Here is a 115,343-nt window from a genome sequence, read left to right on the forward strand (position 1 = left end):
CACGAGGCTTTAAGAGAGGTGTTAGGAACTCACGTAGAACAGAAAGGTTCTTATGTAGGTCCTGATTATCTTCGTTTCGACTTCTCTCATTTCAACAAAATGACGGAAGAAGAATTAGCATTAATTGAAGAAAAAGTAAATAAAAAGATCAAAGAAAGTATTGCTTTACAGGAATTCAGAAATATTCCGATTCAGGAAGCTCTGGATAAGGGAGCAATGGCTTTGTTTGGTGAAAAATATGGTGACAGTGTGAGAATGATCCAGTTTGGAAGTTCAAAAGAACTTTGCGGAGGAACTCACGTAAAAAACACCAGCGAAATCGGTCACTTTAAAATCACTTCCGAAGGTTCTGCTGCTGCAGGAATCAGAAGGATTGAGGCTATTTCGGGAGATAAATCCGAAGAGTATTTCAACAATCTTGAAAAACAGATTACTGAGCTTTCCCAGCTATTAAAGTCTAAAGATGTGGTAAGATCGATCGAAAAACTGATCGAAGAAAACACTTCATTGAAGGCTGAAGTAGATGCTCTTAAAAAGGAAAAAGCAAAAGGAGAAATCGGAGAATGGAAGAATGCTTATGAGCAGAAAGGCAACAAGCAGCTTCTTGTGAAGAAAACTTCTCTGGATGCAGGTTCTGTAAAAGACATCGTTTTCCAGTTGAAGAGAGAAATCCCGACTTCAGTAACGATTATTCTTTCTGATGCAGACGGAAAACCAATGATTACTGTTGGAGTTTCTGATGATCTGGCTGCAGATTACCAGGCTGGAGCTATCGTAAAAGACCTTGCTAAAGAAATCCAAGGTGGTGGTGGTGGAAACCCAGGTTTCGCTACTGCTGGTGGTAAAAACCTTGAAGGGTTAGAAAACGCTTACCAAAAAGCATTGAATATCTAAAATAGAAACCTCTATTATAAATTTTAACTCCGGCTGTCTCAAAATTGAGACAGCCGGAGTTGTTTTACCATTATATTCTTAACGCAAAGTTTTTCGTATAGCACTTCGTATTGAAGGGAGCAAAGAAGGGAATCAACTTCATTGATTCTGACTAAGCGTGAGTAATAATTATACTTCCATCAGATAAAGCAAATTTCCCATAAACATCTGTGTCATCCGTGAAATCCGTGGGAGATTAAAATAAAATAATTTAGGAAAAGGTTACACAAGCCGGATATAGGTTTTATTTAACGCCAAGGATCACAAAGAAACGCTCATGCTATCATCAATATTTACGTTCGCAAAGGCGTTACACTCAGCTATGAAATGATTGCGTTTTTTGCTAAATGGAATGCCTTTGCGATCGAAAAAAGCAGGAAATAGAACTTTTGCGTACTCTGCGCTATACCATACTATTCTTTATTCCTAAGATTTCATCACAGTCTTTTTTATTTATACCCGTTCTAATTATTGATCTTATCTTAACAAACCATTACTTAATCTTAAACTATTTGTTTTATCTTTTTAAAACTCAGTTAATACAAGACCTTTAGTTTTGCCATAATCGAAATTCAAAAAATGTAATTATGAAAATTAACAAAACTATTGGAGCTCTGGTCTTTGCTTCTCTTGTATTTCAAGGCTGCAATGATGACAACAACAGTAACTCGGACACTCCTGTCAATGATAAAATCAAACTTGAAAACTTTTCTAAAGAACCCGCTTTCGTTTATGGAATGCAGGGTTTTGAAAATTTAAACATAACCACCCTTATTTCCAGTTCCGATGTGCTTCCAGGTTCACCGGATTTCGTTTTCGGAGGACAGCCGGACGGAATGGGACTTATGAAAGATCCAAACTCTGACGGTTACCTGATGATTACCAACCATGAGATCAAGCAATCGGTATCAAGAGTCTATTTAGACAAAACTTTTAAGCCTGTAAAAGGAGAATATATCTTAAACGGAACCGGAGGAATGACAAGATTATGCTCCGCTACGCTGGCAACTCCGGAAACTCATGGTTTCAGTGCATTCCTTACCGCAGGAGAATCAGGTGAAGAAAGTATGGTACATGCTTTAAACCCTTTGGCACCCGTGTCTCAGGCAACTGATAAAACAAGGGTAAAACCGGCATTAGGAAAGGCTTCTATGGAAAATGCGGTTCCGCTTCCTAAAGATGTTTCCAACGGAAAAACCTATATCATTATTGGTGAAGACCAGTCTTATTCTTCTTCTCACCAGTCTGCAGGACAGCTGATCATGTATGTAGCCGATACACAGGGAGATCTTGATAACGGTAAATTGTATTCTTTAAAAAGAACCAACAGCAACTATACGGAAACAGATATGACGAAAGGAAGCAGCTATGATGTAGAATTCGTGGAAATTCCGAACGCTAAAAACCTTACCGGAGCTCAGATCAACCAGAAAAATATTGACAATAATGCGATCCGCTTTTCAAGAGTGGAAGATGTAGATTACAGAAAAGGAGCTGGAAAAGGAAGAGAAATCTACTTTACTGCTACCGGTGAATCTTCCGACGGGATCAATCCCAAAGCCGGATTAACCATGTGGGGAAGAGTTTACAAACTTGTTCTGAACGCCAATAATATGCTGACAGGAAAACTGGAAGTGGTGGCTGAAGGAGACTCTAATCCGGGAAATAATCTGATCAATCCTGACAACTTATGTGTAACTGAAAACTTTGTATACATCCAGGAAGACGGAGATTCTTATTACAAAAATGCAAAACACGATTCTTATATCTGGCAGCTGAATATTGCCACCAAACAATACAAACCATGGCTGAACATGAGGCACAACAGAGGTGACTCTGCATGGCAGACTGCTTACAACCAATCCGGAGACCTTCAGAAATTCGGGGCATGGGAATTCGGGGCAATGGTTGATATTTCAGACATTATCGGAATTCCGAATACCTTCTCGTTGAATATCCATTCTCATACCTGGCAGCTGGATAAATTCAAAAATCCTGACGGTTCCGGAATCAACGCCAACAAAGAAGGCGGACAGATTGTTATCATCAGAAACGTAGAAAAATAGTTTTAATTCCTTCATATCAAATTCAATTAAAGTATCAATAGAAAACCTCTGTTGATACTTTTTCATACTTATGAGTAAACTTTCAAAATACCCGATACTCCTTTTCTTATACTGTGCAGCAGCACTTTTTACGCTTTACCATTGCAAAAATGATAAGCAGCAGCCCGTATACGAAGATCTTGGTTCTGTAAAAAACAGGATCATCAAAACCAATGCTGATTTTGAAAAACAGATCAATGAACTGAAGGCTCTTGTTGCTAAAGATGCTGATGAAAAACTTCTTCAGGAGAAATTCCAGGATATCCGAAAAACCTACAAAAAAATGGAATGGGCTGTAGAATACTTCCTTCCCCACTCTGCAAGGTTTATCAATGGCCCGGCCCTTCCCGAAATAGAAATGGATGAACATACTGAAATAGAACCTGAAGGCTTACAGGTGCTGGAAGAGATGTTCTACCCTTACGAAAAAGCGAATAAAGAAGAAGTAACCCGGATGCTTAATAAGCTCATCAATAAAAGCAATACCATTGATACCAATTTTCAGGTCATCACCATCAGTAAAGACCAGGTTTTTGATGCATTAAGACAGGAGACTTTCAGAATTTCCAGCCTGGGAATTTCAGGTTTTGACACTCCGCTTTCGGGAACATTTTTACAGGAAATGCCATTTTCTCTGCAAGGAATAAAAGAAACTTTGGAACAGATCTCCACTGATCGTTCGAAAAATAAAGCCTTAAAAAGTATCGTGGCAGAGATCAGTTCAACCATTACCGTACTGAAGAAAAATACAGACAAAAACACATTTGATTACGTGAATTTCATTCCGGATCATCTGAATAGAATCACAACTTTGATGCTTGATTTTAAAAAGCAGGAGAACATTCCCGATGTTGACGTAACGACCGCTTTAAACAAAAATGCAGCTACTTTTTTTTCTAAAAATGCTTTTAATCCTAATGCTTTCACTCCTGGAAAAGAATATACCTATTCGGAAGAAAAAGCGGCTCTTGGGCACCAACTCTTTAATGATAAAATTTTGTCGAATAATAACAACCGGAGCTGTGCCACCTGTCATATTCCTGAGAAAGCTTTTACAGACGGACTGAGCAAAGCAATGTCCCTTGAAAATTCGGAACTGGCAAGAAATACTCCTTCGCTCAACTATGCAGGCTATCAGCATGGCCAGTTCTGGGATATGAGAAAGGATGACCTGGAAGGACAGAGCTCTGATGTAATCTCCAATAAAGAAGAAATGCACGGTGATCTGAATGTTATTCTTGCCAAAATCAATCAGGATAAAAACTATCAGGCCGCATTTAAAAAGATCTATCATTCACAAAAAACCGAGGTCTGGCAGCTTCAGAATGTATTGGCGAGCTATATCCGCTCTCTGGCAAAATTCAATTCTGATTTTGATGAATATATGAGAGGAAATAAATCAGCGATGACAGACAATCAAAAGCGCGGTTTCAATCTTTTTGTGGGAAAAGCCCAATGTGCCATCTGTCATTTCCTTCCCTTATTTAATGGAACGGTTCCTCCGAATTTCAAAAAAACTGAACAGGAAGTCCTGGGAACAGCAATGAACGGAGAAAATAAAACATTTGACACAGATCCGGGACGGGGAAAATTCCATGAGACAGTTTCTTCCCTGCAGCATTCCTTTAAAACACCCACACTTAGAAATATTAACAAAACAGCTCCTTATATGCACAACGGCGGGTATAAAACCCTGAAAGAAGTGATGAATTTCTATAACAAAGGCGGAGGAAAAGCTTTTGGATTTAAACTGGAAAATCAGACACTTTCCGACGCACCGTTACAGCTTACCGATCAGGAAATTGATGATATTATTGAATTTATGAAAGCGCTGGATGATCAATAAATACGATTCTAAAACACAAAACAACGAAAAACCATTAAAACTCCTGGGCTTTAACTGCAAAGGAGTTTTTTATTTAGAAATTCAGGTAAAACAGAAAGACTATGCGGCTCATTTCTTTGTTTGATTTTACCTTTGGAAAGTCCATGAAAACATTAGATTAAATCAATGTTATACTCTGTTAAAAACTTTTTTACAACAATAAATATCATTATTTTTGACGTAGTTTTTTTACATGAAAAGGGGTTTACTGTTATTATTTTTTCTGATCTGCTTTTTGGGGTATTCACAATCAAAAATTAAGGTTGTGGATGACGCCAGCCAAAAGCCTGTCTATAAAGCAAAGGTATCCTGTGACAATGCAGTTATCGGATATACGAATGAACAGGGTATTCTGGAGTTTAAAACCGGATGCAAAAACATTGATATAGATGCAGATTCTTATCAGAGAGAAAGTATCACAGTTGAGAGCAGCATGGAAGTTTCCCTTCTTAAAAAAACATCAAAGACAACCAACATTGAAGCGGTTGTTATTGAAGACAAAAGTGATCCCAGGGCTCTGGAAATTCTTAAAAAAGTCAATAAATTATTCAAAGAAAACTCACCCAAAAGTTTAGGGTCCTATTCTTACAAATCCTACGAAAAAATCTCTCTGGATATTGATGAGGACAGTCTTTCGCAGTTTAATCAGTATTTTAATGATTTAAACATTTTCAAGAAAAAAAGGGAAAAAGACTCGCTGAATAATATCAACGCAAGAAAAATATTTTCAAAAAGTAAACTCTTCCTTTGGGAAAGAGCTCAGGAGTTTTTGTACTCCAAAAAGTATGGTGAAAAGATCAATATTCTGGACAACAGAATCTCCGGTCTGAAGCAGCCTATTTACGAAATGATCGCGCTGCAGCAAAGTAACAGGGATGTTGTTCCCGAACAGATAAAACCCGAAAACAGAGGGCTGTACAGATTTTTTCTTTCAGATACTGTTACCCTTGACGGAAGGAAAAACTTTGTGATCCGCTTCCGTGAGGTAAATTACAAAAAGCCGGACAGAAAACGAAAGTATAACGGTGCTATTTATGTAGACACCGAAACGTACGGAATAAAAAAAATCGAAAATTTCAGTAAAAATAAAAACGAAGGAATTATTACCAGTACCTGGGTATTCTACAATAATAAATGGTTCCTTGCCCATGAAAAAGCCAAGCTTAAAATGGGTAAAATGGCCATGGATGACAAAGTGCATGCTGATGATAAGAAAGACAAAAAAAGCTTCGGAACCTATGCTTTCCTTACCTCAAAGTATTTTGATTTCGAATCTCCTATTGAAGAAGATCCAAAGGATTTCAAAGGCTATACTTTCTCGGTAAAAAATATTGACGGCCAATCTCTGGACCGCTACAGGACAGATCCTCTTACCGAAAGGGAACAAAATACCTATAAAACCATCGACAGTTTAGGTAAAAAATATAAAATCGACAGCAAAGCACAGATTTTATCAGGTTTACTGAACGGACAGATCAGAGTCGGTTCTGTAGACTTTGCTGTGGATGAAATTGTCAATTATAACTCCTATGAAGGTTTCAGATTAGGTTTAAAAGCCAAGCTGAATGAAAATTTCAACCCTTATTTTTCACCGGACTACTATTTTGCATATGGTGTGAAAGACCGAAAATGGAAGTACGGGATGGGGCTTGATATGAAAACCACACTGGAAAAGAATTCCTTTTTCAGATTTGAAGTGTATGATGATGTGACAGCATCCGGAGAATTCAACCGAAAAATGTGGAATTTCAAGATGAGAATGATGAATTTCGGGAATAATCTGAACAATGACCGGTATTTCCACTTTAAAGGAATGTCATTATCTTACCTGAACGATGTCACCAACGGACTTACCGTTGCTCTTGCTGTAAGAAGAAATACAGAAGAAGCTGAATTCGATTATCAGTTCAGAGACCGGGGAACATCTTACAGAAACTTCAATACCCTTTTCACCCTGAAATATTCTCCGAATTCTACCAATATTATGACACCTCAGGGAAAATCCCTGATTGATCAGAAATATCCTGAACTGTATTTTAATTATGAGCAGAGCTACAAAATACTGCAGGGGAATTTTAATTATTCCCGTTTTGATGCTTTGTTTGTTCACAATTTCAAAACACCGATCGGGACTACCGGCTTCAGATTGTACGGAGGTCTTGTGCTGGGCGGAGCGCCTATCTGGAAAAACTTTACGATGAACGGACTTGCCTCTCCTGGTAAAGACTTCAATTTTAACCTTACATCTTACCTTGGGTTTGCCACACTGGAAGGCGGAAAATACTATAATGACAGATTCATAGCGTATTACTTTACGCATAAACTTCCATGGTATCTGAAAAGTTTCGGACACAATGTTTCCAGCTTTGATTTTGTCTTACGAGGAACTATCGGAGATATGAAACATCCGGAATACCACCAGTTTAAATTCAGAAAACTGGATCACCTGTATCAGGAAGTCGGTGTGGAATGGAACAATTTCCTTTCCAGCTATTTTAATCTTGGGGTATTTTACAGAGTGGGTTATTATGCAACGCCCCATTTCAAAGAAAACTTCGCCATTCAGTTTAAGCTGAAGTTTCTTGAGTTTTAATACGCTTTACCATACAAAATCTTTATTTTTGAATCAGAATTCAGAAATATTCAACGATACTATATAAAAAAGAACATGCAGAAAATCGAAATCAAAGCAGAACAGTTTTTTGAATTATTAAAATTAAAAGACACTCCGATGTGGGAGATTTTCTCACAGATGATTGATGGAAATGAAAAGGAAATTATCTTTTTAGACCATGAAGACAAGATCCTTTTTAATTATATTCTACCTTCTACACAGGAAAAACTGGAAGAAGACAGAAAAGAATTTTCAAAACAGTTTTCAGAGAAATTGGCTAACTTCAATTAAAAGTTCTTATGAATAGAAATTATGTTTTTTCTCTGTTAAGCCTTTTCCTGTTTACCCTCGGAAATGCTCAGAACTATAAAAAACCTTTAGTTTCTGCTATCAAAGAATCTGATCTCCGCACCGATATGTATCAGCTTGCTGCAGACCAGTTCTGGGGCCGTGAAGCAGGAACTCTGGATGAATTGAAAGTCTCTATGTGGCTGGCTGACAAAGCTAAAGAAGCCGGCATGAAACCTGCCGGAGATAACGGAACTTTTTTCCAGTTCTTTGATATGTACAGACATCAGGTGATCCAGCAAAGCACCCTGAAAATTGGAGACAACAGTTTAAAATTATGGAAGGATTTTTTGGTTGCAGAACCTGTAAATGCTTCTGTAGATGCTGAAATTGTATATGCCGGAAATACAGAGCCGGAAGATCTTGCCCAACTGAATATCAAAGGGAAAGTTATTGCAGTAAACGCATCCGACAAAAATATTTCTAAGGATATGACTCTTTTTGTAAGGAGATATCCTGGATTTGTAAGAAATAAATATTACAATAAAGCCGCTGAACTGGGAGCAAAAGCCATTATTTTCATCACCGATGATATTTCCGAGCAAAGCTGGGTAGAAATACTGCCTCAAATGACAAGAGGAAGCTACGGAGTGGAAGGATTAAGAGAAAAAATCACCAATAATATTCCTGTTCTGTGGATCAAAAGAGAAAATGCCAACTGGGTAAAAAACAATCCGAAAGCATCTTTAAACCTGATCACTGAAACCTATAAATATCCATCCGTTAATATTATCGGAAAAATAGAAGGTACAGATCCTGTTCTTAAGAATGAATATGTTTTACTAAGCGGACACCAGGATCATGACGGGATCAGACATCCCGTAAAAAACGACACCATCTATAACGGCGCTGATGATAATGCAAGCACCTGTGTTGCCATGTTGGCAATGGCCAGAGCTTACAAAAAACAGCCGGGAAAAAGGAGCATTCTTTTTGTTTTCCATGGCGCTGAAGAAAGAGGATTACTGGGTTCAAGATGGCATGCAGCACACCCTGTTGTTCCAAAAGAAAAAATTGTAGCCGTACTGAATGGTGACATGATCGGGAGAAATGACAATAATGAAGCCGCTTTATTGGGAGGAAATGCTCCACACAAAAATTCTGAAGAACTTGTTAAAATGGCTGAAGATGCTAATAACGAAAGCACAAAGTTCAAATATCTGAAGGATTGGGATTCTCCAAGCCATGCTGAGTATTTCTATTTCAGAAGTGACCATCTTCCATATGCTAAAATTGGCATTCCTGCTGTATTCTTTACCAGTGTTCTGCATGATCAGTACCATACCCCGCAGGATGAATCAGAAAATATCAATTACAAAAAGCTGTATAAAATGACGGAATGGATGTACAGAACATCCTGGAAGGTTGCTAATGAAGCAGAGCGTCCGAAGGTAATTTCTAATTTTTCGCTTGAAAAATAATTTATAAAAAGAACAATATTTCTTTTGTCTTGAAACAAAAGAATCAAAAATTCAAGACTTAGAAACTTCCACTAAAAATGAAATCTGTTCTCTAAAAACTCTGAACTCGTGCGGAAACGATCTATGTTTAGAATCATATTTTGTCCCGCACTCAAACACCAGAGTTTTTTTAACGTTCACAGAATTCATTTTCTTAACGCTTCAGTTTCTTATGTCATTGGATTCTGTCAAAAAAACAAAAAAAGCTCCACTGATTGTGAAGCTTTTTCATCATTGTGTTTTTAGAATCTGATTTGTGTACGAAATAATTTAATATTGAATATGATTGCAAACCGTTAATTTTTTTTATTCATTATACTTCTTTTGTCTTGAAACAAAAGAATCAAAAATTCAAGACTTAGAAGCTTCAGCTAAAAATGAAATCTGTTCTCTAAAAACTCTGAACTCGTGCGGAAACGATCTATGTTTAGAATCATATTTTGTCCCGCACTCAAACACCAGAGTTTTTTTAACGTTCACAGAATTCATTTTCTTAACGCTTCAGTTTCTTATGTCATTGGATTTTGTCAAAAAAACAAAAAAAGCTTCACTGATTGTGAAGCTTTTTTCATCATTGTGTTTTTAGAATCTGATTTGTGTACGAAATAATTTAATATTGAATATGATTGCAAACCGTTAATTTTTTTTATTCATTATACTTCTTTTGTCTTAAAACAAAAGAATCAAAAATTCAAGACTTAAAAGCTTCAGCTAAAAATGAAATCTGTTCTCTAAAAACTCTAAACTCGTGCGGAAACAGTCTATGTTGAGAATCATATGTTCTCCCGCACTCAAACACCAGAGTTTTTTTAACGTTCACAGAATTCATTTTCTTAACGCTTCAGGTTCTTATGTCATTGGATTCTGTCAAAAAACAAAAAAGCTTCACAATCAGTGAAGCTTTTTTCATCATTGTGTTTTTAGAATCTGATTTGTGTACGAAATAATTTAATATTGAATATGATTCGATACCGTTAATTTTTTTTATTCATTATACTTCTTTTGTCTTGAAACAAAAGAAACAAAAATTCAAGACTCAGAAACTTCAGCTAAAAATGAAATCTGTTCTCTAAAAACTCTGAACTCGTGCGGAAACAGTCTTTTGTCTTGAAACAAAAGAATCAAAAATTCAAGACTTAGAAACTTCCACTAAAAATGAAATCTGTTCTCTAAAAACTCTGAACTCGTGCGGAAACGATCTATGTTTAGAATCATAGGTTGTCCCGCACTCAAACACCAGAGTTTTTAACGTTCAGAGAATTCATTTTCTTAACGCTCCAGTTTCTTATGTCGTTTGACAGTGCCAAAAACAAAAAAGCTTCACAGAGTGTGAAGCTTTTTCATCATTGTGTTTTTAGAATCTGATTTGTGTACGAAATAATTTAATATTGAATATGATTTTAAATAAGTAGATTCATCAGCGAAGGATCATTGTTCAGATAGTTAACAAAGAAATCATACTGCTTCATCTTATCGATCAATGGGGTGAAATCTTTGTTTTGCTTCAGAGCAATTCCTACGACTGCAATTCCTTTTTCTTTTGAATTTTTTTGAGTATATTCAAAATAAGTGATGTCGTCATCAGGCCCCAGTACATCCATTACAAAGGTTTTCAATGCTCCGGGACGCTGTGGGAATCTGACCAGGAAATAGTGTTTTAATCCTGCATGAAGCAATGCTTTTTCCTTGATTTCTTCCATCCGGGTGATATCATTATTGCTCCCGCTGATAATGCATACTACGTTTTTACCTTTTATTTCCTCCCTGTATTTTTCCAATACTGCTACTGAAAGCGCTCCCGCAGGTTCAACAACAATAGCATCTTTATTATACAAAGACAATATGGTTTCACAGACAAGTCCTTCATCCACTGTAGCCATATCGTACAGGATATCTTTACAGCGTTCAAATGTAATATCTCCCACTTGCTGTACGGCTGCTCCGTCTACAAAACGGCTGATCTTTTCAAGAAGAACAGGTTTTCCCTTTTCAAGGGCTTTTTTCATGCTTGCTGCTGCGGAGGGCTCTACCCCGATAATCTTTGTTTGCGGAGACAACTGCTGAAATACTGTGCAGATTCCTGCTGCCAGTCCGCCGCCGCCGATCGGTACAAAAAGATAATCAACCACACCTTCTGTCTGTTCCAGAATCTCCAGTGCTGTTGTTGCCTGTCCTTCAATAATCGCCGGATCATCAAAAGGATGGATAAATACGCTGTTATGGTCTTTACAAAACCTCATCGCAGCATCTTTGGATTCATCGAATGTGTCTCCAAATAAAACAACATCAATGTATTCTCCACCGAACATTTTCACCTGTTCAAGCTTTTGCCCGGGAGTTGGCAAAGGCATGAAAATCGTTCCTTTCACCTTCATGGTCTGGCATGCAAATGCAACTCCCTGCGCATGATTTCCGGCACTGGCGCACACAACACCTTTTGAAAGTTCTTCCTCAGACATGGTGGCCATCTTGTTATAGGCACCTCTTATTTTATAGGATCTAACCCTTTGAAGATCTTCTCTTTTAAAATAAATATTCGACTCATAAATAGCTGACAGATTGTTATTGACAGCCAAAGGTGTTTTTACCACTACATTTTTTAATCGTTCCTCCGCTTTATAGACATTCTCTAAAACGGAGGAACTTACTCCCTCTTTCATCATCCGTTTACTTATTAATTATTTTCTGGTCTCAGGCTTCTTACTGTTTTCCCGGCCTTCCACATTTCGCTTTCTCTTAGTTCACTCAGTTCAGCTTCCAGTTTTTCACGGTAATCCGGTTTGCTGTTGCTGTCAATGGAACGTTGAGCTTCATTTCCTTTGGCTACATTGTCATACAGCTCTTCAAACAAAGGCGAAGTAGCATCTCTGAAACGTTTCCACCAGTCCAAAGCTCCTCTCTGAGCGGTTGTACTGCAGTTGGCATACATCCAGTCCATTCCGTTTTCGGCTACCAATGGCATCAATGACTGAGTCAGTTCTTCTACGGTTTCATTAAAGGCTTCGGAAGGGCTGTGCCCATTTTTTCTCAATACGTCATACTGAGCAGCAAATATTCCCTGTACAGCACCCATCAAAGTTCCGCGTTCTCCGGCTAGATCACTGTATACTTCTTTTTTAAAATCGGTTTCAAAAAGATATCCGCTTCCGATCGCGATACCTAATGCTGTCACTCTTTCTCTGGCTTTTCCTGTAGCATCCTGATATACGGCAAAACTGCTGTTCAGACCTCTGTTCTGCAAAAACATTCTCCTCAAGGATGTCCCTGAACCTTTTGGTGCTACAAGAAATACATCTACATCAGCTGGAGGAACGATTCCTGTACGCTCGCTGAACGTAATTCCGAAACCATGAGAAAAATACAACGCTTTCCCTGGAGTAAGATGCTGTTTTACTTTCGGCCAGTATTCAATCTGTGCAGCATCACTCAGAAGATAGCAGATAATGGTTCCTTTTTCCAATGCTTCTTCAATTTCAAATAATGTTTCTCCCGGTACAAATCCGTCTGCTATTGCTTTATCCCAAGATTTGGAGTTTTTTCTCTGCCCTACAATCACATTAATTCCGTTGTCTTTCTGGTTTAAAGCCTGTCCAGGCCCCTGTACTCCATACCCAATTACTGCTACAACTTCATCTTTTAGTGCTTCCTGAGCTTTTTCCAACGGAAATTCTTCTCTTGTTACTACGTTCTCCTCTACTCCTCCAAAATTCAATTTTGCCATTTTTTTTGATTTTATTTATTGATGTTTAATTTTTTGCGCTTAACTAGCATATTCTACTGCGGTCAGATATGGATTTCTGTGGTAATGTACTTCCAGAACGTCTACCTGCTTTTCCATTTGTCTGCTGATCTTCTGAACAGAATCTTCTGTTTCTCTGATAACAATAACAAACTTTTTTACTTTTTCCATTTCTGAAGGACCAACATTAAAGGTCACCATAGAGATTCTTCTTCTCGAAAAAATAGCATTGATGCGGCTGATTAATCCTAAATAATCTTCTGTATACGCTGTAATGGTATATTCTTTATGATCTGTTTTCATCTTTTTTATTTTTAAATTTTATTTATTATTTAATACAATTTCCGAAACACTTTTTCCCTGAGGGATCATCGGAAATACATTGTGTTCTTTTCCTGTCATTACTTCAAGGAGGAAAGACCCTTTGTGATCTAACATTTCACGGAGGGCCCATTTTAAGTCTTCCCTCTCGGATACTTTTTTTCCGGGAATATTATATCCCTTTGCCACCTGGACAAAATCGGGGCTCTGGATATCTACGGAGGAATATCTTTCTTCGTGAAACAATTCCTGCCACTGCCTTACCATTCCCAGATAGCAGTTATTCAGAATTAAAATCTTCACTTCCGGATGATACTGCATAATGGTTCCCAGTTCCTGAATATTCATCTGAGCTCCTCCGTCTCCCATCACAGCAATAACAGGACGGTTTGTTTCTGCATAAGATGCTCCTATTGCAGCGGGAAGACAGAATCCCATGGTTCCCAGCCCACCGCTTGTGACATTGGTTCGGGAATGTTTGAACTGAGAGTATCGGCATGTCGCCATCTGATGCTGTCCTACATCTGTTACAATAATTGCTTCGCCTGCTGTTATCTCATTCAACTGGCGGATCACCTCTCCCATTGTAATTTCACCTTCTTCAGGGTAGAGCTCCGTATGAATCAGGTTGATGCTTTCAATTTCATGACATTTTTTAAATCTTTTATGCCAGTGATGATGTTCTTTTTTTACGATCTTTTCTGTAAGAAGAGGAAGCGTATGTTTGCAGTTTCCCAGAACGGGAACATCTGCTTTTACATTTTTATTGATCTCCGCATTGTCAATATCCAGATGAACAATCTTTGCCTGTTTCGCATACTGATCCAATCTTCCGGTCACACGGTCATCGAACCGCATTCCTACAGCAATCAGAACATCACATTCGTTGGTTAATATATTCGGGCCATAGTTTCCATGCATTCCTACCATTCCTACCGCTTGTGGATGATGAGTTGGAATAGCACTCATTCCCAGAACCGTCCATGCTACCGGAATTCCCGATTTTTCTGCAAACTGTAAGAACTCCTTTTCAGCTTTTCCGAGCATAATCCCCTGTCCAGCAATGACAAATGGCTTTTCTGCATTATTGATCAACGCTGCAGCTTTTCCGATATTTTCCATACATGGATCGGGATCCGGTTTATAGCTTCGTAATGTGTGGCATGGTGAATAGCCTTTATAAGCAACAGACTGCAGCTGGGCATTTTTAGTCACATCAATCACTACGGGCCCGGGACGGCCTGACTTTGCAATGTAAAATGCTTTTGCCAATACTTCGGGAAGCTCATGAGCATCCGTCACCTGATAATTCCACTTGGTAACCGGACTTGTAATGTTCATAACATCTATTTCCTGAAAGGCATCAGTTCCGAGAAGGTGTTCAAAAACCTGTCCCGTAATACATACCAGGGGAGTATTATCGAGTAAAGCATCAGCCAGTCCCGTAACGAGATTAGTTGCTCCCGGGCCGCTGGTAGCCATTACAACACCGACTTCTCCTGAGACTCTTGCAAGACCTTGTGCTGCATGCACTGCCGCCTGCTCGTGACGTACAAGGATATGTTTCAGGTTTTCTTTATAATCGTAAAGGGCATCATAAATAGGGATAATAGCACCTCCCGGATATCCGAAAACGGTTTTCACTCCTTCCTGAAGAAAGGCTTCAAGAATGATCCGGCTTCCGCTCAGTTGTATTTCTGTTGATAAATTCGGGTTTTCCATATTTTTATTGAGTGATTTCGTCTGTTACACAGCCTTCTGCGGCTGATGACACGGTTAATGCATATTTATAAAGCAGTCCTTTCTGTACTTTAAGAGCTGGTTTTTGCCATCCTTTTTTTCTTCTTTCTATTTCTTCTTCTGAAACTTTGAGCTGTATGGTGTTGTTGACAGCATCAATTTCAATCAGATCATTATCGTTGACAAAAGCGATCAAACCTCCTTCGTGCGCTTCGGGAGTGATGTGTCCTACTACAAAACCATGAGTTCCTCCGCTGAATCTTCCATCAGTAATCAAAGCGACACTACTTCCCAGTCCAGCACCGATAAGCGCGCTCGTAGGTTTCAGCATTTCCGGCATCCCGGGAGCGCCTTTCGGACCTTCATGACGGATGACAATGACATCACCATGCTGGACGGTTCCATCCTGAATTCCTCTGATCAGATTTTTTTCGCCATCAAATACACGGGCTTTGCCTACGAAACGTTCTCCTTCTTTTCCTGTAATTTTGGCTACACTTCCTTTTTCTGCAAGATTTCCGTATAATATTCTCAGGTGACCTGTCTCTTTTACAGGTTCTGATAATGGTTTGATTATTTTTTGAGTAGTAAAATCCAGATCGGGAACATTTTCTAAATTCTCTGCTACTGTTTTTCCGGTTACCGTTAAGCAGTCACCATGTAATAATCCCTGATTCAAAAGGTATTTCATGACGGATGGTATTCCTCCGTGTTCATACAGATCCTGCATCAGGTATTTTCCGCTTGGTTTTAAATCTGCCAGTACCGGAGTTTTATCACTCATCTTCTGAAAATCATCCTGAGTAAGCGGTACTCCCACACTTTTTGCCATAGCTATAAAATGCAGAATGGCATTGGTACTTCCTCCAAGAATAACAATCATACGCAGCGCATTTTCAAAAGCTTTGCGGGTCATAATATCCGAAGGTTTAATGTCCTTTTCCAGTAATACTTTCAGGTACTTTCCTACTTCAAGGCATTCTTCCTGTTTTTCTTTGCTTAAAGCCGGGTTGGAAGAAGAATACGGAAGGCTCATTCCTAAAGCCTCTATCGCGGAAGCCATTGTATTGGCTGTATACATTCCACCACATGCACCGGCTCCTGGGCAGGAATTTTTTACAACTCCATCAAAATCTTCTTCGGTAATTTCTCCTGCAATCTTTTTCCCCAACGCTTCAAAAGCTGAAACGATGTTAAGCTGTTCTCCTTTATAGCAGCCTGGAGCAATTGTTCCTCCGTATACCATGATGGATGGTCTGTTCAGCCTTCCCATTGCAATGATAGTTCCCGGCATATTTTTATCACAGCCTGGCAATGCGATCAATCCGTCGTAGTATTGCGCTCCGCAGATGGCTTCGATGCTGTCGGCAATCACATCACGGCTTACCAGAGAATAGCGCATTCCGTCTGTTCCATTGCTCATTCCGTCACTTACTCCGATGGTGTTAAAAATCAATCCGGCTAATCCGTGGTTCCATGTTCCTTTTTTTACGACCTGGGCAAGATCATTCAGATGCATATTGCAGGTGTTTCCGTCATAGCCCATACTGGCAATTCCGACCTGAGCTTTGTGCATGTCTTCTTCTGTAAATCCTATCCCGTACAACATGGCTTTGGCTGCGGGTTGTTCACTGTTTTGCGTGAATGTTTTTGAATATTTATTTAACATACTTTTCCTACATTTTCTATTCTTTTCTCTTCTTCAAATAGAGTTTTTTACTAAATTTTGATCCAAAACTACATTTTGTAATATTCTTTTCATTTTCGTTTTTTCCAAAAACTACAATATTCAATTGTTTAAAAAATGAATTTATTTATTTGATAATCAAATATTTACATTCTTAAAATTTACAATGACAGAACTCTTACCAATTTCAAATATGCCTGTTGTACTCTCCTGCTCGCCGTATTTTCCCAATTTTTGGAAAATGGAACATCATCAAGTGAATCCAGGGCAACAATTTCTGCTGCCGTACCACAGAAAAAGCCTGCATCTGCGCCTCTCATTTCTTCAGGTTTGAAAAAAGTTTCCTTTACCGGAATAGCTAGCTCGTTACAAATTTCCATAACGGTTTGCCTTGTAATGCCCGGAAGAATACTTCCTTTGGCCGGAGTATATAAAACTCCGTCTTTTTCGTAGAACACATTGGCACCTGAACTTTCGGCAACATTTCCGTTTTCATCAAGAACCAGCGCTTCATCATAACCTTTGTCTTTCGCATCCTGGCAGGCCAATATTGAGTTTACATAATGTCCTCCTACTTTGGCTTCCACCTTGAATGCCTTAGGATTAGGACGTTGAAAGGGGGAAGTCATAATTTTCATTTTATCCGCCAGATAGCCGTTGTTCCATTCCCATGCAAGAAGAGACAGATAAGATTTTTGTCCTTTTGAAAGTGACATATTGGGCGAACACGTAACCAACGGACGGATGTATGCATCTGTAAACCCATTACGATCCAGAAGTTCATAGGTAAGTTCTGTAAGCTGATTTACGGAATAATCAAAAGGAATATGCATGAGTTCTGCTGATCTTTTCAGTCTTTCGTAGTGTTCTTTTGCTTTGAAAATTTGAGTTCCATGATCTGTGCTGTAGGATTTAATGCCTTCAAAAACAGAGTAACCATAGTGAAGTGATTGGCTGTAAAGATCAGTCCCCGCATCTTTCGCTTTCATAAATTTTCCGTCAAAGTAGATGGTAGTGTCATCGTTGTAATACATGTTATAGAAGTTTAAAAAATTAACAAATGGAAATAAAAAAAGCCCTCTCACGCTGTGAGAGGGCTCAATATATGTACAGTCATACACCTTCCTTCTCACAGCCGTAAGGGAATAATAATGACGATAATAATTACTGATAATAACTGATACATACTTTTATACTATAAAAAATTAAAAACAAAAAAACCGTTTCATAGTTTGAAACGGTTTTTATATATAATTTAAATTAAAATCTATTTAAAATGCCGTTTCCTTACTGTTGTTAATCACAACAGCAATAATAGAAATGACAATAATATTTTTCTGATTCGTAAAATTCATATTGCAAATGTATAAACTTTTTAATTACTCACAAGTTTTTTTTGCACTTTTTATTTTTTTCGTAAAAAATGGTTCAGTGTTTCCTTTGCTTCAGCTACATCATGAACCCTCAAAATTTTAGCTCCCTGTTCCAATACTTTCATGTGCAGTTTCTGTGTTTCCTCATTGATGTCCAGCGGTGATTTTCCCAGAGGCCTGTAGATAAATGACTTTCTGGAAATCCCTATCAGCAGAGGAAATTTTCCGAACCCGAGGTATTCAACTTCATGGATCATTTTCATCTGGTCTTCCACTGTTTTTCCGAAACCAAAACCAGGATCAAGAATGATATCATTCACTCCTTTTTCTAAAAGTTCTTTTGTTTTTTTTGAAAAATATTGGTTCACTTCCAGTGTAATATCTTCAAACTTTATTTTATCATGCATGGTTTCGTAAGAAGGATTTACATGCATCAGAATATAAGGAAGTTTCGTTTCAGCAGCTGTATTGAACATTTCCGTATCATACTGACCGCCTGAGATATCGTTGATCAGATCAATTCCTTCATTAAATCCGAATTTTATAGTTTCTGCGTAAAAAGTATCCAGGGAAATCAGCGTTTCCGGAAACTCTTTTTTAATCTGAGAGATGGTATTTCCGATTCTGCTGATCTCTTCTTCAGCACTTAAAAATTCTGCATTGGGACGTGTAGACTGTGGTCCGATATCCAGTATTTCAGCTCCATACTTCAACAGTTTTTCAGCGTGTTTCAACGCTGATTTTTCATTATTGAATTTTCCGCCATCAGAGAAGGAATCCGGGGTCATATTGAGGATTCCCATGATTTTCGGGGTGTCCAGTTGTACTAAACGGCCGTTGCAGTTGATTGAATGAGTTGGAGCGTTTGAGTGTGGGAGAGTTTTAGGGTTGGAGAGCATGAGATTATTGATGAAGGTAGATTATAAATGATGAATGATAATTGATGAATGATTTTTGTAGTGCAAAATTAGTGATTTATGAGTTTTAAATGAGAAATTAGAAGCTAGAAGTTAGAAATTAACGGCTGAAAGTTAGAAGCTAAATGAGCCCTTCTAAACCTCAAAACTAGATTAATCGAATATTGAAACTCTTTCCTCAAATACTCTCTAACCCTAAAAACCCCTCAAACTCTCAAACCCAACAACTCGAATCCCGAATCCCGAAACTCTAAAACTCTCCCACCCTCTCCCTCACAAACTCAGCTTATCAAATTGAAAAATCTAAAACCGAATTCGTATATTTGGAAGATTAAGAAGATTTATGTTAAAAACATCAGTACAGTTTGAGAAAGTTATCAGTCAGTGCCGTGATCTTTTCGGCAAAAAATTGCAGGATTATGGTGCGGCATGGAGGGTTTTAAGACCAAGCTCCATTACGGATCAGATTTATATTAAAGTCAACAGGATCCGTACGCTGCAGATGACTGATAAAAAAATGGTGGATGAGAGTGAAGAAGATGAATTTATCGCCATTGTGAACTATTCTATCATTGGACTTATTCAGTTGGAAAAAGGTCTTTCCAATGATTTCAACGAAAATAAAGAAGAAATTTTAGGTCTGTATGACCAATATGCCAACGAAGCGAAAGCTTTGATGGAAAGAAAAAATCATGATTACGGTGAAGCATGGAGAGATATGAGGATTTCTTCGATTACGGATCTTATTTATCAAAAAGTATTGAGAACCAAACAGATTGAGGACAACCAGGGACAAACGATCGTTTCGGAAGGGCTTGATGCCAACTATTTCGACATGCTGAATTACGCCGTCTTCTGTCTGATCAAGTTCTCGGAAAAAGAAAATCAGTTCGAACCCAAAAATATTTAATATGCTCAAAGGTTTATTACGCTTTATTATTGCTGTCATTTTTATCCTTTCAGGCTTTGTGAAAGCCGTGGATCTGGTAGGTTTTTCTTTCAAAATGGAAGAATATTTCTCTCCTGCTGTTTTCAATATGCCGTTTTTTGAAAAGTTTGCCCTGCTGTTTTCCATTATCGTGGTGGTACTGGAACTTTTCTTAGGATTTATGCTGCTTCTTAAGTTAAAGCTTAAATTTACCTTATCCTTATTAATTGCACTTTGTATTTTCTTTGGATTCCTGACGTTTTATTCGGCTTATTTCAATGTGGTAACAGATTGTGGATGTTTTGGAGACGCCATCAAATTCACTCCCTGGCAGAGCTTCTTAAAAGATGTTGTACTGCTGGTAGGATTGATTATCTTATTTGTCCTTTACAGAAAAGATTTCCGTAAAAAAGATGAGTATGGAGTTACTTCAAAAGAGTCTTCCCATACGTTCCAATATATTCTTTTAACAGTCTTTTCTTTGGGAATGATTTATGTTATGGCACAGGGAATCATGCATGAACCGATCATTGATTTCCGTGATTACAAAATCGGGACAGATATTAAAGGTGAAAAAGCTAAAATTGACAAAAACCCTTCTGAATATAAGACATTTTACTCCCTGAAAAACGACAAAACAGGACAGGTAGTAAAGGTAAATCAGGATGATTATATCAAAAAAACAGAATATTGGGCAGAAGGTTCTCCATGGAAAATTGAAGATGGAAAAAATGAATCTGTATTGATCAAGGAAGGTTACAAATCTGAAATTGTAAAATTTAAGATTGAAGATCCTACAGGAATGGAAGTTACCCATGAGATCATCAACGCTCCAAAAGCTGTTCTGGTGTTTTCCTATCATCCAAAAGAAATCCCTGCTGACCTGCTTCAGAAAGTGGAGGCAAAAGTAAATGCCCAGAAAGGCGCCCTTATCTACGGAGTTTCTACAGAGCCTAATACTTTTAAAACCATTAAAAATGTACTAATGGACGGAACTGCCATTAAAACAATAGCAAGAAGCAACCCGTTTGTACTGATTCTTGAGAATGGAAAAATTGTAGATAAACAACCTGCAAAGGACTACGTTAATTAATTATAAATGATGAATGATGAATTATAAATGATAGGTTACGACAGATATTTTTGTGCAATTATCAATTATCAATTATCAATTATCAAATTTAAACACTAAACTTAAACATATAAAAGCTCATGCAAAAATCAAATAAATCAATCGCCGGTTATCATTTATTAATGATTCTTTCTTCTGTAGACGGAGAGTTTGCCCCTGAAGAAGGAATGCTGGTACAGCAATACCTGGCGGATGAATTTCCTTTCAGAATGAACCTTGATAATGAATTGGATACTTTGGCCCTTTTACAGCCTGAAGAATGGAAAGATCATTTTGAATTCCATGCAAGATGTTTCCATGATGATTCTACTGAGGATGAACGTGTGAAATTTGTTCAGTTTGCAAAATCTTTAATCAAAGCAGACAATAAAGTAACGGAAGAGGAACATACATTTTATGTTCTGCTGAAAAACCTTTGGGGATTATAAACAACAACGAAAAAATAAAATAAATCTATATTTAAATCTTATGAGAAGAAAAATAGTTGCAGGAAACTGGAAAATGAACAAAAATGTAATTGATGCACAGCAATTAATGATTCAGTTACTAAGCTATAAAAACAATAACGCTACCAACTGTGAAGTTTGGATTGCTCCACCGGCATTATACCTGATGATGGCAAAAGACGTTTTTGAAAAGGATGAAATCGGAGTATTTTCTCAGGATATGAGCGAGCATGAAAGCGGTGCTTACACAGGTGAAATTTCTGCAGATATGCTGGAATCCATTGATGCTACAGGTTCTTTGATCGGGCATTCTGAAAGAAGACAATATCACGGAGAAACAGATTCTCACTGTAACAGAAAGATCAAACTGGCTCTTGATAAAGGTCTTATTCCTGTTTACTGTAATGGAGAAACTCTTGAACAGAGAAAAGCAGGGCAACACCTTGAAGTCGTAAAAAACCAGACTGAAGTAGCTCTTTTCACGCTTTCTGCTGAAGAAATCAAGAAAGTAGTGATTGCTTACGAACCTGTTTGGGCTATCGGAACAGGAGAAACGGCAAGTCCGGAGCAGGCTCAGGAAATCCATGCTCACATCAGAAATATTATTGCTGCAAAATACGGACAGGAAGTTGCTGACGAAGTTTCTATTCTTTACGGAGGTTCTGTAAAACCAGACAATGCAAAAGAAATTTTCTCTCAGCCGGATATTGACGGAGGTCTTATCGGAGGAGCAGCTTTGAAATTAGAGGATTTCTCTAAGATTATTGAAGCTTTTAACTAGAAATCATTGATCTAACAATAAAAACGGCGGAATCTTCGATTCCGCCGTTTTCCGTTAAAAAAATCTAATTATTGAATATCGACTACATACATTGTTCCTTTGTCTACTTTACCCGTTTTAGGTAAAATTTTGGATTTTGGATTTCCGTTTCCATCATCTACCACTCCAAAGTCATCATCATTGAAAACAGCCAGTTTATTATTTCCCAGATAAACAATTCCCTCGAATTTATCATGTTCATACCCCAGTTTTGCCACCAGATCTACGGCTAATGTTTTAGTAACAGCTTTTATTCCGGCATTGGTAATTTCATCCCATGAACATTGTTCTAAAGCTTTTCCATTGATTTTCATTCCGTCAACAGCGGTGATATCGGCTCCGTTTACATCTGTTGCATTGCTCAGATTGATTCTGTATACTTTTTTGATTCCGCCCTGGGAACCGAAATTTCCATCTCTTTCAATGACTAAGAATTCACTGTTACTTATTGCTGTAATATCACAAACCGAATCAGAAGCTCCACCATCCTGTTTGTATAAAAACTGTTTAGTCTGCCCTGTAACCGTATCAAATGTGACAATTCTCGTTAAAGTTTTATTGGTAGCCAGTGCTTTGCTGGGAACATACATCATCGACTGTATGGTTCCTACCAGAGTTCTTCCATCCGGACTTATACAAAGACCTTCCATTCCTCTGTTGGCTCTTCTTTTCGCTAAAACAGCAGGCAGTTTTCGAGAACCTGTATTTACACCAATCGGGCTTATTCTTTCCATCTCCACTCCATCTGCACTGTAGTGGACAATATGCGGTCCGTACTCGTCGGAAACCCAGAATGTACCATCAGCAGCAGCAACAATACTTTCGCTGTCTAAACCATATTGATCAGTTCCTAAAACATTTCCGGAAGCATCATATGCGATCTCACCTGTACTTCCCATTCCTGCAGGGTTTGGAAGTCCGGTAATAGGTTGTCCGGAAGGATTTTTAAGTTTAATATATCTGATGACCTCTATATTCCCGTCTGCATTGATTTTAAAATGCATAATGGTGGGTGTAAAGCCAGGTGCAAGGAATTTTTTACCATTCTGGAAGTCCGTATTGGGACCTCTGTCTGTAATGACATAGAACTCACCTTTTCTTGTTGGATGAGCGGCAGCACCGGAACCAAATCCGCCGTTGATTACATCTACTCCGTTTATCGTAGCCAGTTTGGTAAATGGAAACTCCTGAGGCAGTTTGGAATAATTAATATCCTGATTAATTATGGTTGTATCATCATCACTTTTACATGAAGCCAATACTGCCAGCACGGCTGCAGACCATAGTAATTTTTTCATATTCACTTTTATGGCTGCGAAAGTATAAATCGATTGTAAACTGATCTTAAATATAATGATAATTGTTTTTTAACAATACTGAGTGGATGTGCCATTTAGAACCACCCCGTCAAAAATTCAAAGAATTTCGACACCCCTCCGGAGGATGGGAATTTTAACGTGTTCAGTTGGAATTTGGACAGGTTGTAATTTTTCTCTAATATCTGTTCTCGAATCATTGTTCTGGATTCATAGGGAATGATAGAATTGAAATGATTGTTTATCCATACAGTTTGTCATTTCGCAGAATCTAAACATTTAAAAACATAATCCAACAAAAAAACCGCACCAGATGGGTGCGGTTCTCATGATTGTATCATCAATTATTTTTTCTCAGTAGATCTTTGTAAAACCTCATCTACCATTCCGTAACCTTTTGCTTCTTCAGAAGTCATCCAGTAATCTCTGTCAGAAGATTTTTCTACCCACTCATACGTTTGTCCTGAGTGATGACCGATGATTTCATAAAGCTCCTGCTTCAGTTTCAACATCTCTCTTAAGTTGATCTCCATATCAGAAGCAACTCCCTGAGCACCTCCTGAAGGCTGGTGGATCATTACTCTTGAATGCTTAAGCGCAGAACGTTTTCCTTTTTCACCTGCAACCAGTAATACAGCTCCCATTGAAGCAGCCATACCTGTACAGATAGTTGCTACATCCGGCTTGATGATCTGCATGGTGTCATAAATACCTAGACCCGCATATACACTACCACCAGGAGAGTTGATGTAGATCTGAATATCTTTTGAAGGGTCAGCACTTTCCAGGAATAAAAGCTGAGCCGTCACGATGTTTGCTACCTGATCATCAATACCTGTTCCCAGGAAGATAATTCTGTCCATCATCAGACGGGAGAAAACGTCCATCTGAGCAACGTTTAATCTTCTTTCTTCCATGATGTACGGAGTAAGATTCGTTGGGCCATACATTCCCATATACTGATCGGTAACCAAACCGTTGTTTCCTAAATGTTTTACAGAGAAGTCTCTGAATTCCTTTTTAATGTCCATATTTCTATTATGTATTATTTTTAAAATATTCTCGAAGTTTAAATTACAATATTTATTCCTAAAATTTTATAGGACTTTTTGTCACAGAATATCCAAAAATCTGACTCTTGTTTATCTCTTCCTATCTACATAAATCCCTTTGATCGGTGAATATTCGATGATATTGCTCAACCGTATGGAAGCCTGCTTTAAAAGCGTGATTTTTTTGATCAGCTCATAATATTTTACCTCATCCGTATTGCTGTACTGATCAAGTTCTTTGGCTGTTTCCTTAATCAGATAGTCAATATACCGGTACTTATGTAACAGAACATCTCCCTGGATCTGATCTGCCACTTTATCACCATAATTGGGAGGATAGATATTTCTTGAAGCCCAGTTTTCAAGTTCATCCAGCGGGATTAAAGCATCTACAACCTTTGTGGTAATCTCTTCGTCCATAAAAGATACAAAAAAGTTTCCACTTCTGAGTTCATCCTTTTGAATTCCTTCTCTCACCTGGTTGATTATAATCTCATTTTCTTTGACTAAAAATGTATACTGCTCTTCTTCAAAGTGATGAAGAATTTCTTCAATAACGGTAATCTGATATTCCTCATTATTTTCATTCTTCCTTTTCAGAACAATATCTCCGAACATCAGCATATGATCTACCAGTTTATTCTCCATGAATAATACATCATACAGAAAAGGATCCTCTTTTTCTTTATCCAAAGGAACAATCTCCATTTTCGGAGCTGCTGCTTTTTCCTTTTGCTGCTGCTGAACATGATGCGTCTGATTCTGGGTGATCTGCTTCTGAACATCCAGTTCATTGAAAAGACTCTGTTCGGATAGTCCGAATTTATTGGAAACCTCTTTAAGATAAACCTCTCTTTTCAGGGCATTTTGTACGAAAGAAACAGATTTTACAATATCTCTGATCGCTTCAGCCTTTTTAATCGGATCATTTCCGATATCTCTCAGGAGAATTTCCGCCTTGAAATCGATGAAATCCATCGCTTCATTTTCGATGTACTTTTCAACGTATTCCTGCGGATGTTTTCTGGCAAAGGAATCCGGGTCATCTCCATCAGGGAAAAGCAAGACACGGATGTTCATTCCCTCAGTCAGCAGCATATCAATACTTCGGAAACTGGCTTTGATACCGGCATTATCACCATCAAAAAGAATCGTTACGTTTTCCGTAAGCCTCTTAATCAGTTTGATCTGCTCTGTCGTCAAAGACGTTCCGGAACTTGCCACTACGTTTTCAATTCCGGACATATGGAGGGAAATCACGTCCATATACCCTTCCACCAAAAGACAGGCATTCTTTCTTGAAATCGCCTGCTTGCTCTGGTTTAATCCATAAAGAACATTGGATTTATGGTAGATCTCCGTTTCCGGTGAATTGAGGTATTTTGCTGTTTTGACATTATTCTTCAGGATTCTTGCTCCGAAACCTAAAACCCTTCCTGAAAAACTGTGAATAGGGAAAATTACCCTTTCCCTGAAACGGTCAACCCCTGCAGGCGTGTTTTCCGGGAAGATGGAAAGTCCGGATTTCTCAAGAATTTCTTTATTATAACCTTTTTCAAGCGCATAAGCCGTGAAAGCATTCTTTTTCTCCGGAGAATATCCCAGCTGGAATTTTTTAATAATATCATCCCTTAGTTCTCTCTCTTTGAAATAAGAAAGTCCTATGCTTCTGCCCTCCTGATCATCCCAAAGGATCTCCTGAAAATACGTATTGGCAACCTCATGAATTTTATACAGCAGATCTTTTTCTGTCTGGGCATTTTTTGCTTCTTCAGAAATTTCCCGCTGGTCTTCTTCAATTTCAATTCCGTATTTTTTTGCAGCGTGGCGGAGTGCTTCAGGATACGTAAAATTCTCAATTTCCATCAGGAAAGAAATGGCTGTTCCTCCTTTTCCTGTAGAGAAATCCTTCCAGATCTGCTTACTGGCAGAAACTACAAAACTGGGTGTTTTTTCATCATGAAAAGGACTGAGCCCCTTGTAATTAGACCCTGCTCTTTTCAACTGCACATATTCGCCCACAATCTCTTCAACGCGGATCGTGGAGAATATTTTATCAATGGTCTGTTTGGAAATCATGCTGTAAAATTAAGTAATTTATAGGGAAGTTGGAAGAGGCTGAGAATTTCGTTGCGGGTTTCGGGTTTCGGGATTCGAGTTGTTGGGTTTGAGAGTTTGAGGGGTTTTTAGGATAGAGAGTATTTGAGGAAAGAGTTTCAATATCCGATTGATCTGGTTTTGAGGTTTAAAAGGGCTCATTTAGCTTCTAACTTTCAACCGTTAATTTCTAACTTCTAGCTTCTAATTTCTCATTTAAAACTCATAAATCATTATTTTTGCAAAACAAATTAGCATATGCAGTTCACTATCAATACAATCGAAGACTGGCAGGAAGTTGTTGACACCATCATTCCTCAATTACAACATAATATTCTTTTATTAAAAGGAAACCTGGGAGCCGGGAAGACAACCTTCACTCAATTTCTGCTTAAAAATATGGGCAGCAATGACGAAGTAAACTCTCCCACGTATTCTATTGTGAATGAATACAATACTGAAAAAGGAAAAGTATATCATTTTGATCTTTACCGTCTGAAAAACATTGAAGAAGTGTATGATATCGGAATTGAAGAGTATCTGGATAACTCTTTTCTATGCATCATCGAGTGGCCGGAAGTGTATGAAGAGGAGCTTTATGGTCTTAAGTACCACACAATGAGTATTGTGAATACGGGTGAAAACAGAGAAATTTCATTCGATTAAATATTATGTATCTTTGCTCATTAATTGAGTGTAAAAAAACAATCTGTAAGACATAATTTAATTTAAGGATGAGTACAAATATTTTTACTCCTTTCACAGAAGAAGAATTAATGCCGAAAGAGGAAAAATTGGAGGTTATAAAGAAAGGAAAACAGTTCAGTATTGGAATTCCTAAAGAAACCTGTCTCAACGAAAGGAGAACCTGCATTACTCCTGACGCCGTACAGGTGTTGGTAGAGCACGGCCATGAAATCATTATTGAATCAGGTGCCGGACAAGGTTCGTTTTTTACAGATTTACAGTATTCGGAATCTGGGGCGAAAATCACCAATGATCCCAAAGAAGCTTTCGGGCAGGATCTTATCCTGAAGGTGAACCCTCCTACAGAAGATGAAATTGAGTACATGAAACCTAATACGTATCTGGTTTCAGCACTTCAGATCAACCTCAGAGATAAGGATTATTTCTTAAAGCTTGCAGAGAAAAAAATAAACGCCATCGCTTTTGAATTTATCGTTGATGAATACAAGCAGCTGGCCTTGGTAAGACTGGTTGGTGAAATTGCAGGAACCGTTTCAATCTTATATGCTTCCGAATTATTAGCGTTATCAAACGGTTTAATGCTGGGAGGAATTACAGGAGTAAGACCAGCAGAAGTTGTTATCCTTGGAGCCGGAATTGTAGGTGAGTTTGCTACAAAGGCAGCGATTGGTTTAGGAGCAAGTGTAAAAGTTTTCGACAACTCTTTATCAAAACTGAGAAGACTTCACACGATTGTTGACAGCCGTGTACCGACTTCTATTATTGATCCTAAAGAACTCAGCAAAAGTCTAAGACGTGCCGACGTAGTAATCGGAGCACTTCCAAGATTGAACATGACCCCTATCGTTACTGAAGATATGGTGATGAAAATGAAAAAAGGCAGTGTCATTATCGATATTACCATAGATAACGGTAAAGTGATTGAAACTTCAGAACTTACCACCATGGAAGATCCTTATGTCATCAAACACGGTGTCATCCACTGCGGACTTCCGAACCTTACCTCAAGAATGCCGAGAACCACCACCAAGGCTATCTCGAATTTCTTCCTTTCCTATATTTTAAATTATGACGAAGAGGGCGGCTTTGAAAACATGCTGATCCGCAAAAACGAAATGAAGCAGAGCTTATATATGTACAAAGGAAGACATACCAAGAAGATCATCTGCGACCGTTTCGGACTTACGTACCACGATATCAATCTTTTAATTTTCTAATGAAGAAACTGAAATTTTATGCAATAGGCTTCGTTCCGGGGCTTTTGATCGTATTTTTTATTTTAAACAAAAAAGGAGCAAGCTGCAGCGGATATTTACCGAACAGCCGTGTGATTGCTGAAAGTCTTTCCAAAGAATTCAAATATTCTGAAGAGGCTAAAAATGCAATGACGACCTACAAGATTGATGAGAAATTTATAAAAAACAGCATCATTACCAACGGAAAAGTAGATTTTGACCGCAGTCATGCTCAGAAAAAACCATGTCCGGATTATCTTATCACTTATCCTGAAAAAAATCCTTCTTACGAGATCACTTTTGAAAAGTGTGAAGAAACCGTGACAGTGAACGGTCTTAAGAAACTTAAATAGTTTTCAAAAACAAGCTATGGACGGCAATTACTACATGATTCATGATTATCTGATATTCATCGGAGTTTTTGCCATTTTCCTCTTTTTGACAATAAGCATTTATCTCTACAGCCAGAATCAAAAGCTGAAACAGAGAAACACCAAACTAACAGAAACCAATAAACTTATTGAGCAGCGCCTGAATGAAGTTCGTCTGGAACATATCGGGACAAAGCTGAACCCTCATTTGTTTAAAAATATTCTGAACTCAGTGCAGTCTCACGCGTATCAGACGTATATGTCACTGGATAAGCTGGCGAATGTGCTGGATTATATTTTATACGAAAGCAACAATAAGTATGTAAGCCCGAAAGAAGAGCTTAATTTTGCTTTAAGCCTTATAGAGATTAATAAAATCAAGATCAATCCTCTTTTTGACTTCAGAATTAAATCCAGGATCAATAAATCTGATGCTTTGTATGAAGAAAAGGTCTTTGCTCCGCTGATCTCGGTGGATCTTATTGAAAATGCCTTCAAACATACGGATTTCCTGGCTCAGGACTCTTTTATTTCCATTTATATGGAGCTTGAGGACGGTATTTTCACTATGAAAGTCAGTAATAAAGCTTCTCTGAAAAATATTCTGGAAAAAGAAAAAAGCGGTTTTGGAAGCCAGTCTTTTGATCAGAGACTTAAAATGATCTACAGTACGTATTATCAACTGGAAAGAAGCTCAAAAAACGGAATATTTACCGCGGAATTAAAAATCAATTTAGGAGAATTCTATGATAAAATGCGTTATTCTGGATGATGAATTACTGGCCATCAGCTATTTAAAACTTCTATGCGAGCAGATTGAGAATGTAGAGGTGGTAAAAGCATTCAATGATCCTAAAATTTTTCTGAATGAAATAGACAGCCTCGACTGTAATCTGTGTATTCTGGATATTGAAATGCCCGGAATGACAGGGCTTCAGGTAGCTGAGATTATTTCAGGTTCCAAAAAGATCATTTTTACCACGGCTTATAAAGAATATGCAGCCGAAGCTTTTGATCTGAATGTGGTGGATTATGTAAGGAAACCCATCAAAAAAGAAAGATTAATCCAGGCTTTCGAAAAAGCTAAAGAACTGGTGGAAAATCCCCCTAAAAAGACTTTTATCGAGTGGAATACCAATATTGGAAAAACCGTTATATTCACAGAACAGATTTCCTATATCAAAACCTCTGAAATCGACAGCAGGGATAAAGATATTATGCTTATTGACGGAACAACCATCGTATTAAAAAACCTGAATTTTAAAAACCTTCTGGAAATGCTGCCATCAAAAGATTTTGCTCAGGTGAATAAAAAAGAAATCATTGCGCTGTCTTCCATCAAAGTATTTTCAACCAACGAAATCATTACCACCATTCCTGCGGAAGATCACGGTTTTCTGAAACTTCAGATCGGTGAGGCCTACAAAAGTTCACTGATGGAACTGTTCGGAAAATAGTCCTTTTCCAGATCTTTCCGGTTTCATTACAGAATATAAGTCCTTTATTACAACTCCCCTTTTTCAGTAAGTAATCCCTTTACTTTTGCATAAATTTATTTGATTTTACAATGAAATATTCTTTCATATAGATTTTATTACATTTTTCAGAGCATTCGTTACATTTTAAAAAAAAGGATATTTAACATAACTATATTCTTATCAAATTTGCATAAAATATTGGAATCATGAATTTGGGGAAATACAAAAATTTAATTTTCTATATTACGACCATAGCCGTTTTTTCTGCTTTGATGTATTATTTCATCATAGAAGGGCAGACGCTGGAAGTAAAGGAAAATATTATTGCTAACACCAGCACCGGCTCTACCTGGGATAATTTCCTGGAATCCTTTAAAACAAATCTTCACCATCCGCTTGCCTTATTATTGGCGCAAATTGTCACTATTATTATGACAGCAAGGCTTTTCGGATGGATTTGTATGAAAATAAAACAGCCTACGGTCATTGGAGAAATGATCGCCGGTATTGTATTAGGGCCATCACTGGTGGGAATGTATTTTCCCGAGTTTTCTGCATTTCTTTTTCCAAAAGAATCATTAGGCAACCTTCAGTTTCTGAGCCAGATAGGTCTTATCCTGTTCATGTATATTGTTGGGATGGAGCTGGATTTGAGTGTATTACGAAAAAAAGCTCATGATGCGGTTGTCATCAGCCATGCGAGTATTATTATTCCTTTTGCATTGGGAATAGGACTTTCTTATTTTGTGTATCAGGAATTTGCACCGGATGGTATTCAGTTTACCTCTTTTGCTTTATTCATAGCCATTTCGATGAGTATCACAGCATTTCCGGTATTGGCGAGAATCGTACAGGAAAGAAACCTCCAGAAAACCAAACTGGGAACGATTGTTATTACCTGTGCCGCTGCCGATGATATTACCGCATGGTGTATTCTTGCTGCCGTAATTGCTATTGTAAAAGCAGGTTCTTTTGCAAGCTCTATCTATGTGATTATCATGGCTGTTGCTTATGTTTTTTTAATGATTAAAATTGTAAGACCTTTCCTGAAAAGAGTCGGAGACCTTCAGGCCGGAAAAAATACGATCAGCAAACCCATGGTGGCTATTTTCTTTCTAACCCTTATTTTGTCTGCATATGCTACTGAAGTAATCGGAATTCACGCTTTATTCGGAGCTTTTATGGCGGGTGCCATTATGCCTGAGAATACAAAATTCCGTACGCTTTTTATTGATAAAGTAGAAGATGTGGCTTTGGTACTTTTACTTCCGTTATTCTTTGTATTTACAGGACTTCGTACGCAGATCGGACTTCTGAATGACAGCCATTTGTGGATGACCGCCGGATTTATTATTCTGACTGCTGTTCTTGGAAAATTTGCAGGAAGTGCATTGACGGCACGATTTGTAGGCATTAACTGGAAAGAAAGTTTAACGATAGGAGCTCTGATGAATACCAGAGGTCTTATGGAACTTATTGTTCTGAACATCGGATATGATCTTGGAGTTTTAAGTCCTGAAATTTTTGCAATGCTTGTGATTATGGCACTTTTCACCACTTTCATGACAGGCCCTGCGTTAGACTTTATTAATTTTATTTTTAAATCTAAAAAGAATCAGGACGAGTCTGTTCAGGATAATGATTCCAAATACCGCGTTCTTCTCTCATTTGATAAACCGGAATCCGGAAGTACTTTGTTGAAACTTGCACACAATTTCACTCATAAAATGAACGGCAATAAAAGCATCACTGCGATGAATATTGCTCCGGTAGATGAAATGCATGCCTATGACATCAACGAGTATGAGGAGTCGCAGTTTCAGAATGTCATTGAAACCTCTCACGATCTGAATCTGGAAGTCACTACCCTCTTCAAAGCGTCTACTGATATCGAAAGTGATCTTACCAGCATTACCAACAAAGGCCATTATGATCTTCTCCTGATCATGCTTGGGAAATCTATGTATGAAGGTAGTTTATTGGGAAGGCTATTAGGCTTTACCACCAAAATTATTAATCCTGAAAAACTTCTGAACACGGTAAAAGGCAAAGGAAACATATTCAACAATTCTCCTTTTGACGATTTTACCCTTCAGATTCTCGACAAAACCAATATTCCTGTAGGAATTTTGGTGGAAAAAGATTTTAAAGCAGCCGACAAAGTATTTGTTCCGATCTTCAATCTGAGTGATTTTTACCTTCTTGAATATGCGAAAAGGCTGATTAATAACAATAATTCCCAGGTTATCATTCTGGATGCGGCAGGACAGATCCGAAATAATATTGAGGTAAAAGAACTGATCAGAAGTATTGAACAGGTAGCCCCTAATCACATTACGCTGCACAATGAGAAGAAGATTGAGAAAGAATTCCTGAATTCTCATGACCTGATGCTCATCAGCAGTAAAAGCTGGAAAAACCTGATCGATACAAAAAGTCTATGGCTGTCTGATATCCCATCCACATTAATAATATCAAATCCATAACACAATAACACACACCGATATTTCTATTTCTGTTGAAGCTGTAAATATTATTCGTTGTCTGTAAAGAAAAAACGGGTATATTTATAGCTTCAATTTTTTGGGACATGCTGATTAACAGTGAAAATGGAGTTATTGAGCTGGAAGCCTTTGCTACCACACTTTATAAAGGAATGAGTCTTGACCAGCTGAAACAGTCTGATTTTTATAAAGAAAAGTATCATGATCTGTGGGATGTAAAAACCGGATATTTTTGGTATTATTGTAAGCCTGTAGAAATACAGGGATATCAGGTATCTTTCAGTCTGTGCTTTTTTAAAGATCAGCTGGATACCATCCATATGAATACCTCTGAAAAGACTGATGCCAAAGACTGGAATGAATGGACAGAGGAAAAAGAAATGAATGTTTTCCGCCGGAATAATACTTTCCTGACCAAAGTCCTTGGAATATCACCCACCCAAAAAAAGAAAACACCTTACCCAAGCTGTACCTTCAAATTTCTCTGGGGAAATGTATGGTCGGTCTACGATCCACGAAGTGCCAGCAGCTTTATGGGAATCAGTTTTAATGAAGAGGAAAAAACAAATACAAAATAACTTATAACCAAAGATTAAGAGAACACTATGTGCCGATATGCCATGATGGTTTACAAAGGTCATTATGCCTGTTTCAACTGCCAGAAAACATTCAAGCGCCGCCACCTGAAAGATGTGGACCGGGATGCTCAGACCTCTGTGGAAGCCAAATGCCCGGAATGTGGGAATCTGATGGCCAATATGGGACTTGACTTTAAATCCCCTCCCAAAAATGATGACAAGCAATGGGCGCACATCCGGGATTTGTATACGGTTGGAATCACTTTTCATTCATGTGGATGCTCTGGTCCCGGATATATTCCACAGGACCGCAAGGCTATTATTGATTATCTGGAAAAAGTCCGTTCAGAATACATGAAATCTCTGGTATTCTGGAGATACCGCACAGAGCCTGAAAATAAAAAAGAACGTGAACTGGACTATCAGAAAAACAGCTCACATCTATGGGCCGTCAACCGTAATGCTTTCAAAGAAACAGTGACCAATCAGGAAGGTATTAACTATTGGCTTAAAAGAATCAAGGAGGTTGAGGAAAGACTGAATATCATCAAGGCTGATCAATCATAACGCGACTCTAGTTTACAAGCTTCAGAAGCCTTTTAAAATCTTCTCTGATCTTCTCCTCCTGCTCAGCGGGGTAATCCTCACCGATACTAAATCTACGTCCTGTAGTATTGGTGATCATAATGATATTTCCGTTTTCAAAATAATTTCTGGTCATTGTAATCTTTGATTTTTTCAGGTCAAATGCTTCCGTGTCATTATTTTCTTTCATTGCTTTAGCATCATAGAAAAGCGGCCGGTTATACCTATACTCTTTTTCGAAAACAAAAGAAAGCTGTCCGTTAAGAAGATAATATTCTGTCAGCTTCTGCCCGATTTCTCCATAATTTTTCGCAATTACTTTTTGAAGACCTTTATCTGTGTAATAAAATGTGGCTTCCCCGCCTTCTGCAGATTCTCCTTCAATATCTTTCTTTTTGACAGCAGTCCATTTTGTCACGGAATTGATTCTTTTAAAATTTGTCTGAATAGGTTTTATCCTATTTTTTAAACTCTTGTTTCCTGTTGTATCTTTCTCATTGTATGCTTCTCCCATCTTTACAGTATCCTGTGCTTGGATAGTGAAAAAAACAGGCGACTGATCTCCGGACTTCTGAGCATATGCAAAACTCAAACTGATCAATATTATGAAAACTCCATGCAAGAATCTATTCTTCATATTTTCTTTTTTATAGCTTTAAAATTAATCATAACTTTTGGTTGTACTGCATATAATGAAACCACAAAAGTTACAAATAACTGTTTTAGCTTTGAAAATCCTTATACCAGCTAAGATTCCTACAGAATGATACAATTGGAATACTTGTCTTACCATCAGTTTGCCATTCCGTAGAAATCAGGCTTGCATTAAAAAACATCAGAAGTCACAAATCTGGCCACCATGCCAACCGAAGACGTGCAATTCCCATCCTCCGGAGAGGTGGTGAAAATTCAAAGAATTTTTGACGGGGTGGTTTCTTCACACCATCAGTTTCATGTCGTAATTCTACTACAATTTTTAAAATTTAACCCCAAAAATTCATTTCCAACAGAGTTTTTTAATAGCTTTATCTGATAATTCACATTGGATGGAAATTGATTTCTTACAATATAAGGTACGAAACGGAGACACGCTTACCTCCATCGCTTCCCGGCTGGGTATGACCAGTGAGGAGCTTAAGCTGTTTCATAATTCTCATTGCCCGAAAATGGATAAAGTCTGGTTTGAAAACCTTAATGACGTTAAAAATATTTTTGTCCCTACTCATTTTAAAACAGAATCGCAGAAGGAAAATGAAAGGAATAACAGTCTTCCCGGCCAGTTCTCCGATTCCTTTTGGGCCCAAACTTATAGCATTAATGAGACTTTTGAAACGTCTTTCGAATCTTCGGTTAACATCGGTTATACCATTGATATAAATCTCCGAAAAGACAAAAACACAGGTCTGTATATCCTTAGCTACAGTCAGAGAGACTTTAAATCCGGAGGAAATGAACCGGATGATAAGGTAAGCAGCCTTTCGATAGCTTGCATGAAAAGTATTATGCCACTTGAATTTATTCTTAATGAACAAGGCAGGATAAAAGGATTGGCAAATCATAAAAAAATCACGGACACTTTTACCAGACAACGTAAAGATCTTGAAGAGTTTTATGTAGGTGAAGTCGCTCGAAATTATATGGATTCTTTTGAAAGGAACATCAGCAATGAAGCATTTTTATTACAGCAATTTCAGAGTACACTGCTGTTTCAGACTCTGTTTCCCCAAACAGACTGGTTCAGGAGAAAAATAAAGTGGACAGAACCTTTTTATTTTGTACAGAATTCATTTCCGGTAGCCTGTGAAATTAAACCTGAACATAAAAATAAAGAAGAGGACTCTGTTTTGACTATTTTAAGCGGAAAAATCACTGAATTATGTACCTCACAGGAGATCATGCGCGGGATCAGGCTCAAAAAACCGGCTGCAAGACCTGCTTCAGGAAATATTGTATTAGAATACACCACTCACACTAAAAATAAGAATCTTCTTCAGGCTAAAGCCTCGGTTTTACTCAGTCATGAAGAGGTATTGATACACCAACATCACATCAATATAACACAAGGATAATATGAAAAATTATGTCACACAAAAAGGCGATACTTTCAGTTCTCTGGCCCGGCAGTTTAAGCTGAAAAATGAAGGTATTTTAAAAACTTACCATAATCTCCACTGTCCGCCGGAAGATGTCATGCAGGAACCTGTTCCGGGCAAAACAATTTTGATTCCGGAAGATCCACAGCTCATGGCTGAGGAAACAGAACCTCAAAATATAGCAGCATCTTCCCAGGAGGAATCTACAGAAAATGTAGGTTCTGATGAAGGAAATTCAACGGAAGAAACTTCACAAAATGAAGAGCAGTCATCCGGAAAAACGAAACAACAAAGTGATAAAGAAGAAAAGGAAGATCAAAAAGAAGACAGTGGTTCCAGTCCTCATGAAGGAAAATATTTCATTGTGCAGAAAGGAACCGTGCAATGTAATCAGGGATTTAAATTTCCAAAATTTAAAGTGACCAGCCATCAGAAACACTACTGGAATGATGAAGAAGGAAACGCTGATTATCTGGCCGTAACAGAGGATGATCTTCAGCTCGATCCTGCGGCACAGCCGTTTGGACAATGCAAGCTCAAGCCAACTTCAGGAGGATATCTTCCGTGTGCTTATGCTCCAGCCGGAAAATGGCAGAAGACGTATGAAAAAGTAAAAGTGATGGGAAAAAGCTGTCTTACGGAAATCTCAGAACTCATGTGCAGTACGGGAGGGAAAATAACCATTCTCAAACACGGACAGCAAAGCGAAGTCGGTAAAAGCCAGGTTGCCAAAGCAAGTACGCAGGAACAGCAGGTTTATAATCCCGTTGTGGATTTTGATGAATTCAAGGAAGATACAAAAGATACAGACCAACTTTATTATAGCTAAGCCATGACAGGAACTATTATCGGGAATCAGAATCCTCTGGTAGGAACAACTTATACCTACGAAATAAAACCTTCAGGCCTTTCATTTGGTCTTAAAGGTGATTATGAATGGTATCTCTTTAAGAAACAAAAGAACGGAAGCTGGAAAGACATCACCGGAAAGCCCAAGACCGGTGAAAAGGTGACGTACAACTTTGGGGAAATTGCGCTGGGAATAGAGTTTCAAATGAAAGTCTATGAAACTAAGAAAGGTATTTTACCTGGTCTTCCCTCCACCAGAGAACTGGCTGGAAGCTGTGTATTAATACCAACAAGCAACAAAGTTCCGAAGATTGATAAAGTAGTACTCTTCAACAGAGGAGCAAAAGACGTCAATAAAGCCAGCTACCGTGATACTCTTATTGCGCAGGCTCATTGTATTGCGATGTTTAATAAAGAGATTGAGTTTCACCTTTGGGAAGATGACGCTCCTGGAAAAGGGCACGATGCCAGTATTAACAAAAACAACCGTCACACCCGCAGCTATAAGGCTCGCGTCAATGAAAAAGGGATTGCAGAAGTGTCAATACCTCTGATGTCTGATGAAAAAATCCTTCGTCAGATGGCCAATCAGTTTCTGATGAAAGGTGACAGGAATGAAGGCGCGAATCATGAATATTATGTTACAGCCACTTATTCAGGGCAAATTCAGGGAGCCAGCCAGGTGAATGTAGATGTAGCCAACCCTGATTATAAAGGGCAGCCTCAAAACCAGCCAAAACCCAAGCCGCAACCTGAGAAACACACGCCAAAATTCCCGGCCGGACAAGGAGGTGGTCCCAAACAGCCGGATCCTAAAGGCAATATTATAGAAGCCCTTTTCATTGATGATACAGGAAAAGAACTTTCCAAAGTTGCTGTAGGAGATAAAGTAAGGGTCAGGATTCATTCCAAAAATATGGTGGGAAAACACATCCAATATGTTATCTGGGAATATGATACCACTTCCAATGATGAAGTTTACAGAAGCGGAAATATTAAAATTCCTGCCGATGTATGTGATACTTCAGGATTTATCATTACCAAAGACATATTCGGAAAAGGAATAGACTCTCATATCGGCGATCCGGATTCCGATGCACAAAATTATTTCATTGAAATTATCTCCAAAGACCTTTCTGCGGAATCTCAGAAATTTGGGGTAAATTCGGAAGGACTGATGCAGGTGGAGAAGGTGAAGAGTGCGGCGGGGGTGCAAAAAACGCAAGATCCCAAACCAGAAAACGGAAAATGTCCGAATTGTGATAAAGATATTACTTTAGATCAAATGAAAAAAATATTCCCTGACTGTAAGGATGAAACTAAACTTAAATCAGTCATGGAAGCATATAATAAATATATGTCAAAATTTCAAATGAATACATGTTGGAATAAAGCTCATTTTTTTGCGCAAACCAGAATAGAAGCAGGAACATCTTTACATATTAAAGATGAAGGGCTAAATTATTCTGTTAAGAGATTAATTGAAGGCGACAAATATAAAGGTAAAAATTGGGTTAAAGGAGATCCAATAAAAAAAATAGGTGGTTATTATCTTGATGGAGAATTTAAAAGTCGGCCTTTCTCATATTTTGACACTCATAAAGAAGATGCGAATAAATATGGTCGAAAAGATTTAAATAAAGCGAATGATAATGGCATACAAAAAGCTAATCAGGAGATGATAGCAAATTTAGTATATGATGATAAGAACCGCCCAGTTAAAGCAAAATTAGGAAATACAAAAGATGGAGATGGTTGGAGATATCGAGGAAGGGGATTCATTCAACTAACAGGTAGAAATAATTATACAGCAGCTAGTAAATACACTGAAAAATATGCTAATATTGAAATTATATCTGATGAAGGCGCTAATAAAGTAGGCACAAATGCAGAAGTTGCAATGCTAGCTTGTATGGGATACTGGGTTGCAGATGAAAGAACTATTCAAAAAAAAGCTAATGGAGAAAAAAATGTAAATTTAATTTCAAAATTAATTGGAACAGATGTAGATTGGAAGGGAAAGAAAAAATCATTCGATGAAATAACATCTATTTTATTTAGAGTAAACGAATGTATATATGGAAAGAAAGATAATAACACAGAAAAAGGAGATAAAAATCAATATGATATTAATGTAGATACTTTTGAAGTTAAAAAAATAACCACAAAACCCGATAGCATGGATTATGAATATAACATTTATCAATCAGGGCAAAAAATCAAAACTTATAATATCAAAAAAAACAGTCACAATCTTTTACCTTTTCCTGAAACAGGACCTAATTGGGGAAGGTTTGGAACAAGAGATAAAGGTGGAGATAACTGGGTAAATGAAAAAGTCTGTGCTGCATTATTAGGTTTCTTTTACTCTTTACCATTAAATAAGTATTCAAAAGCATTATATTTTAATGATATTTCGGCTAACGATGGAAGAAATATTGGGCATGCGGGACACAATATAGCAGGAAATGATGTTGATATAAGATATCCGGGAAGTACAAATGGTGCACAAACACTTTGGAAGGATGCTATGAAAACATATAAAAATGAAGAAGCATTCATTAAAGATTTAGAAAATATATTAGATGTAGCTGTCAAATGGAAATTTATAAAGAACTACGCATATAAAAAGGGAATAAAGAACACAACTGGCAAAGCTACTGGTGTTCATCAAGATCATTTTCATATAGGATATAGATAATTTAGTAATAATAAAACATGAAAAAATTTGTAATCATTTTCTTTTCAGCAACAAGTCTTATTTGCTGTCAAAATAAAGAGAAAAATACAACAATCAAAAATATAAATAATGATATAGATTTAATAAAAAAACATATGAAGCTTCAAGAAAAAATTGAGCTTTCTGAAAATGACACAAATACATTAAATCAGTATAAGCTAACAGATAAAGATTTAGAATTAGGTGGAGAGTTAACCTTACAAGGATTGAAAGAAAATGGTTATCACGTACCTGAAAACAGCTCTTTTTCAAAGCAAATTAAAGATATTTTTGAAACACAGGAAGATTGTTCATGTACCTCAGTAAAGGAGCATCACAATTTTACTACTTATTTTGTCAATCCATCACAGGAACAAAATATTAAACAAACAGAATTTGATTACACTTATGATCATATATATGTTTATCCCAATTTTAAAATTTTAACAGATCTGCCTCTTTTAAATGATATTGTGGACTTAAAAAATAATAATTTGAAAGTAAATTTAAATCAAAACATTATTGCTAGAAACAAATATTTATTTAACAACAGTAAAGGAGACTTAGCTTGGTTATTAGCCAATGACAAGGATTTTTTAAAAATATTACTTGTAAATTTTGGCTTTGATAAAGAAGAAAAAATAAATGAAGTAGTTCTAAATGATCTATTTCAAGAATATTCCAAAGAAATGTCAGAACCCTCTCAAAAAATAGGAAATATTTTATTTGTAAAAAATTGTGAGGGAAAACTAATTATTAGAAAAAATTTACTTAAGTATATAGAAAAAAACACAACTAAAAATAATGATAAATATATCTCTGCTTTATCAAATTATGTGATTGATATACTTTATAACGACAGTATAAAATCTCGATTCTCACCAGACGAGAAAGCTGAGATTGTGGCAAATATATCCAATATAGAAATCCCCGCATTCAATCAATATAAAGGTTTAAGCACAGATTCTTGGAACTCGCAAGCTACTACACTATTCTACCTTCAAAATAAAAATACAATGAATCACCCCGAAGTACTAGATATTTTAAAAAAACACAACTACTTTGGTTATCCATATTTAAAAAAATATATTGAAGGGGGAGATCTACAAAACGAGAGTACAACTTCGCCCCAGGATGATGATTATCAATAAATCGCCAATAAATATAAACTAGTTCACAAAAAATATACATCTTGATAAAATACATTTTCATTTTGCTATCACTCATATTTCTATCATACTCATGTGAACAGAAGAAAGAAAGAAAGAAAGAGAACTTCTGCGATCTACTGCTGGACTCTAAAATAAACACAAATAATGAAAAACATTTCTTTAGTTCTTATGTATTCATTTCTATTTTCTTGCACCGGACAAGAAAGTAAACTTCACTTGCAGAATATCAAAGAAATAAACTCATTAAAAGACAAACCTTATAACATTACAGATGAAGGAGACGGCACAAAATCAAACTATGATGACCTGTCTCCTAAATTTATCAATAAAGCAAAAAAAGTATTAGAGCAAAGAAAATTTCAATTTCCTGATGAAAATACCTTTAATCAAAAAATTTTGGATGTATTTTCTTTCAATTTGAAAGATTATAAAAATTCCATAATTGCTTTACGTCCGGCAATGTTTCCAGAGGTAGCTATTAAAGAAAATAAATTTATTTTCATTCAGGACGCTGGTGCTGCCGAACCAGAGTTTATAAATCCTGACTTGTTGTATCATTTTAATTCTTATATATTTTATAATACTCCCGTATCTTATGTTTGGCTGCAAACAAACAATTCAAATCTTTTATACGATTTAGTTGTTTACTATGGATACAATAAGGATAAAAAGCTTGTAGAATCAGTATTTAAAAAATTCGATTTTAATAGTCTTTCCGATATGGAGCAGTTAATTTTTATAGATTCTGGCGGGTATAAAAAATTGAAAAAACAAATATTTGATGACATAGAAACTACTATTTATAAAGGTAAAGTTGAAGACTTTTCTTATGCTAAAGAAGGTGATGGTTATTTAAGAATAGGTGATATTATAAGTAAAATATCATCATCTCCCAAAGAATATTTTGAACCTGAAAAAACAATATCTTATTTATTTGAGAGAGAATTAAGAGTTGGAATACAAGGTGATATCGAAAGCTATTTAAATAAAAATCCAACATATAAATCAAATCTGGAAAAAAATAAATTTTATGATTTACCTACTTTAAAAGACTATGTGAAATACATTTACCAAAAAGAAAGCAATACCAATTTTATCATTCAGGATAGTGATGGTTTTACCAACTTAAGAAAGGAGAAAAACTCTTCTTCCCAAATCCTACAAAAGATCAACACAGGTGAACAGGTTGAAGTGTTAGATCGAAGCGGAGATTGGTGGTTGGTAGTTTCTAAAGAAGGTAAAAAAGGATATGTTCATAAAAGCAGGATAAAATCTGAATAAGTAACTTAAACAAATGATGAAAAACTTTTTAATTTTATTTTCTTTTATACTTGTTACATGTAAAGAAAGTAGTCATAACCAAACAGTCAATGAAACTAAAACATCAACGCTTAAAAAAAATGACAGCCCAGCAACAAAACTTAATGTGTCGGATGATCCAATTCATGACAATAAAAATAAATTTTCTAATATTAATCAATCAGAAAACTCAAACACTATAAACTCCAAATTTATAGGTCATTTTTTAGTAACACAAGCAACAGAGGAAACAACAACGGGCACTGCATTTATTAAATATTCTTTTAGTATAAAAAAAGATAAGGCAATCTTAGTAACAGAAACGTATCAAGAACCAATTATTTGCAATGGTGATTATAAAACTCTTGAAAAAAATGATATTTTAGAATTATACTATTCAGGAAACGAGAAAAACTGTAAATCAGCAATACCTAATTTTAAAATAAAAAAAGAAAACAACACCTATTTTATTAAAGGAGTTGGAGGTGAAGCTACATTTAATGAATGGATAGAATTAGATAAAACGAAATAATATCTATAAAGTAAGCCTAAAAATACCCCTCTACACACCAATTCACCCCATCTATATATAATTTAGAAAAGAAATTTCGTCTCATTAAAAAAATATTTATACCTTTGCTACGTGAATTTTAACAACGGAACATATTATTATAGAATTTTTACCTCAGCTCTGGGATAGGGATTCTTATGAATATAATTTAAAACCTCGTCCTAGGGACGAGGTTTTTTTATTTTAAAAAATAGAAAAAGATGAAAATAAGTATTATTGGAGTGGGATTAATCGGAGGTTCGATGGCTTTGAAATTAAGAGAGAAAAACCTGGCCAGCTTCATCTACGGAATCGATAACAATACACAGCATATCAATGACGCACTGGAACTTAAAATCATTGATGCGGGAGTAGATCTTGAACATGGAATAAAAAATTCGGATCTGATTATTCTTGCTATTCCTGTAGACGCTGCACGAAAACTATTGCCTTCTGTTCTGGATCTTGTGTCTGACCAGCAGACGGTAATGGATGCAGGCTCCACCAAAGCAGGCATTGTACATGCGGTAAAAAACCATCCGAAACGGTCAAGATTTGTAGCGTTCCACCCGATGTGGGGAACGGAAAACAACGGTCCGAAATCCGCTATTGCTGAAAGTTTCTCGGGAAAAGCTGGTGTCATCTGCAACAAAGAAGAATCGGCCGACGATGCTCTGGCTACCGTTGAAAAAGTAGTCAATGCTCTCGATATGCACATGATTTACATGAATGCAGAAGATCATGATGTTCATACTGCTTATATTTCCCATATCTCCCATATTACATCTTACGCCCTTGCCAATACCGTATTGGAAAAAGAACGTGAAGAAGAAACGATTTTCCAGCTTGCCAGTTCCGGTTTTTCAAGTACCGTTCGTCTTGCCAAGTCGCATCCGGAAATGTGGGTTCCTATCTTTAAACAAAACAAAGAAAATGTACTGGACGTTTTGAACGAACATATTACTCAGCTCAGAAAATTCAAATCTGCGCTTGAAAAAGAAAACTATGAATACCTGGAAGAGTTGATTTCCAACGCCAACAGAATCAGAGGAATTTTAAGATAAAAATTCTTATACGATACTAAAAGCCCGACGGTTTTTACTTTTATTTTATTAAGAAACCCTTAGTCATAGTGGCTAAGGGTTTTATATTTTGAAATAAAATGATTTCTATTAACATTCCGGAACGTTGACTGCAATGGCCAGTCCGCCTTCCGAAGTTTCTTTAAAACGGTCACTCATCGACTGAGCGGTTTCCCACATGGTCAGAATCACTTCATCCAATGTTACTTTTGCTTTCGTGGGATCACTTTCCAGTGCAATATTGGCTGCTGTAATGGCTTTCATCGCGCCCATCGTATTCCTTTCAATACATGGAATCTGTACCAGCCCTTTAATTGGATCGCAGGTTAATCCAAGGTGATGTTCCATCGCAATTTCTGCCGCCATCAATACCTGTCCTACACTTCCTCCTAAGATTTCTGTAAGTCCGGCTGCTGCCATTGCAGAAGATACTCCGATTTCCGCCTGACATCCTCCCATCGCTGCAGAAATGGTTGCATTTTTCTTGAATAAGGTCCCGATTTCTCCCGCTACAAGCAAGAATCTTATAATATCCTCCTCACTCGTAAATGGGGTAAATGCCTGAGAATACATCAATACCGCCGGAATAACTCCACTTGCGCCATTGGTAGGTGCGGTAATAATTCTTCCGAAGCTTGCATTCTCTTCATTCACAGCCAGTGCAAAGCAGGCAATCCATTTATTGATATTTGTAAAGTTCTCTTCAGCGTCTACCACCTGCTGGAACCATTCGTCTTTGTTTTTATAGATTTTATCTCCGAGCAGCTTTCTGTTGATCCCTGCAGCTCTTCTGGAAACATTCAGTCCGCCAGGAAGAACTCCTTCCTTATTGACACCTTTGTAGATACATTCTTTGATCTGCTGCCAGATATAAAGTGCTTCCTGCCTCGTTTCATCCTGGGTTCTCCAGCTTTCTTCATTCATGAAAATCAAATCTGACATTTTATCAAATCCCAGCTTTTCACAATATTTTGCAATATCTGAAGCTTTATGACAAGGATACAGCGTACGTACACACTGCTTCTGAATAGAGTTTTTTTCCTGACTGGCAATGAACCCTCCTCCTACAGAATAAAAATCCTGCACAAGTTCAGTTCCGTCTTCGAAAACAGCTCTGAAGATCATTCCGTTCGGATGAAAATCAAGGCTCTTTTTCATATTTAAAATCAAATGATGTCCGTAGATGAATGGAATTACCTTTTCACCACCAAGGTTAATGGTTTGAGTACTCTTGATGTAATCTATCTTTTCATCAATTTTTGAAGTATTGATCGTTTTAAAATCCTCTCCATTCAACCCAAGCATTCCCGCAATATCAGTTCCGTGCCCGATTCCCGTTTTTGCGAGTGAGCCAAAGAATTCAAGAAAAACCTCTTTAACTTCTTCTATTGATCTTTCTCTTTTTATAATCCTGATAAATGCTGCCGCTGCGTTCCAGGGTCCCATCGTGTGTGAACTGGACGGACCTATTCCTACTTTAATAATTTCAAAAACCGATATTGATTCCATAAATGATTCGTCATTTTCCTCAGAAACAAAGATACATGATAAATCCTGAAATATACCTTCAAATTTTTAATGATATCAACATATCGTCACAATATAAAAGCTATTGCAGGCATTCTTCATGCTGCGAAAGATCGAGCCCTTTATTTTCAGACTCTTCAGAAACTCTTAATGTGATCATGGAATCTGTAAGTTTATATAAAATTAATGAACCTAAAAAAGTAAAAACAGAAACCAAAACAAGGGCTGCCATATGATGAAGAAAAACATCAACCCCGCCATGGAGCAGACTTGCTTTTTCACCATGAGCAAAAATGGCGGTAAGAATCATTCCCATAATCCCTCCTACTCCATGACAGGCAAAAACATCAAGCGTATCATCTACTTTTTTTAAAACCTTCCAGTTCACCATCAGATTGGAAACGATTGCTGTGATAAATCCGATAAAAAGGCTTTCCTGAATGCTTACAAAACCGCACCCTGGAGTTATTGCCACCAATCCTACTACAGCTCCTATACAGGCTCCTAAAGCCGATACGCTTCTCCCATTGATTCTGTCAAAAAAGATCCAGGTCATCATCGCCGAAGCAGATGCTATGGTAGTTGTTCCAAAAGCGGTAGCCGCAGATGCAGATGCACTCAAAGCAGATCCGGCATTAAATCCGAACCATCCGAACCACAACATTCCTGTTCCCAGAAGCACATACGGAATATTAGACGGCTCATGGTGAGGATTCTTCCGGTTTCCTACCACCAAAGCTCCGGCAAGCGCAGCAAAGCCGGCACTCATATGCACAACGGTTCCCCCTGCAAAGTCTTTTACCCCGAAATATTTGTTTAAAAGACCCTCAGGATGCCACACCATATGACAAAGCGGTGTATAAATAAATATACTGAAAAGAACAATGAACAATAAATAAGATATAAAACGAACCCTTTCTGCAAAAGATCCGGTAATAATAGCCGGAGTAATAACAGCAAATTTCATCTGAAACAAGGCAAAAAGAATAAAAGGAATCGTGGGAGCCATCAGTTTATGGGGCAGATTTCCTACTCCTTTAAAAAAGGGATAACTGAGTGGATTTCCAATGATTCCGTAATGCTGTCCCGCCACCGTAATTCCAATAGATTCGCCGAAAGATAAAGAAAACCCTACGACTACCCAAACCATGGAGATAACGCCTAAGGCAATAAAACTCTGCAGCATGGTAGAAATTACATTCTTCCTTCCGACCATTCCTCCGTAAAAAAAGGAAAGCCCTGGTGTCATGAGCAAAACAAGTCCTGCCGCAGCCAGAATCCAGGCAACATCAGCGCCAACAATTTTATCTTCACTTAAAAATTCCCTTGTATCAGGAATATCGGCAGCCGGATTCCAGAATAATCCCCCAATTGCAACGATTGCGATAACAGAGAATGAAACGATCCATTTTAATCCTACTTTCATAAAATTTATATTTAACCCTATCAAATTTAAATATAAATTCCATAAAAACTACACTTTTAAACCAAACACCCCTAAAAAAATATTTAATCCATTACTTTTTCAGTTTTTTCAGAAAAAATCTCTGCCAGTATTTTGGAAACTTCTTTGGATTTAGTGGCCGGAAAAAGATGTGTTCCTCCTTTCACCACATAATTCGGATTTGAATAGCGGATGGGAAAAACAATGTCTTTATCACCTAATATCTGAATGACATTGGGATTCTCTTTAAATTTCCATTCGGAAACTTTTTCTACGGACCATTTGAGGTAATAAGGGTCTCTTACTTTAAAATATTGAAGGAGTTTCGGGTTTTTAGGATCAAAAAGCTTTCGGACAACGGCATATACATTGGCTGCTTTGTCGTTGAACAAACCTACAGGAAGTATTCTTGGAATTTTGGTAATCTCCCCTGTCCTGATGAATCTGGATTTTTCCCTGTCCGATTTTATACTTCCTAGGATCACTACTTTTTCTGCAGGTTTCAATTGATTAATCTCCTGTACAATAATCCCTCCGAAAGAATACCCCAACAGACAGAAAGGCTCGGAATCATCTACTTTTTCCGCCATTCTTTTAACATAAGCATCGAAAGGCTCATTTTTTTCAGGAATCAGCCTGTCTATAAAAATCAATTCACAGTGTTTGGGAAACTCTATTCTTTCAAGAACCTTGAAGTCTGCTCCCAGACCGCTTACGATATAAATTTTCATACCACTAATTTATAAAAAATACAGAAACAAGAGAAGTGCGGGATCAGATCTTTAAATAAAGAAAATAAAAAAAGCAGTCCTTACGAACTGCTCCTCTGTATCAATAGAATATATTTACTTTTTCTTTTTCGGAACTCTATTCTCGTTATCCAGCATTTCTGTGGAAACTTTAAACTGAATGTCCATTTCGTTTTTAATGAAATAATCTTTCAATGAAGACTGATAGAATACTTTAAAGTCTCTTCTGTTCAGGGAGAACTTCGCGGATTCAATAGAAGTTGTGAACTGGGTAACGTATACATTCGCTGGGAAAGAAATTGTTTTTCTTACTCCTTTAAGGGTAAGGTCACCGTACACTGTAGAATTGTATTCACTGTTTGCCAAAGGAATAATTTTAGTCAAATGGAATTTTGCAATGGGGAATTTTTTTACTTCAAAAAAGTTTGAGCTTTTCAGATCGTTGGTAAGCTTGATCTGATCCTCATCAGAAACATCTCCCGCCATCATACTTCTCATATCGATAATAAACTCTCCATCCACCAGGACCGTATGGTCAAAGTTAAATTTTCCACTTTTCAGCTTTACTGTTCCTGAGTGGGAAGTTTCTTCAGTTTTTACCACTTTATACCCCCACCATCTGATCTCTGATGAAGTCACTTTTGACACTTTATCAAATTTCTTCTGGGCAGAAACAAATGACATGCTTGCGCACACCATAGCAAACAATAGTAATCTTTTCATTCTTTTTTATTTACAATTCAACAAAAATAAAAAAAAGTGTAGAACTTCTACACTTTTAATAATCTTTTTTTGATTAATTTATTGAGCAGTTACCTTTACAAGCATATCAATATCATCTTTCACAAAAACGTCCTGCATCGTAGACTTGTAAGCTACATCAAACTTCTGTCTGTCGAAAGAGAATTTGTTGGATACTAAACTTACTACTCCTTTGCTGTAAGAAATCTTCGCAGGGAAAGAGATCGGGCTGGTTTTTCCTTTTACAGTAAGGTTTCCTGTTACAAGAGAGTTGTAGATTTTATCATTGTTTTTCTTTACTCCTGTAATTTTGAACGTTGCTGTTGGGAATTTTTCAACCTCAAAGAAGTCACCATTCTTAAGGTGCCCGTTTAATTTCTGCTGGTATTCTCCTGTAAGATCAGTAGAACTGATAGTAGTCATATCCAATACGAAGCTTCCACCTACCAATTGGTTTCCTTTCATTACCATATCTCCGGACTTCACTTTTACAGTACCGTCGTGAGAGCTGGCCTCAGATTTTGCTACTTTGTATCCCCACCAGTGTACATCAGATGCTACTACTTTTTTTGACTGTCCGAAAGCTAAACCTCCGGCTAAAACTGCTAATAAAAATATTTTTTTCATTGAATAGAGTTGTTTACTTATTTAACAATACAAAGGTAGGTATCTTATTCAATAGATTTCATTGATGTATATCAATAAAATTTATAATTTTCATGAATAATATCATCTCATAAAAAAACTCCGAATTCCTTCGGAGCTTTGTTTTATACATGATAGTAAGCCGTATAAAGTGCTATACCATTTAATGCAGTGTGGTTTTGCTTGACCAGATAGATTGGAATGTTTTTAAGCATTTCCTCCATTTTATCACTGATCTTGAATTTCTCATAGAATTTCGCTTTATCAATATATTCTGCAATCATCTGTGGAATATCTCCGGCAATCAGTAATCCTCCCGTAGCTTTTAACTTTAATGTTAAGTTATTGGCCTCTCTAGCCAGGAACTCAAGGAAGGTATCCAAAGCGATTCTGCAGATCAGTACATTTTCCTCAACAGCCGCTTTATAAAGTTCTTCTACAAAATTTCCCTGCGCAAGACGTTCTCCTAACCATTCCGGTTCCGGATGTCTTTTCACATCTCTCAGGAATCTGTAAATATTGAATAACCCTGACTTGGATAGCACATTTTCCCAGCTTACAATACCATAGATATTATTTAAGAACTGGTAAAATTCAACTTCTACGTTGGTTCTTGGCGAAAACTCTGAGTGCCCTCCTTCTGTTGCAAAAGGTCTCAGGTATTTTCCGTCAAAGAAATATCCGGCTTCTCCTAATCCGTTTCCGGGAGCCAGAACTGCTACATTTCCTTTTTCAAGGTGTCCGCTTGTATAGATCGCTTCAAGATGATTATCTTCAAGAAGAGCCATTCCATAAGCAGAAGCCTCCAGGTCATTCAGCATATCTACTCTTTCAAACCCGAAATCGCGAGTATATTCGGCAACATCTAAATGCCAACCTAGTCTTGCAGGACTGCTTTTCCCGTCCAATACAGGACCTGGCACTGCCATTCCCAGACGTTTTACATTTTCAAGCTGATTATCCTGAATAAACTTCTTTAAAATATCTGAAAAGGAAGCATATTCTTTGGTTGCATATGTATTTTCTACTTTTATCTCAAGACCTCCGTTCCCGGAAACAAAATAGCCTAAGATTGTTATATCTTCACGGAGACTTGCTCCAATGATAGAAACACTATCATTATTACTGTTCTCTACTCCTGGTAAATAAAGTGGAAATTTTGGATTCAGAATCATAACCTCAAATTTTACCAAATATAATAATTGTTTTTGTAAATCCTGCACAGAACAAAAAAACCTTTTCACTTTCGTGAAAAGGTTTTGGTTAATAATTGTTTATATATTAAATCTAACTACTTTCCTAATGGAATATTGTAACCGAATCCTACCCCGATATTCCCCACATTATAGTCCTGACCTGGCAAATCTCCTTTAGTACCTACAAAAACCTTTTGGTATTGTACGAAGAAGTTCCAGTCTCTGTTGTGGTATCCGATCTCCGGTTTAAGGTAGAAACCTCCGCCTGCTCTTTCAACGTTGGTATTGGATGCTACAGCTTTATCTCCAACTAAAAATCCGTATCCTAAATCAGTTCCGAAATAGAAACCGGTTTGTTTTGGATAAATTCTGATTAAAGCAGCTACAGGAACTATTCCTACATCATTGTTTTTATATCCGTTGTTGTCTTTTCCAAAATAATGAGTATATCCTGATGCGATACCCAGCCCAAATCCCGGTGTAATCAGATTCTGGTAAGCTACATCCACTCCTACTGCTGCAGAAAGGTTATCTGCGGGAACTGCTAAACCAACATTTGCACCTACCTTGATCATATTGTTCATTTGAGCACTTTGGGCGCTTACGATACCTGCTGTTAAAATACCAGCCAGTACTATTGCTTGTTTAAACATTTTCATAACTCTAATTTTTTAATTTTACTAAACAAGAGGATGTAAAAATCATGCCAAGCCAAGACATTCAATTGATTTTAACATTAATAAAATTTATAAAATAATGAATGTCAACACTTTAATTTTAACAAAAATTAAATATTTGTTTAACAAATTTTATCAAAAACTGACCTCAAAAAGTGAATTATAGAAAAAAGAAAGGAGGAAAGAAAATGGAAGCCAGAAGTAATATGCTTTTATATGAAAATTCACGTTTGTTATAATGAAAGTAAAGAGAAATTTCTCCTTCCTTTACACCATAACTTCCAGCTTCATTTTCTTCCCTCTTCCAGCCTAAAAACAATATTAACAATCCTTAACCCGTTATGAATTTTAACCTTCTTCTTAGAATTACATCAAAAAATAAATTCTCCATGATGGCAGATTCATTAGTAAAAAACAAGCATCTTCTCTGGCGGGCAGGTTTTGGTGTTGGCGTTAATCAAATTAATGATTTGAAAAATAAAAACATTAAAACGTTGATGAATGAATTATTTAAAGAAGAAAGCTTCAGCGAGATCACTTATGATACTCTCGATCCGGTTTCGGCAGCAGATTATATGAACAGTACGGCTCCTGCGGAAAAGAAAAAAGAAATGCAGCGGATCAACAGGGAACAAAATAACGAACTGAACCTGAACTTCCTGAACGCCATCGTTAACAGCAAGGAACAGATGAGGGAAAAGATGGCGTTTTTCTGGCATGGACATTTTGCTTCAAGAGTGATCAATCCAAAGTTCAACAAACAGCTTTTAAATACAATCAGGAAAAATGCACTCGGCAATTTCAGAGATCTGCTTTTTGAAGTAAGCCAGTCACCTGCCATGCTGAATTTTCTGAATAATCAACAGAATAAAAAAGACCATCCTAATGAGAATTTTGCCCGTGAAGTGATGGAACTGTTTACCATGGGAAGAGGAAATTACACTGAAAAAGATGTAAGAGAAGGTGCCAGAGCTTTTACAGGATGGAGTTATGATAAAGAAGGAAATTTTAAAGAAAGAAAAAATCTCCATGATGAAGGCAGCAAAACTTTCCTGGGAAAAACAGGCAACTTTGACGGGAGCGATGTGCTCCATATGATTCTGGAACAAAAGACAACAGCTCAGTTTATTACCACAAAGATCTATAAGTTTTTTGTGAATGAAAAAGTGGATCAGGATATCGTCCATACACTCAGTACAAACTTCTACAATTCAGGATATGACATCAAAAAACTGATGACTGAGATCTTTTCAAGCACCTGGTTTTATGATCAGAAGAATATCGCAAACAGGATAAAATCACCTATAGAACTGATGGCCGGTATGATGCGAATCCTTCCTATGCATATTCAGAATCCTGAAAACCTCATCGTGTATCAGAAATTACTGGGGCAAATGCTGCTTTATCCGCCCAATGTAGCAGGGTGGCCGAACGGCAAGGCATGGATTGACAGTTCTACCCTGATGCTCAGGCTTCAGGTTCCGCAGATCTGGTCCGGACTCCGTCCTTTGGAATACAGTCCCCGCCAGGATGATGATATCGATATGGGAATGAAATCCCGGGAAACAGCTTTAAACAAAAGTTTTAAAAATCCCAATATCACCATCGACTGGCAGCGTATTGAAAAGATTTTCGCCAGTAAAAACTGTGAAGATTATCTTTTGCAGAATACTCAAACTCTGGATATGAATTCTGTAAGGAATTTTTCTGACAAGAGTATCAAAATGAATGTCATCAACCTGATGTCTACGCCGGAATATCAGTTATGTTAGGTGAAGGTTTTAGGTTGCAGGTAATAGCTGTCGCAAAATAACTTGGCTACCCCTGATTTATTTTCTGCTGCTCTAAAATATAATGCAGCCCAGTCCTGTAACGTACAACCTGCTACCTGTCATCTGCCACCTTAAAACCCTAAAAGCAAAATTATGTTAATCAAAAGAAGAGAATTCCTCAAAATAAGTTCCCTGGCTACGGCTTCTATGCTGATACCTAATTTCTTAAAAGCGATGACGCTGGATGAAGCTTTGAATCCCAGTCAGAATATTCTGGTCGTTCTTCAGTTTACGGGTGGAAATGACGGGCTGAATACTATTATTCCGGCAAAAAATGATATTTATTTCAGGGAAAGGAAGACTCTGGCTATACAGGATTCAATACCACTTACGGATGAAGCAGGGATTAATCCTTCTCTCTCCTATTTTAAAGAACTTTTTGATAACGGAGAGCTTTCTGTGATGAATAATGTAGGATATCCCAACCCGGATAAGTCGCATTTCCGAAGCATGGATATCTGGCAGTCGGCAAGCAGAAGTGATCAGTTTCTGGAAACAGGCTGGCTGGGACGTTTTCTGGACGAAGAATGTTATCACTGTGATCATCCTACACAGGCACTGGAAGTAGATGATATGCTTAGTCTGGCCCTAAAAGGTGAAAATAACAAAGCTTTTGCCTTTAAAGATCCCAAAAGACTCTATCAGACCAGCCAGGAAAAATATTTCAAATCTCTTTATGACCACCATCACGATGATGAAACGGTATCTTACCTTTATCAGACTTTAGGCTCTACCATTAATAATGCTGATTATATTTTTGAGAAGAGCAAAGCCAGAAAGACGGAACAAGCCTATCCCAGTTCTCAGCTGGGAAAAGACTTCAAAACGGTAGCTTCTTTAATAAAATCTGACATTAATACCCGGGTATACTATCTTTCGATCGGAAGTTTCGATACGCACGTCAACCAGAATGACCGGCAGAAAAAGTTATTCAATGATATTAATGAAGCGGTAAAATCGTTTGTTGCTGATATGAAAAGTAATGGGCTCTTCAAAAATATCCTGCTAATGACATTCTCAGAGTTTGGCCGTCGTGTGGCACAGAATGCCAGTAACGGAACCGATCACGGAACTGCCAATCAAATGTTCTTTATCAGCGGAAACCTTAAGAAAAAAGGATTATTGAACGCCCTTCCTGATCTGCAGAATCTGAATGATGGCGATCTTATTTATAAGGAAGATTTCAGAAAAGTATACGCAACAATCCTGAAAAACTGGCTTAAAGCAGACTCTTCCAAAGTATTGGGATGGAAAGAAGGGATCTATGATTTTGTGTAGGGAAACCGCAAAAGTCACAAAAGTTTTTTTTTAAAAGAAGTTTTTATGTAAGAATTAAATAATAAAGATGTTGAGATTCCTAAGGAATGACACAATTGGAATGATGATATATCCACACAGTTTGTCATTCCGTAGAAATCCAGCCTTTGCTATTAGGAATACAAGAACAATCCTGTCCAATACACCAACTGAAGACGTGAAAATTCCCATCCTCCGGAGGGCGGCGAAAATTCAAAGAATTTTTGACGGGGTGGTCTTCAGCACTCATTAAAAAGATCCATTACCAACAAAAAAAGAGACTGTGCATGGTTATGACAGTCTCTTTTCAATAATTTTAAATGTAAACTACTTTTACGTTTAAGCCGTAATCTGCTTTTTTTCGTTCTCTTTCTCTTCCTGTTTTTTATCTATTTTCTCAGATATTTTTTTAACGATATACTCTATCGCCAGTGGTGCTATGATTGCAATTAATGCTTTAAATATTCTTGATTTCATAATTAATTTGGTATTGTTAAGGTAATAATACAATTTCCAAGCCAAGATAAAATGTCAAAATAAATAATCTGCAATAACGCTTTATGAATTGCACATTAAATAAGTTAGTTTTCCTCAGGAACAACCAGACTCTGATAGTTTTTACATCCTGCATTGAATTTTTCCTCCATCTTCAGCCGTAGTTTTTTAGGCTTGTGTACAATCAGAGAGTCTCCAAATCCAAGTAAGAGCCTTTCCAGTTCATAATTAATCTGAACACATATTTTAAAAAGAGTTCCCTCATGATCTTCCTTTATGATCTCCTGACTTTTATGAAGCGGTTTTGTTTTCACATAAGGGGCATTTCCTGAATCTACCCAAAAGACTACATTCCTTGGATCCATTGATTCTGAAACAGTAACCCCAACAATATCTTTAAAGTATTCATCGCCATCCAGCTCCTTGTCAATATATACAATACTGTCATCTGTTTCAATACTTTCCATTCTGTCCAGTGCCAGATTGTACATTTTCTGTTTGTAAAGACAGATCAGAAACCAGCGGTTGTTGAATTCCTTCAGCAGCTGCGGATGTACTGTAAAAATATTGGATTCCCTTGCCGTAAAGCTTTTGTAAAGGATCTTCAGTACTTTTTTATTAGCAATACTTTCATACAGAATATCAATATGTTCCAGCCCTTTCAACTGTTCATTTTTATCCAGATGAATAATAGATTTCTGGCTGGTGGCATGAATAGAATCTTCCAGTTTCTGGATCACTCCATTCATTTCTTTGAACATAGAAAAGTCTTTAAATTGTTTTAAAATCTGAACTGCATTGTTCATTGCTTTCAGATCACTTTCATTCACAGAAATATTATGAATGCTGTACTCCGGATCACTGTAACGGTAGTATTTTCTTTCGTAAACTTCAATAGGAGCTTCATACCCGAATTTTTCACTCCGCATATTCTGAAGATCAAGCTGAACGGTTCTCTTACTTACAAAAGATTCTTTTCCCTCAAATTCAAACAATGCTTCCGAGCATTCATCAATGAGATCTTCAAGCGTGTATTTCCTGTATTTATTTTTAAGACATTTATCTAATGTTTTATACCTGATCAGAGCATTTTTATTGGATGACATACCTTAGTGTTTAATGATTGGGTGTTTTAAATAAAAAATTACTTTTGTCTGCTCTTTTCTTATAATTATTTTTCTTTTAAAGCATTGGCATCAAAAGTAATTCCTTCCCAGCCGGATTTCATAAAGTTCCGGATATTCTGATGATCAGTTCCTTCAGGATTTTTCAGGACATCCTCTCTGTAAAACTCACCAAACAGCCAAAGTGTCTCTTCTTTTGTCAGATCCTTAATGCTTGCAAAACTGAAAACCTTGCATGAACCGTTGTTCTGTCCGGCCTGGTTGGTGGTATCACCGTTTTGAAATGCAGTAGGAGTAAATTCATAATGCTCATCAATATGAGCGATCACATCATTAAACTGGATGGTTTCCGGGAAATGTTTTAATTGTTCTAATAATACCATGAGCCTTGTTTTTTATTTTATACTATGTTTACGAGTCTGCCAATGTGCTTTTTCGTCTTTTTAATAAATTTTTGTAAAAATAATTAAAATTTCTTTATCTACGCAAAACTATTGCGCAATAATGATATTACTTTGCATCATCAAAATGAAACAATATGGAATTTAATGGAAATCATTTAATCGAATTAGGATATAGACCGGCAAAATGGTTTAAGGATGCCATTACCTATATCAACGAGAATAAATTGGATGAACATCAGATCGCAGAATATCTGGTACAGTTCAAACAGCCAGATCTTATTCCGCTTCATGAAACAGCTAAAGATTTTATAATCAATATACGTGCAGAACACGAAAGTGAAAATGATAATGTGGACAAAGTAATCAAAACCATGAAAGTTTTGATGAAAACTCCCACTCTGGTTGGCGGAGCTTTAATGCCGGACGCCTGCCCTACAGGTCCTGAAGGCCAGATTCCGGTGGGAGGAGTGGTCGTGGCTCAAAATGCCATTCACCCGGGATTCCATAGCGCCGATATCTGCTGTTCAGTGATGCTGACGGATTTTGGAAAGACAAATCCTAAAGATGTCCTGGATGCAGCACATTCTATCACTCATTTCGGATACGGAGGAAGACCAAGAGGCGAACAGATGCCGATGTCTCAGGAACTGATGGATGCTTTCAGAGAAAATAAGTTCTTAAATGATGAAAAACTAATCAGTATCGCCCGTTCTCATATGGGAACCCAGGGAGACGGAAACCATTTCCTTTTCGTTGGAATTTCCAAAAATACCGGAAACACAATGATGGTAACCCATCACGGATCAAGAGCTCCGGGTGCTGCCTTATATGATAAAGGAATGAAGACCGCCAACCGTTTCAGACAGGAAATCTCCCCTGAAACATTAAGAGAAAACGCCTGGATTCCTTATGATACAGATGAAGGTAAATCGTATTGGGAAGCCCTTCAATTAATAAGACAATGGACCAAAGAAAATCATACTTCCCTTCATGATGCCGTGCTGAATAAGCTGGAAATGGAGAAGGAAAACAGGTATTGGAACGAACATAACTTCGTTTTCAGAGATGGAGACCTGTTCTATCATGCAAAAGGAGCTACTCCGCTGGATGATAAGTTCATGCCTGATATCACCGGACCAAGACTGATTCCGTTGAATATGGCAGAACCGGTATTGATTGTTCAGGGAAAGACCAATGAAAGAAACTTAGGTTTTGCTCCGCACGGCGCAGGAAGAAATTTCAGCAGAAGCCAGCATAAGAGATCGTTGGCTCATAAAACGACCGAGGAGATCTTCAATGAGGAAACAGCAGGATTAGATATCCGTTTCTATTCCAATGAGATTGATATTTCTGAACTTCCGAGCGCTTATAAAAGTGCGAAGAATGTAAGAGCACAAATAGAAGAATACGGACTTTGTGAAGTTCTGGATGAAGTGATGCCTTACGGATGTATTATGGCAGGAGATGTTCAGAAGAATGCTCCATGGAAGAAAAAGAAGAAATTCAGAAAAGCATAATTTTTATGTTTAAAATTGTTTAAACTTATTTAAAAACTTGCTTACTATTCAAACCTAACGGGTTTTAGAAACCCGTTAGGTTTGAACAAAAACAATAACCAAAATTTCACAGCACTAAAAAGTTATTTAAAAAAAATTCAAGGCAAAGAAAGTTCCTATATTTCCAGATTTACTTTCCGCCTTTTTACAAATTATAAGGCAAAGGGAGTTCCTATATTTTTTGGAAAAATACTCCCCGCTTTTTATAAACTATAGGTAAAAGGAGTTCCTATACCCTTCACTTTTAATGAATCTACTCCTCACTTATTTTTTAAACTTAAAACAATGAAAACACTACAATTATTCAATGCTGTACTGGCCAGAAAATCTGATGAAAAACCATTTATTTCCGATGATGGTTTCATGATTGAACCGGATGCTCTATGGGCAAAAAATGAGATCATCTCTTTTTATGCAAAGGAAAAATTAAATGGAAATGATTTGAATAAGACCTTTCATAAATCCTGGGAGAAAATAAAAAAAGCTTCCAGAATTGATTTATTGATTGAACAGATCACCCATTATATGTCAACGTATGGAAGTAATTTCCAAAGTGAAATCTATATTCCCGATGAAATATTGGATGTTCCTGATATGAAGCTGGTTTTTAAAGTTATCAAAGCCTGCTCTGTGGAAGAAATGCAGGAAAAATGTCTTGCTCTTTTAAGATCAGGAATTGCTTTAAAAGAAGAAACCATTGATGATTTGCTTTCTATTTTACATACGGAGCTGGAATATGATTTTACAGGAAAAGAAAACATCAGAAATAAAGAAGCGATTATAAAAATTGCTGACTTATATGATATTTACCCTGAAAATCCTGTTGAATTCTTGCGTTATGTCATTTATAAAACGACGAACACTACGCTTTTAATCAAAAATGATGATTTGATTAATTTAATCAAGCAGAGTAATTTCAATCCGACATATCTTTTTGAAAGCTTTGGAATGGAAAAAATGGCGGAAATTTTCAACAGATTCAAACCATTATTTCTGGCTTATAAAAACAGAGCACCCAAAGCGATCAATAAAATATCAAAGTTATCTAAGGTTCATCATAAACCATTGGTTTCAAACCCACTGAACGATGCTACCAATACATTACTGGAAAACAGCGATTGGCACTGGCTGGAAAATGCGACACCGTTTGCATTATTCAAAGCATTGTCAGCATGCTACTCAAGAATGTACGGTCAGGATACATTTGTTTACAGAATCCGAAACGGAAAATCATGGACTAAAAAAGGTAAGGAAACTTACGTGAATCAGTTCAATTATGATTTCATTCTGGACTTTTTGAAACTGAAGTATGAAAACCTATCCGGAAAGAAATTCTATTTCCCTGAGAATATAGAATTCGCATTGCCAACTTCTGAAAAGATGTTTGTTGGAAATATTCCTACCGGAACCCGTTTTTATGCGGATAGGCTGGCTGTAGGTATTTATTGGGAAAACCAATGGGGTGCCAATGACCTTGATCTTTCAGGATTGAACATCGCAGGAAAAATAGGTTGGAATGCCGCTTATAACCATGGTAACGGACAATTGATGTATTCAGGAGATATGACGTCTGCTCCCAACGGTGCGGTTGAATATCTTTATGCCAATAAAGGTCTTTGTGAGCCAACCCTTGTTATGAACAACGTTTTCAGCGGAGATGCGAACTGCGGATATAAAATTGTGATCGGAAAAGGGGATGATATTTCCTACGATTATATGATGAATCCTAATCATCTCTTTGCTGAAGCCAGATGTAATTCTGTTCAGAAGCAAATGATTCTGGGAATGCTGGTGACAAAGAATGAAAAACAATGTTTCGTACTGTTGAATTTCGGAGCCGGACATGCTCATGTTTCAGGAAATAGCCAGATTTCTGCAATGGCAACAAGTGCATTATACCAGCAATGGTATGAAGCGATGCCTTTCAATGAGCTTATCAAAGAGCTTGGTGGTGAGATTACGACAGAAAAAGCGGAAGCTGATTTTGATTTCTCACTGGAAAGCCTGGAAAAAGATAGTTTTATCAGAATTTTTAAATAAATTCTATGGCGTCATCTGATGGTATCGGGTGGCGTTTTTTATAATGGTATGGTTAGGGAAATGTTGAGAACCACCCCGTCAAAAATTCTTTGAATTTTCGCCATCCCTGCGGGGAGGGAAATTTTCACATATTCAGTTGGGAGAATGGTGGGGATTGTACTATTTCTGTGTATGTTTTTTACAGGATTGTGGCTGGATTCCGACGGAACGATACAATTAGAATGATGGTCTATCCACACAGTTTGTCATTCCGCAGGAATCCAGCCTGCAAAGTGTAATCTTTAACAGACGGACTAAAGTCCGTTCCTATTGAATAAAACTTTTACCGTAATTATACATTCACCTTCTTCACTGAAAAAACTCCTTCATTCACTTGAATAATCACTTTCCTTCCATAATCAATCTGAACAGCAAACATATTCTCCAATGGAAACTGAAGCACCGCCTGAAAGATCAGACGAATAACTCCGGCATGCGTAATTATAAGTGCTTTTTCCAGATCTTTTCTTTGAATGAATTCATTCCAGAAGCTGAGAACGCGTTTTTGCATTTCCAGAAGACTTTCACCGTCTGATGCTTTTACACTCACAAAATCTTTGTACCACGGATTGATTTCTTCTTCTGGAATATCCGTCCATTTTTTCATTTCCCAGTTCCCGAAATTCATTTCGCGAAGCCTTTCATCTGTTTGATAATCAAGCTTAAAAAAATCAGCTAAAAGACGGCAACGTTGAGAAGGACTTGAAATAATTACATCATAATTATCATCAAGGTTCAACATTGTAAAATCTTCAGTGAAATCTTTACGTAAAGGCATTTCCGCAAAACCATAACACCGGTTTTCCGGATTGTCTACAGCAGTATGACGGATCAGATGAATTTCCATACGATGATTGTTCCTAAATAAAATAAAACTTCACAAACCTGCTGTACAGAACCCAGACAATCTCCCGTGTAACCTCCGATATGTTTTTTAAAATACCAGCCCAAATAGATTTTCCCCACATACGCGAGAGCAAAAGCAAAAATCAAATGCCAGTCCTGAACCAGGGCAAATGCAATTAAAACACTGATAAATCCTACCAGCAACGCCATCTTATCCAACGGTTTATTGGCTAAAGGCTTTGATTTGCTTACATCAATATCGGTAACATACTGGTGAGTATAGATCATCGTTCCTGCAATAAAACGGCTTACCGTATGCCCTAAAATAACAATGAGTAAAACGCCCACCGGATTACTCATTCCCAGGGTCTGAATACTATAAAATTTTAAAGCAAAAAGCAATATGATCCCTATTGTACCATAGGCTCCTACCCGACTGTCCTTCATAATCGTCAGGATTTTTTCCTTTCCATATCCGCCTCCGAAACTGTCACACATGTCTGTGAAGCCGTCTTCATGAAAAGCTCCGGTCAGCAAAACATTAGAAATCATCATTAAAACAATCCCGATTTCAAGATTAAAAAGCAGTGTAGAAAGATAAAGAACCAAAGCGTTAATAAACCCTACGATCAAGCCTACCCAGGCAAAATATTTCTGGGATTTATTCATAATCTCACTGGAGTACGGGATGGTAAACGGAACCGGAATTCTTGTGAAAAACATTAACGCCGTAGCAAAGTAAATCAGTTCATTCTTGAGAATTTTCATCTGTTCTTTTTTAATACAAAAACTGGATTAATCAATTTTCGTAAAATTAGGAAAGCTTTTAACAATGATAAAGAGATCAATGAAAAAAATTAAAAACATGAATCTTATCACCTTAAATCTGTCCTTTTTATCTCTGAAGTATTTTTACTTTTGCTCCATTAATAACCATGAAAAAATAACAAATGAAAAAAGCGTATTTCGTTGGATTATGTCTTATATCCATCGTAAGCTGCTCGGCTCCCGGTGATGAACTGGACAATTTAAATGAAGCCCAAGCCTTAAATGCATCCGGCAATAACATAATAGCGAAAGGAGGCTTCAGAGACACTCCTGATACCCCAACTCCTCCTCCTGCAGGAATCTGGACTAAATTTTTCTCTTTAACTAATCCTATTTATGGGTTTTACAGTAACGATACTAAAAAACATTTGTACATTAACTCTCCTCGGGTAGAAATGCTTCCAAAATCATATTCAGGATTGAGTTATTATTATCTGGAAAGATTAATAGGCTCTGCAGATGGGCCTGGCCCGGCAATTTCAGCATGGTTCAATACCATTACTAATGATCAGGTATTAACAACCAATCCTAATGAGATCAATGGACAAAGCAACTGGAAAGAAAGCAACCTTGGTACCAGTTATAATGGTGACGAGCCGGGAAGTTTTCCGATTTACAGGTATTTCAATGGTGATAAAAAGACGCACTTCTACACCAGAGATAAAAATGAATTGGGAGATGGAAAAGACGGCTATGCTTATGAAGGGATTGCATTCTACCTTAAAGATTCACCACCTAAAGATTTTAGAATCCGTGACGGAGAATTTTTCCAGGATAACAGTACAGGAAGTCTTTACATCGTATTTGAAAGTACCCTGAGACGTATTGAATCCTTTGCAGTAATCAATAATCTGTTTGCTGTTCAGGGCAAAGCCTATCTGATTTCTAAAGTGAATATAGAAGAATACACCGGAGAAAGAGGAGCTGATATCACTTCTTCGACCCAACTTGTACAAAATACCAATGATGGCAAAATATATTTGGTTGACGATGGGTTATACAGATATATTCCATCTATGCAGATATTTAACACCTATAAATTCAATTCGGATGCTATTCAACATAAGCCCGTACGAATGATGTTTACAGGGAAAGATATTGCTAAAACTTACTAGTATTTTTCATTTTTATACAATAAAAGGGGCTTCATTGCCCCTTTTATTGTATAAAACTAAGATGATTTGTTGGAAATATGAGCATCTTCAAAGCTTGACATTTCATTCAGGAAATTAACCGCACTCTGAATAATCGGATAAGCCAATGCACAACCTGTACCTTCTCCGAGGCGTAGATTCAGATTAAGAATAGCCTGCTCTCTCATTAACCCCAGCAACTGAGGATGGGCATTTTCATTGCTTACATGACAGAAGATACAGTTGTTCAACACTTCAGGATTCTTTTTCCAGACTGTAGCTACAGCAACTGTTGCGATAAATCCGTCTACCATGATCAGCATATTGTGATGATAAGCTTCTTCTATGGCTCCAATCATTTGGGCAATTTCTAATCCGCCAAATGTTTGGGCAATTTCATCCTCAGTCATTTCAGCCGGATATTTTTCAATAGCTTCTTTTAAAATACTGACCTTATTGTCTAGCTGATGGTCATTCAGTCCCGTTCCACGTCCGATACAATGGATAATCGGAATATCAAAGAGCTTGCTCATCATCAAAGAAGAAGCGGAGGTATTCCCGATTCCCATTTCTCCAAAGCCAATGATATTGCAGCCTTTTTTAGCAATATCATTCACCACTGCTTTTCCGTTTTTAAGCGCCTGATGGTATTCTTCAGGAGTCATGGCAGGTTCTTCCAGAATATTACGGCTGGATTTTCTTACTTTTTTATCAATGAGATTCAGTCCTTCCGGGAAATCAAAGTTCACTCCTGCATCTACAATTTTAATGTTGATACCATTCTGTCTGCAAAAAACATTAATGGCAGCACCTCCGCCAAGGAAGTTCATCACCATCTGATAGGTGACCTCCTGTGGATAGGCACTGACGCCTGCAGCAGCAATCCCATGATCGGCCGCAAAAACTACCATATGAGGATTCAATAACTGTGGTGAAGTGGTTTTCTGAACCATTCCGATTTTGTGGGCAATATGTTCAAGATGTCCTAATGCGCCTAACGGTTTTGTTTTAAAATCAATTTTATGCTGTAATTCTGATGATAACATGGATGTTTATAGTTATGTTAAATGGAAAAGTGCAATATTAGTAAAATTCAATGAGTCTTTTCTTTTGTCTTGACACAAAAGAAACAAAAGGTCAAGACCTTGAAAATTGAGCTAAAAATAAAATGTGTTCTCTAAAAATTCTAAACTCGTGCGAATTCATTATTACTTTTTTGTATCAATATATTCGTCGCACTCAGACAGGAGAATTTTCTTAACGTTCACAAAATTTATTTTTTTAACGCCCAATTTTCAAAAGTCAAAAAATTTTAGCCCTCAATATTCACTTACTCACCAACCCGAACCCCCGCAACTCTCAAACTCTCCCACACTCAAACCCTAAAACCCACCCCCACGAAACCCGGATCCCGCAACAAAAAAACAACGTAAGAACATTGCGCACTTCATCTTTTACTTTGCATCATAAATACAAAAACAATGACACCAAAAATACTTGAAAAAATAAAAGAAATAGAAGCAGCACGGGGCGTGGAAGTCCTTCTTGCCGTAGAATCAGGGAGCAGAGCCTGGGGTTTTGCGTCTCCTGACAGTGATTATGATATACGTTTTATATACCGTCACAACAAAGACTGGTATCTTTCTCCCTGGGATAAGGATGAAACGATAGAATTTATGACAGAAGATGATCTGGATGGTTCCGGCTGGGATCTGAGAAAGACGTTTCATCTTTTGCTGAAGTCAAATGCGGCTTTACTGAGCTGGTTCTATTCTCCTATCGTATATAAAGCGGATGAAAGGTTTGTAGAACTCTTTAAACCTTTGGCTGATGCCTGTTTTTCTCCGGTAGCGGTTTCTTATCATTATCTGAGCATGAGCAAGAAATATCTGGAAGCCTGTAGAAGTGATGAAGTAAAATTAAAAAGTTATTTTTATTGTTTACGAACCACATTAACAGGAAAATGGATCATAGAAAAAGGAACGGTTCCTCCTGTACTGTTCAGTGAGTTGCTTGTTTTAACAGATAACAAAACCAGACGGAAAATAGAAGATCTCGTTGCCTTAAAAGTCACCAAAGGAGAATCTTACTACCATCCGAACGATTGGGAACTGTTTGATTTTCTGGAGAAAACGATAGCAGATAATGAAGAAAAATCGAAAGGTTTATCAGGAGGAAAGGCGGATAAAGGTGAGATGGAGAGGGTTTTTAGGGAGATATTAAAATAGAAAATAACATAAAAAGCTTATTTTACATAAAAAAAAATAAAAGATACAGATGAAAAATATAATCGCTCTTTCTCCCATGTATACGGAAGATAGCAATAATTTGAAAAAAGCATCGCTCACTTCTTCTTATGAACTGAGTCGTTTCAATGCAAAATGGAATGTTCCGGAGGAATTTCGCGCGGATGTAGTAGCAGTCTATGGTGAAGATATTTATGCAGAAATTGTAGCAGAGCAATGTAATCTAACATTAACAAAGCCCAATGATAACTGGCTCTCAAACATTTCAGAAGAATTTACAAAACGGAAAATTGTTTACGGAAAGTTGAAAGACTTCGTACATGAAGAAAATATTTTTATCAAATGTTCGGATTTTAAAAGCTTTAAAGCAGGAGTTTTCGATAAAGTTACAAATATCAAAGGCTTTGAAACACTTGATCTGGAAAGTATGGTTTTCACTTCAGAAGTAGTGGAATGGGAACTTGAGGTTAGATGTTTTGTTTTGAATAATGAAATTAAAACTTATTCTTCTTATTGGAGAAATGATACTTTCGACACCAACCCGCTTTCTGAACCGGAACAAAAAGATTTGTTTGAGTTTTTCGGCAGGTTTATTACACAATATGCTGAAACACTTCCAAAAGCAATCGTTCTGGATTTCGGGATTATTAAAGGAAAAGGCTGGGCTTTAATTGAAGCAAATCCTGCATGGTGTTCCGGGTTGTATGCCTGCGATGCAGAAAAAGCTTTGGAAGTAATTTTAAACAGTTGCATTAAAAATTAGATCTCAAAAATACATATATATTGATTTTATAAATGACCATCCAAGACCTAAAAAACAAAAACCTCCTCCTCTTCGAAGCCATTTCCGGAAGCAGAGCTTTTGGGCTGGCGACGGAGAATTCTGATACGGATATCCGCGGGGTGTATTATCTGCCGAAGGAAGATTTCTTTGGACTGAACTATATTCCGCAGATTTCCAATGAAACGAATGATCTTACGTATTATGAAATCGGGAGATTTGTAGAACTGCTTCAGAAAAACAATCCTAATATTCTGGAAATTCTGGCCAGTCCTGAGGATTGTATTCTGTACAAACATCCACTGATGGATTTATTGAAAACAGAAGATTTCCTATCCAAACTATGCAAAGATACATTTGCAGGTTACGCTGTTTCCCAGATTAAAAAGGCAAAAGGTCTCAATAAAAAGATTGTCAATCCGATTGATAAAGAAAGAAAATCAATCCTGGATTTCTGTTTTATTTTGGAAGGACAAGGTTCTGTACCCTTGAAAAAATGGTTGGATGAGGATGGCCTCTCACAGGAAAATTGCGGATTGATAAACATTGATCATACCAAGGGAATGTATGCTTTATTTTATGATGAATCGGGGACATTGGGATATAAAGGAATTATTCAGAATGAAGAAGCAAATCAGGTTTCCTTATCATCGATTCCTAAAGAGGAAAAACCGGTTGCTTACCTGTATTGCAATCTTGATGCGTATTCCGTGTATTGCAAAGATTACAGGGAATATTGGAAATGGGTGGCTGAGCGTAATGAAGACCGTTACAACGTTAATCAGACTCACGGACAGAATTACGACAGCAAGAATATGATGCACACCATCCGGTTGCTGCAGTCCTGTGAACAGATTTTTAAAACCGGGTCACTGACAATCTGTGTTGATAACCGTGACGAACTGTTAGATATCAAAGCTGGAAACCAGTCGTATGAAAACGTCCTGCAAAAGGCAGAAAACCTGATAGAATCCATAGAAAGTCATTATTCTACCACCACTCTACCCGACGCTCCGGACCTGGAGAAAACCACAAAAATATTAATTCGGATCAGAGAAAAACTGTATACTCGTGAATGATAAATGATGAATGATGAATGGTGGGATTGATGAACTTCATCACTCCCACTCTCAAACACTCTCACCCCGTACCCTGCAACCCGCAACTCTCATCCACACCATCAAACCCCGAAACTCGCACCCCGTACCTCTCCACCACACTCACTTACCCTCAAACGCTCCCACTCTCAAACACTCAAACCCGAAAACTCACTTCTTAGACGCCTTCGCCACGGGATTATAATCCAAACATATTTTAATCCAATACTCAAAATCATCTGCTTTTTGAAAACCGATGGGTTCTACATAGCAATAGCCATTTAACTGTTTCCCTTTCATGATCATTGGGAGAAAGCCTTTCTTTTCCGAAACCTCATCTTCCAGTTCGGGATTGTAGCGGCACATCAGGTTATCATGACTGATGTTGATGCACATCTTTCCGTTCACCAGAAAAGACAGTCCGCTGAACATTTTCTTTTCCTCGACCTCTATATTATTTTCCATTGAAAGCCGTTCACGTACCCGGTCGGCAAGTTCTGTACTGTAAGCCATGATTTCAATTTTTTGATTTATCCCTTTTAATAATAATGGCTTCGACAAGCTCAGCCTGACAACGCTTAAAAATTTCGGCTGGTATTCCGGTTTGCCACCCTGAGCCTGTCGAAGGGTATCAATAAGAAAACCTTTGTTAATCATTAAGCTCGAGTATTAATTAAAGGGATAAGTTGATCAACTTTTTTATATTAAAATTAATTAAAAACTGTGATTAACACGTTATTTTTTTAATATTATTGATGATCTCAGAATTTAAAAATTAAAATTTTATTTAAATAAATTATTGTTTTACGATAATTAATTATACATTTGCAATAGTAATTACAATTCATACCATGAACCAGACCAAAATTATTTCAAGGATTTTATTTTATATCTGTGCCTTACTTTCGGCCGGATATCTGATCACTTTTGGGTATTCCTTATTCTGTCTGATGAGCGGATTTGCGGTCACGCCTTATAAAGAAGGACAGTTCCTTCACATCAATTATCCGTTTACAGAACAACCGTTTCTGAATATCGAAAACAATTATCCTTATATGATCTTTTCCTTTATGTTGGTGCTTATCACTTATGGAATCTTTTTCTGGTTATCTGCCAGGGTTTTCAAAGTGTTTTTCCAACAGAAACTGTTTACTCAGGAAAATATCATTCAGCTTAAGAGATTTTACCTGTATAATATTTTCATTCCCCTTCCACTGGTTATTGTCGCGAGTTTCTTTGTGGAAGTAGAAAGTATCATATGGGGATTGGTGTTTATTCACTTTATGCTTGGAATTTTCTGCCTGTTTCTTGCGAATATCTTTAAGCAAGGACTACATTTGCAAAACGAACAAGACCTATTTATTTAAAATGCCAATTATAGTCAACTTAGATGTGATGCTTGCCAAACGAAAAATGCAGAGTAAAGAATTGGCAGAAAAACTGGGTATCACCCCCGTGAACCTCTCTATCCTGAAAACCGGCAAAGCCAAAGGTGTCCGCTTCGATACCCTTGAAGCCATCTGTAAAATCCTGGAATGCCAGCCTGGAGATATTCTTGAATTTAAAGAGTAAACGGGATGCGGGATGCGGGTTGCGAGGAGTTGCGAGATGCGAGTTGCGGGGTTGGAGAGTTTGAGGGTGAGAGCGTTTGAGAATGATCTGTAAAACTTCCACTTCCACTTCTAACTTCTAACTTCTAGCTTCCAGCATCTAGCTTCCTACCTTCAGCTTCAAGCCATTTCTAACTTCTAAAATTGCTGCCATATGGCCGCCTGTCCTTCTATTCCCCAAACACAACGTTATGAACACATTAACCATCAACAATCTTAGCCTTACCTATAAAAATGGATTTCAGGCGATTAAAGACATTTCACTCGACATCAAAAACGGTATGTTCGGGCTTCTTGGTCCCAACGGAGCCGGAAAATCTTCTTTGATGAAAACCATTGTCGGACTTCAGAAACCAACCTCCGGAACAATACTTTTCAACGGAGTGGACATCGCCAAAAACCCTGATTATATTAAACAGAATCTTGGATTTCTCCCACAGGATTTCGGAGTATACCCAAAAGTTTCCGCGTATGATCTATTGGAACATATTGCCGTATTGAAAGGGATTACCGACAAAAACGAACGTAAAAAACAAATTCTGGGCTTGCTGGAAAAAGTCAACCTTTCTGATTTTGCTAAAAAAGAAGTCCATACCTTTTCTGGGGGAATGAAACAGCGTTTCGGTGTTGCCCAGGCCTTATTGGGAGATCCGAAGATCATCATTGTAGATGAGCCTACTGCAGGGCTGGATCCTGAGGAACGCAACCGCTTCAATACACTTCTCAATGATATCAGTCAGGAGGTTATTGTTATTCTGTCTACTCATCTCGTTGAAGATGTCAGAAACCTTTGCTCAGAAATGGCAGTGATGAACCATGGGCAAATTCTCAGAAAAGGAAATCCGGGAACACTCATTGCAGAGCTGGACAACAGAATCTGGTCAAAACCCATTGACAAAAATGAACTGGAAAGCTACCATTCAAACTATGAAATCATCAGCAGACAGCTTTTGGAAAGAGAACTTCACATCACTGTATTTTCTGAAGAACCTCCGAAAGACTTCAGTCCGGTAACCCCTTCGCTGGAGCACGTTTACTTCCATACACTCACCCAAAAACCTTAATCATGAATACGATATTTTTATTTGAAGCCGGACGCTCTTCCCAGCACTGGCTCACCTATCTTGTGGCCTTACTTTTAATAGGAATGGGCATCTTTTGTGGAAACCAGTTCAATCTTTCAGTGGGAGAAGGGATTTATTTAAACTCTCCCTACACCATTGGTTTTATGACCGGAATGCTGAGCCTTGCCGTGATTTTTTTCGCTACGGTTTATGCTTTGCAGCTGCTTTTTAAAGATCAGGATTCAAAATTTGACAGTATTCTGTTTTCATTTCCTTTTTCAAAATTTACTTATCTGAAAGGAAAATTCTCCATCTATTTTTTACAGACGTTTTTAAGTTTTTGTTTCCTAATGACAGGATTTATCATAGGTCAGATGATGCGGACCGGAAGTGAAATGCAGGAAAGTTTTAACATTGTCCATTATCTATATCCTATATTCATATTCGGTTTTATCAACAGTTTGTTTGTCTGCAGTTTTCTTTTTCTCATTGCATTTATTGTCAGGAAAAAACTGCTGGTTGTAGTAGGTGGACTGCTTCTGTATGTTTTTTACATGATTATCCTGCTGTTTTCCAATTCACCCTTTATGGCGGGAAGTCTTCCCCAGTCACTGGAAACACAACAGTTTTCGGCTTTAATAGATCCTTTTGGATTATCCGCTTATTTTATGGAAGCCCGTGATTTGACTGCTCAACAGAAAAATACCCAAATGATTCCTTTCTCTGGTTATCTTTTGTTTAACAGAATTTTATTCTTTTTTATATCTGCTGGAATTCTTCTGCTTTCGCACAGATTATTTTCTTTCTCCAATACCTCCGGACAGAAAGTAAAAACATCAGGAAAAACTCTTATATTTTCGGAAACAAATGGAGCAGAATACTCCACTGTTACACCCAGATTCAATGCATGGAGTTCTTTTCGATCTGTACTTTCATTTGCCCAAACGGATCTTACCTATTTGTTTAAAAGTATTGCCGTTCCTGCTGTATCTATTCTTTTATTATTCTCTGTGGGAATGGAAATGTATGCCGAAATTGAAAAAGGAATCCGTCTTCCGCAGAAGTATGCGAGTTCAGGACTTATGGCGACCACCATTTCAGAGAATTTTCATTTGCTTGGACTTCTTATTTCCGCTTATTTTTTAAACGATGTTTACTGGAGAAGTTCTTCATCAGGATTTTCTCTGATTGAAAACAGCACTTATTTTTCCAAAAACCGATTAACCGGACATTTTCTTTCCATCAGCTTTCTGCTGTTCTTCTTTACCGGAATTTTAATTATTCAGGGAATTATTTTTCAAATGGCTTATCAATATTTTCATATAGACTGGAAGGCTTATCTTGGTGTTTTTCTTTTCAATACTTTCCCATTGATGCTGTTTTCCGGATTGATTCTTTTGATGAATGACAGAATTCCCAATAAATTTATAGCCCTTGGAGTTTCCATCCTTGCCATTTTTATAGTATCAGGTCCGGTTTCAGGGAAATTAATCTCCTACCCTCTTTTCAGGATATTCTCAGGTTTTAAAGGGACTTACAGTGAGTTTAACGGCTATGGAATCTATGAAGAAGCTTTTGCTCAAAGACTATTATTCGGAACGGGAATTATCAGTATTTTATGGATGCTCAGCAGTATTATAAAAATTAAAAAAGTTCCTGTATTTGCATCTGGCTTCAGTATCATTCTGCTCATCTCAGGAATCTTTGCCGGAGTATTGTTTATGAAAGGTTATATTCCCAAAAATGAAGATCAGGCTATTCTAAGCTCGGCAGCATATGAAAAAAACTATAGAAAATATGAAAAACTTCCACAGCCGGATATCACCGATATTGCGACAGAAATTAAACTGTATCCTTCAAGCAATGCTTATCAGATTATAGGAAAATATACCCTTAAAAATCAAACCAATCAACCTATCAATAAGGTTCTGATTAATTTTAATGAGGATTTAAAACTGGAATCTGCTGTGATAAAGTGTGGTACTGAAATCTCAAAAATTAATAACCATATTACAGAAGTTTCATTACAAAAGCCTCTTCAACCGGGCAAGACTGCTTCTCTTGATTTTACATTATCTTATCAATGGTTTGCGGTCAACGGACACCAGTCTTTCAATGCCATTATTGAAAACGGGTCTTTTATGAGAATCAGCCGATATTATCCAACAATTGGATATCAGAAGGATAATGAAATTCAGGATGAAAAACAAAGAAGCAAATTCAAGCTTGGAAAACTTACTGAGCTGAAGAAACCTGAAGCTCCTGAAGTTTCAAAAAAGGATTTTATCAATCTTACCATGATGATTTCCACCGAAAAGAAACAGACAGCCATTGGAACAGGAGACCTTGTCAGAAAATGGTCAGAATCTGGTCGTAATTATTTCGAGTATAAAGCCGATCAGATTCCTTTCCGGTTTGCCGTTTCATCTGCTGAATATAAGATCAAAAGCGTGAACTATAAAGGAATTTCCATCAATCTCTTTTATCATCAGAAACACTTTGAGAATGTGGATCACCTCCTTGAAAATGCAAAGCTTACTTTAGATTACTGTCAGCAGAATTTTGGACAATATCCTTTTAAAAGCATCAATTTTGCGGAGATTTCTTCTTTTACCAAAGGTTTTGCCGCGACAGCCTATCCTTCTGCTGTTTTTATGCCAGAAGATATGATTTTTCACGCCAACATTCAAGCCGATAAAAAACAGGATGTCATCAATGAACTGGCAGGCCATGAACTATCTCATCTGTGGTGGGGCAACAGCCAGATCGACCCCGATGACAGAGAAGGTTCTGTAATGCTAACCGAAACCCTCGCCATGTATACCGAAATGATGCTCTACAAAAAAATGCATGGTCGAGAAAAAATGATGGAAAGAATCAACGTACATCAGCAGATCTATGACAATGAAAAAGGACTGTCTGAAAATGTTCCGATTTATAAAGCAACCGGAGATGTTCCCCATATTTCGTATTCCAAAGGAGCTGCCGCAATGGTAGAATTGAGTAACTTAATCGGTGAAGAGAAAGTGAACCTGGCTTTGAAAAATTTCCTCAATAACAATCAATATCCCAAAAAACCTGGTTCATTGGATCTGATCAATGAGTTTTACAACGTTGCTCCGGATCTTTCCACCAGAAAGCAAATCGACAGATTATTCAAAACCACAGAAAATATAACTTTTACTTCAGGGTCTAAAACTGCTTCTGTAAAAGCACAGAAGCAAAGAATCCGGTAACAGTTTTTAATTTTTTTGAAAATATTTTTTCAGGAATTGTAACAAAATAAAATGATGATTTACTAATTAATTGACATATCAATAATTGATACATCATTTTAAATCTGAAAATATGGAAAAATTAAATTCAATCATATTCTACAACATAGACAAAGCGATCAGATCTTACAGAAACTATGCTCAGCGCCAGCTGAAAGCGTATGGTTACACGATCACTATTGATCAATGGCTTATCATCAAAGCGGTTCTGGAAAACCCGGGAATTACCCAGAATGAAATTGGTGATCTGGTTTTTAAGGACAATGCTTCTGTCACGAGAATGATTGATTTAATGGTAAAATCCGAATACATCATCAGAAAAGTTCATCCTGAAGACCGAAGAAAAACCCTGCTGGAAGTGACAGATTCCGGGGTAAAAGTGATTAAAGAGGTTCAGAATATCGTAGAAAAGAACCGAAAAACAGCTTTAAAGGGCATCAGCAATGAAGAACTGGAAGTGATGTATTCAGCTTTACTGAAAATTTCAGAAAACTGTCTCAACCCTAAAAAGTAAAACGCTATGACCAGAATATTCTCACTTATTATTGTCTGTATGCTGATGCTGTTCAACAGCAGGATCTCTGCCCAGCAGGCAATGCAGAGTTTGACTTTGTCAGGAAACATAAAATCCGACAAAGCAGAGCAGATGGAGATCAATCTTTTTGATGCTGATCAGAAATTGATCAAAACAGAAATTGCTGATAACAACGGTAAGTTCAATTTTAATGATTTAAAAGAAGGAACTTATCAGGTAAAAATCAATAAAAACGGTACTGAGGTTTATCACTCGGAAAATATTTCATTAACCGAAAATAAGACCCTCAATCCTATTGACCTGAATGTAAAATCGATCGAAGAAGTAACAATCACCAAAACCAAGCCTCTCATTGAAAGACAGGATGGGAAAATGATCATGAACGTTGAAAACAGTATTGCCAGCACCGGAAATTCCGCTTTTGAAGTCCTGGAAAAGGCTCCGGGAGTGAATATTGACAATAACGACAATATCAGTCTTCGCGGAAAAGGAAACCTTCTGATCCAAATCGATGGTAAAAATACTCCCATGACGGGAACTGATCTTGCCAATTACCTGAAGGGAATCCCCTCTTCCACCATTGAAAAGATAGAGTTCATTACCAATCCTTCTTCAAAATATGATGCAGCAGGATCCGCCATCATTAATATTAAACTTAAAAAGGAACAGAGAAAAGGAACTAACGGAACTATTTCCAGCTCTCTGGGATCGGGTAAGTATGTGAAAAACAACAACAGTTTCAGCATCAACCACAGGAATAAAAACATCAATATTTTCGGAAATTACAGCTTTGCCTACAGGGAAGCTTACAACGGATTGGTTCTCGACAGAAATTTCTATGAAGCCAATACCTTTAAGAAAGCCTATGTACAGGATAATTATCTGAAATTCAAATTCAACAGCCATGTAGCCAAAGCAGGAATGGATTATTATCTGAACGACAAGAATGTGCTTGGATTCTCTGTGGGACTTGTTTCCAACAAATTCAACATCAACGGGGACAATTCCAACGTCACACTGGGCAGCAGCTACCTTCCTGAAAGCACTTTTACAACAGTCAACAGATCGAATGACCGCTGGACCAATGTTTCATTCAACCTTAATCATAAATATACGATTGATTCGCTGGGTTCTGATATTTCTACCGATTTTGACTACATCAATTATGTCAACTCATCTTTGCAGAGCTTTGATACCAGAACGTATGATATTTCCAACGGTACAGACAACCTTGACATTATTAAAGGTGATATGGACGGAAAACTGAATATCTACTCTTTAAAATCTGATCTTACAAAAAACTTCAGCAACGACTGGAAACTGGAAAGCGGATTGAAAACCAGTTTTGTAAAGACCGATAATGACCTGAAATTCTTCAACGCCAGTTCAGGGGTTCCTGTTCCGGATCTTGGAAAAACCAATCATTTTATTTATGAGGAAAACATCAATGCAGTGTACGGAAATGTGTCCAAAAAATGGGAAAAATTCAAAGCTACAGCAGGTTTAAGAGTTGAAAATACCCATGTAAAAGGAACTCAGATTACCACCCATCAAATCAATAAAAGAAATTATACCCAGCTGTTTCCAAGCGCTGTTCTGAGTTATGATCTGACGGATAAAAGCAACCTTGAAATCAATCTCAGCAGAAGAATTACAAGACCTAGCTACAACCAGCTGAATCCTTTTAAATTCTATCTTGATCCTACTACAATGAAAGCCGGAAATCCTGATCTGAACCCTCAAATCACGATGAATTATGAATTAACTTACAGCCTGAGTAATAAATACTTTGCCACTTTAAGCTACAGCAGGAATTCTGACAACATTACAGACATCTTAAAACCCGTAACAGAAAACGGGCAGATCGTAACCGTACAGACCATTGAAAACCTGAATTCTGCTTCTTATTTCGGATTAAACCTGATCGCTCCGGTAAAGGTGACCCAATGGTGGGATATGAACAACAGTGCTAATTTCTATTATGGTTCATACACCGGAAATGTCTCCGGAACCCAGATCAATAATAAAGGGAATTTTACATTCAGCATCAACAGTATTAATTCCTTTAAGCTGGGAAATGGTTTCACTGCTGAACTTACAGGAAATTACAAAGCCAGAGAAATATATGCTTATCTGAATGTGAGCCCGAACTGGTACCTCAACGTTGGAGCGCAGAAGAAGTTTAAAAACAACAGTGTTCTGAAACTTTCCTTCACTGATGTCTTCTTTACCAGCAATATCAAAGGGCAGACGGTGTATAATGATTATTTAGAGAACTTCGCGGTGAAAAGAGATACCCGTGTGGCAACCCTCTCCTATACTTACAATTTTGGTTCTTCCAAAAACGGACAGCCAGAAAAACAGGCGGTGCTGAGGACCTGAAGCAGAGAGTGGGAAGCTAATTGTAAGAAGTTGGAAAACGCAAAGACGCCAAGAAGGAGAAATAAAATACGGTCTTTAAGACGCAAAAATTTTATCTTCGATAAAATTGAGCATCCAATTACTATACCTGTATTTTAGTCCCTCACACGATTAGGCAGGCAAAGCAAATGCAAAAAATAAAACAATATGCTTGCTGAAGATTTTCGATTTTCTTGCCTCTAATCAATATAAAATTAAAATTCCTTTGCGCCTTTGCAATTTCCAACTTATAACTTATGGTATGCAAAGCAAAAATCCCTCAAAAACTGAGGGATTTTTTATGTTTAAGAATGAATCTTATTAAGCTTCGTTAGAAGGATTCTGATTTTCCACTGGTTTTTCGCTTTGCGGCCTTTCTCCTTGTGGTTTCTGTCCTTCTGGTCTTCTTTGTCCTTCTGGTCTTTTCTGCCCTTCAGGTCTACCTTGTCCTTCAGGTCTTGGAGGTCTTGGTAAAAGAACTTTACGGGAAAGTTTCATTTTCTTACGGTCATCGTAACCCATGAACTTCACTTCTACCTCATCACCTTCTGCATAAGGAACTTTGTCCAGACGAGCCCATTCAATTTCAGAAATGTGAAGAAGTCCTTCTGTTCCTTTAGCAATTGCTACGAATGCACCAAAGTCCATTACTTTCACTACTTTACCTTTGTAAACTTCGCCTACAACCGGTACGAAAGTAATTTCATTGATCTTAGCAATAGCAGCATTGATTTTTTCTCTGTCTGTTCCTGCAATTTCGATACGTCCGATTTCTCCCATCTCTTCGATAGCAATAACCGTATCTGTATCTTTCTGTAACTGTTGAATAATTTTTCCACCAGGCCCGATTACAGCTCCAATGAAATCTTTTGGAATCTCCATTACCACCATTTTCGGAGCGTGAGGCTTCACGTCTGCTCTTGGCTGGGAAATCGTTTCCGTAATTTTATTAAGGATGTGTAATCTTCCGTCTTTAGCCTGCATCAAAGCTTTCTCCATGATATCCATAGAAAGTCCCTGGATTTTGATATCCATCTGACAAGCTGTGATACCATCTGCAGTACCTGTTACTTTAAAGTCCATATCTCCAAGGTGATCTTCATCTCCCAAGATATCAGAAAGTACGGTAAATTTACCTGATTTTGTATCGGTGATCAGACCCATTGCAATTCCTGAAACAGGTTTTGTGATCTGAACCCCTGCATCCATCAATGCTAATGTACCAGCACAAACTGTTGCCATTGAAGAAGAACCGTTAGATTCAAGGATATCGGAAACAATTCTGATCGTATATGGATTTTCTGCCGGAATTACCGCTGTTAAAGCTCTTTGAGCTAAGTTTCCGTGTCCTACTTCTCTTCTTGAAGTACCTCTTAAAGGTCTTGCTTCTCCTGTTGAGAATGGAGGGAAGTTATAGTGTAAGAAGAATCTTTCGTCGTGCTGCGTGATTACGCTGTCGATCATGTTGGCATCTTTTACAGAACCCAGAGTTACCGCAGTCAGAGACTGAGTTTCTCCTCTTGTAAAGATTGCAGAACCGTGAGCTCCCGGAAGGTAATCAATTTCTGACCAGATTGGACGGATCGTCTGAGGATCACGACCATCAAGACGGATATTGTCTTCAAGAATCATCTGACGCATTGCTTCTTTCTCTACGTCATGGTAATATACTTTAACGAAAGGAGTTACTCTTGCCAGTTCTTCTTCATCTTCAGCATATTGTGCTAAAAACTCTTCAAGAACCGCTTTGAATTTTTCTCCTCTTTCTTCCTTATTGGATGGAGTTTTTGCTACTTCATATACTTTGTTGTAGCACTCTTTCCATACTTTTTCACGAATTTCTTCGTCGTGATCTTCGTGGCTGTATTCTCTTTTAGGGAAAGATTTTCCTACTTTTTCAGCTAATCTCTCCTGAGCTTCAATCTGTTTTCTGATCTCAGCGTGAGCGAAGTTGATGGCTTCAAGCATTTCCTGCTCAGAGATCTCCTTCATTTCTCCTTCTACCATTACGATGGAGTCTTTAGTAGCTCCCACCATAATGTCGATATCTGATTTTAATAAATTTTCATAGCTTGGATTCACAGACAATTGTCCGTCAATTCTTACGACTCTTGCTTCAGACATTGGCCCGTTGAAAGGGATATCTGTAATCGCAATAGCTGCAGAAGCTGCCAGACCTGCCAATGCTTCAGGCATTACTTCTTTATCGTAAGAAATCAATGAAATCATTACCTGTACTTCCGCGTGGAAATCTTCAGGGAAAAGAGGACGTAATACTCTGTCCACCAATCTCATTGTAAGCACTTCATCATCAGATGGTTTTGCTTCTCTACGGAAGAAATTCCCAGGAATTCTTCCGCCTGCATAAAACTTTTCTCTGTAATCTACCGTTAATGGTAAAAAGTCTACACCAGGATTGGCTTCTTTATTGGCTACAACAGTTGCTAAAAGCATTGTTCCACCACATTTCACCACTACAGATCCGTCAGCCTGCTTAGCCAGCTTCCCCGTTTCAATAGTGATTTCCCTGCCGTCTGCAAGGGTAATCGTTTCTGTAAACGCTTGAGGTATACTCATAAATTTGCTTCTTTATACTCCGTATTGAGTATGATTAATATTTAAACTCTTTAAATTTTCGTTTGCAAAGGTACTATATAATAATGATATATTAAATTTTTCGATTGCTTTAATAGGCGTTTAAAATACAAAAAATTGGCTATCAATTGATGAAAGTATGAAAATTTACATCACTAATCTGAACTTATACATCATTTATGAAAATAAAAAAGTGTTTTTTTGAGGATAATGTATTGAAAAATCCGGTCGTTTTTGTATTATTGTCTCAAAAAATGAAAATAATACATTCATCTGAAAAAATTATCTGTTTCATTCTAAAAATTAGTAAAAATATTGCAAACCAATAGGCTGATCCCTATATTTGCCCTACTTCACCAATTACAATGCTGTAGGCTAAAAAAGTTAAGGAACTATCCTTATCCAGATAAATAAATGTTTATGATTAATAAAGAAGTACAATCTCAAAGCAGGAATTATACGGTTCCGTTGATTACCATTACCCTGCTGTTTTTTATGTGGGGATTCATCACCTGTATGAATGATATCCTGATTCCCTATCTGAAGCAACTATTCAATCTTACCTTTTTCGAATCCATGCTGGTACAGTTCTGTTTTTTCGGGGCTTACTTTATCGGATCGCTGATTTATTTCATGATCTCCATCACGAAGGGAGATCCCATCAATAAATTAGGGTATAAAAAGGGAATCCTGTTCGGAATTTTTCTGGCCGCATTTGGCTGCGTTCTGTTTTATCCGGCAGCTACGTTCTCATATTATCCGCTGTTTCTTGGGGCTTTGTTTATTTTAGGATTGGGCTTTACGGTACTTCAGATTACTGCCAATGCCTATGTTTCGCTATTAGGAAGTGAAGAATCTGCTTCCAGCCGGCTGAATATGACTCAGGCATTCAATGCATTCGGAACCACCATTGCACCGGTACTTGGAGGTCACCTGATTTTTGAATTTTTCTCATCTCCGGACGGATCATTCAGTGCGGTAGCGACAAGAATTCCTTACCTTATTTTTGCAGGTATCCTTTTACTGGTTGCTTTATTGATTTCCAGAGTGAAGCTTCCTTCCTTCCAGATGGGTGAAGAAGAAATCGTAAAAGGCTGGGGAGCACTTGAATTCAGTCACCTGAAATTCGGAGTATTTGCTATGTTCTGCTATGTAGGCGGAGAAGTTGCCGTAGGAAGTTTTATCATCAGTTTCCTGGAGCAGCCACAGATTATGGGCTTTAATGAGATCATCAGTAAAAATTACCTTTCCTTATATTGGGGAGGAGCGATGATCGGTCGCTTTCTGGGAGCCATCTCTTTAAATCAATCCATAAGCAAAAGCAAAAAGGCTCTATATATGCTGGGAGCAGCAGCAGCTGTGTTCCTTGTGATTTTCAGCATTGTCAATCTTACGTTCAGTCAGATCAGCTTTTTCATTGTGTTTATCATCCTTAATTTCATTGCCTTTTTCGTGGGTAAAGCAGCTCCGGCAAGAACATTATCCATTTTTGCAGCGATCAATGTTGCCTTGTTAATTTCTGCGATGGTAAATCATGGTGAGCTGGCGATGTACAGTATTTTAGGAATCGGAATTTTCAATTCTATTATGTTCTCTAATATTTACACACTGGCTATTTCAGGATTAGGTAAATACACCAGCCAGGGATCTTCATTAGTAGTAATGGCTATTCTTGGAGGCGCTATTGTTCCTATTTTCCAGGGATATCTTGCCGATCAGTTTGGAGTACAGCATTCGTTTATTATTCCTGTATTCTGCTATCTTGTTATTCTGATATTCGGAGCGTACTGTACCAAATATTTAGGTCATGTAGAAACTACAGAAGCCAAATCAGGGCATTAAAATCAAATTCAAATCAAAATGTATAAGGCGGAATATCTCAAAGGTATTCCGCTTTCTTTTTCCCATCCTAAATGTAACTTTCATATGAAAAAATTGACTTATTTTAAAGGTCAGTACAATAAATTATGAAAATACAGTTAAAGCTTGAATACGCTGCATTTCTCCTGTTAGGAATCTATGCCTTTGCACAGACAGGATATTCCTGGTGGTGGTTTGCCGGACTTTTCCTTGCACCGGATATTTCTATGCTGGGATATACCATGAATAATAAAGCAGGCGCTTTCTTCTACAATCTCTTCCATCATTTCGGAGTAGCTGTCATTGTTTATTTTGTGGGAACAGCCTTGTCTCTGCCCTATTTACAAATGATAGGCGCTATTTTGTTTTCTCACTCTGCGTTTGACAGGATTCTGGGTTATGGATTGAAATATCCCGATAGTTTTCAGAATACGCATTTGGGGAAGATTGGGAAGAAGGCTGAATAGTGATGTTGAAAACCACCCCGTCAAAAATTCTTTGAATTTTCGCCACTCCGAGGGGAAGAATTATCACACCTTCAGTTGGGATGGCTGTTACAGTTGTCACCATCTTCAGTATTTTTTCAAGATAATACAGGCTGGATTCCTACGGAATGACACAATTGGCGAATTGGCCTATCCATACAGTTTGTCATTTCGTAGGAATCTTAACTGTTATAAGGGTTTTCAAAGCTTGTGAACTTTTAAACAGTTAGTGGTAACTTAAAACAAGCAAATAAAAAACTTTTGTGGCTTTTGTGGTTAAAAATCGCCTGCTGTGTAAAAACAAAAAAGCAACCTCTTTCGAAGTTGCTTTTTTATTTTGAAAATCTTTATAGATTATTTTCTTAAACCTAGTTCAGCAATAATTGCTCTATATCTTGCGATATCTTTGTTTTTAAGGTAATCTAATAAACTTTTTCTCTTACCTACCAATTTCACTAGAGATCTCTCTGTGTTGAAATCGTGACGGTTAGCCTTTAGGTGTTGAGATAAGTGATTGATTCTGAAAGTGAAAAGAGCAATTTGTCCTTCAGCACTTCCTGTGTCTTGTGCAGATTTCCCGTGTTTTGCGAAAATTTCCTGCTTTTTGTCTGTTGTTAAGTACATTCCAATATTGTTTAATGATTATTATGTAACGGGTGCAAAATTACGACTATTTTTTGATTCTGCAAACATTATTGATTTCATATATCAAATTTGATAGAAAAAAATGTTAAAAATTTCTTAATAATTTGTATGCAATCCAACGAAAAGGCAGTAATTTTGCATTCGAATTACAAATGAAAAAAATTATATTCTTTACAGCGGTTACTACTTTTTTATTCATCGGGTTTACAACGGTAAAAGCCCAGAAAAATGCCGATGATAAAATAAAAAAAGTTCTTTACTTCAATCCCGAGGTAGAGCCTGATATTGACGAAATAAAAGCCCCTACCAACAATGCTTTCTTTGATGCCGTAACCGACAATTTCAGCGGCAGAAAAAATAAAATGCTCCGTGCAGAAGTTCAGGTTCCCTATGACAGCATTGATAAACAGACTATCGTAGATTACTGTCTCAACAATGATGCAGATTTTGCCATTGTTTCTAAAGTGAGGTATTTCAAAGTTGGATTTGGAAAGTATGTTTTCTCCAATCAGGTGGTGGTAAGTATGAAGCTTTTTGGTGCTGACGGCAATCTTGTCACCGAAAGCGATCACGATACCTACCGGAAAAACATGCGCCTTCTGGGATCCACAACCAATTCTGTAAAAATAGGTACTGAAGGTGCCATAAAAGGAATCATCAAAAAACTGAGAAAGCTTAAGCCAACGGAAGCGGAACTTTAAGGTTCAAGGTTTAAAGTTCCTGGTTTAAGGTTGGAATATACAGCCTTATATCATCAATGGTCAATTTTGCTTCGCAAGTCAATGGTGAATTTTGTCAGGAAGATTCCTGGGCTTACCGGACAAGTCTATCATTTATCATTTATCATTTATCATTCATCCTTATATTTTCATAAAGTATTTCCCTGCCCTGCATTATAAATATTTTCACATAAATAAAGCACTTGTCATCTCTTACGAACAGGTGCTTTTTTATTTAAAATACACTATAAACAACTGATTAACAATTAAATATTTTCACCAAATAAGGATTTATTAAATATTTTTTACTATTTTAGATCAACATTAAAACCAAAATCCTATGAAAAATCTAAAGAAACTCAGCAGAGAAAAAGCAAAACAAATTAATGGAGGATCTATGGAAAGATGCAGCGAAACCAATCCTTGTACTGTCGGATGGTGCTGTTTCGGAATCTGTTCCCCCTTCATCTGTATTGAATAAAGAATAAAACTAAATCATTTAAAAATCAAATCTCATGAAAAATCTAAAAAAACTCAGCAGACAAGTGCAAAAGGAAATTAAAGGCAGCGGACCTTTCAAAAGATGTACAGAACATTATGAATGTCCGGGCGGGTCATGTTGTCACAACACCTGTGTTATCGATCCATGTCCTCTGGAGTAAATATGATCATTACAGACACCTGCATTCGTAGGTGTTTTTATTTAACACATCAATAAAACATTGATTCATAATAAAATATTTTCACCTGCAAATGAATAATATAGAAATATTTATTATTTTAGTCTTGCATTAAATCTAAACTATAACGCTATGAAAAATCTAAAAAAACTCAGCAGAGAAGCTGCCAAGCAAATTAATGGCGGTCTCGGACCGTTCAGATGCAGCATCACAAGACCTTGTTCTGTCGGATATTGCTGTAATGGAGAATGCCTTGATCACGACTGTATGATTGAGCCTTAATTTAAATGATCATACATGATGAAGAATTTAAATCTTAAGAAGCTCAACAGGCTGGAACAAAAAAACATTAAAGGAAGTGGAATAAAAAAGTGTGGTGACAACTCAGATTGCGGACCATACCAATGCTGTACAAATGCTGTCTGCATCTACATTCCCACCTCAGAATGCGAACCAATGTAAAGAATATTGGAATTTAAAATTTAATTTTTGCACATCCGTTTCGGCGGGTGTTTTTTTTGCTCTTATACTGAAGCCATAAACTTTAATTAATCCTTAATTTTGTCAGTTTATTGCTCAGTCTTAAAAATTTGAATTATTTTTGCATATCCAAAAAATTTCACGTTTTGAATTCTAGAGACGAACTTATCTTCAACCCTGCCGATATTGCCGAAACTCTCAGCGAACTTCCTGCTGATGAGAGGCTGCTCGCGTTTCTGAAGGTTCCGAAAGAATACAAAGCAGAAGTATTTTCACACCTTGATCCTGATTTCCAGGAGGAAACCATCAGAAGTATCGGAAGCGATGAAGTGTCTGAAATTCTGAATGCCATGACTCCGGATGACAGAACGGCCCTTTTCGAGGACTTCCCGGATGAGCTGATCAAGTATTCCATCAACCATCTTAATCCGCAGGAAAGAAGAATTGCTTTAAAGCTTCTTGGATACAACTCAGATTCTATTGCCCGTCTGATGACGCCTTATTATATTCAGATCCGTAAGGAATGGACGGTAAAAAGATGTCTTCAGCAGATCAAAAAGGTAGGAAAAAGAGTGGAAACCATGAACTATCTGTACGTGGTAGACGAAAGAAACCGCCTGATTGATGACCTTGCCATCGGAACTTTACTGCTGGAAGAAGAAGACACTCTGGTATCTGATATCACCGATAACCATTTTGTAGCCATTACAACGACAACTTCCAAAGAGGATGCTGTAACCTACTTCGAAAAGTATGACCGTGGTGCTCTTCCTATTATTACAGAAGCAGGTGTTCTGGTAGGAATTGTGACTATTGATGACATTCTCGATCAGATTGAACAACAAAATACGGAAGATATCCAGAAATTCGGGGGATTGGAAGCATTGGATCTTCCCTACACCCAGACTTCGTGGACTGAGATGATCAAGAAAAGAGCCACCTGGCTGATCATTCTGTTTGTTTCGGAAATGCTGACTACCTCTGCAATGGGATATTTTGACAAGGAAATAGAAAAAGCCGTTGTTCTTGCGCTATTTGTTCCATTGATTATTTCCAGTGGAGGAAACTCAGGATCCCAGGCAGCTACCCTGATTATCCGTGCTATGGCTCTTCAGGAAATCAATCTGAAGGATTGGTGGTATGTCATGAAAAAGGAAATTATCTCCGGATTATGTCTTGGAGCCATCTTGGGAATTATTGGGTTTATACGAATCATGCTCTGGCAGCAAATTGGTCTTTTTGATTACGGCCAATATTGGGTATATGTAGGATTGAGTGTTTCAGTCTCCCTTATTGCTATTGTGTTGTGGGGAACATTATCAGGTTCTATGATCCCGTTTGTCTTAAAAAAATTAAATCTTGACCCTGCCACCTCTTCTGCTCCGTTTGTAGCAACGCTGGTAGATGTTACAGGACTTATTATCTATTTTACCGTAGCCGGACTTTTCTTAACCGGAAAACTTTTGTAATTTTAGGCATCATCTAACATGCCAATATGAAAATCGTTTCACTTGTACCTTCTATTACTGAGGCTTTATTTGACCTGGGACTGACCGAAAATGAAGTGGTAGGAAGAACAAAATTCTGTATCCATCCTCAGGATAAAATAAAAAATGTACCCATAATCGGCGGAACTAAGAATATTAATATTGAAAAAATTAAAGCATTACAGCCGGATCTTATTCTTGCCAATAAGGAAGAGAATGTAAAAGATCAGGTGGAAGCTCTGATGGATGAGCACAAGGTAATGGTCACCAATATTGATACCATTGAGGATAATTATTACCTGCTTAAAAACCTCGGAAAGCTTTTCGGAAAGGAAGACAGAGCGCAGCTTTTCAATCTTAAAATTTATGATGTTCTGAATCAGGCAAAACTGGATGTTCCCGTAAAAACGGCTTATCTTATCTGGAAGAGCCCTTATATGACCATAGGCTCAGATACTTTTATTCACAGGATTTTATCTGAAATTGGTTTTGAAAATATTTTTAAAGATAAAACCCGTTATCCACAGATCACTACTGAAGATCTGGCAGAAGCTGATGTTATTATGCTTTCCTCTGAACCTTTTCCGTTTAAAGAAAAACATATTGAAGAACTGCAGGTTTTCTATCCGGATAAAAAGATTATGATTGTAGATGGTGAAGCCTTTTCCTGGTATGGAACCCATATTGCCAAATGTGAAAATTATTTCAAAGAATTGCTGGCCGAAATTCACCTCATGCAGCAGAGCTAATTTTTCACCATCGACTTTAACCCCAAAACTTTAAACTTAAACATTGAACTTTATATGTCCGGTACAGTTATATTATCTGAAGGAGCAGAATTTGATCACGTAATACAGGAAGTTTCAAAATGTATTCACCTGTATGTAATGGCGTTTGAAAAAGAAGAAAGGACGATTACACGACTGGAAAAACGTGAAAACATGTATGGAGGAAACGGAACTGTGTATATGATACAGATGTTCGATCAGAAAGAATTGGCCAACAATCGTCTGGCTGCCTATATGGTTTTATTGAATAAAGGGGATGAATCCGGATTTCATACGCACAATCTGAGAAATGAACAAGAGCTGTACGTTGTGGTGCACGGAACCGGAGAATATCGTGAAAGAACCGGAACAGAAGGTCCGATACGCAGGAAAGTGCTGCAGAAAGGCGATATTACAGCGATCAGTTCTGTAGGATATCATTCTATTGAAAATACGGCAGATGAACCTTTAATTATGTTTGTTATTACTACTAATAATCCATAAAAAACTCCGGCTGAAATGGCCGGAGTTTATATTTTATATAGTGAGTTTCGATTATAAAATCTTAGAAACTTCATTACAAAGCCATTCTAATAATTCGCGGTCTTCCTGCGTGAAAGGATCGATGGTATGAGAATCAATATCAATCTGGCCGATATTTTTTCCATCCTTAAAAATAGGAACTACAATTTCTGCTTTGGTATCAATGGAGCAGCTTAAATAATTGCTTTCCTCATGCACATCAGGAACAACAAATGTTTCATTGGAAACGGCAACCTGACCGCAGATTCCTTTACCGTAAGGAATAATAGTATGGTCGGTAGGTGCTCCTACATAAGGACCTAAAATCAATTCATCCTTATCTCCGTTTTTGAAATAGAACCCTGTCCAGTTGAAATAAGGAATTTCCTGATCCAACAGGTGGCATACTTTTTCAAGTTTTTCTTCTGTATTATGCTTAGGACTTTCAAGAATTGAGGAAAGTCTTTTCTTTAATTCTGACATTGTATTTATATTTTAAGAGAATTGTTTTAGGGAAAGTTCTTCTTTATATCCGAACATTCCACGCTCTTTAATCATTTCTGCTACGCCTTCCGGTACCTGGGTTTCCCAGCCTTTCACACAACATGCAATTTTTCTCAGGATTTCTCTGGAATAAATTTCCAAAAACTCAGGATTATAATTGGTAATATCTACAATACGGTTGTTGTGTTTGAAGTATTTGTATAGTTCTTTCAGGTTTTCTTCCACTTTCAGGTTGGAAGAATCCAGTAACTGATGGGTTTCCGGATCTTTGTAAGGATACAGATATACTCTCATCCCATTTCTGAAAAACTTACCGAATGCTTCAAGAATTCCTCCTGAGAGATTTTTATAATATTTCTCGTCGAATACCATCAGCATATTATTTACTCCCATAGCTACTCCGATGTCTCCACTTGTATACGATGCGAAGTAATCAATCAGTCTGTAATATTCAGAGAAGTTTGAAATAATAACCGTGTACCCAAGTTTTGCAAGAATATCTACCCTATCCAGGAAATCCCTTTCATCAATATCGCCGTCTGCTCTCAGATTGGAAATGGTGATTTCAATAAGAACCTCTGTTTCTTCATGAGTACAGGTAGCGTCTTTGAAGAACATATCCATCCCGTTTTTAAGCATGTCAATGTTCACTTTCGTTACCGGCCTGAAACTTCCTCTTACCGCGAAAATATTTTTCTTGTACAGAACATCTGCCGGAAGCATGTTGCTCCCCTGGGAATTGAAAATCACCGCGTCGGTCATTCCATTCTTTACCAATTGAAGAGACATCAGTCTGTTATCAACGTAGGCAAAAGCAGGTCCGCTGAAGTCGATCATATCAATTTCCAGATTATCTTTAGCAATATCATCGTAAAGAGATTCTACCAAAGTTCTTGGATTGTCAAAATAATGGAAGGCTCCGAAAATAAGATTCACGCCCAGGTTCCCCAAAGTTTCCTGCTGAAGAGTAGCATCATTTTCTTTGAATTTTACGTGGATTACGATTTCGTTGTAATCTTCATTTTCTTTGGTCTGAAAACGAATTCCCACCCAGCCGTGGCCTTTTACAGTTTTGTCAAAATTGATGGTTGTTACCGTGTTGGCATAAGAAAAGAATTTTCTATCCGGATTATTATCTCTTGAAATTCTTTCTTCAATCAAAGCTACCTCATATCGAAGCATTTTGCGAAGCCTGTTCTGGGTAACGTACCTGTTTTTTACTTCTTTTCCGTAGATGGCATCACTAAAATCTTTGTCATAAGCAGACATTGCCTTAGCAATCGTACCGGAAGCTCCCCCTGCTCTAAAAAAGTGGCGAACAGTCTCCTGCCCTGCTCCAATTTCTGCGAAAGTACCATAAATAGTAGGATCTAGATTAATTGTTAATGCTTTTTGTTTAGGAGTTAGTTTCTGATACATTAGGACATGAAATTTTTTGTAAATTTACCAAAATTAAACCAACCTCAAAACAAAATGAAGTTGAAATTTTTAGGAACCGGTACTTCTCAAGGTGTACCCGTTATAGGCTGTACATGTGAAGTGTGTACTTCGGAAAATCCCAAAGACAAACGTTTACGCTCTTCCGTGATGATCACTACGGAGGAAAATAAAAAAATACTGATCGACTGCGGACCGGATTTCAGACAGCAAATGCTTACCAACCATGAACATACCGTAGACATTGCGCTGATTACCCATGAACATAATGACCACGTTATCGGATTGGATGATATGCGGCCCCTGATTTTTAAAAGTGGAAAAGATGTTCCGCTCTACTGCTATTCAAGGGTGGCTCATGAGATAAAAAACAGGTTTCCTTATGCTTTTGCGGATGTAAGATATCCGGGTGCACCTGCTTTTGAACTTCATGAAATTGAAAACAAACCTTTTCAGGTATTGGATACGGAAATCACTCCTGTAGAGGTGATTCATTATAAAATTACCGTTTTCGGATATAAGTTTAAAAAGCTTGCCTATATTACGGATGCCGGGTTTATTTCTGAAACGGAAAAGCAGAAACTCAAGAATCTGGATGTTCTGATCTTAAACTGTATCAGAAAATTTGATCCCCATCCTGCCCATTTTATCCTTCCGGATGTTATTAAATTATTTGAAGAGCTAAAACCTGAAAAATTATTTTTAACCCACATCAGCCATCACTTAGGCCTGCATGACATTGAAGATAAGGAGCTTCCGGCCGGAATACACCTTGCCTACGATGGTTTGGAACTTAATTTTTAAAAAAATTCTTCAAAAAGCTTTTGAACATTGAAAAAAGTTCCTATATTTGCACACCAATTTGAAACAAACATCACGTTTGAATTCAACATCAAGCCCAGGTGGCGGAATTGGTAGACGCGCTGGTCTCAAACACCAGTTCTTAGGAGTACCGGTTCGATCCCGGTCCTGGGTACAAAAAACCTCTGAAATCATTTGATTTTCAGAGGTTTTTATTTACATATTATACTCAATGAAATATTGCACTAAGTACCATAATATACAATAGTTATTGATCCCTGAATTATTCTAAAAATTCTGCTATAAGAGGCTGTAATTGTAACAACATCCCCAACATTACAAAACTGTGTTCCTGCCACGTTATGTCCTACACCTGTTGTTCCATCCGCATGTCCTGAAAGATTAAATGAAAACAAAACGTTATTTTTAAAGAGGCTTGTAGTAGCTGATCCTCCTGTAGGGCTGTTCATGGAGATATCATATCTTATAAATGTTGAAAAATTGTAATATCCTGCTTTATTTATGGTAAAAGAACCATTATTATAGGTCATATTTGCTGCACTATTTTTATTGATCGTAAAAGTTACATTATAAGAAGTTTGTGCTGCCTGATTAGCAGATGTATTAGCAAAACCTATCGTAGCAATAGCAGGGATATTCAAGTTACCCGCATCTACCAGAAAACCGTTCGTATCAGTCCCTAATACCCCGATATTTTTGTATTTTTCAAGACGAACAGATCCGTCATCTTGCACCCCCACTAATTCTTTATTTGTACTGTCATTAACCTCCAAAGCCTTGGTGGCATTCGTAGTTCCTTTACTCAGGATATCAAGCACTGCGCTTGGAGAAGATGTATTAACACCTACAGTACCTGTAGGAGTAACAGTCATTTTTATTGCATTATTAGTCATCAAATTCAGGTTATGAGACGTAGTGGTCCCCATATAACCAGCACCACCTCCGATATATGTTTTCAGATTGATCGTACCATTGGTATGGTTCAAACCATAACTATTGTCAGGAGTACTCACGGTAAGTTTTGTATCAGGAGTGGTTGTTCCTACTCCAACGCGGTCATTGGCAGCATCTACTGAAAGCGTGTTGTTATCTATTGAAAAAGCATTGGTAGCTGTTCCGGTAAATGCTAATGTATTACCTGCCTGCGAAACGGTACGGTTTCCGGTAAGGGTACCATCCGCATTGTAAATATTAGCAGCTATTGAATTGGTAGGATTGTGCAGTTTTACCCAGGCTGTTCCATCATAGTAATAGTAACCAACACTATCAATATTGACAGCGGTTCCGGTTTGTGATCCGGTGGCTACACTGTTGACATAAATTAAGTTTGAAATGGGAACTCCTGTCATACTTTGGGCTCTCTGCCGATCTACCCGTGTCACCAGAACTCCGTCTACAGTGGTAGAAGTACCTGTGGCATTTTTTGCGCTAATATCTAAAGTAGAAGCTGGATTAGCAGTATTAATTCCGACTTGCGAATATGCTTTACCAAAAGCCATTAGCACCATCAATTGTAAAAGTCTTTTTGTCATATATTGCTTTTAAATAATTTTTGGCTAAAATTAAGCACAAGCCAATCTTCAGGTTAAAATAAATAGTACAGCACACATACACCACATATACATCAAGACAATAATAAACTGAAAACCAATACTTAAAAAAAACTATATATATAAAAAAAAACTACACATCTGATTTATATCTTAATATTAACAACTATAAACTATTTCTATTTTATAAAAATGCTATCCTAAAAAACACTTTATTTATATAATTTCAATTTCTCTACTCTCTATTTCCAGTTTTGTTCGATCGCTTTGAAATTGCTTACGGAGTAATTCAGTACTTAAAAGTGACTGATTAGGAGAGAATCTGTATCAAAAAATGACCATAAGAATTACTTGCATGAAAAGTATTCTCTGAAATGAGGTCCAATAAAAGGATTGTTCAAAAAAAGAATCCGTTTTCTATTCCAAATTTCAATTGTGATGCAAACAGTATCAGCCTTTCATATTCAATCTTTCCTCCTGCAAATCCAATAGTCTCAGATGTTTTCTGATAATATTTTCATCCAGTAGCAGTTCCTCACGGTTTTTATGGATAAGCCAGCTTCTTTGGGTGTCGAGAATGTCAATATAAATATGTCTGTATTCCTCATAATTTAAAATAATTTCAGAACTGCTCAACTGGTTTTCATATTTCTGTAACTGATCTTTCAATGCAGGAAAACTGTCTATTTTATCAGCATAGTCGCTCCGGATTTTATCAAGCGCTACTTTTGCCAGACTGTTCTGAATGTCATAATCGATCTCTTTTGCACTTCTTACGAAATCACGGTCGACCGGCGGAAATTTCTTAAGTAAAAAAGGAAGCGTAAGTCCTTGTAAAAGCAGTGTTACCAGAATCACAATAAATGTAATAAACAGGATCATATTTCTTTGTGGAAACGGAGATCCATCATCTAAAGTCATAGGAATGGAAAGTGCTGCTGCCAGGGAAACTACTCCCCTCATGCCGGTCCATCCAATAATCAGGGGAGTTTGCCAGCCTGGCGACTGTGGATCCGCAACGGTAATAAAATTTCTCATAATTAAGGTAGTAACCAGTGCTCCATATCCTGCTAAAATCCTGACAATAATCAAGACTATCGTGACGGCAATTCCATAGCCAATCGCAGTATAAATATCTGTGTCGCCTAAGCCTGAAACAATTTCCGGTAAATCTAACCCGATAAGCATAAAAACAATCCCGTTTAACAGAAAGCAAAGACTTTCCCAAACTGTTACCGTACGTATCCGGGACGCACTGCTGAGAAAATCATGGCTCCGATAGGAAAGAAACAGCCCTCCGGTTACCACTGCCAGGACTCCTGATGCATGCAGTTGTTCTGCAGCCAGATACATAGAAAAAGGAGCAATAAAAGTCAGCAGAATATCTATATTTGAATCGGTAGGTAACATCTTATGTATTTTCAGAAAGACATATGCAATTGCAAGCCCGATTCCCACACCTCCGAAGCACATCCATACAAAACTTCCGGCTGCTTCATGCCACACAAACTGTCCGGTTGCAGCAGCAATCATAGCAAACCTGAAAATAATCAGAGAAGAAGCATCATTCAGCAGACTTTCGCCTTCCAGAATGGAAGAAAGCCTTTTCGGAACCTTTACAAATTTCAGAATTGCTCCGGCACTCACGGCATCAGGTGGAGAAACAATCCCACCCAATAGAAAGCCAAGAGCCAGAGAAAACCCGGGAATAAAATAATTGGCAAAAGCTGCTACAGACAATGCAGTAAAGAAAACCACAACAAAAGCAAAGCTGAAAATAATCCTGCGCCATCTCCAAAGTTCTTTCCATGAGGTTGACCACGCAGCTTCGTATAGCAAAGGAGGTAAAAAAATGATAAATAGTAATTCAGGCTCTATTTTAACGGGCGGCACTCCGGGAATAAAACTGATGACAAGTCCGGCCAATACCAGCAAAACCGGATATGCTACTTTAATCTTATTAGCCAGCATGATAAGCATGGTAATTAAGAAAACCAGGAACAGATAAAATTCAAAGTTTTTAAGCATAGGAAAAATTTAGATACTTAAATATATATTAAATTTTTAAAAACCATACCCATTTTACTTATCGCAGTTTTATCGGAAAACTATTCCTTTTTTCTATTATAATGCAGCTGTACCAATCCTGTTTCAAATGTTTTTGAAGTAATATATTCAAGTACCTGCCCGGGGCGGTCATCTTTAAAAAGCTTTGTTCCGCCGCCTAATAAGACAGGAATCACAGAAATAATAAATTCGTCTATCAGATCATGCTTCAATAATTCATTGATTACTTCAGCACCACCGTCACAATATATATTCTTTCCTTCACTTGATTTTAAACGGTTAACCAATTCTGTTATATCTCCTGTGTAGAAAGTCGTTCTGCCCTCTTTCGGCCTTGTTGTTCCTGTGATTACGTAAACATCCCGTTGTCCATTGTCATAATGAGACGGGCCGATTTCTTTCATCACATAATCATAGGTTTTCCTACCTACAATTACAGTGTCAATCTGGCCATTAAAGTCTGCATACCCGTAATCCTCACCTTCTTTTTCCACTATTTTCAGAAAGCTCAGGTCGTCATTGGGTTGGGCTATGTAGCCATCTAAGCTCATAGCAATAAAAAGTGATAGTTTTCGCATTGATTTTGATTTTAATATAGCAGCAAATTTACTTCTACACAACGATCTGCACTTTGTAAAAATGCGACAAATTAAAGCAATGAAGGTGCAAGTCCCGTATTTCGTTTGATTTCGTTGGTAAGATGTGAATGATCATAATAGCCGCATTCAAACGCAATTTCCAATAAGCTCCGGTTTTGATCTGAATTTTTAATCAAACTCATAGCATACTGAAACCGGATAATATTTGAATATTCCCTGGGTGATAATCCGATGAGTTTTTTAAAATTCCGTTCCAGCTGTCTTACAGTCGTACAACTTATTTTGGCCAGCTCGCTAATACTTACTTTTCCGTTTGTTGAATGTATATGATTAAGAACTTCCTGCAGCCGGATATTCTTGTTTTTTAGTCTATCGGAAAAAAACTGGTTAAAATAATGGAAAGGATTGTCAGATGTTTTCTCAACACTAAAGGAATGGGCCTTATCAAATTCAACAGTGGCATTTGTCAATTCATTTTGTGAGGCATAGCTGTAAAAATTTGAAAAAGTGGAAGGTTTCAGACACACTCCTGCTAAATGGGTTTCGCTGTCAATAAAACTATCCTTGAAAGAATTCATGGCACCGACCACATAAGTCTTTCCTGATTCCATTGAGAACAGGCCGTTATCCGTTAAACATTTATTTCCCAAATTTATCAGTATACCAGCGCAGCCATCCGGGAAAACCCTTTCCCATTGTTTTTCTATCAGATTTTCTTTCAATTCCCAATAGAAATGAATAAAAGGTTCTAATTCCTTACAAGGTTTTATTTTTTTGTACTGCATGTTTATACTGTGTTTATTATTACTATAACATTCAGCTTTTATAATTACTCCTGTATAAACATAGAATTTAGATGTTCGCTGCAAATTATTCTTAACTAATGCTTGTTTTCTATTTCTTCAAAATACCTCATCACTTTTTCTTCAGTGTTGTTTTGCAAATGTACCTTACTGTCAAAAAGTTCTGCCCTTAAGTGATGATATAATGACACTGCATTTCTCAGACTTTCCAATAAGGATTGCCTGTTATAATCTGAAATGGTAAGTTTTAATTTTTCAAAATCTGAAGCTTTTAAAACTGTTTCCACTTTTCTCACACCCCGAGGTAAATTTCCGTTTTTGATGTGGAGTAACGGTCCCAACACAACCATGCGCAGAAATCCCATAAAGCCGTATGCTTCAAAATATTCTCCACGTCCTATTTTCAACAGTGCATAATGAATCCAGATCCAGAAACGATCCTCAATCCACTGATAATCCGGATAGGGAAACCTGGCTTCTGTATGATGAATGATGTTTGCAAGTTGTCCACCCTTATCAATGAGAAGAACCGGAGTTTCAATACGGCTCTGAAATTCTTCAAGGGTTAAAAACTTGATATCCACATGCAAAAGCGGATTGTCATACAGGCATATCAACAATCTCGGCTCTCCCACATGTTCCCCGGTAAACCCTGATAAAAAATCCCCCAGCTTTCTGGCGTAGTCAAGCATTACATTTTTATCATGGGAAATTTTTTGTTTTGTGACAAGAATAAGATCAAGATCTGAAAATTCATCTATTTCATCGGTAAGCCAGGAGCCTGCAACAGCCAATCCAATAACATTGTCGTCGGGTTCTAAAATCTCTTTTGCTCTGTTGGCGAATTCTTGCTGTATCATTGATTATTCGTTCTTTAGGTTATCTGTAAGTATTAGTTAATATTTTTAATAGTATATATTAAATATACAAAAATATCCCTTTGCAGCTGACTCTAAGCCCAATCTTATTCTCCGATACGGTTTATGTCTTTCATGCCAGGGTGACTTCATTTCATAATAAATCCCAGCCTGTAGTCTGGGATTCATTGTTTATAAAATGTTCATATGAAATAACCATGGGATGTAGTCTGGATTATTTCAATTATTTGAATATTAATTATTTAATTCCTAAAACAATCTGTTATGAAGGGATCTCAAGGCTTCTATCTTATATGCAGATGAAACAAGCAGTGAAATATTATTTTCACTTCCTCCGTAGGAAATCATTCTGATCGGAATATGTTTTACTGCCTCGGAAACAATAGTAGCATATCCGTTGTTGTTTTTTCTGAAATCACCTACGATACAAACGATAGACTGTTCGTTATCAATCTCAACGGCTGAAAAAGATTCCAGTTCTTTCACAATTTCAGAAAGATAATCGGTTTGGTCTATGGTAAGTGAAACAGCTACTTCAGAAGTAGTAATCATATCAATAGGAGTTTTATAACGTTCGAAAACTTCAAAAACCTTTCTTAAAAATCCGTAAGCCATCAACATTCTAGAAGACTGAATACGGATTGCCGTAATATTATCCTTTGCTGCTATAGCCACAATCTGATTTTGATTGGTAGCTTCCCCGGAGATCAAAGTTCCGGACGCACTTAAATTCATCGTATCCAGCAATCTTACGGGAACATTATATTTTCTTGCCGGAAAAACACTTTGCGGATGAAGGATTTTAGCTCCAAAATAGGATAATTCGGCAGCTTCGTCAAAACTAAGTCTGGCAATAGATTTTGTATTTTGAACATATCTCGGATCATTATTATGGAATCCGTCAATATCTGTCCAGATCTGGATTTCTTCAACCTGTAGTGCTGCTCCTAGTAATGAAGCGGTATAATCTGAACCTCCTCTTTGTAAATTATCAATTTCACCCTCAGCATTTCTGCAGATGTATCCCTGGGTGATAAATAAGGTTTCCTCCGGGAATTCTGCAATTTTACGTTCTGCATGTTCTCTGATATAATCGATATTCGGTTCTTTATCTTCATCAATCAGCATGAAATCAAGCGCTGACAATAATACTGACGGAATTTCAATTTCTTTTAAATGTAAATGGAAAAGCGTTGTTGAAATAATTTCTCCCTGAGCCAGAATAACACGCTCTGCACTGGAGTTAAAGTTTTTATTTTTAAACTGATAAAACAGATCAAATATTTTGTCAATGAATAGTAATGCTTCTGAAATACCTTCTTCAGTTTTAAATAGCTCATTGACAAATTTTTTGTATTTGTCGTACAGTACATCAATATGTTGGTAAGCGGCTTCAATATCTTTGTTCTCATACAGCTCTGATAATTTTACCAAATCGTTTGTAGTTCCGGAAACAGCTGATAAAACAACAAGGTGTTTATCTGCTGCCTGAGATCTGATGATCGGTAATAACTGTTCGATTCTCTCCGGACTTCCTACTGAAGTTCCTCCAAATTTTAATACTTTCATAATAGATATAAATTGTTAAATATTTTCCAAAAAAAAAGAGCTTGTCGTGATGACAAGCTCCTGATATATTTTAGTTTCTAACCAAAGGAAAATGACTCACGACGTTCGACGTAAGTTCTGTTTCTTTGCTTTTTTAAGGTTAGATAAGTTCATTTTCTTTTTTTGCTGGGCAAATATACGGATTTTTATTAATCTCACAACAAAAATCATTTTATCTGGCATTTATGCCACATTAACTCCGAAAATATGCCCCACTAATGCTGTAATTCCCATCGCTACGGTTCCCCAGAAACAGATTCTTAATACCGCTATCTTAATGCTGGAGCCTCCTGCTCTGGCAGAAATTGCACCCAACAGCATTAAAAAGATGATTGAAAAGCCATATTGAAAATACACCATTTGTTTGAGTGGTGCCAAAAGAGAAACGGTAAAAGGCAATAAAGCTCCCACAGCAAATGAACCAAATGAAGCCATTGCTGCCAGCAAAGGTTTGGCCTGTGTTATTTCATTAATTCCGAGTTCGTCACGGGCATGTGCTCCAAGCGCATCGTGTTCTGTAAGTTCAATAGCTACCTGCATTGCCGTTTCCTGGGTACAGCCTCTTTTTTCATATACTTTGGCCAGTTCTCTAAGCTCTATTTCCGGCATTTCCTCAAGTTCACGCTTTTCGCGGAGCAAATCTGCTTTTTCTGTATCTTCCTGGGAGCTTACAGAAACATACTCACCGGCAGCCATAGACATTGCCCCGGCAATCATACCTGCTAATGCGGCAAGGATAATGATATGACGTTCCGGTTCTGCAGCCGCAACCCCGATGACAATACTCGTGGTGGATAACAATCCGTCATTTGCTCCCAATACAGCTGCCCTTAGCCAGCCTACCCTGTTTACATAATGTTTTTCCAGCTGATGATGCATAACTTTTCTTTTTGGTGGCAGGCTAAAGTTACCCAATATTTCGTCAAGAATCAATTTAAATTACCACATTTCATGATGGGTAAAGGTTTAATAGTTTATCTGATGATCAGGGATTTATTTTTGATACCACTTTCAGTATAAAAATCCAGTAAACAATAAATAGTATTTCAAGAATACAGTCTATCATATAAGTCCATTTGATCACATTGTTCAAATAATAATAAAGATCAATCCCTGCCAGCCCGGCACAACAGAGCATGATGGCGAGAATAACCAAAGGGCTCTGCTTTATTCTTACTACATATACAATAAGAAGGATATAAGGAAAAAGCAGTAAGCTGACCGTTTTTACCAGCCATATATCTGTCTTGGGGCCAGTAATTTTCAAAAAGCTTTCAAGGTGTACAAATGGCCATATTATGGTAAGCAGAAAATAAATCATTTGAACATAGGCCAGTGTCTGATATTTTTTCATGAAGCATGATTTATGAAATTCATTTTCATGAGATAGGATGTACCTCTATGATCATCTATTTATATCTATGGTAAGCCATGTGCTGATTTTCCGGCCTGTCGTTATCAGGAATATTTTTTTCTCTGTGCTGTTTTTCCAGATCGTTATAAAATTTATAAAGCTGTTTCAGTTCATCTTCTGTAAGATGTTGTATTTCTTTTATTTTATGGGAGTCTTTGCTTGCTGCCATCAATTCATCAAGCCTGTCCTGAAGTGCTTTTATCTCTTTATTCTGTACATTCCGGATAAAAAATACGGTAAGCCCTGCAATACCTAAAAAAGCAGTTCCTTTAACATACACCGGCCAGTTCTGCCATCTGTCTAAAATATCTTTAATCATAACTATTATTTTTAAAATTACTTATGTCAAAACAAGTCATACAGATTGCTCCATATGACCTGTTTTCAACATTAATCTCTATAATCTATAAACTAAAAGAAGATCTTACGGTTTTCAATTTTTAACCGTATTATTTCTTTCCAGCATTTTTATTGTTCTTATCACGGTTTCTACACAAAGCCCGGGTAAGACTACATTACTGAATATTGTAACTTGTTATTTCATAATAAATTGCCCATGCTGCAAACACGATGACAATGATCCATATCCAGAAAGGAATGGTTTGTGGTGTTTCACTTCCATTGATCAGAAAACTTTTCTGATTTCCTTTATCATAAGCATTGATCATTAAAGAAAGCGTACCGTCCACCACATCTTTATTTTTAAGTCCTTCTATCCGTATTGCCGGGCCATTGGCTACGGTAAACTGTATTCTCCTGATCCCTTCTTTTCCTGATGGTGAATGGCTTATGATTTTAAGGGTATGGTCACCATCTGTGAGCTTTTGGGTATCCAGATCAAAAACAATGGGAGTATCCAGTTCTGCAATGGGAGCCGGATCATCATCAATAAATAAAAAAACTTTGCTTTTATCTTTAGTCATGATCTTGAATTTTCACCTGAAAAAACGGAGTATTTGATATGGGATTTATCTTTTTCGCCAGGTCTGAACAGATATTTGGCAGAAAATATAAAAGCCAGTACAGTTATCAATACGACAAATCCTACGATAAACCAGTCCCAGTTACTTTCCGGACCGGTTCCGTGGGTAAAGTTTCTTGTCACCTCGGGCTGCTGAAGTTTACAGGCATCACAGGCAGATACATAGGTTGTAAACATTATTCCAGAGAATGTGGTTATATTTTTAAAAAAATCTCTCATTGTTATTTTATTTTATCCATTATGGTTTTCACTTCTTCAGCGGTTACCTTTTTAGCATTATTTCCCCAGCTTGTCCGCTCATGGTTCATGATTGCAGCCACATCTTCAGGTGTAAAATTAGCATTGGTACCCACTGGCGGCATGGTTGCAAACTCCGGTCTCGGGTCATAGCCTTTCATGATGATAGTGACATATAATTCAAGATCTCCTCCTGCAACAACAGGACTTCCTTTCAATGGCGGAAATGCACCGGGAACCCCTTCTCCGTTCGCCTGATGACAACTGGCACAGTTTGCTGTAAAAAGTGCTTCTCCATCCGGTAAACCGGCATTGCCTCCCTGGGCAGCTTCTTCTTTTTTCTGTTTATAGAGAAAAGCCGGAACAATAGATTTATCTGTATAATCTGTTTGTTTCAGGGACTTCAGATAGGCAACAAGCAACAGGGCTTCCGGGCCTGCCACAATTTTTTTATATCTGGGACGGAATTTTTCAGGAACTTTCACCTCAACATCTCCGGGCTGAAGATAATCCCTCTCTATAAAAAGCCAGGGATAGGCAGGCATCACTGATTCTTCAACGGCTGCTCTCGGCTGATAGAGATGAATCAGATGCCATTCTGCACTGGGCTGTCTTTCCCCGATACTGGTAAGATCCGGCCCTGTCCTCTGGGTTCCCATCAGATTGGCTGTATTTCTCCAGAAATCTGTACGGGTATTGATGGCAAAATCGGCAGGTATGCTTGGTCTTTTCCCAAAAACATTATCCATTTCTACATTTCTTACCTGCTGGGTATGGCAGGCAATACAGCCGTTGTCTATATAAACTCTTTTACCCGCCTTTTCCTCTTTTGTCAGAATTTTCGACTGTCTTGGCAAAGGTTTATTAATCCTTTGATTATCCAAAGCAGGCAATATGGCAATATAAAGCGTAAGCGAAACAAAAAGTAAAAGTGCAGAGCCGAAAAGGATTCGATGGTCATTTAAAAATATCATGATGCTGATCTTTACGTATTAAACTCTGTGTTTCCATATTGTCTCTTCGCTGCAAGAATTTCTGCAGGCGTTCCGGGAATTCTGACCTGATCTTCTTTTCTTACCATTCTATAGAAATTATAAGCAAAGATCAAATGTGACATCCACATCAATGTTCCTCCGATAGCCCGCCATAGCCAGAAAGGAGCCATATTGATCACTCCTTCAATAAAAGGTTTTTTCCTGATCCAGAGTTCTCCCGTCTGTGTTCCGCCAATCATTAAAGCAATAACATAAAACAGCAATCCAATCAGTGCAAACCAGAAATGAATTCCCACTAAAAGTTTCGGAGGTTCTTTTCCTGTAAGCCGCGGAACCAGCGTATAAAAAAATCCCCAAAGCATAAATGTGATGATCCCGTACATGGTAAGATGTGAATGCGCTACAGTGAAATCTGTAAAATGCCAGAGAAGATTCGTATACCTGAACGCTTCCACTGTTCCCTGGAATGATCCTGTAAAATAAAATATGATAGACATAAAATAAAACGGAAGCGTATAGCTTGTTCTAAGCTGATACCATGCGCCATTAAATGTCAAAAGGAAGTTGGCTGTACCTGCAGCCACCGGAATCAGCATTCCTGCACTTGCAATGATAGCCGTTGTCTGCAGGCGCCAGGGAATCGCACTGAAAATAAAATGATGGGTTCCGATCAGGGTATAAAAGAACGTATGGGTCCAGAAAGCCAAAATCCCTAAACTGTAGGAATAAATAGGCTTATTGAGCTGTTGCGGCAAAAAATAATACATCAATCCCAGATTGATCATCATAAACCACATTCCGATAGCCTGATGCATATAATATCCCTGAATAATGGTCTCTCCTACCCCGTCCTGCCAGATAGGAATATAGGCAATGACAATGACAATAACGATAAACATTGTTCCTGATACGATATACCAGTTAGACAAATAAATTTCTTTGGTTTTTCTGTGTGCGATAGGCTTAAAGAAATTATGCAGGGAAAGGGCTACTCCTATTCCGAAAGTGATCATAATCGGCCAGATATATTCCCGGTATTCACCACCTCCGTTATTTACCCCGGCAAGAACAGATATTGTCCCGGCAAGAACTGCTGCATTAACCAGAATAAGAGAGAGATAACCTTGTTTTATATTAAATTTTTCCACATTGCTTACCCGTGGTATGACATAATGTGCAAACCCCAGCATGGCCAAAGATGCCCACCCCCAGAATACGGCATTGGTATGTCCCGGCCTGAGCCTCCCATAGCTGAACCAGCTGGTATGCTCTATATCCGGAGCCACAAGCTTTATCCCTGCATACAAGCCGAATGTTGTTCCCAATACAAGCCAAAAAATAGCGGCCCCCAGGAAATAAAGAATCAGACGGCTCAACTCAGGGGAAATATATTTCTGAAAAGAGGATGTTCTTCTTTTGTCAGGAAATACCCTCAGCTCTTCTACAGAATTGATATTTTGTACAACGCCTTTTGTATCTGCAGGAGGTAAAGTACCGGAAAGCTCATTTTCCGGCAGCCTGAAGCTGAGTTCTTTTTCCCTTTGCTCATATTTGGCTACTTCTTCCGGGGTAAGATTCTCTATTTCTTTTTTGGTCTCGGCAGATTCTTTCCGTCTTAATATTTTAGCATAGATGGATAAAAACTTAAGAACAACGATGACAAGGCCCGCTACAATGATCATTAAAGTAAGCAGTAGGGTAATCTGAATCCCGGTTTCTTTAAATAATGAGATATCAGCCATAACAGTATTATTATGGGTTAATGAATCATGCTTTTCTGGTTTATTTTCTTAATAGAATTCTTTACTGATCCTTTTTTAACAGAGATCAGTCCCGTCTTTTAAAACGTCAGTGGCTGTAAATATGATTATTTACTTTTTTTAATAGAATCTACGTCATACGCAGAGCTGTCCACCGTAGGTGTTTGGTCTGCCGAGTCCGGTGAAATCTGAGCAGAGCCGGAAGTAAGACTGTCAGATGCCATAATGGTATCTGTATTGGTCCGTTGTGTCTGAGGTTCTTTTTTGCTGCAGCTGACGACAAAAAAGCCGGCAAGTACAATGAATGATACAATGAATTTCATACTATTAAATTTTGTGGTGTGTGTAGCATCAAATGTAGACAACATCGCGCTAACGCTTTATGACTCAGATCATAGAACTCCTGAGCAGTACCATTCTCCCCGGAAAATCCTATTTTCTTATCTTTGCAGCAATGAATTTATTATATATCAACTGGGATATTAATCCCGAAATCGTCAATATCTTTGGACTTCCCATAAAATATTACGGATTATTATTCCTTGCGGGACTTGTTTTATCACTTAATATTTTAAAAAGAATTTATAAAAAAGAAGGCCTTAGTTCACAAGCTCACGAAGCTTTATTCTCTTATGCATTAATAGGAATTCTGGTGGGTGCAAGACTGGGACACTGCCTTTTTTACGATTTTGATTATTATTCACAGCATCCGCTTGAAATATTTTTACCGATTCAGAAAGGGCCGGATGGTGTCTATCATTTTACGGGATTTGCAGGTCTTGCCAGCCATGGCGGCGGTATTGGCCTGGTGATTATGCTTCTTATCTATGCAAGAAAATATTCTATCCCATTCATGACCGTTCTGGATGCCATAGCGATTGTACTTCCGCTGGGTGGTACTTTCATCAGGCTGGCCAATCTTATGAATTCTGAAATTATAGGAACTCCTACCGATGTTCCATGGGCTTTTATCTTCCGACAGGTTGATGATCTTCCGAGACATCCGGCCCAGCTTTACGAGGCCATCTCTTATTTTATCATTTTCCTTTCTGTTTATTTGATCTACAGGAAGAATATTTTTAAGATCGGAAAAGGGTTTTATTTCGGAATAAGCATTCTGCTGATCTTCATTATGAGAATCCTGATTGAATTTATCAAGGTGGATCAGGTAGAATTCGAACATGGAATGAGCTTAAATATGGGACAGCTTCTGAGCATTCCGTTTGTTCTTCTCGGATTATTCTTTATGATCAAAAGTATACTGGAGAAAGGAAAGGTTAAAACCACTTAATTTCCTTATTTCTTTTACCATAAAAAAGCTCACTGAAAGTTGTTTTCAGTGAGTTTCTTTTTTTAAATGGATTTACAAATACTATCTTGTTGTGTATCCGCCGTTGGCAAATATGGTCTGCCCGGTAATCCACCAGCCTTCTGTTACCAGGAATTCTACCAGCGGAGCAATATCTTTAATATCGGTAAGCCCACCCAATGCGGATGCAGACTTATGATAAGCGACTGCATCGTCAGTTTCCTGCCCGTAGAAGAAAGGAGTATCCATCGGACCAGGCGCTACTGCCGTTACAGAGATACCTCTTGCCCCAAATTCCTTGGAAGCCGCTCTTGTAAAATGCTCTACCGGTGCTTTTGCTCCTGCATACGTAGAATACAACCCGGTGTATGCTGCCAGCAATGAAGTAACAATCGTACAGATTTTTCCGTGATCGTTTAGTTTTTTACCCGCTTCCTGTAAAAAGAAATACGCAGATTTCGAGTTTACATTGAACATGGTGTCATATTCAGCTTCCGTTGTTTCGGAAAATGGCTTTTTCAATACCATCCCAACAGTATTGATGGCAATATCCACTCCTCCGAAACGGGAAATAGTTTCATCGAAAAACTTCGTGATATTATCTACTTTGGTAAGGTCTCCCTGAAATAAGAATGCTTCCGCTCCTAATGCCTGTACCTCAGCCAATGTTTTTTCACTTTCAGCCCTTGAGCTTTCGCTGTTGTAGTGGATAGCCAGCTTTGCTCCTTTTGTGGCAAAATCTCTGCTTAATAATCCTCCTAAGTTTTTACCTCCTCCGGCAATTAAAACCACTTTTCCCTGTACATTTTGTGTTGACATGTTTTTATATTTAAATGTTAATAAAACAAAGGTCAATAATAAAAATGGCCTCAACATGGTGAAATTTTCGGGAATTTTTATTTATTCATTTAAACCGAATAAAAAATGTTTATTATTTTATGTAAACAATAGTTTTTAATAGAATGCTATTTACCAACCAGATACACTTCGGGACAGGTCTTTTCAGTTAAACACTTCTATATAATTCCCAAACCTGACTCAATTTTAGGCATAACATTTGATACCTTCCTCCCGTATCACGCACCACCACTTCATTTTTAATATATTTTTTTATAATCCTCAGACTTCTGAGGATTTTTTTATGCTATTATTACAATTTTATGTACTGCTTCATACAGAACACAAGCATCAATTAAAACCATTTCTGATAATCAATCATTTAAAACCTGATTATTCATTTTATTGTTGTATATTTGCATATTAATAAACCAAGTCATTACTTTGTTTTCTGTAACGACCCGAATATTTTTTATTCAGTCTTTGCCTTTTGAGCAGCCATCTTTTTAACTTTTATTCTTCTATTAAAGAACAATACTTGTCGGAATTTTAAAGCTCTGTATGATTGGAAATATCCAAGACAGGAAACATCGGCAGGCTTTATAGGTCTGATGCAGACCAGATTGAACCAATTAATTTATAGAAACTAAATACTAAAAATAATTTATGGCAGATTCTTTTTCTAAAAAGGAAAATTTCAAGAAAAAAATTCAAAAGCAAAAAGAAAAGGCGCTAAGACGCGAAGAACGTAAAACGAACAACAACAAAGGGAAGGACATGGAGGATGTATTCATGTACGTGGATGAATTCGGAAGATTAACATCTACTCCCCCTGAACAAAGACAGGAAGTAAATCTTGATGATATTCAGTTGGGTGCAGCACCTATTATTGAAGAAGATCCAAGAAAAACAGGAATTGTTACTTTCCTGAGCGAAAAAGGATATGGTTTCATTACGGAAGATAATTCCAAAGAAAACATCTTCTTCCACAATAACAACTGTGCAGAACCTGTAAAAAAAGGAAACAAAGTATCTTTCGAAAAAGAGAAATCTCCTAAAGGATTTTCTGCTGTTGAAATTCAGCTTGTTAAATAATATGTACTAAAAGTGATTTTGTTCTGACAACAGATTCATTTTAAACCATACACAAAGAGACTGCCCGTTAGGACAGTCTCTTTTTTTAGGGACATATAAAAAAAAGTTAACTTATAAAAAGTTAGATTGTAACGCAATATGCCGGAATTATCTCAATGATCATTACGGGAATCCGTAACCTTTGATTACATTATAAAAGAAGCTGCCTGAAAAGACAGCTTCCTTCATCGTAAAAAAAGTAAAATTAATCCAGTTTCCCTCCCAGTGCTTTAAACAGCAGGACGTTATTTCTGGTATTCTGATGCTGGAACTGCAGTAAATCCAGTTCAGCAGTTAATTTGCTCTTCTGTGAATTGATCAGTTCAAAATAGTTGGCGTATCCTGTAAGGTACAGATCATTGGAAACCTCAACACCACGGTCGAGAAAGCCTACTTCTTCTGATTTCAGTTTCAGAACACGTTCATAGATCTTGGTCTGTTTCAGGATGGACTGCAGTTCATTAAAAGCTGTTGTGATACTTTTCTGATAGTTTAAAAAGGCAATTTCCTGCTCTTTGCTCGCTACCTTAAATTCATATTTCAGCTGCCCTTTATTGAAAACAGGAACCATTAATCCTCCCAACAATTGTCCGGCCAGTGAACTTGGTTTAAACAGGGTTTCAACGGAAAAAGAATTCAGTCCGAAACCGGCCCCCAGATCAATCTTGGGATAAAAAGCAGCTCTTGCAGCCTTTGCATCAGCCTGAGAAGCTTCTAAAACATAATAATTGGCAGCTACATCCGGTCTGGAATGGATCACATTTTCTACATTAATGGTTTTATTTAATACTTCCATATTGGTAGGCATCAGTATTTTACCACGCTTCACCTCTCCGCCATAGCTTCCCGTTAATGTTGTGATCGCCTGCTCTACTGTAACGATTTCCACTTTGATGTGTTCAATCTCTGCCAGCCAGTTGTTATTCTGGGCTTTAAACTGCTGAACTGCCAATTCCGTAGCTTTTCCCACTTCACGCTGGGCCAGAACAATTTCAAAGGCTCTTTGCTGAAGTTTATAGTTTTTCTGATAAATCGCAAGACGGTTATCTAAAGCAACCAGCTGATAATAGAGATTCGCAATATCGGTGAAAAGCTCTACCTGCAATAATCTTAATCCTTCCGTTGAAGCGAGATATTTCTTCTGCGCAGCAATCTTCTTATTTTTCAGCTTTCCCCAGGCATCAATTTCCCAGCTGCTTCTTGCTCCCAGCCAATAGTTAGGAGTAAAATCCCTATTGATTTTCTGGTCTTCCGTAATATTAGGCGAAAGATTGGTATCATAGTTTCCCACACCTTCCATTGTATATTTTCCATAATGATTACCGGAAACCTCTGCTCCCACTTCAAGGGATGGCAGCAGATCCATCTTTGATCTCTGAAGGAAGCTGTTGGCAATTTCCACCCTTTGCCGGGCAATCTGAAAATCGGGATTTGCCTGAACTACTTTATCAAAAAGCTCAAGCAGCTGCGGATCCGTAAAGTAAGCTTTCAGGTTGATCTGCCGGAACTCATCAGGGTTTTTATTTTGATCTGCTTTAATAATCTCTTCTGGTAATTGCTGAGCCTTTTTCAGCTCCGTTACTTTGGGAACAGCACACGAAACAAGGCTCAGTGATGCTATTCCGTACAATATATTTCTATGATTTAATCTTTTCATTTTTCTTCTTATTTTCAAGTTTTGCAAAGAATATATACAGTCCCGGAATCACCACCAGTCCGAAGATGGTTCCAATCAGCATTCCTCCTGCTGCTGCCATACCAATGGAACGGTTACCAATGGCTCCGGCTCCTGATGCAATACACAAAGGAATAAGTCCTGCTACGAATGCAAAAGAGGTCATCAGAATCGGTCTCAGACGCTGCCTTGCCCCTTCAATAGCTGCAGGAATGATATCAAATCCCTGCTTATTTCTTGCCACGGCAAATTCTACAATCAGAATGGCATTTTTGGCCAGAAGTCCGATCAGCATGACCAACGCCACCTGGGCGTAAATATTATTATCAAGGCCCATTATTACCAAAGCGATATAGGAACCGAAAATTCCTGTCGGAAGGCTTAATAATACCGGCATTGGAAGAAGGAAACTTTCATACTGTGCCGCTAATAAAAGGTACACGAATAAAAGACAGATCGCGAAGATATAAACGGTCTGGTTTCCTGATAGGATTTCTTCTCTTGTCATTCCTGACCATTCAATATCGAATCCTCTTGGCAAAGATTCTTTGGCTACACGTTCCACAGCAGCAATGGCATCCCCGGAGCTGTAACCGTCTGCGGGTTCTCCATTGATCATGGCCGACATATACATATTGTACCTTGTAAGCACTTCAGGACCGTATACTCTTTCGATAGTAATGAAAGTGGAAAAAGGAACCATCTCGCCTTTATCATTTTTTAAATATAAATTCAGAATACTTTCAGGTGTATCCCTGTGTTCCGGACTCGCCTGCACCATCACTTTATACATCTGGCTGAAACGGATAAAGTTCGTAGCATAGTAAGATCCCAGCATCGTCTGCAGCGTAGACATCGCATTGTCTACCGAAACACCTTTCTTCGCTGCCATATCATAATCCACATTGATCATGTACTGCGGGAAAGTGGCATCAAAACTGGTAAAACTGTTCTGCAGTTCGGGCGCTTCATTGAGTTTTTTAACAAAATCCTTGGTGATCTTATCTGTATTTTCAATTGTCCCTCCGGTTCTGTCCAGCAAACGCAACTCAAAACCACTGGTATTCCCGAATCCGGGAACGGTTGGCGGTGCAAAGATTTCTATCTGGGCATCAGCAATACCTTTTGTTTTATCAGAAAGTTCTGCAATGAGATCATTTACTGAAATACTTCTTTCTTTCCAGTCTTTCAGGTTGATCATCGCCATTCCGTAAGAAGAGCCTGCAATTTCAGTTACGATACTGTACCCCGCAAGCGTGGTCACGTTTTCTACTCCTTTAATTTTTTTGGCAATAACCGTTACTTCATCGAGTACTTTTTCTGTTCTTTCCACTGTAGCGCCTTGCGGAGTGGTAACACTTACATATACCATTCCCTGGTCTTCCATTGGGATAAATCCTGTCGGCAGGAATTTGCTGGTCACAAAAGTAAGTCCTACAAATAGAAATAACAGTCCGAAAGTTACTGTAGTTCTTGTGGCAAATTTTGATAAAATACCTACATAACCATTCGTCAGTCTTTCAAATCCGGTATTGAAACTCTGGAAAGCCCTGTCGATAATCGTTTTCTTCTTATTGTGGTCATGAGGTTTTAAAATAATAGCACAAAGTGCCGGAGTAAGTGTCAATGCATTCACCCCTGAAATGACAATACTGATGGCCAGCGTTAATGAAAACTGACGGTAAAATACTCCCACCGGACCATCCAGGAAAGCCACAGGAATAAATACCGCAGACATAACGATCGTAATCGCTACTACCGCTCCTGCAATTTCTTTGGTGGCACTGATGGTGGCATCCATCGCATTCATTCCTTCTTCCATTTTCACGTGGACGGCTTCAACGACGACAATAGCATTGTCAACGACAATTCCGATGGCCAGAACCAACGCAAAAAGGGTTAAAAGGTTGACAGAGAAATCCAGCATATTCATGAATGCAAAAGTTCCGACCAATGCTACCGGTACAGCCAGTACAGGAATTAATGTGGAACGCCAGTCCTGCAGGAAGATGAATACTACAATTCCTACCAGAATAAAGGCTTCAATAAGGGTTGTCAGTACCGCACTGATCGAAGCATCAAGGAATCGGGAAACATCATAAGCCATGTTATATTCCATTCCGGGAGGGAAGGAAGTGACTTTTAATTCTTCCATTTTTGCCTTTACGCTTTCAATCACTTCAGATGCGTTGGAACCGGGACGCTGCTTCATCATAATGGATGCAGAAGGTCTTCCGTCTGTTTTGGAAACCATTCCGTAGTTCATGGCTCCGAATTCCACTTTCGCAATATCTTTAAGCTTTAAAATGGTTCCGTCCACATCAGATCTGATGGGAACTTCTTCATATTGTTTGGGCTCAAAAAACTTTCCTTTATATTTGATAACATACTGAAGCTGGCTTGAGGTTTTACCAGAGGTTTCCCCTACTTTTCCAGGGGCAGCTGAAATATTCTGTTTTTGCAGGGAAGTGATTACCTCATCTGCAGAAATATTGTACGCTGCCATTTTCTGAGGATCCAGCCATACTCTCATCGAATATTCTTTCTGTCCCATAATTTCAGCACGTCCTACTCCATCAATACGTTTCAATTCCTGAAGGACGTTGATATCCGTAAAGTTATAGATAAACTGTTCATCCTGGCTCGGATCTGTACTTGTGATATTAAGGTACATCAGCATACTGTTCACCTCTTTTTCAGTAGTTACCCCGGCTCTGATTACCTCTTCAGGAAGTTCATCAAGAATAGTGGTTACCCTGTTCTGAACGTTTACTGCTGCCACATCAGGATCTGTTCCTACTTCAAAGAACACCTGGATAAGGGTAAGACCGTCATTGGAGGTTACCGTGGACATGTACGTCATCCCCGGCACTCCATTGATCGCACGTTCCAAAGGAAGAGCCACCGCATTGGCAGACACTTCGGCATTCGCTCCTGTATATTTTGCTGTAACGGTTACTGAAGGCGGTACAATATCGGGAAACTGGGTGATCGGCATTTTCAGCAATGCCATAATTCCCAGCAATACAAATAATATGGAAATAACCAACGAAAGAACCTTTCGTCTTATAAACATTTCTACCATAGTTGATTGATTTAAAGATTATGAAAGGTTAATACTTCTTTTTGATTTTGATGATATCTCCATCTTTCAAAGACTGAGTTCCTTCATAAATGATTAAATCTCCTTTTTTAAGACCACTTTCCACCATATAAGAATCTCTCAGGGTAGTTCCGATCTTAATATTGGTCATTTTCACTTTATTCTGTTTATCCACAACAAAAACATAGGTCTTATCCTGAATGGAGAAGGTCGATTTTTGTGGAATAAGGATCGCATTATCCTGCTGTTCGGAAATGATAAGCTTCCCGGAAGTACCGTGTTTGATCAAACGGTCCGGATTCGGGAAAAGCACTTTATATCGAATAGAACCAGTGGTTCTGTCGATTTCCCCTTCGGCTGTTTTCAAAGCTCCGTTGAACTGGTAATTGACTCCATTAGGCAGCGTCAATTCAATTTTTTGATGATTTCCGATTTTATCGTTAGCTAAAAGTTCAAAGTATAGGTTTTCAGGAATGGAGAAATAAGCATACACCTCGTTCAGCTGTGAAAGGGTGGTTAATAAAGTTCCGTTTTCCACTAAACTTCCGTCTTTATGAGGAATCACATCAATCACTCCATCAAAAGGTGCTGTAATTCTTGTAAAACTTATTTTCTGAAGAACGGTTCTTTTTTCTGCATCGGCAAAGGCATGTTTTGCCTTTGCTGAAGACAGTTTTGCCTTTACCATTTCCAGCTCGTTATTGGCTACAAATTTCTTGGCATGAAGACTCTGAATCTGCTTCAGCTCTACTTCTGCAATACGAACGTCTGCCTCAGTCTGTTTTAATGCTGCATTGGCTTTCAGAAGTTCCATCTGCAGCTCAGCATCATTAATTTTGAATAAAGCCTGTCCCTGCTGAACAAACTGTCCCTCGTTAACATAGATATGCTGGATAATACCTCCGATTCTGGAACGCATTTCAACGTTTTTTTTAGCCTGGATATCAGTGACAAACTGGTTGCTCACCAATGTATCTTTTTCCTTGATTTCCAGTACGGGAACTTCTTTATCTTTTTGATTGTTTTTTTTCTTGTCTTTACTGCATGACACAGCGAATAATGTTGCAAGAATGCAAATTATTACAGTTTTAAAATACATTTTTAAATGTTTAAGTTATAAGATTTCCGTTAAAATGATTTGGCATTCAGAAACTTAAACCTAATACAGCTGGAGGAGATGGAGAAAGGATTTAACACCACAAATAGTGGAAACCGCAATCTCAGGAAGGGAAATTTTTGGAATAACTTTTAATATTCCTGAAAAGTCTGCAATGGCAGAATCATTTTTTTTAACTGAATGTTTTACAATTTTTGAGGCAGCAGGCAGCGCATGCGTGTTCATATCTGCTTCCTCGTAAACATCCAGAACATGAATATTGGTTACAGGAGGAACATGAGGGATATTTCTCAATGATTTTTCCGCCCAATTCGAATTGAAAAGGGAAAAAACCAGTATGATATAGAATAAGAAAAATGACCTCAGACCTGCCATGTCAATCAGAATACTTTAGTTTTTCAGTAAAAACGATAGTTGTGCAAAAATAGGCATTTCTCCTGGAAAATCCGGCCATGGAATTGTTAAAAAAACTTAAACAATTAGTGAATAATTCTACTCATTCGTATTTGAATTCCTGCGGAATGGCAATTGACCGCGAAGTTTATTCATGCAGTCTGCCATTCCGCAGAGAATATACTCTGCAATTCAGAATAAAATAAGCGATGTAATATATCTGATTATTGACTCTTTTAAGTTTTGACTCTAAATTTTGTTTTTTTTATCCAAACGGGCTAAAGCCCATTTCTATTGAGTATTTAGAACAATTTGCTCAGTATTCTAAAACGGTAATCAAAGATATGTTCCAGTTTCTTTCTGACGAAAAGGCGATGGGCAATTTCACCTAAAAATCCCATGGGAAGTTCATAATCTATGGTGTCTCTCATCAGAACACCTTCTTCATTGGGAATAAATTCATGATGATGGTTCCATAATTTGTACGGTCCTTTTTTCTGAAAATCAATAAAGCTTTTCTGGAAATCAACGTGGGTGATCTCGGTCTGCCACTTCATTTTGATACCGAACAATGGTGACACATAATAATCGATGAGCATTCCTTCGTAGATTTCATCGTTTTCCATTTTTGTCAATACAATGAAGCCCATGTCCTTCGGAGTAATTTCTGAAAGATTGTTGGCTGAGGAAAAGAACTTCCAGGCCGTTTCTATATCACAATTGAGCTGTTGTTCGCGGAAAAGGGTATGTTTCATAAGGTGGAATCAGTTAACACGATTGTTATGAAACAAAGGTAAAGATTTAATTATAGATCCACATCAGTACAGGTTTTCCCGATTTCTGAATCATCGGATCAATTTCTTTCATGGCGTTGTTGGAAACAGTCGGGCATCCCCATCCTTCGGGAGATCCGTTTGGGAAAACTTCATTATCGCTCATCATATCCCATGAATGAAAGACAATAAATCTTTTTAAAGCATTATTGTTGGTTTCTTCGAGACCGTGCATCAGGTATTTGATATTGATTCCCCAGTCGCTGTAGCCTCTTCCTTCAAGCTTATATTTCCCTAAAGAGGATAGATGGCTTCCGTCTTCATTACTGAAAGCCGGATTGGCTTTAGAATCATCTTTACTCCATGAATTGGAACCGCAGCCATGTCCTACCAGATATTGTTTCGAAATCTTATTATTTTTAAAATCCCAGATAAAAAAACGGTTAACACCGGAATGAAGGCTCATATCAATAAGAATGCAGAAGTCTTTGCTGAGATTCTTTGAATCACAGAATTTCAATGCTTCTTTCGCTTTACTTTTTATTTTGGAAAGATCGGCTTCAGGTTTCTTTTCTGCCGCCAGAGGTCTATTGGTTATTATTGTATTGCTTTTCCTTTCCTGGGAACATGAACCCACCAAAAAGATAATGAACAACAGATAAATCCTCTTCATGTATTATTTATAGTGTTGAAAAATTCCGAAATCTGAGGGGGTCCAAAGTGCGGCCTTTTGTCCTGCAGCTTTTAAAGCGTTATTGCTCCAGGTATTGCAGGTATAAAGAAAGCTGTAAGTTCCTTTTGCATCGTAAAAGGCATCATTATCACCGTACACGGCATCTGTTGGAATCAACATGAAGTTTCCGTTCTGGTCTCTGTCAAATTTATCTTCTACAAATTTTACCAGATTCTGATATTGATTTCTGCTAATCATAATCATTTTACAGTCGTCGCCTTCTTTCATCGTATTATAATAGGTACAGTGCATTGCGGAATCACTTAGCCAGAATGCTGCTTTTATGGCTGTTGAAAATTTCAGATCTGCCCAAGTAGGAGTATCAAGATAAAACCCTTTGTCTCCCCATCCTATTCCTATATACTGATAATCTGTTTTTTTTGATTTTGTATTGGCAAAAGGAATTTTCCGGCTCCAGTCCTGAAGGTCATTTTTTACGGGCATTACGATATCGGTATGCACTCCGTTGGTATAAATATAGATTGGGATTTCTTTCTTCTGTCCGTCATCTTTTGCTGAAACGGGAATATAGGGAATCAGCAGCCCAAGGATTACGTAAATAATCACAATTCCTAAAATAATTCCTAGCACTTTCAGGATATACATTAATATCGTTTTCACAGTCATGTTTTTTAATAAAATTTAATCTTTAATTTTTCGTAAAAGTATTTGTTTTAATCGAAAAAATGGCTATATTTAGTTACGAAATATTCATAAATATGCGTAAAAATACTAAATCCCAAAAAAGGTTTAAAATAAGAGTAAAAACTGCTCCTAAAAGAATACAAAAAAGACGTTGATTTTCGGTGAGATTCTGATCTCCTGAAAATCAATTTTTCTTTATAGGAAAGGCTTTTTAAGAAACTTATTGATATAAATCTTCACCTCCTTAAAGCGAAAAATTTAAGGAATGGTCAATTATCAGCTCTGGTTTGGAACTTCAAAAAATTCCAAAAGAGGAATTGTCACCGAAAGTTCAGAGAAAAATCAGTCGGAAGTCTTCTGTAAAAACTCAATATTTCTCTTGAGACCGGCAAACTTGGTTCTTTTTACGGGAGATTTTCTAAAGATTTCTGAGAAAATTTCCTGGGTAAGTTCTTTCCATTCTGCTTTTTTAAAGTTCTTCAAGGCTTCGTTGGGCTGGAAACGACTCTGTTTATTGGGCGCTGAGAATCTGTTCCAGGGGCAGACATCCTGACAGATATCGCAGCCAAACATCCAGTCTTCCATTTTATCCTTAAAATAATCCGGAATTTCATTTTTGAGTTCTATGGTTGCATAAGAAATGCATCGGCTTCCATCTATAATTTTCTCAGAAACAATGGCATCTGTAGGACACGCATCGATACATTTTCTGCAGCTTCCGCAATGATCTGTAGTGGCGTGGTCAGGAATTAGCTCCAGATCGCAGATGATTTCGGCCAGAAAATAAAAAGAACCGCTTTGTTTGGTAATAAGGTTGGCATTTTTCCCTACCCAGCCTATTCCTGACTTCTTAGCCCAGGCTCTTTCCAGAACCGGTGCAGAATCTACAAAGACACGGAATCCAAATTCCCCTATTTCTTCCTGCAGCTCTGCAACCATTTCACGGAGTATTTCTTTGATTACTTCATGATAGTCTTCTGCATAAGCATATTTTGAGATTTTAAAGTTCTCCAGTGTAGAAATTTTTTCTTCAGGAAAGTAATTGTAAGAAAGTGAAATTACAGATTTTGAACCTTCTACCAAAAGTCTCGGATCAAGTCTTTTGTCGAAATGATTTTCCATATACTTCATTTCGCCGTTATAATTATTCTTCAGCCATTTTTCAAGATGAGGAGCTTCTTCCTCCAGAAAATCAGCTTTGGAAATGCCACAACTCTGGAATCCAAAACTTTTTGCCCTGGATTTTATGAGTTGGGAATATTTTTCAGCGTCTGCATTCATTAATTTCACACTGCAAAATTAAGATTATTTTATCAATCTTCAGATTTCTGCGAAAGTACATCCCACTGATGGTTCTTTTCTGAAAAAATTATGTTTTAATTAGGATTTTTTTCAAAAAAAAAATACGTAATTTCGTTTCTAATTTAATGTTTAAACCAACAACTATGTCTTTAATAGAAGTAATACAATCAGGAAACTATGAATTAATCGACGTTCGTGAGCCAATGGAGCTTGAAATGGACGGTAATATAGATGGTGCCAAGAATATTCCTTTAGGCGAAGTAGAAGACAGACAGGATGAGATCCTATCTATTGAAAAGCCTGTTATCTTATTCTGCAGAAGTGGAAACAGAAGCGGAAAAGCATTGGATTATCTTAACGCTCAAGGATTAAAGGACGGTTACAACGGCGGAGGCTGGGCTGAGCTGAAGGCTGTTCTGGAAGCAAATCAGGGAACTTTTTAAAAGTTCCTTTTTTTATATCTTATTTCTATGAATCTGAAAAATTATTTTGAAACGCTTTGTTCTTCATTCACCGAAAACAAACAGCTGATCGACAGCCTGTGGAACGAAGTTGAAACCAGATATGCTGAAAAAGGCAGACACTACCACAATCTTCTTCATCTTGAAAATATGTTCACGGAACTTGAAGCTGTGAAAAGCTATATTTCAGATTTTACAGCCATTTCTTTCTCCGTGTTTTACCATGACGTTATCTACGATGCCTCTTCT

Annotated in this window: 105 protein-coding genes and 1 tRNA gene (2 of these 106 cut by a window edge); 54 read left to right on the forward strand and 52 right to left on the reverse strand. The window is 37.6% G+C overall.

Annotated features, from left to right (window positions below; genetic code table 11):
• The 6 genes from alaS to AC5YGI_RS02910 form a co-directional block, all read left to right on the forward strand.
• Window positions 1-894, forward strand: the 3' end of a protein-coding gene (alaS, locus tag AC5YGI_RS02885) for an alanine--tRNA ligase (RefSeq protein WP_496167459.1). It extends 1,710 nt beyond the left edge of the window; only the last 894 of its 2,604 coding nucleotides appear in the window; its start codon lies beyond the left edge, outside the window; it ends in the stop codon at window positions 892-894.
• Between the two features lie 626 nt (window positions 895-1,520).
• Window positions 1,521-2,999 carry a PhoX family protein gene (locus AC5YGI_RS02890; RefSeq protein WP_496167461.1) on the forward strand — a complete coding sequence of 493 codons (1,479 nt, stop codon included), beginning with the start codon at window positions 1,521-1,523 and terminating at the stop codon, window positions 2,997-2,999.
• 70 nt (window positions 3,000-3,069) lie between these two features.
• Complete coding sequence (locus tag AC5YGI_RS02895; RefSeq protein WP_330745629.1) at window positions 3,070-4,884, forward strand: cytochrome-c peroxidase; 1,815 nt, start codon at window positions 3,070-3,072, stop codon at window positions 4,882-4,884.
• A gap of 304 nt (window positions 4,885-5,188) precedes the next feature.
• Window positions 5,189-7,516: a hypothetical protein gene (locus tag AC5YGI_RS02900; protein ID WP_496167464.1), complete on the forward strand. Its 2,328-nt coding sequence runs from the start codon at window positions 5,189-5,191 to the stop codon at window positions 7,514-7,516.
• A 75-nt stretch (window positions 7,517-7,591) separates the two neighbouring features.
• Window positions 7,592-7,828, forward strand: coding sequence for a hypothetical protein (locus AC5YGI_RS02905; RefSeq protein ID WP_110009324.1), 237 nt, complete (start codon window positions 7,592-7,594; stop codon window positions 7,826-7,828).
• Between the two features lie 8 nt (window positions 7,829-7,836).
• Entirely contained in the window at window positions 7,837-9,306 is a 1,470-nt protein-coding gene (locus tag AC5YGI_RS02910) for a M20/M25/M40 family metallo-hydrolase (RefSeq protein WP_496167466.1), read from the forward strand.
• 1,439 nt (window positions 9,307-10,745) lie between these two features.
• Here the strand turns inward: AC5YGI_RS02910 and ilvA are convergent.
• The 7 genes from ilvA to folP all read right to left on the reverse strand — a co-directional run bounded on the left by ilvA (window position 10,746) and on the right by folP (window position 19,104).
• Window positions 10,746-12,008, reverse strand: a complete 1,263-nt coding sequence (gene ilvA / locus AC5YGI_RS02915) for a threonine ammonia-lyase IlvA (protein ID WP_330745626.1) — start codon at window positions 12,006-12,008, stop codon at window positions 10,746-10,748.
• An 11-nt stretch (window positions 12,009-12,019) separates the two neighbouring features.
• Entirely contained in the window at window positions 12,020-13,066 is a 1,047-nt protein-coding gene (ilvC, locus tag AC5YGI_RS02920; RefSeq protein WP_110009246.1) for a ketol-acid reductoisomerase, read from the reverse strand.
• A 39-nt stretch (window positions 13,067-13,105) separates the two neighbouring features.
• On the reverse strand, window positions 13,106-13,387 hold the full coding sequence (locus AC5YGI_RS02925; protein WP_110009245.1) for an ACT domain-containing protein: 282 nt from the start codon (window positions 13,385-13,387) through the stop codon (window positions 13,106-13,108).
• Window positions 13,388-13,405: 18 nt separating this feature from the next.
• Window positions 13,406-15,127, reverse strand: a complete 1,722-nt coding sequence (gene ilvB / locus AC5YGI_RS02930) for a biosynthetic-type acetolactate synthase large subunit (protein ID WP_496167468.1) — start codon at window positions 15,125-15,127, stop codon at window positions 13,406-13,408.
• A 4-nt stretch (window positions 15,128-15,131) separates the two neighbouring features.
• Window positions 15,132-16,814: a dihydroxy-acid dehydratase gene (ilvD, locus tag AC5YGI_RS02935; protein ID WP_496167470.1), complete on the reverse strand. Its 1,683-nt coding sequence runs from the start codon at window positions 16,812-16,814 to the stop codon at window positions 15,132-15,134.
• Window positions 16,815-16,993: 179 nt separating this feature from the next.
• Window positions 16,994-17,866 (reverse strand): branched-chain-amino-acid transaminase, encoded by an 873-nt coding sequence (ilvE, locus tag AC5YGI_RS02940; RefSeq protein ID WP_202839523.1) that lies wholly within the window; start codon window positions 17,864-17,866, stop codon window positions 16,994-16,996.
• A gap of 371 nt (window positions 17,867-18,237) precedes the next feature.
• Window positions 18,238-19,104, reverse strand: a complete 867-nt coding sequence (gene folP / locus AC5YGI_RS02945) for a dihydropteroate synthase (protein ID WP_496167472.1) — start codon at window positions 19,102-19,104, stop codon at window positions 18,238-18,240.
• 361 nt (window positions 19,105-19,465) lie between these two features.
• Here folP and AC5YGI_RS02950 point away from each other — a divergent pair, with 361 nt between their 5' ends.
• From AC5YGI_RS02950 to tpiA, 4 genes are all read left to right on the forward strand, one after another.
• Entirely contained in the window at window positions 19,466-20,032 is a 567-nt protein-coding gene (locus AC5YGI_RS02950; RefSeq protein WP_110009240.1) for a DUF1599 domain-containing protein, read from the forward strand.
• A gap of 1 nt (window position 20,033) precedes the next feature.
• On the forward strand, window positions 20,034-21,143 hold the full coding sequence (locus tag AC5YGI_RS02955) for a BT_3928 family protein (RefSeq protein ID WP_496167474.1): 1,110 nt from the start codon (window positions 20,034-20,036) through the stop codon (window positions 21,141-21,143).
• 119 nt (window positions 21,144-21,262) lie between these two features.
• A complete protein-coding gene (locus AC5YGI_RS02960; protein ID WP_142719433.1) occupies window positions 21,263-21,610 on the forward strand; it encodes a TerB family tellurite resistance protein in 348 nt (115 codons plus the stop codon).
• Window positions 21,611-21,650: 40 nt separating this feature from the next.
• Window positions 21,651-22,409, forward strand: a complete 759-nt coding sequence (gene tpiA, locus AC5YGI_RS02965) for a triose-phosphate isomerase (protein WP_110009237.1) — start codon at window positions 21,651-21,653, stop codon at window positions 22,407-22,409.
• Window positions 22,410-22,477: 68 nt separating this feature from the next.
• Here the strand turns inward: tpiA and AC5YGI_RS02970 are convergent, their stop codons facing one another.
• From AC5YGI_RS02970 to dnaG, 3 genes are all read right to left on the reverse strand, one after another.
• The gene (locus tag AC5YGI_RS02970) at window positions 22,478-23,746 is read right to left on the reverse strand and encodes an esterase-like activity of phytase family protein (RefSeq protein WP_496167475.1); all 1,269 of its coding nucleotides are present in this window, start codon (window positions 23,744-23,746) and stop codon (window positions 22,478-22,480) included.
• A gap of 362 nt (window positions 23,747-24,108) precedes the next feature.
• Window positions 24,109-24,795 (reverse strand): ATP-dependent Clp endopeptidase proteolytic subunit ClpP, encoded by a 687-nt coding sequence (gene clpP, locus AC5YGI_RS02975; protein ID WP_027373257.1) that lies wholly within the window; start codon window positions 24,793-24,795, stop codon window positions 24,109-24,111.
• A gap of 111 nt (window positions 24,796-24,906) precedes the next feature.
• Window positions 24,907-26,895, reverse strand: a complete 1,989-nt coding sequence (gene dnaG / locus AC5YGI_RS02980) for a DNA primase (protein WP_202839532.1) — start codon at window positions 26,893-26,895, stop codon at window positions 24,907-24,909.
• Between the two features lie 276 nt (window positions 26,896-27,171).
• Here dnaG and tsaE point away from each other — a divergent pair, with 276 nt between their 5' ends.
• The 8 genes from tsaE to AC5YGI_RS03020 all read left to right on the forward strand — a co-directional run bounded on the left by tsaE (window position 27,172) and on the right by AC5YGI_RS03020 (window position 34,354).
• Entirely contained in the window at window positions 27,172-27,579 is a 408-nt protein-coding gene (tsaE, locus tag AC5YGI_RS02985; protein ID WP_330745619.1) for a tRNA (adenosine(37)-N6)-threonylcarbamoyltransferase complex ATPase subunit type 1 TsaE, read from the forward strand.
• A 68-nt stretch (window positions 27,580-27,647) separates the two neighbouring features.
• Window positions 27,648-28,838, forward strand: a complete 1,191-nt coding sequence (locus AC5YGI_RS02990) for an alanine dehydrogenase (RefSeq protein ID WP_227944064.1) — start codon at window positions 27,648-27,650, stop codon at window positions 28,836-28,838.
• Complete coding sequence (locus tag AC5YGI_RS02995; RefSeq protein ID WP_496167476.1) at window positions 28,838-29,209, forward strand: hypothetical protein; 372 nt, start codon at window positions 28,838-28,840, stop codon at window positions 29,207-29,209. The genes AC5YGI_RS02990 and AC5YGI_RS02995 overlap by 1 nt, the downstream gene beginning before the upstream one ends.
• Window positions 29,210-29,225: 16 nt before the next feature.
• The gene (locus tag AC5YGI_RS03000) at window positions 29,226-29,999 is read left to right on the forward strand and encodes a histidine kinase (RefSeq protein WP_227944065.1); all 774 of its coding nucleotides are present in this window, start codon (window positions 29,226-29,228) and stop codon (window positions 29,997-29,999) included.
• Window positions 29,974-30,684, forward strand: a complete 711-nt coding sequence (locus AC5YGI_RS03005) for a LytR/AlgR family response regulator transcription factor (protein WP_330745618.1) — start codon at window positions 29,974-29,976, stop codon at window positions 30,682-30,684. Before AC5YGI_RS03000 ends, AC5YGI_RS03005 begins: the two co-directional genes overlap by 26 nt.
• Window positions 30,685-30,917: 233 nt before the next feature.
• On the forward strand, window positions 30,918-33,191 hold the full coding sequence (locus tag AC5YGI_RS03010; RefSeq protein ID WP_496167567.1) for a cation:proton antiporter: 2,274 nt from the start codon (window positions 30,918-30,920) through the stop codon (window positions 33,189-33,191).
• A 104-nt stretch (window positions 33,192-33,295) separates the two neighbouring features.
• Window positions 33,296-33,787: a hypothetical protein gene (locus AC5YGI_RS03015; RefSeq protein ID WP_330745616.1), complete on the forward strand. Its 492-nt coding sequence runs from the start codon at window positions 33,296-33,298 to the stop codon at window positions 33,785-33,787.
• A 42-nt stretch (window positions 33,788-33,829) separates the two neighbouring features.
• The gene (locus AC5YGI_RS03020) at window positions 33,830-34,354 is read left to right on the forward strand and encodes a hypothetical protein (protein WP_496167477.1); all 525 of its coding nucleotides are present in this window, start codon (window positions 33,830-33,832) and stop codon (window positions 34,352-34,354) included.
• Between the two features lie 7 nt (window positions 34,355-34,361).
• Here AC5YGI_RS03020 and AC5YGI_RS03025 read toward each other — a convergent pair whose 3' ends face one another.
• Window positions 34,362-35,009 carry a hypothetical protein gene (locus tag AC5YGI_RS03025; RefSeq protein ID WP_330745614.1) on the reverse strand — a complete coding sequence of 216 codons (648 nt, stop codon included), beginning with the start codon at window positions 35,007-35,009 and terminating at the stop codon, window positions 34,362-34,364.
• A 409-nt stretch (window positions 35,010-35,418) separates the two neighbouring features.
• Here AC5YGI_RS03025 and AC5YGI_RS03030 point away from each other — a divergent pair, with 409 nt between their 5' ends.
• From AC5YGI_RS03030 to AC5YGI_RS03060, 7 genes are all read left to right on the forward strand, one after another.
• A complete protein-coding gene (locus tag AC5YGI_RS03030; protein ID WP_330745613.1) occupies window positions 35,419-36,441 on the forward strand; it encodes a LysM peptidoglycan-binding domain-containing protein in 1,023 nt (340 codons plus the stop codon).
• Window position 36,442: 1 nt separating this feature from the next.
• On the forward strand, window positions 36,443-37,294 hold the full coding sequence (locus AC5YGI_RS03035) for a DUF4280 and LysM peptidoglycan-binding domain-containing protein (protein WP_330745612.1): 852 nt from the start codon (window positions 36,443-36,445) through the stop codon (window positions 37,292-37,294).
• A 3-nt stretch (window positions 37,295-37,297) separates the two neighbouring features.
• A complete protein-coding gene (locus tag AC5YGI_RS03040; protein WP_330745611.1) occupies window positions 37,298-40,015 on the forward strand; it encodes a glycoside hydrolase family 19 protein in 2,718 nt (905 codons plus the stop codon).
• Window positions 40,016-40,032: 17 nt separating this feature from the next.
• Entirely contained in the window at window positions 40,033-41,184 is a 1,152-nt protein-coding gene (locus AC5YGI_RS03045; protein WP_330745610.1) for a hypothetical protein, read from the forward strand.
• A 165-nt stretch (window positions 41,185-41,349) separates the two neighbouring features.
• Window positions 41,350-42,486, forward strand: coding sequence for an SH3 domain-containing protein (locus AC5YGI_RS03050; protein WP_330745609.1), 1,137 nt, complete (start codon window positions 41,350-41,352; stop codon window positions 42,484-42,486).
• Between the two features lie 13 nt (window positions 42,487-42,499).
• Window positions 42,500-43,036 (forward strand): hypothetical protein, encoded by a 537-nt coding sequence (locus tag AC5YGI_RS03055; protein WP_330745608.1) that lies wholly within the window; start codon window positions 42,500-42,502, stop codon window positions 43,034-43,036.
• 239 nt (window positions 43,037-43,275) lie between these two features.
• The gene (locus AC5YGI_RS03060; protein WP_330745607.1) at window positions 43,276-44,118 is read left to right on the forward strand and encodes a prephenate dehydrogenase; all 843 of its coding nucleotides are present in this window, start codon (window positions 43,276-43,278) and stop codon (window positions 44,116-44,118) included.
• A 108-nt stretch (window positions 44,119-44,226) separates the two neighbouring features.
• Here AC5YGI_RS03060 and AC5YGI_RS03065 read toward each other — a convergent pair whose 3' ends face one another.
• From AC5YGI_RS03065 to AC5YGI_RS03095, 7 genes are all read right to left on the reverse strand, one after another.
• Window positions 44,227-45,645 carry an L-serine ammonia-lyase gene (locus tag AC5YGI_RS03065; protein WP_110009219.1) on the reverse strand — a complete coding sequence of 473 codons (1,419 nt, stop codon included), beginning with the start codon at window positions 45,643-45,645 and terminating at the stop codon, window positions 44,227-44,229.
• A gap of 100 nt (window positions 45,646-45,745) precedes the next feature.
• The gene (locus AC5YGI_RS03070) at window positions 45,746-47,089 is read right to left on the reverse strand and encodes an ammonium transporter (RefSeq protein ID WP_330745606.1); all 1,344 of its coding nucleotides are present in this window, start codon (window positions 47,087-47,089) and stop codon (window positions 45,746-45,748) included.
• Window positions 47,090-47,172: 83 nt separating this feature from the next.
• Window positions 47,173-47,838: an alpha/beta hydrolase gene (locus tag AC5YGI_RS03075; RefSeq protein ID WP_496167480.1), complete on the reverse strand. Its 666-nt coding sequence runs from the start codon at window positions 47,836-47,838 to the stop codon at window positions 47,173-47,175.
• Window positions 47,839-47,952: 114 nt separating this feature from the next.
• On the reverse strand, window positions 47,953-48,579 hold the full coding sequence (locus AC5YGI_RS03080) for a YceI family protein (RefSeq protein ID WP_062671303.1): 627 nt from the start codon (window positions 48,577-48,579) through the stop codon (window positions 47,953-47,955).
• A 78-nt stretch (window positions 48,580-48,657) separates the two neighbouring features.
• Window positions 48,658-49,224: a YceI family protein gene (locus AC5YGI_RS03085; RefSeq protein ID WP_202839591.1), complete on the reverse strand. Its 567-nt coding sequence runs from the start codon at window positions 49,222-49,224 to the stop codon at window positions 48,658-48,660.
• A 143-nt stretch (window positions 49,225-49,367) separates the two neighbouring features.
• A complete protein-coding gene (locus tag AC5YGI_RS03090; protein WP_496167483.1) occupies window positions 49,368-50,417 on the reverse strand; it encodes a glucokinase in 1,050 nt (349 codons plus the stop codon).
• 116 nt (window positions 50,418-50,533) lie between these two features.
• Window positions 50,534-51,097, reverse strand: a complete 564-nt coding sequence (locus tag AC5YGI_RS03095) for a hypothetical protein (RefSeq protein WP_330745603.1) — start codon at window positions 51,095-51,097, stop codon at window positions 50,534-50,536.
• A gap of 359 nt (window positions 51,098-51,456) precedes the next feature.
• Here AC5YGI_RS03095 and AC5YGI_RS03100 point away from each other — a divergent pair, with 359 nt between their 5' ends.
• Entirely contained in the window at window positions 51,457-52,887 is a 1,431-nt protein-coding gene (locus AC5YGI_RS03100) for a DUF1800 domain-containing protein (protein ID WP_496167485.1), read from the forward strand.
• 153 nt (window positions 52,888-53,040) lie between these two features.
• Window positions 53,041-54,225 carry a DUF1501 domain-containing protein gene (locus AC5YGI_RS03105; protein ID WP_330745601.1) on the forward strand — a complete coding sequence of 395 codons (1,185 nt, stop codon included), beginning with the start codon at window positions 53,041-53,043 and terminating at the stop codon, window positions 54,223-54,225.
• A 357-nt stretch (window positions 54,226-54,582) separates the two neighbouring features.
• Here AC5YGI_RS03105 and AC5YGI_RS03110 read toward each other — a convergent pair whose 3' ends face one another.
• The 3 genes from AC5YGI_RS03110 to AC5YGI_RS03120 all read right to left on the reverse strand — a co-directional run bounded on the left by AC5YGI_RS03110 (window position 54,583) and on the right by AC5YGI_RS03120 (window position 56,245).
• Window positions 54,583-54,720 carry a hypothetical protein gene (locus AC5YGI_RS03110; RefSeq protein WP_167348772.1) on the reverse strand — a complete coding sequence of 46 codons (138 nt, stop codon included), beginning with the start codon at window positions 54,718-54,720 and terminating at the stop codon, window positions 54,583-54,585.
• Between the two features lie 104 nt (window positions 54,721-54,824).
• Window positions 54,825-55,844: a helix-turn-helix transcriptional regulator gene (locus AC5YGI_RS03115; RefSeq protein WP_330745600.1), complete on the reverse strand. Its 1,020-nt coding sequence runs from the start codon at window positions 55,842-55,844 to the stop codon at window positions 54,825-54,827.
• A 65-nt stretch (window positions 55,845-55,909) separates the two neighbouring features.
• Window positions 55,910-56,245, reverse strand: coding sequence for a HopJ type III effector protein (locus tag AC5YGI_RS03120; protein ID WP_227944084.1), 336 nt, complete (start codon window positions 56,243-56,245; stop codon window positions 55,910-55,912).
• Between the two features lie 155 nt (window positions 56,246-56,400).
• Here AC5YGI_RS03120 and AC5YGI_RS03125 point away from each other — a divergent pair, with 155 nt between their 5' ends.
• Together AC5YGI_RS03125 and AC5YGI_RS03130 are read left to right on the forward strand one after the other, a co-directional pair.
• Entirely contained in the window at window positions 56,401-57,783 is a 1,383-nt protein-coding gene (locus AC5YGI_RS03125) for an RtcB family protein (protein WP_330745599.1), read from the forward strand.
• Between the two features lie 324 nt (window positions 57,784-58,107).
• Window positions 58,108-59,862, forward strand: coding sequence for a hypothetical protein (locus tag AC5YGI_RS03130; protein WP_330745598.1), 1,755 nt, complete (start codon window positions 58,108-58,110; stop codon window positions 59,860-59,862).
• Window positions 59,863-60,193: 331 nt separating this feature from the next.
• On the opposite strand, the gene AC5YGI_RS03135 is transcribed toward AC5YGI_RS03130, so the two are convergent.
• Window positions 60,194-60,748, reverse strand: a complete 555-nt coding sequence (locus AC5YGI_RS03135; protein ID WP_330745597.1) for a histidine phosphatase family protein — start codon at window positions 60,746-60,748, stop codon at window positions 60,194-60,196.
• The gene (locus tag AC5YGI_RS03140; RefSeq protein WP_330745596.1) at window positions 60,733-61,515 is read right to left on the reverse strand and encodes an adenosylcobinamide-GDP ribazoletransferase; all 783 of its coding nucleotides are present in this window, start codon (window positions 61,513-61,515) and stop codon (window positions 60,733-60,735) included. The genes AC5YGI_RS03135 and AC5YGI_RS03140 overlap by 16 nt, the downstream gene beginning before the upstream one ends.
• 182 nt (window positions 61,516-61,697) lie before the next feature.
• Here AC5YGI_RS03140 and AC5YGI_RS03145 point away from each other — a divergent pair, with 182 nt between their 5' ends.
• The gene (locus AC5YGI_RS03145; RefSeq protein WP_330745595.1) at window positions 61,698-62,690 is read left to right on the forward strand and encodes a hypothetical protein; all 993 of its coding nucleotides are present in this window, start codon (window positions 61,698-61,700) and stop codon (window positions 62,688-62,690) included.
• Window positions 62,691-62,746: 56 nt separating this feature from the next.
• On the opposite strand, the gene cobT is transcribed toward AC5YGI_RS03145, so the two are convergent.
• The gene (cobT, locus tag AC5YGI_RS03150; protein WP_496167489.1) at window positions 62,747-63,754 is read right to left on the reverse strand and encodes a nicotinate-nucleotide--dimethylbenzimidazole phosphoribosyltransferase; all 1,008 of its coding nucleotides are present in this window, start codon (window positions 63,752-63,754) and stop codon (window positions 62,747-62,749) included.
• 435 nt (window positions 63,755-64,189) lie between these two features.
• On the opposite strand from cobT, the gene AC5YGI_RS03155 reads away from it, so the two are divergent.
• Genes AC5YGI_RS03155 through AC5YGI_RS03165 form a run of 3 tightly spaced genes read left to right on the forward strand, consistent with a single transcriptional unit; the run spans window position 64,190 to window position 66,814 of the window.
• Window positions 64,190-64,936 (forward strand): nucleotidyltransferase domain-containing protein, encoded by a 747-nt coding sequence (locus tag AC5YGI_RS03155; RefSeq protein WP_496167490.1) that lies wholly within the window; start codon window positions 64,190-64,192, stop codon window positions 64,934-64,936.
• Between the two features lie 49 nt (window positions 64,937-64,985).
• Window positions 64,986-65,717, forward strand: coding sequence for an ATP-grasp domain-containing protein (locus tag AC5YGI_RS03160; protein ID WP_496167492.1), 732 nt, complete (start codon window positions 64,986-64,988; stop codon window positions 65,715-65,717).
• Between the two features lie 32 nt (window positions 65,718-65,749).
• Window positions 65,750-66,814 (forward strand): nucleotidyltransferase domain-containing protein, encoded by a 1,065-nt coding sequence (locus AC5YGI_RS03165; RefSeq protein WP_496167494.1) that lies wholly within the window; start codon window positions 65,750-65,752, stop codon window positions 66,812-66,814.
• Between the two features lie 189 nt (window positions 66,815-67,003).
• Here the strand turns inward: AC5YGI_RS03165 and AC5YGI_RS03170 are convergent, their stop codons facing one another.
• Window positions 67,004-67,489, reverse strand: coding sequence for a TfoX/Sxy family protein (locus AC5YGI_RS03170; protein ID WP_496167496.1), 486 nt, complete (start codon window positions 67,487-67,489; stop codon window positions 67,004-67,006).
• Between the two features lie 194 nt (window positions 67,490-67,683).
• On the opposite strand from AC5YGI_RS03170, the gene AC5YGI_RS03175 reads away from it, so the two are divergent.
• The 6 genes from AC5YGI_RS03175 (at window position 67,684) to AC5YGI_RS03200 (ending at window position 75,698) form a co-directional block, all read left to right on the forward strand.
• Window positions 67,684-68,199, forward strand: coding sequence for a DUF2975 domain-containing protein (locus tag AC5YGI_RS03175; RefSeq protein ID WP_496167498.1), 516 nt, complete (start codon window positions 67,684-67,686; stop codon window positions 68,197-68,199).
• Between the two features lies 1 nt (window position 68,200).
• Window positions 68,201-68,404 carry a helix-turn-helix domain-containing protein gene (locus AC5YGI_RS03180; protein WP_002980904.1) on the forward strand — a complete coding sequence of 68 codons (204 nt, stop codon included), beginning with the start codon at window positions 68,201-68,203 and terminating at the stop codon, window positions 68,402-68,404.
• A 229-nt stretch (window positions 68,405-68,633) separates the two neighbouring features.
• On the forward strand, window positions 68,634-69,506 hold the full coding sequence (locus AC5YGI_RS03185) for an ABC transporter ATP-binding protein (RefSeq protein WP_496167499.1): 873 nt from the start codon (window positions 68,634-68,636) through the stop codon (window positions 69,504-69,506).
• A 2-nt stretch (window positions 69,507-69,508) separates the two neighbouring features.
• Complete coding sequence (locus tag AC5YGI_RS03190; protein WP_496167500.1) at window positions 69,509-72,742, forward strand: M1 family aminopeptidase; 3,234 nt, start codon at window positions 69,509-69,511, stop codon at window positions 72,740-72,742.
• A 112-nt stretch (window positions 72,743-72,854) separates the two neighbouring features.
• Entirely contained in the window at window positions 72,855-73,295 is a 441-nt protein-coding gene (locus tag AC5YGI_RS03195) for a MarR family winged helix-turn-helix transcriptional regulator (protein WP_496167501.1), read from the forward strand.
• Between the two features lie 6 nt (window positions 73,296-73,301).
• Window positions 73,302-75,698 carry a TonB-dependent receptor domain-containing protein gene (locus tag AC5YGI_RS03200; RefSeq protein WP_496167502.1) on the forward strand — a complete coding sequence of 799 codons (2,397 nt, stop codon included), beginning with the start codon at window positions 73,302-73,304 and terminating at the stop codon, window positions 75,696-75,698.
• A 339-nt stretch (window positions 75,699-76,037) separates the two neighbouring features.
• Here AC5YGI_RS03200 and AC5YGI_RS03205 read toward each other — a convergent pair whose 3' ends face one another.
• Window positions 76,038-78,293 (reverse strand): polyribonucleotide nucleotidyltransferase, encoded by a 2,256-nt coding sequence (locus AC5YGI_RS03205; protein WP_330745585.1) that lies wholly within the window; start codon window positions 78,291-78,293, stop codon window positions 76,038-76,040.
• Window positions 78,294-78,731: 438 nt separating this feature from the next.
• Between AC5YGI_RS03205 and AC5YGI_RS03210 the strand changes: the two genes are divergently transcribed.
• On the forward strand, window positions 78,732-80,153 hold the full coding sequence (locus AC5YGI_RS03210; protein ID WP_330745584.1) for a sugar MFS transporter: 1,422 nt from the start codon (window positions 78,732-78,734) through the stop codon (window positions 80,151-80,153).
• A gap of 125 nt (window positions 80,154-80,278) precedes the next feature.
• Window positions 80,279-80,638, forward strand: a complete 360-nt coding sequence (locus AC5YGI_RS03215; RefSeq protein WP_330745583.1) for a DUF4260 domain-containing protein — start codon at window positions 80,279-80,281, stop codon at window positions 80,636-80,638.
• A 372-nt stretch (window positions 80,639-81,010) separates the two neighbouring features.
• Here AC5YGI_RS03215 and rpsO read toward each other — a convergent pair whose 3' ends face one another.
• Window positions 81,011-81,280, reverse strand: coding sequence for a 30S ribosomal protein S15 (rpsO, locus tag AC5YGI_RS03220; protein ID WP_034692246.1), 270 nt, complete (start codon window positions 81,278-81,280; stop codon window positions 81,011-81,013).
• Between the two features lie 173 nt (window positions 81,281-81,453).
• Between rpsO and AC5YGI_RS03225 the strand changes: the two genes are divergently transcribed.
• From AC5YGI_RS03225 to AC5YGI_RS03255, 7 genes are all read left to right on the forward strand, one after another.
• On the forward strand, window positions 81,454-82,002 hold the full coding sequence (locus tag AC5YGI_RS03225) for a pyruvate decarboxylase (protein ID WP_330745582.1): 549 nt from the start codon (window positions 81,454-81,456) through the stop codon (window positions 82,000-82,002).
• Between the two features lie 358 nt (window positions 82,003-82,360).
• Complete coding sequence (locus AC5YGI_RS03230; RefSeq protein WP_171006355.1) at window positions 82,361-82,501, forward strand: bacteriocin-like protein; 141 nt, start codon at window positions 82,361-82,363, stop codon at window positions 82,499-82,501.
• 34 nt (window positions 82,502-82,535) lie between these two features.
• On the forward strand, window positions 82,536-82,682 hold the full coding sequence (locus AC5YGI_RS03235) for a bacteriocin-like protein (protein ID WP_171006356.1): 147 nt from the start codon (window positions 82,536-82,538) through the stop codon (window positions 82,680-82,682).
• Window positions 82,683-82,832: 150 nt separating this feature from the next.
• Window positions 82,833-82,982, forward strand: a complete 150-nt coding sequence (locus tag AC5YGI_RS03240; protein ID WP_181397941.1) for a bacteriocin-like protein — start codon at window positions 82,833-82,835, stop codon at window positions 82,980-82,982.
• A gap of 344 nt (window positions 82,983-83,326) precedes the next feature.
• Window positions 83,327-84,649 carry a magnesium transporter gene (gene mgtE, locus AC5YGI_RS03245; protein ID WP_496167506.1) on the forward strand — a complete coding sequence of 441 codons (1,323 nt, stop codon included), beginning with the start codon at window positions 83,327-83,329 and terminating at the stop codon, window positions 84,647-84,649.
• 26 nt (window positions 84,650-84,675) lie between these two features.
• Entirely contained in the window at window positions 84,676-85,416 is a 741-nt protein-coding gene (locus AC5YGI_RS03250; RefSeq protein WP_330745580.1) for an ABC transporter substrate-binding protein, read from the forward strand.
• Between the two features lie 54 nt (window positions 85,417-85,470).
• Window positions 85,471-85,938 carry a cupin domain-containing protein gene (locus AC5YGI_RS03255; RefSeq protein ID WP_330745579.1) on the forward strand — a complete coding sequence of 156 codons (468 nt, stop codon included), beginning with the start codon at window positions 85,471-85,473 and terminating at the stop codon, window positions 85,936-85,938.
• Between the two features lie 51 nt (window positions 85,939-85,989).
• Here AC5YGI_RS03255 and AC5YGI_RS03260 read toward each other — a convergent pair whose 3' ends face one another.
• Window positions 85,990-86,439, reverse strand: coding sequence for a GAF domain-containing protein (locus AC5YGI_RS03260; RefSeq protein ID WP_062671360.1), 450 nt, complete (start codon window positions 86,437-86,439; stop codon window positions 85,990-85,992).
• A gap of 12 nt (window positions 86,440-86,451) precedes the next feature.
• A complete protein-coding gene (locus AC5YGI_RS03265; RefSeq protein WP_047432722.1) occupies window positions 86,452-87,879 on the reverse strand; it encodes a hypothetical protein in 1,428 nt (475 codons plus the stop codon).
• 54 nt (window positions 87,880-87,933) lie between these two features.
• On the opposite strand from AC5YGI_RS03265, the gene AC5YGI_RS03270 reads away from it, so the two are divergent.
• The gene (locus AC5YGI_RS03270; RefSeq protein WP_330745578.1) at window positions 87,934-88,701 is read left to right on the forward strand and encodes an MBL fold metallo-hydrolase; all 768 of its coding nucleotides are present in this window, start codon (window positions 87,934-87,936) and stop codon (window positions 88,699-88,701) included.
• A 92-nt stretch (window positions 88,702-88,793) separates the two neighbouring features.
• A tRNA-Leu gene (locus tag AC5YGI_RS03275) sits at window positions 88,794-88,873 on the forward strand.
• A gap of 70 nt (window positions 88,874-88,943) precedes the next feature.
• Here the strand turns inward: AC5YGI_RS03275 and AC5YGI_RS03280 are convergent.
• The 14 genes from AC5YGI_RS03280 to AC5YGI_RS03345 all read right to left on the reverse strand — a co-directional run bounded on the left by AC5YGI_RS03280 (window position 88,944) and on the right by AC5YGI_RS03345 (window position 101,935).
• Window positions 88,944-90,251 carry a phage tail-like protein gene (locus AC5YGI_RS03280; protein ID WP_330745577.1) on the reverse strand — a complete coding sequence of 436 codons (1,308 nt, stop codon included), beginning with the start codon at window positions 90,249-90,251 and terminating at the stop codon, window positions 88,944-88,946.
• A gap of 468 nt (window positions 90,252-90,719) precedes the next feature.
• Window positions 90,720-92,297, reverse strand: coding sequence for a Na+/H+ antiporter (locus AC5YGI_RS03285; protein ID WP_454511712.1), 1,578 nt, complete (start codon window positions 92,295-92,297; stop codon window positions 90,720-90,722).
• An 80-nt stretch (window positions 92,298-92,377) separates the two neighbouring features.
• On the reverse strand, window positions 92,378-92,914 hold the full coding sequence (locus tag AC5YGI_RS03290) for a dihydrofolate reductase family protein (protein WP_496167508.1): 537 nt from the start codon (window positions 92,912-92,914) through the stop codon (window positions 92,378-92,380).
• Between the two features lie 71 nt (window positions 92,915-92,985).
• Window positions 92,986-93,720: a DUF6597 domain-containing transcriptional factor gene (locus AC5YGI_RS03295; RefSeq protein WP_446106488.1), complete on the reverse strand. Its 735-nt coding sequence runs from the start codon at window positions 93,718-93,720 to the stop codon at window positions 92,986-92,988.
• A gap of 95 nt (window positions 93,721-93,815) precedes the next feature.
• Window positions 93,816-94,598 (reverse strand): hypothetical protein, encoded by a 783-nt coding sequence (locus AC5YGI_RS03300; protein WP_496167509.1) that lies wholly within the window; start codon window positions 94,596-94,598, stop codon window positions 93,816-93,818.
• A gap of 267 nt (window positions 94,599-94,865) precedes the next feature.
• Window positions 94,866-96,185, reverse strand: coding sequence for an aspartate kinase (locus tag AC5YGI_RS03305; protein ID WP_330745572.1), 1,320 nt, complete (start codon window positions 96,183-96,185; stop codon window positions 94,866-94,868).
• A gap of 222 nt (window positions 96,186-96,407) precedes the next feature.
• Window positions 96,408-97,103, reverse strand: coding sequence for a VIT1/CCC1 transporter family protein (locus tag AC5YGI_RS03310; protein WP_110009184.1), 696 nt, complete (start codon window positions 97,101-97,103; stop codon window positions 96,408-96,410).
• 106 nt (window positions 97,104-97,209) lie between these two features.
• Complete coding sequence (locus AC5YGI_RS03315; protein ID WP_446106490.1) at window positions 97,210-97,578, reverse strand: hypothetical protein; 369 nt, start codon at window positions 97,576-97,578, stop codon at window positions 97,210-97,212.
• A gap of 55 nt (window positions 97,579-97,633) precedes the next feature.
• On the reverse strand, window positions 97,634-97,957 hold the full coding sequence (locus tag AC5YGI_RS03320) for a low affinity iron permease family protein (RefSeq protein ID WP_496167510.1): 324 nt from the start codon (window positions 97,955-97,957) through the stop codon (window positions 97,634-97,636).
• A gap of 196 nt (window positions 97,958-98,153) precedes the next feature.
• Window positions 98,154-98,561 (reverse strand): cytochrome C, encoded by a 408-nt coding sequence (locus tag AC5YGI_RS03325; protein WP_110009181.1) that lies wholly within the window; start codon window positions 98,559-98,561, stop codon window positions 98,154-98,156.
• On the reverse strand, window positions 98,558-98,839 hold the full coding sequence (locus AC5YGI_RS03330; protein ID WP_454511718.1) for a hypothetical protein: 282 nt from the start codon (window positions 98,837-98,839) through the stop codon (window positions 98,558-98,560). The genes AC5YGI_RS03325 and AC5YGI_RS03330 overlap by 4 nt, the downstream gene beginning before the upstream one ends.
• Window positions 98,840-98,841: 2 nt before the next feature.
• Entirely contained in the window at window positions 98,842-99,831 is a 990-nt protein-coding gene (locus AC5YGI_RS03335) for a cbb3-type cytochrome c oxidase subunit II (protein WP_496167513.1), read from the reverse strand.
• An 11-nt stretch (window positions 99,832-99,842) separates the two neighbouring features.
• Entirely contained in the window at window positions 99,843-101,594 is a 1,752-nt protein-coding gene (locus tag AC5YGI_RS03340; protein WP_496167514.1) for a cbb3-type cytochrome c oxidase subunit I, read from the reverse strand.
• Between the two features lie 125 nt (window positions 101,595-101,719).
• Window positions 101,720-101,935 (reverse strand): hypothetical protein, encoded by a 216-nt coding sequence (locus tag AC5YGI_RS03345; protein ID WP_496167515.1) that lies wholly within the window; start codon window positions 101,933-101,935, stop codon window positions 101,720-101,722.
• Window positions 101,936-102,066: 131 nt separating this feature from the next.
• Between AC5YGI_RS03345 and lgt the strand changes: the two genes are divergently transcribed.
• Entirely contained in the window at window positions 102,067-102,903 is an 837-nt protein-coding gene (lgt, locus tag AC5YGI_RS03350) for a prolipoprotein diacylglyceryl transferase (protein ID WP_496167568.1), read from the forward strand.
• Between the two features lie 81 nt (window positions 102,904-102,984).
• Here the strand turns inward: lgt and AC5YGI_RS03355 are convergent, their stop codons facing one another.
• Window positions 102,985-103,740: an SDR family oxidoreductase gene (locus AC5YGI_RS03355; RefSeq protein WP_227944156.1), complete on the reverse strand. Its 756-nt coding sequence runs from the start codon at window positions 103,738-103,740 to the stop codon at window positions 102,985-102,987.
• A gap of 684 nt (window positions 103,741-104,424) precedes the next feature.
• Between AC5YGI_RS03355 and AC5YGI_RS03360 the strand changes: the two genes are divergently transcribed.
• Window positions 104,425-104,853, forward strand: a complete 429-nt coding sequence (locus AC5YGI_RS03360; RefSeq protein WP_002981005.1) for a cold shock domain-containing protein — start codon at window positions 104,425-104,427, stop codon at window positions 104,851-104,853.
• Window positions 104,854-105,097: 244 nt separating this feature from the next.
• Here the strand turns inward: AC5YGI_RS03360 and AC5YGI_RS03365 are convergent, their stop codons facing one another.
• The 8 genes from AC5YGI_RS03365 to queG form a co-directional block, all read right to left on the reverse strand.
• Window positions 105,098-106,549 (reverse strand): TolC family protein, encoded by a 1,452-nt coding sequence (locus AC5YGI_RS03365; RefSeq protein WP_137905889.1) that lies wholly within the window; start codon window positions 106,547-106,549, stop codon window positions 105,098-105,100.
• Window positions 106,530-109,652 (reverse strand): efflux RND transporter permease subunit, encoded by a 3,123-nt coding sequence (locus AC5YGI_RS03370; protein ID WP_496167516.1) that lies wholly within the window; start codon window positions 109,650-109,652, stop codon window positions 106,530-106,532. Before AC5YGI_RS03370 ends, AC5YGI_RS03365 begins: the two co-directional genes overlap by 20 nt.
• A 28-nt stretch (window positions 109,653-109,680) precedes the next feature.
• Window positions 109,681-110,769 carry an efflux RND transporter periplasmic adaptor subunit gene (locus AC5YGI_RS03375; protein WP_110009172.1) on the reverse strand — a complete coding sequence of 363 codons (1,089 nt, stop codon included), beginning with the start codon at window positions 110,767-110,769 and terminating at the stop codon, window positions 109,681-109,683.
• 60 nt (window positions 110,770-110,829) lie between these two features.
• Window positions 110,830-111,081: a hypothetical protein gene (locus AC5YGI_RS03380; protein WP_330745564.1), complete on the reverse strand. Its 252-nt coding sequence runs from the start codon at window positions 111,079-111,081 to the stop codon at window positions 110,830-110,832.
• 401 nt (window positions 111,082-111,482) lie between these two features.
• Window positions 111,483-111,935, reverse strand: a complete 453-nt coding sequence (locus AC5YGI_RS03385; protein WP_330745563.1) for an SRPBCC family protein — start codon at window positions 111,933-111,935, stop codon at window positions 111,483-111,485.
• A 46-nt stretch (window positions 111,936-111,981) separates the two neighbouring features.
• The gene (locus AC5YGI_RS03390) at window positions 111,982-112,626 is read right to left on the reverse strand and encodes a murein L,D-transpeptidase catalytic domain-containing protein (protein WP_330745562.1); all 645 of its coding nucleotides are present in this window, start codon (window positions 112,624-112,626) and stop codon (window positions 111,982-111,984) included.
• A 3-nt stretch (window positions 112,627-112,629) separates the two neighbouring features.
• A complete protein-coding gene (locus tag AC5YGI_RS03395) occupies window positions 112,630-113,313 on the reverse strand; it encodes a TIGR02117 family protein (RefSeq protein ID WP_110009168.1) in 684 nt (227 codons plus the stop codon).
• A gap of 360 nt (window positions 113,314-113,673) precedes the next feature.
• Window positions 113,674-114,612 (reverse strand): tRNA epoxyqueuosine(34) reductase QueG, encoded by a 939-nt coding sequence (queG, locus tag AC5YGI_RS03400; RefSeq protein WP_496167569.1) that lies wholly within the window; start codon window positions 114,610-114,612, stop codon window positions 113,674-113,676.
• Window positions 114,613-114,776: 164 nt separating this feature from the next.
• On the opposite strand from queG, the gene AC5YGI_RS03405 reads away from it, so the two are divergent.
• Together AC5YGI_RS03405 and AC5YGI_RS03410 are read left to right on the forward strand one after the other, a co-directional pair.
• Window positions 114,777-115,076, forward strand: coding sequence for a rhodanese-like domain-containing protein (locus tag AC5YGI_RS03405; protein ID WP_047377132.1), 300 nt, complete (start codon window positions 114,777-114,779; stop codon window positions 115,074-115,076).
• 27 nt (window positions 115,077-115,103) lie between these two features.
• Window positions 115,104-115,343, forward strand: the beginning of a protein-coding gene (locus tag AC5YGI_RS03410; RefSeq protein WP_496167518.1) for an HD domain-containing protein. The gene runs 381 nt beyond the window's last position; 240 of the gene's 621 nt are visible here — the first part of the coding sequence; the start codon lies at window positions 115,104-115,106; the stop codon falls past the right edge of the window.

The sequence above is a fragment of the Chryseobacterium sp. CS3K3.1 genome, from assembly GCF_059515165.1.

Coding starts and splice junctions, on each gene's coding strand:
- AC5YGI_RS02890 (WP_496167461.1), top strand. CDS start 1,521: ATGAAAATTAACAAAACTATTGGAGCTCTGGTCTTTGCTTCTCTTGTA.
- AC5YGI_RS02895 (WP_330745629.1), top strand. CDS start 3,070: ATGAGTAAACTTTCAAAATACCCGATACTCCTTTTCTTATACTGTGCA.
- AC5YGI_RS02905 (WP_110009324.1), top strand. CDS start 7,592: ATGCAGAAAATCGAAATCAAAGCAGAACAGTTTTTTGAATTATTAAAA.
- AC5YGI_RS02910 (WP_496167466.1), top strand. CDS start 7,837: ATGAATAGAAATTATGTTTTTTCTCTGTTAAGCCTTTTCCTGTTTACC.
- ilvA (WP_330745626.1), bottom strand. CDS start 12,008: ATGATGAAAGAGGGAGTAAGTTCCTCCGTTTTAGAGAATGTCTATAAA.
- ilvC (WP_110009246.1), bottom strand. CDS start 13,066: ATGGCAAAATTGAATTTTGGAGGAGTAGAGGAGAACGTAGTAACAAGA.
- AC5YGI_RS02925 (WP_110009245.1), bottom strand. CDS start 13,387: ATGAAAACAGATCATAAAGAATATACCATTACAGCGTATACAGAAGAT.
- ilvB (WP_496167468.1), bottom strand. CDS start 15,127: ATGGAAAACCCGAATTTATCAACAGAAATACAACTGAGCGGAAGCCGG.
- ilvD (WP_496167470.1), bottom strand. CDS start 16,814: ATGTTAAATAAATATTCAAAAACATTCACGCAAAACAGTGAACAACCC.
- ilvE (WP_202839523.1), bottom strand. CDS start 17,866: ATGTATTACAACGATGACACTACCATCTACTTTGACGGAAAATTTATG.
- folP (WP_496167472.1), bottom strand. CDS start 19,104: ATGCTCTCCAACCCTAAAACTCTCCCACACTCAAACGCTCCAACTCAT.
- AC5YGI_RS02950 (WP_110009240.1), top strand. CDS start 19,466: ATGTTAAAAACATCAGTACAGTTTGAGAAAGTTATCAGTCAGTGCCGT.
- AC5YGI_RS02955 (WP_496167474.1), top strand. CDS start 20,034: ATGCTCAAAGGTTTATTACGCTTTATTATTGCTGTCATTTTTATCCTT.
- AC5YGI_RS02960 (WP_142719433.1), top strand. CDS start 21,263: ATGCAAAAATCAAATAAATCAATCGCCGGTTATCATTTATTAATGATT.
- tpiA (WP_110009237.1), top strand. CDS start 21,651: ATGAGAAGAAAAATAGTTGCAGGAAACTGGAAAATGAACAAAAATGTA.
- AC5YGI_RS02970 (WP_496167475.1), bottom strand. CDS start 23,746: ATGAAAAAATTACTATGGTCTGCAGCCGTGCTGGCAGTATTGGCTTCA.
- clpP (WP_027373257.1), bottom strand. CDS start 24,795: ATGGACATTAAAAAGGAATTCAGAGACTTCTCTGTAAAACATTTAGGA.
- dnaG (WP_202839532.1), bottom strand. CDS start 26,895: ATGATTTCCAAACAGACCATTGATAAAATATTCTCCACGATCCGCGTT.
- tsaE (WP_330745619.1), top strand. CDS start 27,172: ATGCAGTTCACTATCAATACAATCGAAGACTGGCAGGAAGTTGTTGAC.
- AC5YGI_RS02990 (WP_227944064.1), top strand. CDS start 27,648: ATGAGTACAAATATTTTTACTCCTTTCACAGAAGAAGAATTAATGCCG.
- AC5YGI_RS02995 (WP_496167476.1), top strand. CDS start 28,838: ATGAAGAAACTGAAATTTTATGCAATAGGCTTCGTTCCGGGGCTTTTG.
- AC5YGI_RS03000 (WP_227944065.1), top strand. CDS start 29,226: ATGGACGGCAATTACTACATGATTCATGATTATCTGATATTCATCGGA.
- AC5YGI_RS03005 (WP_330745618.1), top strand. CDS start 29,974: ATGATAAAATGCGTTATTCTGGATGATGAATTACTGGCCATCAGCTAT.
- AC5YGI_RS03015 (WP_330745616.1), top strand. CDS start 33,296: ATGCTGATTAACAGTGAAAATGGAGTTATTGAGCTGGAAGCCTTTGCT.
- AC5YGI_RS03020 (WP_496167477.1), top strand. CDS start 33,830: ATGATGGTTTACAAAGGTCATTATGCCTGTTTCAACTGCCAGAAAACA.
- AC5YGI_RS03025 (WP_330745614.1), bottom strand. CDS start 35,009: ATGAAGAATAGATTCTTGCATGGAGTTTTCATAATATTGATCAGTTTG.
- AC5YGI_RS03030 (WP_330745613.1), top strand. CDS start 35,419: ATGGAAATTGATTTCTTACAATATAAGGTACGAAACGGAGACACGCTT.
- AC5YGI_RS03035 (WP_330745612.1), top strand. CDS start 36,443: ATGAAAAATTATGTCACACAAAAAGGCGATACTTTCAGTTCTCTGGCC.
- AC5YGI_RS03040 (WP_330745611.1), top strand. CDS start 37,298: ATGACAGGAACTATTATCGGGAATCAGAATCCTCTGGTAGGAACAACT.
- AC5YGI_RS03045 (WP_330745610.1), top strand. CDS start 40,033: ATGAAAAAATTTGTAATCATTTTCTTTTCAGCAACAAGTCTTATTTGC.
- AC5YGI_RS03050 (WP_330745609.1), top strand. CDS start 41,350: ATGAAAAACATTTCTTTAGTTCTTATGTATTCATTTCTATTTTCTTGC.
- AC5YGI_RS03055 (WP_330745608.1), top strand. CDS start 42,500: ATGATGAAAAACTTTTTAATTTTATTTTCTTTTATACTTGTTACATGT.
- AC5YGI_RS03060 (WP_330745607.1), top strand. CDS start 43,276: ATGAAAATAAGTATTATTGGAGTGGGATTAATCGGAGGTTCGATGGCT.
- AC5YGI_RS03065 (WP_110009219.1), bottom strand. CDS start 45,645: ATGGAATCAATATCGGTTTTTGAAATTATTAAAGTAGGAATAGGTCCG.
- AC5YGI_RS03070 (WP_330745606.1), bottom strand. CDS start 47,089: ATGAAAGTAGGATTAAAATGGATCGTTTCATTCTCTGTTATCGCAATC.
- AC5YGI_RS03075 (WP_496167480.1), bottom strand. CDS start 47,838: ATGAAAATTTATATCGTAAGCGGTCTGGGAGCAGACTTCAAGGTTCTT.
- AC5YGI_RS03080 (WP_062671303.1), bottom strand. CDS start 48,579: ATGAAAAGATTACTATTGTTTGCTATGGTGTGCGCAAGCATGTCATTT.
- AC5YGI_RS03085 (WP_202839591.1), bottom strand. CDS start 49,224: ATGAAAAAAATATTTTTATTAGCAGTTTTAGCCGGAGGTTTAGCTTTC.
- AC5YGI_RS03090 (WP_496167483.1), bottom strand. CDS start 50,417: ATGATTCTGAATCCAAAATTTCCACTTTATTTACCAGGAGTAGAGAAC.
- AC5YGI_RS03095 (WP_330745603.1), bottom strand. CDS start 51,097: ATGAAAATGTTTAAACAAGCAATAGTACTGGCTGGTATTTTAACAGCA.
- AC5YGI_RS03100 (WP_496167485.1), top strand. CDS start 51,457: ATGAATTTTAACCTTCTTCTTAGAATTACATCAAAAAATAAATTCTCC.
- AC5YGI_RS03105 (WP_330745601.1), top strand. CDS start 53,041: ATGTTAATCAAAAGAAGAGAATTCCTCAAAATAAGTTCCCTGGCTACG.
- AC5YGI_RS03110 (WP_167348772.1), bottom strand. CDS start 54,720: ATGAAATCAAGAATATTTAAAGCATTAATTGCAATCATAGCACCACTG.
- AC5YGI_RS03115 (WP_330745600.1), bottom strand. CDS start 55,844: ATGTCATCCAATAAAAATGCTCTGATCAGGTATAAAACATTAGATAAA.
- AC5YGI_RS03120 (WP_227944084.1), bottom strand. CDS start 56,245: ATGGTATTATTAGAACAATTAAAACATTTCCCGGAAACCATCCAGTTT.
- AC5YGI_RS03125 (WP_330745599.1), top strand. CDS start 56,401: ATGGAATTTAATGGAAATCATTTAATCGAATTAGGATATAGACCGGCA.
- AC5YGI_RS03130 (WP_330745598.1), top strand. CDS start 58,108: ATGAAAACACTACAATTATTCAATGCTGTACTGGCCAGAAAATCTGAT.
- AC5YGI_RS03135 (WP_330745597.1), bottom strand. CDS start 60,748: ATGGAAATTCATCTGATCCGTCATACTGCTGTAGACAATCCGGAAAAC.
- AC5YGI_RS03140 (WP_330745596.1), bottom strand. CDS start 61,515: ATGAAAATTCTCAAGAATGAACTGATTTACTTTGCTACGGCGTTAATG.
- AC5YGI_RS03145 (WP_330745595.1), top strand. CDS start 61,698: ATGAAAAAAGCGTATTTCGTTGGATTATGTCTTATATCCATCGTAAGC.
- cobT (WP_496167489.1), bottom strand. CDS start 63,754: ATGTTATCATCAGAATTACAGCATAAAATTGATTTTAAAACAAAACCG.
- AC5YGI_RS03155 (WP_496167490.1), top strand. CDS start 64,190: ATGACACCAAAAATACTTGAAAAAATAAAAGAAATAGAAGCAGCACGG.
- AC5YGI_RS03160 (WP_496167492.1), top strand. CDS start 64,986: ATGAAAAATATAATCGCTCTTTCTCCCATGTATACGGAAGATAGCAAT.
- AC5YGI_RS03165 (WP_496167494.1), top strand. CDS start 65,750: ATGACCATCCAAGACCTAAAAAACAAAAACCTCCTCCTCTTCGAAGCC.
- AC5YGI_RS03170 (WP_496167496.1), bottom strand. CDS start 67,489: ATGATTAACAAAGGTTTTCTTATTGATACCCTTCGACAGGCTCAGGGT.
- AC5YGI_RS03175 (WP_496167498.1), top strand. CDS start 67,684: ATGAACCAGACCAAAATTATTTCAAGGATTTTATTTTATATCTGTGCC.
- AC5YGI_RS03180 (WP_002980904.1), top strand. CDS start 68,201: ATGCCAATTATAGTCAACTTAGATGTGATGCTTGCCAAACGAAAAATG.
- AC5YGI_RS03185 (WP_496167499.1), top strand. CDS start 68,634: ATGAACACATTAACCATCAACAATCTTAGCCTTACCTATAAAAATGGA.
- AC5YGI_RS03190 (WP_496167500.1), top strand. CDS start 69,509: ATGAATACGATATTTTTATTTGAAGCCGGACGCTCTTCCCAGCACTGG.
- AC5YGI_RS03195 (WP_496167501.1), top strand. CDS start 72,855: ATGGAAAAATTAAATTCAATCATATTCTACAACATAGACAAAGCGATC.
- AC5YGI_RS03200 (WP_496167502.1), top strand. CDS start 73,302: ATGACCAGAATATTCTCACTTATTATTGTCTGTATGCTGATGCTGTTC.
- AC5YGI_RS03205 (WP_330745585.1), bottom strand. CDS start 78,293: ATGAGTATACCTCAAGCGTTTACAGAAACGATTACCCTTGCAGACGGC.
- AC5YGI_RS03210 (WP_330745584.1), top strand. CDS start 78,732: ATGATTAATAAAGAAGTACAATCTCAAAGCAGGAATTATACGGTTCCG.
- AC5YGI_RS03215 (WP_330745583.1), top strand. CDS start 80,279: ATGAAAATACAGTTAAAGCTTGAATACGCTGCATTTCTCCTGTTAGGA.
- rpsO (WP_034692246.1), bottom strand. CDS start 81,280: ATGTACTTAACAACAGACAAAAAGCAGGAAATTTTCGCAAAACACGGG.
- AC5YGI_RS03225 (WP_330745582.1), top strand. CDS start 81,454: ATGAAAAAAATTATATTCTTTACAGCGGTTACTACTTTTTTATTCATC.
- AC5YGI_RS03230 (WP_171006355.1), top strand. CDS start 82,361: ATGAAAAATCTAAAGAAACTCAGCAGAGAAAAAGCAAAACAAATTAAT.
- AC5YGI_RS03235 (WP_171006356.1), top strand. CDS start 82,536: ATGAAAAATCTAAAAAAACTCAGCAGACAAGTGCAAAAGGAAATTAAA.
- AC5YGI_RS03240 (WP_181397941.1), top strand. CDS start 82,833: ATGAAAAATCTAAAAAAACTCAGCAGAGAAGCTGCCAAGCAAATTAAT.
- AC5YGI_RS03250 (WP_330745580.1), top strand. CDS start 84,676: ATGAAAATCGTTTCACTTGTACCTTCTATTACTGAGGCTTTATTTGAC.
- AC5YGI_RS03255 (WP_330745579.1), top strand. CDS start 85,471: ATGTCCGGTACAGTTATATTATCTGAAGGAGCAGAATTTGATCACGTA.
- AC5YGI_RS03260 (WP_062671360.1), bottom strand. CDS start 86,439: ATGTCAGAATTAAAGAAAAGACTTTCCTCAATTCTTGAAAGTCCTAAG.
- AC5YGI_RS03265 (WP_047432722.1), bottom strand. CDS start 87,879: ATGTATCAGAAACTAACTCCTAAACAAAAAGCATTAACAATTAATCTA.
- AC5YGI_RS03270 (WP_330745578.1), top strand. CDS start 87,934: ATGAAGTTGAAATTTTTAGGAACCGGTACTTCTCAAGGTGTACCCGTT.
- AC5YGI_RS03280 (WP_330745577.1), bottom strand. CDS start 90,251: ATGACAAAAAGACTTTTACAATTGATGGTGCTAATGGCTTTTGGTAAA.
- AC5YGI_RS03285 (WP_454511712.1), bottom strand. CDS start 92,297: ATGCTTAAAAACTTTGAATTTTATCTGTTCCTGGTTTTCTTAATTACC.
- AC5YGI_RS03290 (WP_496167508.1), bottom strand. CDS start 92,914: ATGCGAAAACTATCACTTTTTATTGCTATGAGCTTAGATGGCTACATA.
- AC5YGI_RS03295 (WP_446106488.1), bottom strand. CDS start 93,720: ATGCAGTACAAAAAAATAAAACCTTGTAAGGAATTAGAACCTTTTATT.
- AC5YGI_RS03300 (WP_496167509.1), bottom strand. CDS start 94,598: ATGATACAGCAAGAATTCGCCAACAGAGCAAAAGAGATTTTAGAACCC.
- AC5YGI_RS03305 (WP_330745572.1), bottom strand. CDS start 96,185: ATGAAAGTATTAAAATTTGGAGGAACTTCAGTAGGAAGTCCGGAGAGA.
- AC5YGI_RS03310 (WP_110009184.1), bottom strand. CDS start 97,103: ATGCATCATCAGCTGGAAAAACATTATGTAAACAGGGTAGGCTGGCTA.
- AC5YGI_RS03315 (WP_446106490.1), bottom strand. CDS start 97,578: ATGAAAAAATATCAGACACTGGCCTATGTTCAAATGATTTATTTTCTG.
- AC5YGI_RS03320 (WP_496167510.1), bottom strand. CDS start 97,957: ATGATTAAAGATATTTTAGACAGATGGCAGAACTGGCCGGTGTATGTT.
- AC5YGI_RS03325 (WP_110009181.1), bottom strand. CDS start 98,561: ATGACTAAAGATAAAAGCAAAGTTTTTTTATTTATTGATGATGATCCG.
- AC5YGI_RS03330 (WP_454511718.1), bottom strand. CDS start 98,839: ATGAGAGATTTTTTTAAAAATATAACCACATTCTCTGGAATAATGTTT.
- AC5YGI_RS03335 (WP_496167513.1), bottom strand. CDS start 99,831: ATGATATTTTTAAATGACCATCGAATCCTTTTCGGCTCTGCACTTTTA.
- AC5YGI_RS03340 (WP_496167514.1), bottom strand. CDS start 101,594: ATGGCTGATATCTCATTATTTAAAGAAACCGGGATTCAGATTACCCTA.
- AC5YGI_RS03345 (WP_496167515.1), bottom strand. CDS start 101,935: ATGAAATTCATTGTATCATTCATTGTACTTGCCGGCTTTTTTGTCGTC.
- lgt (WP_496167568.1), top strand. CDS start 102,067: ATGAATTTATTATATATCAACTGGGATATTAATCCCGAAATCGTCAAT.
- AC5YGI_RS03355 (WP_227944156.1), bottom strand. CDS start 103,740: ATGTCAACACAAAATGTACAGGGAAAAGTGGTTTTAATTGCCGGAGGA.
- AC5YGI_RS03360 (WP_002981005.1), top strand. CDS start 104,425: ATGGCAGATTCTTTTTCTAAAAAGGAAAATTTCAAGAAAAAAATTCAA.
- AC5YGI_RS03365 (WP_137905889.1), bottom strand. CDS start 106,549: ATGAAAAGATTAAATCATAGAAATATATTGTACGGAATAGCATCACTG.
- AC5YGI_RS03370 (WP_496167516.1), bottom strand. CDS start 109,652: ATGGTAGAAATGTTTATAAGACGAAAGGTTCTTTCGTTGGTTATTTCC.
- AC5YGI_RS03375 (WP_110009172.1), bottom strand. CDS start 110,769: ATGTATTTTAAAACTGTAATAATTTGCATTCTTGCAACATTATTCGCT.
- AC5YGI_RS03385 (WP_330745563.1), bottom strand. CDS start 111,935: ATGAAACATACCCTTTTCCGCGAACAACAGCTCAATTGTGATATAGAA.
- AC5YGI_RS03390 (WP_330745562.1), bottom strand. CDS start 112,626: ATGAAGAGGATTTATCTGTTGTTCATTATCTTTTTGGTGGGTTCATGT.
- AC5YGI_RS03395 (WP_110009168.1), bottom strand. CDS start 113,313: ATGACTGTGAAAACGATATTAATGTATATCCTGAAAGTGCTAGGAATT.
- queG (WP_496167569.1), bottom strand. CDS start 114,612: ATGAATGCAGACGCTGAAAAATATTCCCAACTCATAAAATCCAGGGCA.
- AC5YGI_RS03405 (WP_047377132.1), top strand. CDS start 114,777: ATGTCTTTAATAGAAGTAATACAATCAGGAAACTATGAATTAATCGAC.